The organism is Streptomyces sp. VNUA24 (assembly GCF_029167005.1).
Taxonomy (GTDB): domain Bacteria; phylum Actinomycetota; class Actinomycetes; order Streptomycetales; family Streptomycetaceae; genus Streptomyces; species Streptomyces scabiei.
The window spans coordinates 1-115343 of sequence record NZ_CP119143.1 but is presented as its reverse complement, the minus strand read 5'-3'; the positions used below and the strand labels follow the sequence as shown (position 1 = coordinate 115343).

The 115343-nt window shown below is 68.4% G+C and carries 90 protein-coding genes and 7 pseudogenes (1 of these 97 running past the window's edge); 46 read left to right on the top strand and 51 right to left on the bottom strand.

From position 1 onward, the window contains the following. The 3 genes and pseudogenes from PYR72_RS00485 to PYR72_RS00475 all read right to left on the bottom strand — a co-directional run. A protein-coding gene (locus PYR72_RS00485) for a hypothetical protein (RefSeq protein WP_275453274.1) crosses the window boundary here: on the bottom strand, nt 1–404 show its beginning. 775 nt of this gene lie to the left of the window's left edge; 404 of the gene's 1179 nt are visible here — the first part of the coding sequence; it begins with the start codon at nt 402–404; its stop codon lies beyond the left edge, outside the window. Between the two features lie 70 nt (nt 405–474). Continuing rightward, nucleotides 475–672 (bottom strand): annotated as a pseudogene (locus PYR72_RS00480) (hypothetical protein); the annotation flags it as partial. Between the two features lie 387 nt (nt 673–1059). Next, nucleotides 1060–1393: pseudogene (locus PYR72_RS00475) on the bottom strand (transposase); the annotation flags it as partial. A gap of 119 nt (nt 1394–1512) precedes the next feature. On the opposite strand from PYR72_RS00475, the gene PYR72_RS00470 reads away from it, so the two are divergent. The 4 genes from PYR72_RS00470 (at nt 1513) to PYR72_RS00455 (ending at nt 4116) form a co-directional block, all read left to right on the top strand. Continuing rightward, entirely contained in the window at nt 1513–1758 is a 246-nt protein-coding gene (locus PYR72_RS00470; RefSeq protein ID WP_275453273.1) for a hypothetical protein, read from the top strand. Between the two features lie 38 nt (nt 1759–1796). After that, on the top strand, nt 1797–2324 hold the full coding sequence (locus tag PYR72_RS00465; protein ID WP_275453272.1) for a sigma-70 family RNA polymerase sigma factor: 528 nt from the start codon (nt 1797–1799) through the stop codon (nt 2322–2324). Nucleotides 2325–2553: 229 nt separating this feature from the next. Next, the gene (locus PYR72_RS00460; RefSeq protein ID WP_275460307.1) at nt 2554–3174 is read left to right on the top strand and encodes a TetR/AcrR family transcriptional regulator; all 621 of its coding nucleotides are present in this window, start codon (nt 2554–2556) and stop codon (nt 3172–3174) included. 192 nt (nt 3175–3366) lie between these two features. Further along, nucleotides 3367–4116: a transposase gene (locus PYR72_RS00455; RefSeq protein ID WP_275453271.1), complete on the top strand. Its 750-nt coding sequence runs from the start codon at nt 3367–3369 to the stop codon at nt 4114–4116. Nucleotides 4117–4547: 431 nt separating this feature from the next. Here PYR72_RS00455 and PYR72_RS00450 read toward each other — a convergent pair whose 3' ends face one another. The 3 genes and pseudogenes from PYR72_RS00450 to istA form a co-directional block, all read right to left on the bottom strand. Further along, on the bottom strand, nt 4548–4742 hold the full coding sequence (locus PYR72_RS00450; protein WP_275453270.1) for a hypothetical protein: 195 nt from the start codon (nt 4740–4742) through the stop codon (nt 4548–4550). 507 nt (nt 4743–5249) lie between these two features. After that, nucleotides 5250–6041 carry an IS21-like element helper ATPase IstB gene (istB, locus tag PYR72_RS00445; RefSeq protein WP_137311230.1) on the bottom strand — a complete coding sequence of 264 codons (792 nt, stop codon included), beginning with the start codon at nt 6039–6041 and terminating at the stop codon, nt 5250–5252. Continuing rightward, a pseudogene (gene istA / locus PYR72_RS00440) lies at nt 6041–7580 on the bottom strand (IS21 family transposase). Before istA ends, istB begins: the two are co-directional and overlap by 1 nt. A 1043-nt stretch (nt 7581–8623) precedes the next feature. Between istA and PYR72_RS00435 the strand changes: the two are divergent. The 4 genes from PYR72_RS00435 to PYR72_RS00420 all read left to right on the top strand — a co-directional run bounded on the left by PYR72_RS00435 (nt 8624) and on the right by PYR72_RS00420 (nt 10826). Next, nucleotides 8624–9199, top strand: a complete 576-nt coding sequence (locus PYR72_RS00435) for a hypothetical protein (protein ID WP_275453269.1) — start codon at nt 8624–8626, stop codon at nt 9197–9199. Nucleotides 9200–9225: 26 nt separating this feature from the next. Further along, on the top strand, nt 9226–9645 hold the full coding sequence (locus tag PYR72_RS00430) for a hypothetical protein (RefSeq protein WP_275453268.1): 420 nt from the start codon (nt 9226–9228) through the stop codon (nt 9643–9645). A gap of 33 nt (nt 9646–9678) precedes the next feature. Beyond that, nucleotides 9679–9942: a hypothetical protein gene (locus PYR72_RS00425; protein ID WP_275453267.1), complete on the top strand. Its 264-nt coding sequence runs from the start codon at nt 9679–9681 to the stop codon at nt 9940–9942. A gap of 113 nt (nt 9943–10055) precedes the next feature. Further along, the gene (locus PYR72_RS00420; RefSeq protein WP_275453266.1) at nt 10056–10826 is read left to right on the top strand and encodes a transposase; all 771 of its coding nucleotides are present in this window, start codon (nt 10056–10058) and stop codon (nt 10824–10826) included. Nucleotides 10827–11054: 228 nt separating this feature from the next. Here the strand turns inward: PYR72_RS00420 and PYR72_RS00415 are convergent, their stop codons facing one another. Next, a complete protein-coding gene (locus tag PYR72_RS00415; protein ID WP_275453265.1) occupies nt 11055–11870 on the bottom strand; it encodes a transposase in 816 nt (271 codons plus the stop codon). 373 nt (nt 11871–12243) lie between these two features. On the opposite strand from PYR72_RS00415, the gene PYR72_RS00410 reads away from it, so the two are divergent. Further along, the gene (locus tag PYR72_RS00410; protein ID WP_275453264.1) at nt 12244–12699 is read left to right on the top strand and encodes a transposase; all 456 of its coding nucleotides are present in this window, start codon (nt 12244–12246) and stop codon (nt 12697–12699) included. 237 nt (nt 12700–12936) lie between these two features. Here the strand turns inward: PYR72_RS00410 and PYR72_RS00405 are convergent, their stop codons facing one another. Genes PYR72_RS00405 through PYR72_RS00365 form a run of 9 tightly spaced genes read right to left on the bottom strand, consistent with a single transcriptional unit; the run spans nt 12937 to nt 21207 of the window. Continuing rightward, nucleotides 12937–14136, bottom strand: coding sequence for a hypothetical protein (locus PYR72_RS00405; protein WP_275453263.1), 1200 nt, complete (start codon nt 14134–14136; stop codon nt 12937–12939). A gap of 31 nt (nt 14137–14167) precedes the next feature. Next, nucleotides 14168–15394, bottom strand: a complete 1227-nt coding sequence (locus tag PYR72_RS00400; RefSeq protein ID WP_275453262.1) for a glycosyltransferase — start codon at nt 15392–15394, stop codon at nt 14168–14170. Further along, nucleotides 15391–16146, bottom strand: a complete 756-nt coding sequence (locus PYR72_RS00395) for an alpha/beta fold hydrolase (protein WP_275453261.1) — start codon at nt 16144–16146, stop codon at nt 15391–15393. The genes PYR72_RS00400 and PYR72_RS00395 overlap by 4 nt, the downstream gene beginning before the upstream one ends. Then, nucleotides 16146–16745 carry a hypothetical protein gene (locus tag PYR72_RS00390; protein WP_275453260.1) on the bottom strand — a complete coding sequence of 200 codons (600 nt, stop codon included), beginning with the start codon at nt 16743–16745 and terminating at the stop codon, nt 16146–16148. Before PYR72_RS00390 ends, PYR72_RS00395 begins: the two co-directional genes overlap by 1 nt. After that, nucleotides 16742–17410, bottom strand: a complete 669-nt coding sequence (locus PYR72_RS00385; protein WP_275453259.1) for a hypothetical protein — start codon at nt 17408–17410, stop codon at nt 16742–16744. Before PYR72_RS00385 ends, PYR72_RS00390 begins: the two co-directional genes overlap by 4 nt. A gap of 38 nt (nt 17411–17448) precedes the next feature. Continuing rightward, complete coding sequence (locus tag PYR72_RS00380; protein WP_275453258.1) at nt 17449–18585, bottom strand: hypothetical protein; 1137 nt, start codon at nt 18583–18585, stop codon at nt 17449–17451. 43 nt (nt 18586–18628) lie between these two features. Next, complete coding sequence (locus PYR72_RS00375) at nt 18629–19270, bottom strand: hypothetical protein (protein WP_275453257.1); 642 nt, start codon at nt 19268–19270, stop codon at nt 18629–18631. After that, entirely contained in the window at nt 19267–20019 is a 753-nt protein-coding gene (locus PYR72_RS00370; RefSeq protein WP_275453256.1) for a hypothetical protein, read from the bottom strand. Before PYR72_RS00370 ends, PYR72_RS00375 begins: the two co-directional genes overlap by 4 nt. A 48-nt stretch (nt 20020–20067) precedes the next feature. Next, nucleotides 20068–21207 carry a nucleotidyltransferase family protein gene (locus PYR72_RS00365; protein WP_275453255.1) on the bottom strand — a complete coding sequence of 380 codons (1140 nt, stop codon included), beginning with the start codon at nt 21205–21207 and terminating at the stop codon, nt 20068–20070. Nucleotides 21208–21734: 527 nt separating this feature from the next. Here PYR72_RS00365 and PYR72_RS00360 point away from each other — a divergent pair. The 3 genes from PYR72_RS00360 to PYR72_RS00350 all read left to right on the top strand — a co-directional run bounded on the left by PYR72_RS00360 (nt 21735) and on the right by PYR72_RS00350 (nt 24711). Then, nucleotides 21735–22997: an MFS transporter gene (locus PYR72_RS00360; RefSeq protein ID WP_275453254.1), complete on the top strand. Its 1263-nt coding sequence runs from the start codon at nt 21735–21737 to the stop codon at nt 22995–22997. A 67-nt stretch (nt 22998–23064) separates the two neighbouring features. Continuing rightward, nucleotides 23065–23343: a phosphopantetheine-binding protein gene (locus tag PYR72_RS00355; protein WP_275453253.1), complete on the top strand. Its 279-nt coding sequence runs from the start codon at nt 23065–23067 to the stop codon at nt 23341–23343. Further along, on the top strand, nt 23344–24711 hold the full coding sequence (locus PYR72_RS00350) for a condensation domain-containing protein (RefSeq protein WP_275453252.1): 1368 nt from the start codon (nt 23344–23346) through the stop codon (nt 24709–24711). Here the strand turns inward: PYR72_RS00350 and PYR72_RS00345 are convergent, their stop codons facing one another. Next, nucleotides 24712–25077, bottom strand: coding sequence for a hypothetical protein (locus PYR72_RS00345; RefSeq protein ID WP_275453251.1), 366 nt, complete (start codon nt 25075–25077; stop codon nt 24712–24714). Nucleotides 25078–25881: 804 nt separating this feature from the next. Here PYR72_RS00345 and PYR72_RS00340 point away from each other — a divergent pair. After that, nucleotides 25882–27249: a hypothetical protein gene (locus PYR72_RS00340; protein WP_275453250.1), complete on the top strand. Its 1368-nt coding sequence runs from the start codon at nt 25882–25884 to the stop codon at nt 27247–27249. A 108-nt stretch (nt 27250–27357) separates the two neighbouring features. Here the strand turns inward: PYR72_RS00340 and PYR72_RS00335 are convergent, their stop codons facing one another. The 5 genes from PYR72_RS00335 to PYR72_RS00315 form a co-directional block, all read right to left on the bottom strand. Beyond that, on the bottom strand, nt 27358–28245 hold the full coding sequence (locus PYR72_RS00335) for a hypothetical protein (RefSeq protein ID WP_275453249.1): 888 nt from the start codon (nt 28243–28245) through the stop codon (nt 27358–27360). Between the two features lie 222 nt (nt 28246–28467). Beyond that, nucleotides 28468–29142, bottom strand: coding sequence for a hypothetical protein (locus tag PYR72_RS00330; RefSeq protein ID WP_275453248.1), 675 nt, complete (start codon nt 29140–29142; stop codon nt 28468–28470). A 151-nt stretch (nt 29143–29293) separates the two neighbouring features. Then, complete coding sequence (locus PYR72_RS00325) at nt 29294–30325, bottom strand: AAA family ATPase (RefSeq protein WP_275453247.1); 1032 nt, start codon at nt 30323–30325, stop codon at nt 29294–29296. An 83-nt stretch (nt 30326–30408) separates the two neighbouring features. Next, entirely contained in the window at nt 30409–32568 is a 2160-nt protein-coding gene (locus tag PYR72_RS00320; RefSeq protein ID WP_275453246.1) for a Mu transposase C-terminal domain-containing protein, read from the bottom strand. A 44-nt stretch (nt 32569–32612) separates the two neighbouring features. Then, nucleotides 32613–33416, bottom strand: a complete 804-nt coding sequence (locus PYR72_RS00315) for a TnsA-like heteromeric transposase endonuclease subunit (RefSeq protein ID WP_275453245.1) — start codon at nt 33414–33416, stop codon at nt 32613–32615. Nucleotides 33417–33799: 383 nt separating this feature from the next. Here PYR72_RS00315 and PYR72_RS00310 point away from each other — a divergent pair, with 383 nt between their 5' ends. Further along, on the top strand, nt 33800–35944 hold the full coding sequence (locus PYR72_RS00310) for a helix-turn-helix transcriptional regulator (RefSeq protein WP_275453244.1): 2145 nt from the start codon (nt 33800–33802) through the stop codon (nt 35942–35944). Nucleotides 35945–36003: 59 nt separating this feature from the next. On the opposite strand, the gene PYR72_RS00305 is transcribed toward PYR72_RS00310, so the two are convergent. Beyond that, complete coding sequence (locus PYR72_RS00305; RefSeq protein ID WP_275453243.1) at nt 36004–37038, bottom strand: TniQ family protein; 1035 nt, start codon at nt 37036–37038, stop codon at nt 36004–36006. A gap of 125 nt (nt 37039–37163) precedes the next feature. On the opposite strand from PYR72_RS00305, the gene PYR72_RS00300 reads away from it, so the two are divergent. The 5 genes from PYR72_RS00300 to PYR72_RS00280 all read left to right on the top strand — a co-directional run bounded on the left by PYR72_RS00300 (nt 37164) and on the right by PYR72_RS00280 (nt 42352). Then, the gene (locus PYR72_RS00300; RefSeq protein ID WP_275453242.1) at nt 37164–37733 is read left to right on the top strand and encodes a hypothetical protein; all 570 of its coding nucleotides are present in this window, start codon (nt 37164–37166) and stop codon (nt 37731–37733) included. 99 nt (nt 37734–37832) lie between these two features. Further along, nucleotides 37833–38834 carry a hypothetical protein gene (locus PYR72_RS00295; protein ID WP_275453241.1) on the top strand — a complete coding sequence of 334 codons (1002 nt, stop codon included), beginning with the start codon at nt 37833–37835 and terminating at the stop codon, nt 38832–38834. Between the two features lie 130 nt (nt 38835–38964). Continuing rightward, nucleotides 38965–39588, top strand: coding sequence for a DNA-binding protein (locus PYR72_RS00290; RefSeq protein WP_275453240.1), 624 nt, complete (start codon nt 38965–38967; stop codon nt 39586–39588). Next, nucleotides 39588–41630 (top strand): hypothetical protein, encoded by a 2043-nt coding sequence (locus PYR72_RS00285; protein ID WP_275453239.1) that lies wholly within the window; start codon nt 39588–39590, stop codon nt 41628–41630. The genes PYR72_RS00290 and PYR72_RS00285 overlap by 1 nt, the downstream gene beginning before the upstream one ends. Then, the gene (locus tag PYR72_RS00280) at nt 41630–42352 is read left to right on the top strand and encodes a helix-turn-helix domain containing protein (RefSeq protein WP_275453238.1); all 723 of its coding nucleotides are present in this window, start codon (nt 41630–41632) and stop codon (nt 42350–42352) included. Before PYR72_RS00285 ends, PYR72_RS00280 begins: the two co-directional genes overlap by 1 nt. Nucleotides 42353–42361: 9 nt before the next feature. On the opposite strand, the gene PYR72_RS00275 is transcribed toward PYR72_RS00280, so the two are convergent. After that, nucleotides 42362–42757: a hypothetical protein gene (locus tag PYR72_RS00275; RefSeq protein WP_275453237.1), complete on the bottom strand. Its 396-nt coding sequence runs from the start codon at nt 42755–42757 to the stop codon at nt 42362–42364. 103 nt (nt 42758–42860) lie between these two features. Between PYR72_RS00275 and PYR72_RS00270 the strand changes: the two genes are divergently transcribed. Continuing rightward, nucleotides 42861–43157, top strand: coding sequence for a hypothetical protein (locus tag PYR72_RS00270; RefSeq protein WP_275453236.1), 297 nt, complete (start codon nt 42861–42863; stop codon nt 43155–43157). A gap of 293 nt (nt 43158–43450) precedes the next feature. Beyond that, nucleotides 43451–45868 carry a tetratricopeptide repeat protein gene (locus PYR72_RS00265; RefSeq protein ID WP_275453235.1) on the top strand — a complete coding sequence of 806 codons (2418 nt, stop codon included), beginning with the start codon at nt 43451–43453 and terminating at the stop codon, nt 45866–45868. A 42-nt stretch (nt 45869–45910) separates the two neighbouring features. On the opposite strand, the gene PYR72_RS00260 is transcribed toward PYR72_RS00265, so the two are convergent. Further along, complete coding sequence (locus PYR72_RS00260) at nt 45911–47002, bottom strand: hypothetical protein (protein WP_275453234.1); 1092 nt, start codon at nt 47000–47002, stop codon at nt 45911–45913. Nucleotides 47003–47500: 498 nt separating this feature from the next. Beyond that, nucleotides 47501–48484, bottom strand: a pseudogene (locus tag PYR72_RS00255) (IS1380 family transposase); the annotation flags it as partial. Between the two features lie 614 nt (nt 48485–49098). Here PYR72_RS00255 and PYR72_RS00250 point away from each other — a divergent pair. The 6 genes from PYR72_RS00250 (at nt 49099) to PYR72_RS00225 (ending at nt 54257) form a co-directional block, all read left to right on the top strand. Then, on the top strand, nt 49099–49782 hold the full coding sequence (locus tag PYR72_RS00250) for a restriction endonuclease (RefSeq protein WP_275460306.1): 684 nt from the start codon (nt 49099–49101) through the stop codon (nt 49780–49782). Between the two features lie 26 nt (nt 49783–49808). Further along, a complete protein-coding gene (locus PYR72_RS00245; RefSeq protein WP_275453233.1) occupies nt 49809–50501 on the top strand; it encodes a restriction endonuclease in 693 nt (230 codons plus the stop codon). Between the two features lie 730 nt (nt 50502–51231). Beyond that, entirely contained in the window at nt 51232–51522 is a 291-nt protein-coding gene (locus PYR72_RS00240; RefSeq protein WP_275453232.1) for a hypothetical protein, read from the top strand. A gap of 285 nt (nt 51523–51807) precedes the next feature. Next, nucleotides 51808–52728: a helix-turn-helix transcriptional regulator gene (locus PYR72_RS00235; protein WP_275453231.1), complete on the top strand. Its 921-nt coding sequence runs from the start codon at nt 51808–51810 to the stop codon at nt 52726–52728. An 85-nt stretch (nt 52729–52813) separates the two neighbouring features. After that, nucleotides 52814–53236 (top strand): hypothetical protein, encoded by a 423-nt coding sequence (locus tag PYR72_RS00230; RefSeq protein WP_275453230.1) that lies wholly within the window; start codon nt 52814–52816, stop codon nt 53234–53236. A gap of 238 nt (nt 53237–53474) precedes the next feature. Beyond that, nucleotides 53475–54257 carry an SAM-dependent methyltransferase gene (locus PYR72_RS00225; RefSeq protein ID WP_275453229.1) on the top strand — a complete coding sequence of 261 codons (783 nt, stop codon included), beginning with the start codon at nt 53475–53477 and terminating at the stop codon, nt 54255–54257. Nucleotides 54258–54265: 8 nt separating this feature from the next. Here PYR72_RS00225 and PYR72_RS00220 read toward each other — a convergent pair whose 3' ends face one another. Continuing rightward, a complete protein-coding gene (locus tag PYR72_RS00220) occupies nt 54266–55198 on the bottom strand; it encodes a helix-turn-helix transcriptional regulator (protein WP_275453228.1) in 933 nt (310 codons plus the stop codon). An 87-nt stretch (nt 55199–55285) separates the two neighbouring features. Further along, nucleotides 55286–55504 carry a DUF397 domain-containing protein gene (locus PYR72_RS00215; protein ID WP_275453227.1) on the bottom strand — a complete coding sequence of 73 codons (219 nt, stop codon included), beginning with the start codon at nt 55502–55504 and terminating at the stop codon, nt 55286–55288. Nucleotides 55505–55838: 334 nt separating this feature from the next. On the opposite strand from PYR72_RS00215, the gene PYR72_RS00210 reads away from it, so the two are divergent. Both PYR72_RS00210 and PYR72_RS00205 read left to right on the top strand, forming a co-directional pair. After that, nucleotides 55839–56231 (top strand): ATP-binding protein, encoded by a 393-nt coding sequence (locus PYR72_RS00210; protein ID WP_275453226.1) that lies wholly within the window; start codon nt 55839–55841, stop codon nt 56229–56231. A gap of 196 nt (nt 56232–56427) precedes the next feature. After that, the gene (locus PYR72_RS00205) at nt 56428–58689 is read left to right on the top strand and encodes a PQQ-binding-like beta-propeller repeat protein (RefSeq protein WP_275453225.1); all 2262 of its coding nucleotides are present in this window, start codon (nt 56428–56430) and stop codon (nt 58687–58689) included. A gap of 76 nt (nt 58690–58765) precedes the next feature. On the opposite strand, the gene PYR72_RS00200 is transcribed toward PYR72_RS00205, so the two are convergent. The 6 genes from PYR72_RS00200 to PYR72_RS00175 form a co-directional block, all read right to left on the bottom strand. Beyond that, nucleotides 58766–59395 carry an HNH endonuclease family protein gene (locus PYR72_RS00200; protein ID WP_343245504.1) on the bottom strand — a complete coding sequence of 210 codons (630 nt, stop codon included), beginning with the start codon at nt 59393–59395 and terminating at the stop codon, nt 58766–58768. Between the two features lie 261 nt (nt 59396–59656). Then, a complete protein-coding gene (locus PYR72_RS00195) occupies nt 59657–60298 on the bottom strand; it encodes a hypothetical protein (protein WP_275453223.1) in 642 nt (213 codons plus the stop codon). A 191-nt stretch (nt 60299–60489) separates the two neighbouring features. Continuing rightward, the gene (locus tag PYR72_RS00190) at nt 60490–61959 is read right to left on the bottom strand and encodes a UvrD-helicase domain-containing protein (protein ID WP_275453222.1); all 1470 of its coding nucleotides are present in this window, start codon (nt 61957–61959) and stop codon (nt 60490–60492) included. Between the two features lie 76 nt (nt 61960–62035). After that, nucleotides 62036–62512 carry a hypothetical protein gene (locus PYR72_RS00185; RefSeq protein WP_343245503.1) on the bottom strand — a complete coding sequence of 159 codons (477 nt, stop codon included), beginning with the start codon at nt 62510–62512 and terminating at the stop codon, nt 62036–62038. Further along, the gene (locus PYR72_RS00180; RefSeq protein WP_343245502.1) at nt 62512–63318 is read right to left on the bottom strand and encodes a DUF6083 domain-containing protein; all 807 of its coding nucleotides are present in this window, start codon (nt 63316–63318) and stop codon (nt 62512–62514) included. Before PYR72_RS00180 ends, PYR72_RS00185 begins: the two co-directional genes overlap by 1 nt. A 238-nt stretch (nt 63319–63556) precedes the next feature. Continuing rightward, entirely contained in the window at nt 63557–63820 is a 264-nt protein-coding gene (locus tag PYR72_RS00175) for a helix-turn-helix transcriptional regulator (protein WP_275453220.1), read from the bottom strand. Between the two features lie 617 nt (nt 63821–64437). On the opposite strand from PYR72_RS00175, the gene PYR72_RS00170 reads away from it, so the two are divergent. Then, nucleotides 64438–64902 carry a hypothetical protein gene (locus PYR72_RS00170; RefSeq protein ID WP_275453219.1) on the top strand — a complete coding sequence of 155 codons (465 nt, stop codon included), beginning with the start codon at nt 64438–64440 and terminating at the stop codon, nt 64900–64902. Nucleotides 64903–64918: 16 nt separating this feature from the next. On the opposite strand, the gene PYR72_RS00165 is transcribed toward PYR72_RS00170, so the two are convergent. The 3 genes from PYR72_RS00165 to PYR72_RS00155 form a co-directional block, all read right to left on the bottom strand. Further along, on the bottom strand, nt 64919–66124 hold the full coding sequence (locus tag PYR72_RS00165) for an IS256 family transposase (RefSeq protein WP_275460304.1): 1206 nt from the start codon (nt 66122–66124) through the stop codon (nt 64919–64921). Between the two features lie 885 nt (nt 66125–67009). Then, nucleotides 67010–67798, bottom strand: coding sequence for a hypothetical protein (locus tag PYR72_RS00160; protein WP_275453218.1), 789 nt, complete (start codon nt 67796–67798; stop codon nt 67010–67012). A gap of 92 nt (nt 67799–67890) precedes the next feature. Further along, nucleotides 67891–68091: a hypothetical protein gene (locus PYR72_RS00155; protein ID WP_275453217.1), complete on the bottom strand. Its 201-nt coding sequence runs from the start codon at nt 68089–68091 to the stop codon at nt 67891–67893. Between the two features lie 667 nt (nt 68092–68758). Here PYR72_RS00155 and PYR72_RS00150 point away from each other — a divergent pair. The 5 genes from PYR72_RS00150 to PYR72_RS00130 all read left to right on the top strand — a co-directional run bounded on the left by PYR72_RS00150 (nt 68759) and on the right by PYR72_RS00130 (nt 75576). Continuing rightward, nucleotides 68759–72001, top strand: coding sequence for an NB-ARC domain-containing protein (locus PYR72_RS00150; RefSeq protein ID WP_275453216.1), 3243 nt, complete (start codon nt 68759–68761; stop codon nt 71999–72001). A gap of 391 nt (nt 72002–72392) precedes the next feature. Then, complete coding sequence (locus PYR72_RS00145) at nt 72393–72890, top strand: hypothetical protein (RefSeq protein ID WP_275453215.1); 498 nt, start codon at nt 72393–72395, stop codon at nt 72888–72890. 74 nt (nt 72891–72964) lie between these two features. After that, nucleotides 72965–74638: an ISL3 family transposase gene (locus PYR72_RS00140; RefSeq protein ID WP_275453214.1), complete on the top strand. Its 1674-nt coding sequence runs from the start codon at nt 72965–72967 to the stop codon at nt 74636–74638. 103 nt (nt 74639–74741) lie between these two features. Further along, complete coding sequence (locus tag PYR72_RS00135) at nt 74742–75290, top strand: hypothetical protein (protein ID WP_275453213.1); 549 nt, start codon at nt 74742–74744, stop codon at nt 75288–75290. After that, on the top strand, nt 75247–75576 hold the full coding sequence (locus PYR72_RS00130) for a transposase family protein (RefSeq protein WP_343245557.1): 330 nt from the start codon (nt 75247–75249) through the stop codon (nt 75574–75576). Before PYR72_RS00135 ends, PYR72_RS00130 begins: the two co-directional genes overlap by 44 nt. A 100-nt stretch (nt 75577–75676) precedes the next feature. On the opposite strand, the gene PYR72_RS00125 is transcribed toward PYR72_RS00130, so the two are convergent. Next, nucleotides 75677–75943, bottom strand: a complete 267-nt coding sequence (locus PYR72_RS00125; protein ID WP_275460302.1) for a tyrosine-type recombinase/integrase — start codon at nt 75941–75943, stop codon at nt 75677–75679. A gap of 827 nt (nt 75944–76770) precedes the next feature. Here PYR72_RS00125 and PYR72_RS00120 point away from each other — a divergent pair. Continuing rightward, a pseudogene (locus PYR72_RS00120) lies at nt 76771–76917 on the top strand (ATP-binding protein); the annotation flags it as partial. Between the two features lie 22 nt (nt 76918–76939). Here PYR72_RS00120 and PYR72_RS00115 read toward each other — a convergent pair. Both PYR72_RS00115 and PYR72_RS00110 read right to left on the bottom strand, forming a co-directional pair. Next, nucleotides 76940–77563 (bottom strand): class I SAM-dependent methyltransferase, encoded by a 624-nt coding sequence (locus PYR72_RS00115; RefSeq protein ID WP_275453212.1) that lies wholly within the window; start codon nt 77561–77563, stop codon nt 76940–76942. Between the two features lie 450 nt (nt 77564–78013). Continuing rightward, a complete protein-coding gene (locus PYR72_RS00110; protein ID WP_275453211.1) occupies nt 78014–79411 on the bottom strand; it encodes a sporulation protein in 1398 nt (465 codons plus the stop codon). A 323-nt stretch (nt 79412–79734) separates the two neighbouring features. Here PYR72_RS00110 and PYR72_RS00105 point away from each other — a divergent pair, with 323 nt between their 5' ends. From PYR72_RS00105 to PYR72_RS00070, 8 genes are all read left to right on the top strand, one after another. Next, on the top strand, nt 79735–81501 hold the full coding sequence (locus PYR72_RS00105) for an asparagine synthetase B (RefSeq protein ID WP_275453210.1): 1767 nt from the start codon (nt 79735–79737) through the stop codon (nt 81499–81501). Nucleotides 81502–81529: 28 nt separating this feature from the next. After that, a complete protein-coding gene (locus tag PYR72_RS00100) occupies nt 81530–81964 on the top strand; it encodes an NUDIX domain-containing protein (RefSeq protein WP_275453209.1) in 435 nt (144 codons plus the stop codon). 74 nt (nt 81965–82038) lie between these two features. Continuing rightward, on the top strand, nt 82039–83358 hold the full coding sequence (locus tag PYR72_RS00095; protein ID WP_275453208.1) for a UDP-glucose/GDP-mannose dehydrogenase family protein: 1320 nt from the start codon (nt 82039–82041) through the stop codon (nt 83356–83358). A gap of 618 nt (nt 83359–83976) precedes the next feature. Beyond that, nucleotides 83977–84231 carry a DUF6207 family protein gene (locus PYR72_RS00090; protein WP_275453207.1) on the top strand — a complete coding sequence of 85 codons (255 nt, stop codon included), beginning with the start codon at nt 83977–83979 and terminating at the stop codon, nt 84229–84231. Between the two features lie 545 nt (nt 84232–84776). Further along, entirely contained in the window at nt 84777–85223 is a 447-nt protein-coding gene (locus PYR72_RS00085) for a CU044_2847 family protein (RefSeq protein WP_275453206.1), read from the top strand. Between the two features lie 56 nt (nt 85224–85279). Beyond that, nucleotides 85280–87418, top strand: a complete 2139-nt coding sequence (locus PYR72_RS00080; RefSeq protein ID WP_275453205.1) for a hypothetical protein — start codon at nt 85280–85282, stop codon at nt 87416–87418. A gap of 62 nt (nt 87419–87480) precedes the next feature. Continuing rightward, nucleotides 87481–88503, top strand: a complete 1023-nt coding sequence (locus tag PYR72_RS00075; protein WP_275453204.1) for an AAA family ATPase — start codon at nt 87481–87483, stop codon at nt 88501–88503. A 6-nt stretch (nt 88504–88509) separates the two neighbouring features. Then, a complete protein-coding gene (locus PYR72_RS00070; protein ID WP_275453203.1) occupies nt 88510–91737 on the top strand; it encodes an SAV_2336 N-terminal domain-related protein in 3228 nt (1075 codons plus the stop codon). Between the two features lie 229 nt (nt 91738–91966). Here PYR72_RS00070 and PYR72_RS00065 read toward each other — a convergent pair whose 3' ends face one another. From PYR72_RS00065 to PYR72_RS00050, 4 genes are read right to left on the bottom strand one after another with little or no spacing between them, the layout of a single operon-like run. Next, a complete protein-coding gene (locus PYR72_RS00065) occupies nt 91967–92638 on the bottom strand; it encodes a hypothetical protein (protein ID WP_275453202.1) in 672 nt (223 codons plus the stop codon). Next, the gene (locus PYR72_RS00060; RefSeq protein ID WP_275453201.1) at nt 92635–95469 is read right to left on the bottom strand and encodes an RNaseH domain-containing protein; all 2835 of its coding nucleotides are present in this window, start codon (nt 95467–95469) and stop codon (nt 92635–92637) included. Before PYR72_RS00060 ends, PYR72_RS00065 begins: the two co-directional genes overlap by 4 nt. After that, on the bottom strand, nt 95459–98779 hold the full coding sequence (locus tag PYR72_RS00055; RefSeq protein ID WP_275453200.1) for a hypothetical protein: 3321 nt from the start codon (nt 98777–98779) through the stop codon (nt 95459–95461). Before PYR72_RS00055 ends, PYR72_RS00060 begins: the two co-directional genes overlap by 11 nt. Then, entirely contained in the window at nt 98769–99857 is a 1089-nt protein-coding gene (locus tag PYR72_RS00050; protein ID WP_275460301.1) for a hypothetical protein, read from the bottom strand. Before PYR72_RS00050 ends, PYR72_RS00055 begins: the two co-directional genes overlap by 11 nt. A 980-nt stretch (nt 99858–100837) precedes the next feature. Between PYR72_RS00050 and PYR72_RS00045 the strand changes: the two are divergent. After that, a pseudogene (locus PYR72_RS00045) lies at nt 100838–101389 on the top strand (sigma-70 family RNA polymerase sigma factor); the annotation flags it as partial. A 2312-nt stretch (nt 101390–103701) separates the two neighbouring features. Here the strand turns inward: PYR72_RS00045 and PYR72_RS00040 are convergent. The 7 genes and pseudogenes from PYR72_RS00040 to PYR72_RS00010 form a co-directional block, all read right to left on the bottom strand. Continuing rightward, nucleotides 103702–103854, bottom strand: a complete 153-nt coding sequence (locus PYR72_RS00040) for a hypothetical protein (RefSeq protein ID WP_275453199.1) — start codon at nt 103852–103854, stop codon at nt 103702–103704. 438 nt (nt 103855–104292) lie between these two features. Next, nucleotides 104293–106740, bottom strand: coding sequence for a hypothetical protein (locus tag PYR72_RS00035; RefSeq protein WP_275453198.1), 2448 nt, complete (start codon nt 106738–106740; stop codon nt 104293–104295). A 231-nt stretch (nt 106741–106971) separates the two neighbouring features. Further along, nucleotides 106972–108690 (bottom strand): ATP-dependent helicase, encoded by a 1719-nt coding sequence (locus PYR72_RS00030; protein ID WP_275453197.1) that lies wholly within the window; start codon nt 108688–108690, stop codon nt 106972–106974. Continuing rightward, entirely contained in the window at nt 108680–110539 is a 1860-nt protein-coding gene (locus tag PYR72_RS00025) for an AAA family ATPase (RefSeq protein WP_275453196.1), read from the bottom strand. Before PYR72_RS00025 ends, PYR72_RS00030 begins: the two co-directional genes overlap by 11 nt. A 1222-nt stretch (nt 110540–111761) precedes the next feature. Continuing rightward, nucleotides 111762–112307 (bottom strand): hypothetical protein, encoded by a 546-nt coding sequence (locus PYR72_RS00020; RefSeq protein ID WP_230224198.1) that lies wholly within the window; start codon nt 112305–112307, stop codon nt 111762–111764. Nucleotides 112308–112518: 211 nt separating this feature from the next. Continuing rightward, nucleotides 112519–112831, bottom strand: a pseudogene (locus tag PYR72_RS00015) (polyphosphate kinase 2); the annotation flags it as partial. Between the two features lie 78 nt (nt 112832–112909). Further along, nucleotides 112910–113458 (bottom strand): hypothetical protein, encoded by a 549-nt coding sequence (locus PYR72_RS00010; RefSeq protein ID WP_275453195.1) that lies wholly within the window; start codon nt 113456–113458, stop codon nt 112910–112912. A gap of 223 nt (nt 113459–113681) precedes the next feature. On the opposite strand from PYR72_RS00010, the gene PYR72_RS00005 reads away from it, so the two are divergent. Then, the gene (locus PYR72_RS00005) at nt 113682–115295 is read left to right on the top strand and encodes a helix-turn-helix domain-containing protein (protein ID WP_275453194.1); all 1614 of its coding nucleotides are present in this window, start codon (nt 113682–113684) and stop codon (nt 115293–115295) included. The last annotated feature ends 48 nt before the right edge of the window (nt 115296–115343 follow it).

Genomic DNA, 115343 nt, shown 5'->3' with positions numbered 1-115343 from the left:
CCCCAATCCCCTTTCCAGGGGTCGAGTAGCCGGTCGAGCTCTGCAGCATGGGAGGGGTGGTCGCGTGCGATGTGGCGTGCAGCGCAGTACTCCTGAAGGGTCTGGTGGAGGAAAGCGAAACTGTCCCCGGAGCGGGTGAGCAGCCCGCTGCGCCGAAGGGCCGAGGCCAGGAAACCGTTCCAGTCGTCCTCCGGCACGGCGCGGGGGCGCTCGGCGCTGTCCAGGGCTGCCAGCGCACTGACCCAGGACGCTTCGCTGCCGTTGTGCTGGTCGGCCGCCAGGTTGTCGATCGTGTCCGGCAGTTGGTCGAGCAGGGCGTGGGCCTGAGACACGGCTGCGGGGCCGAAGCGCGTAAGGGCGGCTTCTGCCTGGCTCCGGACGCCTGACAGGTCCCTGCCGCTCATGCGGCGGTGCAGCAGGCTGGTGAACTTCGCGTACAGAGCCCCACGCGTGTCGGGCAGCGACTGCCCGGGCGGCGAGCACGGTCCGGTACAGGCTCATACGCTGGCGGGACAGGTCCAGATCGAGGGTCCGCAGTCCCGACCACGCGATGTGCAGCGGCAGCTCCACCCTCCCGCGCTCCGGTCCGGTCAGCTCGGCGAGACGGGAGGGCAGCTGTCCCTTTCCTCTTTCTCTGCGCGTCGGACTGGCTGTACAAGCTGCTGCGCCTATCCGGCGCGCTGGCCACGCGGCTGGGGTGCGGCAGCGGGCGAGGGCCTGTTTGCCGGGGAAGGCTACTTCAGGGCGGCGACGAGGGGTGCCCACAGAGGTGGGAGCTGCCCGGGATGACGAGGCGTGCCTGGTGGCGGCACGGGTCATGATGACGTAGGGCGGTCGTGAGCCGTTGTGGAAGCCGCGGCCGATTGCCCTGGCTGCTTCAGCCGCCATGCACGGCGTGGCCCTGCTAGTTGTGCTGTTGGGCCCCGCCTACGGCCGCGGGCGGGGCGGGCCGTTGTCACCGGCGGGGCGCATCGCTGCCATGGCTGAAGGTGAAGCGGTGCCCGACGGGTTGCCTGCCCATAGGCCAGAGGCGGACCACGCGTTGTTGGGGCCCCTCACCAGGCCCGCGCCATGGCGAGTGCCGCGACGGGCGATTGCGAGCACGATGCCTAGATCAGGGGCTTGGTGGCGGTAGCTGTGTGATCGTAGCCACGGTCGGCGAAGAGCGAATCGGACTTGCAGCGGGGACAGCCAACCCGACCGCGGACCGGCGGGATCGCGTCGAGCAGAGGCAGCAGCTGGGTGACGTCGTTGTGGTTGCCGCCGGTCAGCAGGAACCGAGAGTGGGGTGCTGTGCCTGTCGGTGATGAAGTGAGGCTTCGAGTCAGCCCGGCTCCGGTTGACGTTCTGCGGGAGCAGTCCTCAGTCCACCGGCGGTTCCTCGCCGCGGACTTCGGCGCCGTCTTCAAAAGAAATCGCTCGTACGGCCCCAACCGGATCCGCGTGTGGTGACAGTTACCCCGTGACGACGTCGTGGACGTAGCTCGTGCCCCTTCGGAAGGACCACCGCACATGGGCCTCACTGCCTGCACCCTGATCTGCACTGGACTCGTGCTGATTCTGGCCCCCACCGTCGTGCACATTCTGTCGAGAGTGCTGTACGAACGGGCGCGCCGTGCCACTCTGGTTGCGGTCGTCGGCCTCGCCCGTGAGAGTGCAGTCCAACTGCTCATGCACCACGATCTCAACAATTGCGATATCCGTGTCGTCTACGTACCTCCGACCACCGCCCTGCCCGAGCACGCGACGGGATCATGATCGAACCATTCCCTGAACCAGCTCCTCCCTCACGATCCGTGAGTTTTGACGAGCTGTTCACCGAGGGGTTCACCAGGACCGTGCGCACACTGGTGCTAATGGGGTCGGACCGGGCCACCGCCGAAGACCTCGCGCAGGAAGCCTTCGGCGTCGCCCTTAAGAAGTGGGACGAGGTCGGCGGCCTCGACAGCCCGTTGGCCTGGGTAGGCAAAACCGCCCTCACCCTGTGGATCTCGCACTGTCGCACCTCGGGTCGGCGCCAGAGCCTCCTGGCGAACGCGGAACCCTTGTCCACGAGCGCAGCCCCTCACGCGCTCACGACATCGGACCAACGCATGGACCTCGTACGTGCCTTGGAGCAACTTCCAGAACGGCAGCGTGAGACGGTTGTCCTGCACTACATCCTCGACCAACCTGTCAGTGCCATCGCCCGTACGCTGGAAGTAGCCGAGGGAACGGTCAAGTCCCAGCTTCACGATGGCCGCCGCTCTCTTCGCCTCCTGATGGCCGACACTGATACGCACCCCATTCGGGAAGGGGGATCGAGTGGACCACACCGAGAGTGACGAGGTTGCTCGTCTCCTCGCGGACGCCGTGCAGGACATCACGCACTCCCCAGAGGAACTTTCGGCGCGACTCGCGCAGTTGAAGGAGCCAGCGGCTCCTGACTCCGCGCCCCTGCCGCCGTTGTCATTGGTACGCCGGATGTCGCCGCGTGCATCCAGTGCCTCCGCATCCCAAGAAGCTGCAGGCAGTGGGCCTGCCGTCCACGGCACCCTTGCCGTGGCCGCATCTATGGACCCCGCAGATTCGCGGAGCGGTGTGACCCGCGACCGCTCAACACCGCTCAAGGTAGACGCCCAGCGGAATCTGGAGCATGTGCTGCGTGCGGCCCGGGAGGTCTTCGGCGAGCTCGGGTACGGGGCCCCCATAGAGGACGTGGCGCGCCGTGCCCGCGTCGGCGTCGGAACGGTGTACCGGCGCTTCCCCAGCAAGGACATTCTGGTGCGGCGGATCGCTGAGGAGGAAGTGTCCCGGCTGATCGAACAGGCACGTGCCGCGCTTGGCCAAGAGGACGAGCCCTGGTCGGCGCTCGCGCGCTTCGTGCGGACTTCCGCATCGGGTGGGGGGCGCCTCGTTCCGGCCGTGCCTCTTCATCGTGACCAGACGGACCAGCCCATGGAACAGCAAGATCAACTACCTGCTGCTGGCATGGCCTCCCTGATGGAGGTTGTGGGCCAACTCGTTCATCGTGCACACGTCTCTGGAGAACTGCGTCCGGATGTCACGGTAGAGGATGTGCTCCTCCTGATCAGCTCATCCCCATCTCCTGTTGATGATCCGGCACTTGAAGTGGCCAGGCAGGCGCGTCTGCTCGACATCTGTCTAGAGGGCCTGCGCTGCCGCAGCGAGTGAACCCTCAGATGTGAGTCGGGTGCCAGCTCCTGGCCCATCCAAGAACGGTGCGGTTCGTTTGTAGTGAGCATTTTCAGCGTGGCCACTGATCGGGTGACGCCGGTGAGGTCGAGGTGAGGGCCGCAACGCACAAAGCCCCCGTGCCGTTGGGGGAGGTGTTCGAAGTCTCAACCCATCGGCACAGGAGCCCTGTTGGTTTCCTATCCTGCCGCACTCGACCTCCCGCATGCCCTCGTCGAGTGGGTCACGATGCTCATCGTCACCCGTGAGGGTGACCGACGGTGCAAACTCCCGCCGCACCAGCGGGCGCTCGTCGCTCTGGTGTACCTACGCCGCCACGACACCCTTACCCGGCTCGCGTCCGGCTTCGGGATATCCGTCGGCACGGCCCACGCATATGTCACCGGCGTGACCGGCCTGCTCGCCGAACGGGCCCCGGGCCTGCTCAAGACTCTGCGCGAGCACGATCCGGAGTTCGTCCTGCTGGACGGGACCCTCGCCGAGTGCGACCGCGTCGGCGACAGCCGAGCCGACTATTCGGCCAAGCACCGCCGGCACGGCGTGAACGTCCAGGTCGTCACCGACCCCGCCGGTGAGGTCATGTGGATCTCGCCCGCGCTGCCGGGCCGCACCCACGACCTGACCGCAGCACGCACCCACCGCATCATCCGGATCTGCGAACGCCAGGGCGTCCCGATCCTCGCCGACCGCGCCTACCAAGGCGCCGGCCCCTGGGTCACCACCGGACTCAAACGGCCACCGGGTGGTGAGCTCTCCCTCACCCAGCGCACCGTCAACCGGGCTCTGGCCGCGGCCAGAGCACCAGTCGAACGCGGCATGGCACGGCTGAAGTCCTGGCAGATCTTCCGCAGGTCCCGGATCAGCCCCAACCGCATGACCGTCATGGCCAAAGCTGTCCTCACCCTGGAGAGTCAACGCTGAAAACGCTCAGTGAATCTCGCGCGCAGGCGGGTGAGGCTCTATTCCTGCTGCTGACACCCCGGCGGTTCGGAACGCCCCGGCCGACGCGTTCCGAACCGCCTCGAACGTGAGCGCGCCGGCTGGTGACAGCAAGGCCGAGGAGACACATCCCACCGGCACGCCGAGCGCAGACGATGCGGGCTGGCTCCATACAGCGGGCTCACGATGCCGCGTCCTGCGCGTCGTTGTCCGGGTGGCGTGACTGGACCTGCGTCTGCCGGTGAGTGGCCGTGGCAGGACCGGCATCCCAGCAGCGTCTGCACTTGTCGTCAAAGTCGCACCAGCAACTGCTCGCCGCCGCGGCCCCGAACACCGTCTACGACCCGGACGCCGACGACGTCGTCCAGGAGGAGCTCGCCGCCGAAGCCGCGGCCGCCGCCCGGGAAGCCGAGCTACGCGAAGCCGCCCGGATCGCCGCCCGCGCCGATGAGCTCCAGGCGCTGCGCGAACTCGGCACGCTGGAACAGACCGAGCCCCGCGAAGGCGACGAAGCAGCCCGAGACGAACTCACCCGGCGAGCCGGCTCGTACGTACAGAAGGACGTCGACGCGTGGCTCGCCCACGCCCTGGTCGCGCACATCGGGCACTACGGATCCCGCCGCCCGCGCGACCGCCGCCGATCTGCTGCCGACGCATCTGCTCGCCCACGCCGCGCTACTCACCGAACTCGCGCACCTCGCCCCGAACGCCGGCGGCGGCCAGCTGGCGTTCGCGGCACGACTCGCCACCGCCGCCCCCGAAGCAGCCGGCGGCCTCGCCCGCGTTCCTCGCCGGTGCCCGCTCCGGGCAGAGCTGAAATCACCTGCCTGAGGACACCGAGTGATCACCGAGGGTGACTGTCAACGCTGTCACGCTCACGGGTGTCACGCACCCCGATCCGGCTGTCACACTGCCTGTTCGGACCGGAACACGGGCCCGACCCCCGGATTGAGCCACCTCCCCGATCAGCGTGACACCCCTCCCGGCCGACTACGGTCCGCATTGTCAACGGCCATTTCGTTCTCCCCGTAGGCGGCCAGAAGTTCGCCCCGCTGGCGGCCATCGAGATGTCCCCGGTGGCGGCCAGATAATTCCCCGCCCTCGGGTCGGTCGGGTCAGCTGAAGGGCTTCACCCCCTGTCCGCTGGTGGCCTGGGTGAGCCGGTAACTGTCACCCTGAGTGACGACGATGTGAGCGTGGTGCATGAGCCGGTCGACCGTCGCGGTGGCCAGGGTCTTGGGCATGATCTCGTCGAATCCGGAGGGGTGAAGGTTGCTGCTGACGGCGACCGACCGGCGTTCGTAGGCGGCATCGACCAGGCGGTAGAAGCCTTCGGCAGCGTCCGGCGAGACCGGCAGGAGGCCGATGTCGTCGACGATGATCAGGTCCGAGCGGATGATCTTCGCGAGGGCTCGGGCGATCGAGTCGTCCGCGCGGTGCCGACGGACCAGGGCTCCGAGGTCCTCGATGGTGAACCAGGAGACGGTCAGCCCGGCCTCGATGGCGGTCTGGCCGAGGGCCTCGGTGAAGTGGCTCTTGCCGGTGCCGGAGGGCCCGCAGATGCAGAAGTTCTCCCGCCGGCCGATCCATTCCAGGGACTTGAGGGCGTCCTGGGTGGGGCGGGGGATGGCGGACTTGGTCTCGTCCCAGTCGCCGAAGGTCTTGCCGGTGGGGAAGCCGGCCCGCTTGCGGCGGGTGTGGAGGTTGGCCCGGTCGCGGCCGGCGGCCTCCTCGGCCAGCAGGACGCGGACGACCTCGGCCGGGTCCCAGCGTTGGGCCTTGGCGGTGGGGATCAGGTCGGCCAATACCCGACGCAGGTGCGGGAGTTTGAGCCGCCGGGTCAGCTCGATGGCCTCGGCGAGCGGGTCGCCGTTGGTGCCGGGAACGGTGCGAAGTGGGGTGGCCATCAGGCGGGATCGCTTTCGTCGTGCTCGGAGACGTCGGAGGCGGGCTGGGCGGGCAGGCCGAAAGAGGACCAGGCGGAGGTGCCAGGCTGCAGGGAGTGTTCCTCGCTGCGGCGGACGGGTTCGGTGTGCTCGCGGGTGGCCTGGTAGTCGACGATGGACAGCAGGTCCTTGTCCGCGAACCGGCCGGTGACCGCGGCGGTGCCCAGGGCTCGGTCGACCTCGGCCACCGAGTAGAGCTTGGACAGGGCGACGGCCTCGGCCATCTTCGCCTTGATGCGGCGGACCCCGCTGGCCCCGGCTTCAACCAGCCAGGACGCGGCCCCGGGACCGAGCTGGAGGAAGGCAGCCTCCTCAGCCGAAGTGGCCTTCGGGGTGCGGTCGTTGTCCTTGTTCTCCCGCGGCGGGTAGTGGGCGTCGTCCAGGACCGGGGTGCCCGGCTGCCCGCGGCGGTGGCGGGCGGCCTCGAGGGCCGAGCCGTCCTCGCCGACCGCGGTGACGATCAGCTCGTCGCCGTGGAACCGGGCCCAGACCCGGTTGTCGATCAGTTCGTGCGGAACCGAGTAGCGGACCCCTTCGACCGAGATAGTGGACTCCCAGTTCACCCGCCGGGTGGTGCCGAACGCGGCGGTGAACGGCCTCCTCGGCAGTGGGTGCAGCCGCTGTCGTTCCTCGGCGAGCCGCTCGATGGGCTTGCGCCGAGTCGCCCGGTGGGTGCGGGAGTTGACCTCGTCGCAGAACGCGCGGCAGGCCGCCTCCAGCTCGCCGAAGGTCTTGTAGTGGTCGCGCAGGTTGACGTCCTTCGGCACCAGGTCGGCCTTCGCGATCCGGACCGTCGCCTCGGAACCGCCCTTCGTCTCTGGGTCCGCGGGCAGGCAGGTGCGTATGGTCGTGCCGTAGTGCCGGGCGACCTCGACGATCTCCGGGTTGCGGACGGCGATCCCGGCAACGTGGTCGGTGGTGACCGTCTTCTCGTTGTCCGTCAGGACGTAGGGCCGGCACCCCGCCGATCCGGCGGAACGTCGCGTCCAGACACGAGGTGACCGTCGGCAGCGTCTTGTCCCAGATCGGGATCACGATGCGGAAGCGGGACCAGGCCAGCCAGGCGCACCACAAAATGGTCTTGCGGCCGGCGATGGTCGGTCCGTCGCCGAAGTCGTACTGAATCCACAGCCCCGGCTCGGTCACCCACGGTCGATAGACCCGCCGCCGACCAGCCCTGAACTGGGCTTTCGCCTCGGCAACGGTGCGGCGGGTGGTGCGTTCCCCGCCGGTGAAGCCCATCGCGACGATCCTCTTGTGCACCACGTCCGCGCGGATCTTGCCGTGCGAGCGGACCACCAGTTCCTCGATCTTCGGCAGATAGTCGTCGATCGCGCGGGCCCGGTGACGGCGCTGGTCCGGGTGCTGGCCGGCGGCCCGCATCTTCACATAGCGGGCCACCGTGTGGTGGTCGACGCCGGTCAGTTCGGCCGCAGCGCGGTAACTGCCCGTGAGGTCGTACGCCTCAAGGATCTCCATGATCTCCCTGCTGTTCTTCACCCGCCCGAGCCTCGCTGAGCGGGATGCGTCCAATGCGAGCGGGGAGATATCTGGCCGTACGTGGGGAATCCCGTGGCCATCAGTGGGGCGGTAAATGACCGCCTATGGGGAGCTTGTCATGGCCGCCGTCACCGCATCCAGCCCGGACCCGCCACGGGGAGGCGATGAACCATGATCAGCACATTGGCCTACATCGCCTGGCGCTCCGAGTGCGGGCAGCGAAGAACGTGGTCCGGTGACCGCCGAACAGCTCGGGCGGGCCCTGATGCTCGACGTCAAGATCCGTCTGTCGACTGGATTCGGTCAACCTGATCAACACCTGCCACGGGCGTTGCTCCCTCCGCTTTCCCGGCGCAAGACTGCAAGCGCTTACTGTGATGTGTGGAGCGCAGATTCCGCTTGACCGCGGCGCGCGGCGCCCCATCCGGCCTGGCGCATTTTCAGAGGTGCATGACCCATAGCGGCTGCAACTACAGTGGCCTGAGTTGCGCGACAGAACGACCTTGCTCGCTACACGCATAGAGCTTGCGGACAGCAGGCCGTGTCACGCGCGGCGCTCAAATTTGGGGGAATCGTGTTTTGGGGGATCACTGCACGGCTGCTGAACAGCCCTGCCTGCAGCCAGGCGCCTGCGCAGCATTTCCTTCCGGACAGCACTGTGTGCGGAATCCGGCTCCGACGAGGGTGATCGTGCTTCCCGCCCGATGCACCTCACGACACCTGATCTTCACGCATTATCTGCGAACCAGGGCCAGTTGGAGTCGCCTCGGTGGGTCCACCGAAGGGACCCGACCACAGCCCCGCTATCACCACCCGCAACGGCGAAGCCATATTCCGCGCCTCCTTCTCGTAACTCATCCGCGACGTCCCCCTCACACCCCGTGAAGCTAGCACTGTGCGCCGACTGCGTAGCACGCTCTGCCTCTCCCTGCTCACCTCCAAAATCAAAGAAAAATTGGCGCGGGCATGTCATGAGGTTAGGTGTGCGGGTCGGCACCAACGGCCCGCATCAGTCGTGCACGAACAAGATGAGAGGATCCCTGGTGAAACTCACCCGACACCCCGCGCCACGGGCAAGAGGCCGCTTACCCCGGCCGCTCGGCGCACTGATCGCCTTCGGCGCATCCCTGCTGCTGGTGTTCGCCACCGCCACCGCCGCCCAGGCGCACGTCGTATACAGGTCCGACGAGGTCTGGGCCAACACCGATTCCACCAAGTGCCTGTACACCTACTCGGAGGTCTCCCACGGCAGCGGAGGCGGCTACGCCAAGTCCTACGCGCTGGCCTCCTCCGGCATCCCCCTCTCCGAGTCGTGCATCCTGGTCTGGAACCGTAACCCGGGCGACCTCAAGACCGGATTTCAGTACCTCAAGTGGGACGGCGCCCAGTGGGGCGTGTGTCGGCAGCTCATGGGCACCCAGAACCCCGACGGCACCTGGAGCGGCTACGCCAACACCACCGAGACCTCCAGGATGGAACTCACCTACGACTTCGGGATCTACCCGCCCTGCGGCGGCGGCTACTACCAGACCAAGGCCGGGGGCAACGTCTACTACGGTGGCACCTGGTACGGGGGCAACGTTCCCATCTTGTCTGGACAGCACTTCATCGAGCCGTAAACCTGCAAGGACTGGAGACACTACGCATGAAGAAGACCCGTGTATCCCTTGCTGTGGGAGCGGTGGCCGGGGTGCTGCTGCTGGGCGCCCTGGCGGTGAACGCCTCCGCCGATGATGCGCCCCGCCCCGCCGACAGCGGGCAGGCCGAGAAGGCTGCGGTGCCGCCGGCGCCGCCCACCCCGGAGTGGGTGAACCCCGACGGCACGGTGGACGTGTCCAAGATGCCCGAAGAGATGCCGCTGATCGGGGCGGACGGCAAGGTGGTCAAGGACGCAAACGGCAAGACCCTCATGGTCAAGACGCGCGTTAAATTCGCGGAGTCCGGTGCGCCCCAGGCGCCCGTGGCCGGTCCCCGGGCCGGGGAGAAGCGGTCCACCAGCACGGACGCAGAAGGCCGCAAGACGGAGACCGTCCAGGTCGAGCCGTCCGTTCCGCCGGCGCAGTGACCTGAGAGAGACGCCGGAGAAGAAGGGCACTGTATGAGCAGGCTGCTGGAAGCGGTGTGTGCGCTGACCGTGGGCGTCCTCGTTGCGCTCCTTGTATGGGGTGCTGACCCCGGCGCTGTGCAGGTGGCGTGGCGGGAGGGCGACCTGAGCGGTGTGACGGTCGTGTTCGTGGCGGCGTGTGCGCTGTGGCTGGTGCTGTGGCGCAGGCGTACCGGGCGCGGCCGGCCGGCATGGCCGCTTGTGGTGCTGCTGTGCGGTGCGGCTGTTGCGCTGGTCGTGGCGGCCATGGCCGGTTGACCGGCGCAGGCAGGCAAGTGGGGCTTCCCGTTCCTGTGAGCGGGGAGCCCCATTGGCTTTCTCGGTCTAAGGGTTGTCCCGTAACTGCTGGCCACGGGTGAGATGATCTTGCTGTGTCTGGTGTGATCACGGCGTCGGAGCCCTCCTGGATAGCCCCGTTTACCGGGCTGAGCCCGCGCCAGTTCGGCAAGTTGGTCACCGCGCTGCGGCGCGAGGGTGCGGATCCGGTCCGCAAGGGCAGGCCCTGGAGCCTGCCGCTGGAGGACCGGGTCCTGCTGGTCGCCGCGTACTGGCGCACGAATCTCACCCTGCGCCAACTGGCGCCGCTGTTCGGAGTGTCGAAGTCGGCCGCGGACCGCATCATCGACCACCTCGGCCCGGCACTCGCGCTCCAGCAACGCAAGAGGTTCCGCAGGGACACCGTGCTGATCGTGGACGGCACCCTGGTCCCCACCCGCGACCACCAGGTGGCCGAGCAGTCCAAGAACTACCGGTACTCCACCAACCACCAGGTCGTCATCGACGCCGACACCAGGCTCGTCGTCGCCGTCGGCCGGCCGCTGCCCGGCAACCGCAACGACTGCAAAGCATGGGAGCTGTCCGGCGCCAAGGCCGCCGTCGGCCACACCACCGTCATCGCCGACGGCGGCTACCGCGGCACCGGCCTGGTCATCCCGCACCGCCGCGAGAGAGGCCAGGCCGACCTCCCGGAGTGGAAAGAGGAACACAACTCCTCCCACCGCAAGGTCCGCGCCCGCGTCGAGCACGCCTTCGCCCGTATGAAGACCTGGAAGGTGCTCCGCGACTGCCGTCTCAAAGGCGACGGCGTCCACCACGCCATGCTCGGCATCGCCCGCCTCCACAACCTCACCCTGGTCGGGTGACGAGGAAACAAGCAGGTCAATGAGCATGTTGTAGATCATTTACGGGACAGCGCTTACGAGCTCGTGCATGGTTGGCGGTGAGACGTCGAGGACTTCGGTGGGGCCCGGGGTTCACATCTGCTGAGCCGATGTCAGGTCCGCGGTCTGCTGGTGGGACAGCAGGCCGGCGATGGCTTGCACCGTGTCGCTCATGTGTTCGCGGCGGCCGAGGTGGCGGGCCAGTGCCCGTCAGTTCTTGAGATGTGCGATGCCGTGCTCGACCCGGATGCGACGTGAGGAATGTGCCTTGCGCTGGCGCTCGTACATCTCCTCGTACCAGTCCGGGGCGTTCTTCTTGAACTTGCGGTGCGGTGGTGTCACTACGCGTCCGCCGGTCTGTGCGCCGAGCCCCTGGTAGCCGGCATCGGCGAGGATCTCGACCGCGGGCCCACCGGCCAGGAGCCCGACCAGCCCCAACTGGCGTGCGTGGGTGATGTCCGCGCAGCTCCCGGGCCTGGTCGGGCTGCACCACAGCACGCGTCCTTCGCCGTCCGTGACCACCATGGACTTGACGGCGTTCTGCTTGTTCTTCCCGGAGATGAACTTGTCCCGGTCCTTGCGCCCTTGGGCCGGCCGCCGGACCCGGATCTCGGTGCCGTCGATGATGCCGGTCTTTCCGGTCCCGCCGAGATGGTCGATGACTTCGGCCAGGGTCCGCAGCCGTATGTGGGGGCTGATGGTGCACCCTCGCTCGGCGAGCAGGGGCCGCACCTCGTTGATGGCCCGGGTGATGGTCGAGCGGTTCACGCCGAACCAGCAGGCCAGCACGTCGTGGGTGGTTCCGTGGCGGAGATGGACGAGAGTGGCCAGCAGTCGGTCGACGAACACCAGCTGGTGCTTCGCACCGGCGCCCATGGCCCGCTTCCGCTGCCGGGAGGCCAGCCTGGTCTGGTGGCGTTGATGCCACAACGGGCCGACTTCGGCAACGAGTTCAGCGATCACATCGGCCGTCAGGCCCGTGATCCGCCGGTTGCCGATGACCAGTGCACGAGTCGAGTTCCCCACCACGCAACCATGATCAACGATCAAGAGCTCGACGTCTCACCGCCAACCATGCACGAGCTCGTTAGGGCTGCTGTTACGGATCTTGGCAGGAGGGGCAAGGTATCCCCTGCATCACAGCTGCCGTGTCGCCGACCTGGTCCGACTCCGGGATGTCACGCCTGCGCACAAGGTCCGCCCGGAACGGCCCCCTGACGCGAGACCAGGCGCTGTCCAACACGGCACTGGCGGCCGTCTAGGCACTCGTCGAGCGCGGCTTTGCCACCTCAAGAACTGGCGCGTCTTCGGCTAGTTGCGCACCGACCCCGCCTGTGAACCGCCCTGGGGTCGGTGGAGTGGTATGCCCCGGTTCTGATGGAGTCGGGTTGCTGGACAATTGACGATCCAGCAGCCTTCGGAGGCCGTGATGCCCCGCGGCAATCCGCCAGAGTTCCGCTGCGAGGTCCTCGATCTCGTCGCATCCGGAAGGAAGGTCGCCGAGGTCGCCCAACTCCTCGGCATCAGCGACCAGACGATCTTTGTTTGGCGTCGCCAACACCTCATCGATACAGGTCAGTTGCCCGACACGACCAGCAGCGGTCGGTCCGAACTCGCCGCAGCCCGCGAGCGGATCGCTGAGCTGGAGGCCGACTTGGCCATCCACCGGCGAGCCACCGAACTGCTGGGTGAGGTGACGCCCCCAAAAGACGCGGTTCGAAGCCATCCGCATGATGGCCCGCGAGCACCTGCCGGTGCAGCTGGTCCGCCGGGTTCTGCGTGTCGCCGAGTCCGGTACTACGCCTGGCGGGATCGTCCGCCGTCGAACCGCCTGATCAAGCACGCCTCTGGCTGACCGAGGCCATCGCGGGCATCCACACCGCCTCCCGCGGCACCTACGGCTCCCACCGGGTACACGCCGAGCTCCGCCTTGGCCTGAGCATCCACCTCAGCCACGGCACCGTGGCACAACTGATGTAGCGCGCCGACCTGCACGGCAACAGGCGTCCCCGCGCCAAGCACGTCACCTTCATGCGTGACGGAATGTGTTACGAACCAAAGTGTCCATCGCGCTCGCTGCTTGACAACTTCATTAGGAATCGGGTCCTGTGCCGAGCGTCTCGTGCACGTCGGACGGCCAGCGGTCCCTGTCCGTTCCGTGCTGACAGTAGAACGCGTAGGTCAGTCGTTCGAGGCCGAAGCCGACACATGCGCTGTGTGCCGGCCGGCCGTCGGGCAGGGCGATACCGAAGGCGGCACCGAACTTCGTACCGTGCAGGTTGAAGGAGCCGGCCGCTACGGTCCGCCCGCCTTCGACCGGTAGCCGGAGTTCGTATTTGAGCCCCATGATCCGTTGCGCCAACGCGAGCTCTGCGGTGTGGTCGCTGCCGATGAATGGGTCGTTGGCGACCTCGGTGTGGCCGGCAAGGCGTAACTCGGTCATCAGCCTGAACGCGGCGTCCATGAAGCGTCGTCGCTGTGCCACGACCGCTTCCTCCTCACCAAGGAAGACGATCTCCCGGATGGTGAAGTCCCATAGACGTTCCAGAGAATGCCAGTAGCGGGATTCGAACCGGAAGGACTTGCCGCGTGCGGTCACCACGGCACCGTCAGCGGGCAATCTCCCGTCGCGCAGGTGCTGATATGTGTGGAAGCACATGGTGGGTGGCAGACAGTAGCCGAAGTGCTCGCTGAACCGGTCCAGGTGGGCGTCGACGTCGTCGGCCGACGCCAATGTGGCGGTGAATTCCGCATAGGTGTCGACATCGGCGTGGATACGGCTGGCGCTCATCAGGAACTGCGGGAACGTGTCCAGGTAACCGGCCCGCCGGACGACCTCGGTACGTAGGAGCGTCGGGTAGCGGTAGACCACGGCACGGAAGGCGTCGGTGGCCAGGTCTTGCAGCTTGCGGTCTAGGGCGTTCATCGTGGTGAGGAACGACTGTCCCACGGCGTACATCCCCTCACCCATCTCCACTATGGCGCCGCACGCTTCTAATTCGGCGAATACCTGCTCCTCCATGTGGCGGGCGTGCGGCGAGGTCCAGACGGCAGGCATGCTGTGGACGCGCTGCGGCAGGACGTCCCGGCTGACGACGATGTCCAGCTTGCGACGGAGCTCGGCGGGGTCGGCATCGCCGTCGGCTGTCACGATGAGGCCGGTCACCCGGTCGGCTTCCTGCACGAGGGAGAAATCTACGATCTCGGGCGAAGCGAAGTAGATCCGTTTAGCCAGTTCGGGGATCTTCGGTTCCGGAACCGGTCTGCTGAGTTCGATCACGTATTGGGGCACAGAGCCTCCTCTGGCAATAGGTGGGGGAGGCTCAGAAGGACGGCGTCTTGTCCCTGACGTTTTCCGTATCGCGCCGCGCCCCGACTCCACGGTCGTACGCCTGGGTGGTGGGCAGCGGGTTCGCTGCCTGACGTTCGCAATAGGCCAAGTGGTAGGCGAGGCCGGAGAAGCGGAACACCGTCTCGTTGTAGAGAGCGCGGAAACAGTCAACTTCGGTCCGGCCCGCCCACTCGTCCACGAGGAAGGCGGGGTTGCGGGCCGCCACCTCGGCGAACTCATGGGCGGCCCGCGCCCAGTCACACCCCGCTTGATAAGACAGTCCGGTGTTGATTGCGGCCGGGAGCATGAGTGGTTCGAGCTCAAGCGACCGCGCGAAGGCGGCCCTGGCTGAGGCGAAGTCGCTCTGCTCCAGGCGCATGACCCCGATCATGTTGGCCATGGTGGCGCTGGGCTGAAGCTCGTACGCCTTGCTGTAGGCCGCCAGCGCCCCATCAGAGTCTCCTGTCGAACGCAGGACGTGGCCGCGGAACCCGAGCACCGTGGCGTTGTCGCCACCTGAGCGCATGGACCGTTCGGACCAGGTGAGTGCCTCCTCAAACCGCCCCAGCACCCTGAGGTTCAGAGCCACGTAGCCCTCCAGCACGGCGTCGTCCGGCTGGTCCTGTAGCTGGAGGTGCATGAGGCCCAGGTACCGTTCCGCTTTGGCCTTGCGCGTCGCAGCGGACCGGCAGTGACCGAAGTGGTTGATGAAGAAGGGGGCATCAACGACCCTTCCTCCTGTACGCAGCACCGATGCCCGCACCGACTCGTTGATTCGCCGTTCGAACCGCACACCGGGCCGACGCCGTATCAGTCGGATCCGACGGCCTGTGTAGAACTCGCCGGTGGCGAAGAGGTTGTAGGCCATGGGGCTCGCCGCCAGGACGTCCGCAGGGCAGTTACGCAACCACTGCCGCAGCAGAGCACACTGGCTCGGCTCCAGGCGCTCGTCGGCGTCCAGGAAAAGCACCCACTCGGTCCGGGTCAGTTCCAGAGCCTTGTTGCGCGCAGAGGAGAAATCGCCGTCGAAGTCGATACTGTCCATCCGGTCCGCGAGCTCGCTCGCCAGTTCCTGTGTGCCATCCGTCGATCCGGTGTCCACGATGACGACCTCGTCCACGACATCGCGCACTGAGTCCACGCAGGAGCGGAGGAACGGGGTTTCGTTGCGCACGATGAGGCACAGGCTCAGCGACGGCTCGGACGGGGCGGGATTCATGAGGCAGACTCCGTGGGCGAGACGAGAAGGCGGTGGAAGAGGCCCGTGGCGGTGGAGGCCAGCTCCGTGCGGTGCGCGGAGAACAGGTGATCAGCGTCGGCGATCCGGGCCACAGCGTGCCCCGCGTCCGACAGCCGCCGCATGGTGTTGAGAATCCCAGGCCGCTCCAGGGTGCCGCCGATGTAGGCGACGGGGCAGGTGAAACGCGCTGTGAGGAGATCGGTCCTGGCCCGTTCGGCGGCGAACGCGTGGGGGAAGTACATGCTGTCCTGCGCGAAGAACACTGGGCTGCCGGCTGAGTAGTCGTAGCGGCCGATGTCGCAGGCCATCAGCAGCGCGGCGTGCACCTCCGCAGGTGAACGGGTTGCCAATGCCGCGGCGACGAGGCCCCCGATGCTGTGCCCCGCAATTAGCACGCGTGAGCACCCGAGAGTGCTTCGTGCCCAGGCGACCACCTGCGAGGCGTCATCCACCATGCTGGCCAAGGTGGCCGATTCCGCGGCGCCGGAAGACTCGCCGGCACCACGGAAGTCGAAGCGCACCGCGGCACAGCCCGCTTCGACGGCGGCTTGTCCCAGTTGCGGAAAAAGCCCCCCGGGCCCTACCCGGTCGCCGCCCATCCCGTGGCACAGAACCACGGCCGCACGGGGCGCCTGATCTGGTTCGTCCAGCGACAGCGCCAGCCATTCGTCGCCGCTGCGTAGGACGATGTCTCGGGAAGCAGACGTGTTCGGGGCCGGTGAGCGGCTCATCAGGCACGCTCCAGCAAAGAGAGGATTCGAGAGACCGTTGCATCGGTAAGGCGGTCCGAGGCGGAATCCGCGGGCAGACGCAGCAGCCGCTGGGGAGCCAGGCGGCCGAGGTTGGCCTCGAAGGTCCTGGACACCTCTTGGAGGAAGCCTGCTGTCTGCCACCCCGGGTTACCGGAATCGCGCTCCACGATCCGCTGCCAAGCGGTCTCGGGATCGATGGCGAGGAAGACGTGCAGACCGGGCTCAGGGAGGAGTCCGCGCACCCACGCCAGCTCCTCATACGTATGCCCGAATGTCGCCTGGTTCGCCCAGTGGTCGAGCAGATACCGGTCCGCCAGCAGCACATCCGCACCGGATGCCCAGGCGGCCTCGGTGTTGACCGCCAGACTCCAGCTCAGATACGTGGCCATGAACCTGTCGGCTCCGCTGTCGCGAAGGGCCAGCTTGCGGACGCCCGACAGGAAAGCGGAATCGTGATCGAGCCCTCGAAAGGCCGTCGCCTTCAGTCCCTGGGCCTCCAGGCGACGTCTGACCATGTCGACGAGGGTTGACTTGCCGGATCCGTCGATGCCCGACACCGCGATGAGCAAAGGGTTCATGGGGCGTCCTCCCGGACGATGCAGCACAGGGTGGAGATGAGCCACTCGCGTTCCCAGACAGGGCGGAAGAACGGATCGTGCACCCCGGGCGGCGCCTGGATCACCCGACATCCCGCAGGTGAGTCGGCCGCCCGCCCGGACTGCGCGACGACTGTCCAGGCCGGGTCGATGCCGGACAGGCCGTCGTCCTGCACGAGGGCGAGTAGTCGTTCCAAAAGCGGAGAGGGGGGATGCTCCGCTACGCCGACTCGCAGGTCCGGGGCGGAGTCTGGAGCCGACAAGGGTCCGGGAGGCAAGACCAGAATGGGACGGATGCCCTCGGGCAGTGCGACACGCCCCACGCCCCGTACAGCGACCAGGGCGACGCCCATGCGCCGCGATCGCAGCAACGCGAGCCCGCCCGCGATCGTCTCCCGCCAGCCTTCGACGATCGATGTGCCGTGGTGCGACGGTAAGTCGGCCAACGGCATTCCGAGTCCGACCACCAACAGGGCCATGCCCTGGTCGCCGAGACGCTTGGCGAGCTCGCTGTACAGCCGGCCATATCCGCTGCGCGGCTCTCCCGGCGCTGTGACGACGACCACCGCGGCCGGCTCCTTGGGGCGCGCGAAGAAAGCGGGCGTGTGGAGCGAGGCCCACTGAATCACCCCCGCGACGGTTGCCACGTTGATGAACTCCGGCTCCGTGTCAACCGCGCTCCGCGTCACGACAGGGGCTCGTACCGCAGAGTGTGGCACGGCTTCGTCGTCCGCATGTCGGCATAGCGGTGCAGTGTCGACCGGTCGACCTTGCGGCTGATCTTGGTGCCGCGCAGACGCTTGTGCGTGTACTCCCCGTTCTGCCGGTCCACGACTTCGAGCAGCCGCGAGGGGTGCACTCCCACGCTCACCCGCTTACGACGCAGGTATTCGATCTGAACGATGATGCAGTAGTCGCAGTCGAGGCACGTTTCGATGTTTTCCGACCAGGCGAACCAACTTGAGGTCGCCTCCAGAAGGATTCCAGGGGCCAGGGGGAGGGTGAGGACGTTGTAATTGCTCACCACCTCTTCGACGAAGACATCCGCCCGGCAGAGCATGCGCAGGAAATTGATGTCTCCGGTGGTTCCCTTGCGCAGGACCAGAACCCCGTCGTCCGCGCGGAAGTCGTAGCCGAGTTGTTCGGCCACGTCGAGGTTGCGGAGTTTCCCGACGTCGTGCACCCAGCAGTCGAGTCCGGTGACCCACGCTCCCGCACAGCTGGTCTTGTAGAAGGACGGCACACCCTCGCGGTCGCACAGGTCCAAGAGTTGCTGCTCTACATCGCCGGCGAGAACCTTCTTCTTGTTCGGGTCATGGAGGCCGCCCAGCACGAACGGCAGGCCCTGGCCCTTGGCCACACCAACAACTCTGCGGAGGTTCTCCTCGTGATCATTGCGTCCCTGGATGATCGGGCGAGCGAAAACCATGACATGGGGGAAGATCTCCGTGAGCCGCCCGATCATCTCCTCGCGCTGGGCGTAGGTGATTCCGCCTTCGTCGAGGCCGGTCAGGGAGTAGAAGACAATGATGCTCTCAGGCTTCACCACGTCCCGTAACCGCTCCAGAACGTACTCGTCCGGTCCGGCCTTGGTGAAGATCGCGATGGGAGTTTTCTGCGTCTGTAAAAGGTTGATCTTCGCTACGGTGTTGTCCACCTGCTCGGGTATGAACGGGTCCCCATAGGTATCGTTCACCGAGACCGGCACGTCTCGGCTCCACATGACGGCAGGCTGGGGATGGTCCACCGGGCGGAGCCTGTCCTCCTGCGCACGTGCGGCGCTCGCAGAAGTGATCTGGATCAGCGGGAGCTGATCAGCCATCGATTCTCTCCTTCGCTCGTTCGACGTGTTATGTCTTTCGCGGTCAGCCCTCGCCATCCCAATGGCGGAGCTTCTCGACGATGCGCAGGGCCGCGTCCCGCGGGCTGCGCACGTTCTCGACCCGCAGATGGCACCGGGCGGCGCCGACCGTGAGCCGTTCGTCCTGGTCATGCACCGCACGCGACACCTGCTCGCCGTCCCTGTGCCGCTGCCGCTGAGCGCACACGGATTCCGGAGCCCAGAGCTCCACCAGGAGAAAGCCGGCGATGCGCAGCAACTCTCCTTCGGCGTTGGTCCGCACGTCCGGAACACACACCAGGTCCGCTGTGCTGGCGCGTACGCGCTGATCGAGAGCGGTGAGCCAGTAGTCCGGACGTTCAGCCCGCCGTACGGCACCCCACCACTGGAGAACACTTCGCCGTCTCCCGGGATCCAGCTGGCGCACCGAGCCCTCGGCGTCATAAGCGGACAAGCCGATCTGGCCCCGGAGGGCGCGCAGTCTTGTCAGCGCGGTGCGATCCAGCTCAGGATCCTGGGCCAAGGCCGTTTCGAGGTCCGCGATGACCAGGTGACCGATACGCACACTGTCTGCGGTGCCGTGGCCCGCGATGAGTGCGGCGACCTCGCGGTACACCGTGTCCTTGCCGACGCCGATGGGGCCGGTGAGTCCCAGCCGCCGGCTCACGCACCACCGGACCGGACACCCGTACGTGGCCCAGCAACGGTGTGCGGCAGCACCTTGCTGTGCGGGAGCCGACCGTTCTCCACGTAGTACCGGCACGTGGCGGTGGCCCGGGGGCGTGGAGCACCTGAGGCGATCGGGGTTGTCCAGTGGACCAATCCCGCATGCTGCATGACCAGAACGCTTCCCTGCTGCAGGTCGACCTCGGTGCCGTTCTCAAGCACCAGGGTCCCCCCGAACTCGGATGGCGGTGCCGAGAGGCAGATCATGACCTGGAAATCGCCTGTCGTGTCGTCGTGCGGCGCGATCGCATCGCCTTCCGCGTATCGGTTCACCCACCGCCGGGTGGTCACGACCTTCTCCGTGAAGCCGGTCGCGTCAGCCAGGAACGTCGTGAAGGCCGGTGACAGGCAGAGCACGGAGAACGGGTCGTCGGCGTCCGATTCGCCGATCGGTTGGTAGGAGTTGTCGATCAAGTCGATACTCCATCGCCCGTTCGGAGTGTCCACGCGTTCCGTGACGATGCGCGGGTCGTCCCTCAGGCCGGTGTCGACGATGTCGCAGAGCCACCTGGGGAAGGCGTTCTCCACGTGCGCGACCGACGTCGTGTCCACGTCGCGCCGAATGGTCTCCGCTTGATCGGCCAGCAGGCCGGCTGTGCGTTCCAGCGATGTGATCACCCTGCGCCAGTCCTGAGAGTCACGTCCTGTCAGAAAGGACGCGCAGTTCTCCATTTCGCGTGACGTCCACATGAGTCTGCTCCCTGTTCCTGATGTGCTGATGCAATGACGGCTCTCGCATCATCGGTGCGGAACAGTGGACTTCTCCGCTACCAGGCGTTCACGGTTCGAGTCGAAGAGCCGTTCCAGGAAGCCGGACGCCCAGCGAGCTGTCTTGCCGTCGAGGCTTCCGTACTCGTCCAAGTGATCCATGCTGTCGGGTGCCAGAGCCTCGATTAGAAAGTCAGGGACCGCGTCGGGGTAGAGCGTTCGGGTGTGGTGCAGTACGAAATGTACGTCCCTGGCTCCGCCGTTCTGAGCGGCGTCGCAAAAATTACTGAGGGTCTCCCTGCTGGAACGTTTCAATGATGTAGCAACGTCGAGGAACTTCTGCAGCGTCAGGTCCTTTCCCCACTCGATGGTCAGGAGACTGACCGCCTCTTTGTAGAGATGGAGGCACAAATCGAGCAGGTGGTCCTCGGGGGCCAGCACATAAGCAGGCTCACCGCCGATATCCATCGTGACGGCGCGATCCAGTATGGCATCCATGTCGGCTGCCCCAGAAGAATTCTTCTGATAGAGGTCGACGCAGAGGTCCACCTCGAAGTACACGACGTCCGGGTCGGTTGTGACCTTCTTGTAAGGGAGCTTGTTGTTCACGTGCAGAGCCCAGAACGCTTTGGTGCTCCTGGCGTAAGGCGTCACGGAGCAGCCGTTCTCGGCCACGATGCCCTGGGCGTAGCCCAGATCCGCGAGTACCTTCTCAGCCCCGGTGTCCCTCTCGACCAGCAGGTCGAGGTCGTTCATGCGCCTGATGCCCACGTCCCGATAGATGGACTCGCACAGTACGGGGCCCTTGCGAACGGCGTACCGGACTCCTGCCTTGTTGAGCTCCCGGAAGATCGTCGCGAACTCGCGGAACAACGAGCGGTTCCTCCGTAGGTTCGCCTCGTAGGCCGCTGAGAAGATCCACGGGTACGGGATCAAATAGTTGCCATCGCCCGAGTGCCACAATCGATGTCGGCTGACATTGCGACCGACCAGGGGCATGACGTGCTGCCTGAGGCATTGGTCCACCAGATACGCCCAGTCGATGGGCTCCGGGCCGGCCAGAATACTGCGGACGGCGGAATCCAGTTCGTCGTTCCAGTCCAGCCTGGCCATGGCGTGGACCAGGTGAGCCTCGCGCCTGACGTTTTCAGGCAGGCCAGTGATTCCCATTGCACTCCTATCACCAGGGGCGAGGTGCTGCGGTGCGTGAAAGTAGAAAAATTTGACACGTGGCGCAATAGTGCAGCGAGTACGTAAAGCCGTGCGCAAGAGTCGAACTCGATTGTGCTGGAACGGCCGGCAGGAAACTCGGATTCGCCGAGTCGAAGAGCCGAGCGCGAGCAATCACAACGCAGCGGGAAGAGCTGATCGGAAGCAACTCCGACCGCTTCACCCAGGCAGGTTGGTGGCGCCTGGGCCAGCACTCATAGATAGCGCTTACCGAAGATCGAATGTTGCATGCCCAACTTATGACCGTCAAGGGGGCTTAGGGTCGTGTGATGCACATCACAATACCGTTGTCGGGGTGGACGCTTGGCGAGTACATGTGTTGAGTAAAAGCGAATCCGCGCATCAGGGGGCGGAGTGTTCGGATACAGAAAGACGGCCGACTGTGGCCGATGATTGTTGGGCATGGCGTGAATCCGTCGCGAATGGCCGAAACAAGCTGTTTCGCCAGCAACTCCGGAGGGAAGTTAGTGGCGAGCAAGCAGTCCAAGCTGCCGTTACGGTCAGTGTTTTCCGGATTGCCCAGGGAGTATTGGCTGATCTGGCTCTCGACACTCGTGAATCAGCTCGGCGCGTTTCTGGTCATTCTTCTTTCGCTCTATCTGGCTGCTGAGCGTCAACTCTCGGCGTCGACGGTAGGACTCATCGTCGGCTGCGCCAGCGGGGCGAACTCCATCGGCATTCTGGCAGGCGGCCTCTGCGCAGACCGCTGGGGTCGAAAGAGCACCCTGGTGACGGCATACTTGGTGACTGCCCTCTCGGTCCTCGGGGTCGCCTTCGTCTCCTACTGGCCGGTCATCGCGGTCCTGGTCGTTCTTGCCTCGTACTGGAACGGCACGGCACGCGCGCCACTGTTCACGATCGTAGGTGAGCTGGTGGAGCCTAATGACAGAGTGCGTGCCTACTCGCTGCTCTCCTGGGCGACCAACATTGGTCTAGCCGGCGCGTCAGTGGCCGGCGGGATGTTGGCCACCGTTGACTTCAGGCTTACTTTCTCGGTCGATGCGCTCACGACTGCTCTGGCGGGACTTCTCATCCTTGTGTTTGTCAAGGACCGACAGCCGCTCTCCACCGGAGAACGGAAGCGAGGCGGCAGCACAGTACGCATCCTGGGGGACCGAGTCCTACTCGTGTTCGCCCTCTGCGGGTTCCTCATCGCTCTGATCCTTTCGCAGAAGACATTCTCCCTTCCTTTGGCAATCCGCGCGGACGACATTTCGCTCCACGTCTACGGCACATTGATGGCAGCGAACTTCATGGTCATCGTTCTTTTCCAGCCGCTCCTGATCAAGGCGATGGGAGGACTCCGCAAGCATGTTGCCATGGCCCTCGGGGCGGTTCTGGTTGGCATCGGTTTCGGCTGCGTCGCGCTGGCCGATGCCCCCTATGTCTACGTCATCGCTGCTGGCATCTGGTCCGTAGGGGAGATCATCGGGACGTCGTGTGCGCCGGCCGCTCTCTTGGAACTGAGCCCGCCGGATCAGCGTGCCCGATACCAGGGGGTGGCGATGTTTGCCTTCTCCAGCGCCGTCTTCGCCGGCCCGGTCATGGGCGGTCTGCTGCTGGGGGACGCCTCCTCGTCAGCACTGTGGATTGCGTGCCTGGTGATCGGCCTGGTGGCCGCCGCCACCCACTTGGCGAGCGGTCCTGCCCGCCAGTCGAGAGCTCTCGCGCTCAGCGGTGGTGATCGCCAGGACGAACTGTCGCCTGACGTGAGAAAGGTCGGCGGTTGAAAAGGGTCTTCCAGGTCAGCTGCCGCTTTGCATAAACTTATGATCAGTCGATGGGAAGGAGATTCGCATGCCGCTGCCCCTACAGGCTCCGTGGGACGATCGATTTGAAAAGATTCTCCGGGAGAACCTTGCTGAACTGGATCCGGGCCGGCCGCTGGAACCGGACGCCTCTTTGCCGGACCTGGGCATGGATTCCCTCAAATCGGTGGCACTCCTAGTCGCGCTGGAAGATGCGTATGGGATCACTTTCCCGGACGAGGGCCTCACTGCTCGCACCTTCGCATCCCCGCGCAACCTGTGGATGCAGGTCGCCGCCTGTATGTCTGCACCAGGACAGGAGGGTTGAATGGAAGAGATTGACTTCATTTTCCATGGCGACCGATCTGGAACTGGGCCGATGACCTGGGGCCAGCGCGAGCAGTGGATCAGCATATGCAAGATCGCTCCTGAGGATGCGCGATTCAACATCCCGTTCCTGTGGAACGTTGCGGATGGTGTGACGGTACAGAAAATTACAGACGGGCTGAAGCGACTCGTCGAGCGGCATGAGGCGCTGCGCACACGTATAACCGGCACGGTGGAAAGTCCCCTGCAGGTCGTTCATCGCACTGGAGAGTACGAGATCTCCTTACGGGAGCTCCCGGAGACCCCGCACGAGCAGGGAGAAATATACGATCAGTGCAACCCGTCACTTTCGTGGGGTCACGTCAGAGAACTCTCCGGCCGCAGATTTGACCTCACCCATGAATGGCCTGCCCGATTTCGCATACTGTTGGGTCCGGAGAAGCGTCCCCGCTGGGTGTGCGGTGCAATATCGCATGTAGCGGCGGATGCGACTGCTGTGGGAATTCTGGAGCGCGACTTCAATGTGCTGCTGGGGACAGGTAGGAAACTATTCCTATCGAACTCTCCATATCAGCCGCTGGACCGGGCGAAATATGAGAATTCCACTTCCGGAAAGGAGTTCCTGACTCAGGCGTTAGCTCACTGGAAGGATTCCTTGCGCAGGTTTCCACCGCTCTCCCGCGGGGAGTCCCGATCGCACGTCGACGGGGACAGGTTTCCAAGAGTCTCGCTGTATTCGAAGTCGCTCGGCGAGATCGCCCAGCAGACCGCAGAGCAGTGGGGTGTATGGGAGTCGGCCATCTTCATGGCGGCCTTCGGTCAGGCGCTTCTGGAAATGACCAAAGGTGACGGATTTCCTATGATCGTCACGTCTGCCAACCGGTCCGGGCGCCTAGGTGATGAATATGTCGGAACCATAGCGCAGCAAGGAGTGGCACTGGTATCGGCGACCACCGACTTCCCCGGGGCGGTTAGGGAACTTTGGAGATTCCTTATACGGATGCCGCGGCACAGTTCTTATGATCCTGTTGCGGTCGGCGAACTGATCGCCGATTCCAGTGATGGTCTTTTCGAATCCTTCGACCATTTCGTGAACTATCGCAAGGCGGCTTCGGAGGTGGATTCCAGGGAGCTGGCTGGAGGCTTCACAGGGAATCGAGTATTCCTCCCTGATGATCGGGTTGCTTCTACACTTCTTCGCTTTGGTCTAATGATTCGCTCCTACGGCCAGGACGCCCAATCCAGACTCTTTTATGACAGTTGCTACATCAATAGGGATTCCATCAAGTCGATGCTTCTCAGAATGGATGATCTAATTCGTGAGGCAGGTTCTGCTGATGCTAACCGTTGGAATCATGCGGACCGTTGACTATGAAGGGCGTCGGATCACCAGGCCCGCTTGTGGCTGCGGGGCATAGAACTCCTCGACCTGCCGGATCTCTTCGGGAGTGCAGGACCATAGGAGTTTGAGTTCGGCGTTCTTCTTGAACGGGTCGATCGTGCAGGCGATGGCGGTTACCCTTTCATCGGGGGCGGCACCGATCCAGACGTCGATGCCTTCTCCGTCCCCGCCCTGCGTCCCTACGATGAAGCCGTAGTCCAACGGGTAGACGAACTCGGGGAACTTCGGGTGAGGCGTACCGCCAGGGCGATCGATTACCAGCCTCCCCTGCTGTACAAGCAGGTCCCCGTGACTCCATACATCCATGAAGGGCCAAGTATTCAGGTCAGTCATCTGAGGATTCTAACCTCGATCTTTCTGAGGGGCAGACATGGGACGGACACAGAAGAACAAGCCGCGCCGTAGACCGCCTCGCCCGTGCTTGAGCCGACACACAGCCACAGCCACAGCCGTAGCCATGGCTGCGGCGCAGGTCGCCTGGACGCCGCTGGAGCAGGCGTGCGGCTGGGCGGTCGACTGGGGGCGGTCGCGAGGCACCGCCCATCCCTTGGCTTTCCGCACCTGGTACGTCAGTCGGCTCAGCACGACGTGTCCCTGGCACACCAGCCCCGGGGAGGGCGCCGACGGCGGTGACCTGACCGGCAGGCTGACGATACGTCCGAGCCTGACGCCTGCTGCACGCCCGCAAGGCCACAGGGGACCGCCCGGCGCCCGGCGCCGAACTCGCTGACCGCCTCGCAGCTGTCCTGAAGAAGGCGCAGCAGGGGGACACCGTCCTGTTCGAGACACCCCGCGGGACTCCGCAGCTGGCCGATCGCCAAGACCCCCAACTCGGGCATGGCTCGAACACGAACTGACCGACATCATCCTCAACCAGGGCCGCTCCGGCCTGACCCGGGAACGCTCGAACGCCTCCCCGAAGGGCTGCCCGCCCTGTAGGGCGGCACCGGCCGGACAGTGCGGCCTGCACAGTGTGCCCCTTTCCGCTGCCCACGGCGGGCTGCTCTGCGCGTGCGGACACGACTGGTCGTGCCACCCCGGAAAGGTCGCTGACGGCGAGCCGTGCTCGCACTGCGCCTGCCCGCCCATGCAGCATCTCTGATCCTTCCCGCCCCCACACCGCAACGGAGCCACACCATGAACAGCACTACACCAGCCCGACCGCTCGCATCACCGCCCGACGACCCCCTCCCCGCTCCCTTCTCGGCCTGGGACCTCATCGAAGAGTCCTCCCACACTCCGGCGCACCGCAGCGGCGGATCTGTGGTCTATCACTCGGCCATCCTTGGAACTGAGGTCGCCCGCGCGAGCGTTCTGGCCGTCATCAACCTTCTGGCAGAGGGTTGGCTGGAGGCCGAGAAGCGCAGCCTCTCCGTCGAGGCCGTCGGCCCGGACGGCGTCGTCATTAGCGACGCCTGGCGGCGCTTCCATCTCCCAGAGGAGCCATGGGGCGATGCTCACCGGCTCTGTGACCAGCCACGGTGCCCTCAAAGGCCCACCCGCTACCGGACCTTGTGCGATGCGCACACAATTGCGGGCGGCGCCGAGACCGTCCGCGCCCAGACCAGCCTGTTCGCCGAGTGCCACCGCCAGGAGCGGGACTGGATGCATCATGTTGAAGGCGACCTCATGACAAATCTCATGCAGGCCGCGGTCGGCCTGCCCGCAGTCGCGCACGCCCAATACTTCGCCGAGCAGCTCCACCTCGCCGACCCCGACGATGTCGACGACTGGTACTACGAAGAGAAAACGCCAGAGATCAACGCTGACCGGGAACGTCTCCAGCGCGCCGTGGCCCCCAGGCCTCGCACGCAGCCGATCGGTGCGCGACGCGGCGTTCCACGGCGGATCGGCCCTCTCGATCCGCTGCAACTGCCCGGAAACCCGGGAGATTTGAAGCTGGAGTTCTCCTGCGAGCCGGAACGCCTGTCGCCTTGGTGGGTACATGAGGACGCTCAGTGGTGGAGCGTGAGCGTGCACCACCGGCCGGCGGATGACGACCTGGACCCCGTGCTGGGGCAGATCGGCCGGCTGGCGCTGGCACGACTGGACTGGGGGCAGGAGGACTCCATCCTGGGGAGCGTGCACGGCGAGCAGTACCATCTCGGCCGCCTGGCCGCAGACGTCTTCGCTGCTTGGGAGAACCCGGACAGCGAGATGCGTCAACTCGGCCTGCACGGACACGGTGATCTGCTGGTTCTCCTCCATGTCCAACTGGAGAAGGTCTGGAGGGGATTCGGGCTCGGCGCGTACCTGGCCGCCCAGGCAGTGGAGTTCCTCGGTGCGGGGTGCCGCCTTGCCGCCGCGGATGTCGACACCGAGGACTCAGTGGGGGGCCGCCTGGTGCAGGCTGCAGGATTCCACCCGCTCGACCGCGGCCTGGCCGTCCGTAAATGTGTGGCCCCGACCAACGACGTGCATCGCCGCCAACTGGCCCTGCAACTCGCCCAAGTGTCCCAGCTTGCCCACCCGCAGCGCGCCGTCTCGGCAGAGAACCCCTTCTGAGCAGGGCAATTGCCTTAAACGAGGGGGAGCGGCGGGGAGCCGACCTGGGCGGGGCAGTGCGTACCTCCTGCCCCGCCCAGGGCCCCCTCCGCCGCGCCGGGCGATGCGTCAGGGCGAGGGCGTGGACGGCGCCCACGCCGCCCCCGGTTTGGGAGCGATGCTTACCCGTCCCCACTGGTGGGGATCCAGCGGGGCCAGGTCGGACGCCGCCGCCGGGCGGTCGCCGCAGGTGACCGTGTAGTGCTCGGTCAGCAACTGCAGCAGTGCTTCGGCGTCACGTACGCCCTCTTTGTAACCCCAGAAGTCGCCGTCCTCGCAGTCTTCGTACCCTTCGCCGTCGCTGCGGCACATATCCTCGTAGTTGTTCTCCTGCCGGAACGAGGTCCGCAACAGGACAACGACCGAGTTGTCCCTCTCGACGCTCACGACCGTCCTCTCTTCCGGGTCTTCCCAGTCGGCGACGACGGCGCGGGCGGCCTCAGCCAGCCGGTCTGCCTCGAACAGGCCGCGGATTTCGGTGGCTTCGATCCGCCCAGCGGCCTCGCCGATGAGCTTGTCCCCATCGACACCCGCTCGGTGCGCCTGCAGCAGCCGCCCGCGCAGGTCGTCCCGTACGTCGTCGTAGCCGCGCAGGGCAGCCTCCAGATACGCCCGGGCTTCCTCCTCCGGGGACGGCGTGCACACGGCAACGACGTCGTCCGTGGTGTCGCCGGAGCCGCCTTCCACAAGCCGCACCCGCACATCCATCGGACCATCACGCACCACGCGCACGAGGTACTGCTCGTCGATGACGATGCCGAGAGCCTCCCTGAGATCGTCCTGGGCGAGTTCCTGGACACTGCCCGGAAGCCAGTCGCTGTCATCTACGTACTCATGCTCGCTGCGGGGGGCGTACGAGTAGTAGGGATCCATCACCTCGTCGTAGCGCTGCCAGGGGGCTTCCTGGCCGTCGTCATCGCGGAAACGCACTTCCAGCAATGTGCGGTACTGCTCCATCAGGCATTCCCTGTTCTGGGGTGGGGGCGGGGCGCGCCGCCGGTGCGGCGTGCCGCACGGGCGGGCAAAGAGGAAAGAGAGATGAGAGGGACGGGTCCGCCGTTTGGCCCGGGGCTGAGGGGCCGCAGTCCCTCGACGGATCGACGCCGATGGGGGGCTGCGCCGTTCGTCTGCGTGCTGCCGCAACGTGCGAGCGCAGAGCGGGCGGCTGTCCGGGAGCGCTCAGTACTCCTTCAGGAGCGGGGCCCGGCGTAGGAATTCGGTGCGCAGCCCCGTGATGACCTTGTCCGCCTGCTGCTGGGTGGGCAGGGTGACCGGGGTGCGCGGCCAGGGAACCGAAGCCCACTCGTGCTGCGCCGCTGTGAGCCGTTGGGTCGGGTCGGCCACGGCGGCCGGCAGGCTGTGCCATGCCTGGGCGGCGGCTCGCCGGACCGCAGGAGCCAGCCGGTGAAGTTGCAACGGATCGAAGATCAGCAGATGAGGAGCGGCTACGTAGGGTGCAGCTGCGACGACGCCGACGTGTCCCGCGTAGTCCATGAAGAACAGGCGGCTGTGGTGGTTGCCCAGTGCCTGCTGCATTTCCTGCCGCCAGGGCTGGGAAAGGATCCACTTGTCCTTGGCTCGCGTCAGTTCGGCGGTGTCGTCAGTGGCGGCCCCGGCACGGAAGGCGGGCAGAAGGCCCCAGTAGTCCTCTTCCGCCGCACAGGCAGCCTTCTGCATTTTCGACACGAACGTATCGATCATCTCGGCGGGCACGGTGATGACCTTGGGCGTCTTGGTGAGGGGACCGGTCCTGATCACGAGGACGCCGGGCGAGGTGCCGATCTCGGTCACGTCCGCTACCACGATGGCGGGTACCAGGCGGGGACGGGCGGCTTTGGCTTTGCGTTTGGCCACGGGGAAGAAGCTCTTTCAGGGGGTGGTGGCAGGAGGGCTCTCGGCGGAGCAGGCGCTTGGCGGCGCGTGTCTGTCGGTGCATGTCGCGATGTCGGCAGCGGCCCGTCGGTGACATGGGGTGCAACGAGCGGATGATCTGAGGAGTTGCGTGTCAGATCTGCAGAATCGGATCGTCTGCCAAGCGTCCGATCAGCTGGTTGTCGAGGAGTTCCTTGGTGACGGCTTCGGTGCCGGTCTCGATGGCTTCCTGGGCTGCCTGGCAGATCAGGTAGGACAGCGGCTTCATGTAGCCGCCGGTGCGTTCGTGCAGATGCGCGGCGAGGGCCAGGAGGTCGCCGGGGCTGTGCCGGTGCAGGCGCAGGTCCTGGTCGAAGAACTTGATGACCTCGTGCCAGATGTCGTAGGCGTCGGGGCTGTAGGGGATCGGGTTGACCGCGAGGGCGGGGATGCCGCCTGCTCCGCCGGCTGGTGCCTCGGCCCGTTTGCCGCGGCGGGCGGTGTTGGCGACGTCCCGGGCGCCGGGACCGCAGTAGACGAAGGAGACACCGAACTCGTCGGCGAGGTAGCTGAAGTAGTCGAAGGCCGTCTTCAGCTCGGAGTTCTCCAGCCGGTCGATGCCGTCGACGAGGACCAGGCGGGTGCCGCGGGTCTTCATGACATGGCAGACGGGACCGGTCATGTCGGTGCTGCGCTGGCCGCTTTCGGGATCTTTGGTGTGCTGGTGGCCGACGAAGTCGGCGAAGGGGATGGACCAGTCCAGCTTGCTGGCCGGGGACAGGGGCACGTTGATGTGGATGACCGGGATCCGGGTGCGGTCGGCGGGCAACTGGTCGCTGACGATGCCTTCGAAGACGCGGCCGACCTGCCGCAGCACGGTCGTCATCCCGGTCTCGCCGGGGCCGTCGACAGCCAGATGCAGGGGGCCCTCGCTGCGCGAGCCGCTGGCCAGCCACAGCCGCCTGGCAAGGACGACGGCCTTCTTCAACGCGGGTGTTTGCACCGTGCGCATCGTGGCGTGATAGCGCAGCCGCGCATCCCCAGTGTCGGCAGGAGTGTCCGCGGGCGGGAGGTCGCCCAGCTCGGGCGGTACGACGATGCGGTGGACGTAGGACTGCCAGCCGGCGCGGACGGTGGGCCGTTCAGGCCGCTCGCCGTCGCCGGCAGCAGGGGGAGAAAGGGTCATGTCGAAGCCTTCTTCGATCGTCAGAGAAGCTGCCGGGGCGGGCGGGTTCGCACCCGCCCCGGCGAGGAAGGGGTGGACGGGTTCTAAGCGCTCTCGCCGTACAGGCTGCTGCCGGGCACGTCCTGGCCGGCCGGGTCGTGGGCGGCGGGCAGGGACAGACGCCTCGGGTCGACGTCCATGCTGGGCAGGGCCGGAATACTCCCGAAGACGGGGGTGGGGATGCCCGCGTAGGGGTTGGGGCGCGGCGTGGGACCCACCTGCGGGCCGCGGTCCAGGGGCACTGGCGCGGGCTCGGCGGTGCGGGCGGGGCCGCGGCCGGCGCGTTCCAGCAGGGAGCGTACGACGCGGGCGATGGCACGCTGGTCCTTGGCGCTGCCGCCCTCGGCGAGGTGGACGGCGGTGGCCTGGTCCCAGACGTGCTCACTCCACTCGTCGCCGATCACCCGCTGGTGGATGAAGTCGGCCTCCGCCCAGGTGCCGGTGCGGTGATCCTGCAGCCATACCTTTTCGGGCTGGTGCGGGTGGTAGCGCACCGGCCAGCGCTCTTTCTTGCCCGGCCAGCCGGAGGCGGCGCCCCGGTAGCCGTTCAGCGCCCGGCTGTCGTAGGTGCGCTGGTGCAGCCGGATGCCCGCGTCGGTGACGCGCACCCATGCGGTCGGCAGCAGCCGCAGCCGGTCCTCTGCGGTCAGCCGCAGGGGTGCGTAGCCGCTGCTGGCCACGTGCGCGGCGAACATCTGGTTGGGCGTGCGCGGCGCCATGGACGGCAGGAACGGGTTGCGCAGTTCCTGGTGCGGGCGCTGCTGCCAGCCGGTGGCGATCCACTCCTGCAGCAGGTCGTTGAGCTGGTCCAGGCGCCACAGCCGTTCGGATGCGACCTTCTTGCCGCGGTGGGTGAAGTCCCGGCCGGTGTAGCCGGTGAGGAACTGGCTGAAGAGGCTTTTCACCGATCCGAAGGTCCGCTCGATGATCGCCTTGTGGGTGGGGGAGTGGTAGCAGGCCGGACGTACCGAGATCCCGAGATAGGCGCACGCGTCCATGAAGGCCCGCCCGGCGAACACCTTCCCGTTGTCCATGACGATCATGTCCGGCACGATCACCGGCCGGGCCGCCGCGTCCCGCATGCGCTCATCGGCCTGAACCAGCTGCGCATACGGCAGCCCCGAGCCCTCGGCGCGGGCCCTGCGCGACCAGCCCGGCCGCACCGGCTGCGGCGTGCACATCTGGGCCAGCAGCAGCAGCGCGTCGACGGCCTTGGTCGCGCGGCCGCCGTGACGGCGGCTGTCGGGACCGGTCTTGGTGCCGCTGGACTTGGGCCGGATGACCGCCGCCAGGATCGACCGGGTGGCGACGTCGATGGCTGCGGTCAGCTCGACGGAGACGGCCCGGCCCGTTTCGTCGAGGGCCAGCACATCGAGCTGGGTGGTGTCGATCTGCACCTGCTCACCCGGCGCGATCGCCATGGCCCGCGTGAACGGCGGCTGCGGGCGGCCGGCGTCGCTTTCCCGTTGCCGGACGGTGTCCTTGCCGCTGCCGCACGCGATCCCCAGACGCTTCAGCAGCCGGTAGAACGTGGCCCGTGACGGCAGCAGCCGCCCGGCCTCCCTCTTCTTGAACTTCTTCACGCAGGCCCTCCTGAGCAGCTCGAACAGCCGTGACTTGGTTCCGGTGGACTTCTTCTTCAGCCGGCCGTACACCTGCCGCAGCAGCCGCACGACCCGCTCGTCGACGCGGCCGCGGCTGCCGGGCGCCCGCAGTCTGCGTTTGTCGACCAGCCCCCACACCCCCTCGGCCAGCCAGGCCAGCCGCTTGCGCTCCACCGTCGCCGCCGACACCTGGTGGTGCGCGGCCTGCAGTTCGGCAGCCTTGAGCGCGTACCGTTCACGCAGCGTCGTACGCGCCGGGTCGTACCCGGGACGGGGCTCGCAGCCGGGCGCAGCGAAACCGGGCAGACCGGTGTGCACCTCCAGTACGTGGTCCAGCCAGAACTCGGCCTCCTCCCGCGCCTTCGGCGACAGTCCCTCCAGCAGGGCCGCACTCGCCAGGCCCTCCCGTGCCGGCACTGCCGGGCCGTCCGTGCTGTCGTCGGGGGAGGCGAGCCGGGCGAAGTCCGGCGCGCCGAGCAGCGCATCGAGCAGGACGACGGCGTCCTCGCCGTCGGCGCCGTGGCTGAGCAGATGCACGCTGCTGCCCTGCAGGGCAGCGACCAGGTAGCTGCTGCCGCGCCAGCGCACCGCGTTCCCCACCGTCACAGAGCCCTGCCGTGCAGCCGGCACACGCGGCGCGGCCATCACGCCATTGCCCGGGATGCCGTGGACGTCCACACCAGCGACCGGGCCGGCACGAACGGCAGGTTCCAGTCGATGCGCAGATCCTGCTTCCAGATCAAGTGATGAGCCTGCGCCAGGGCGGAAAGTTCCGGCAGGCCGGTGGCCGCCACCCCCTCGGTGAGGGGTCTCGGTGTGGCGAACGCGGCGTGCAGCAGCCGGGCCGCCTCGGCATCCGCCAGACGCGCATGCCGGTAGCGGGACAGACGCCGCCGGTTCTCCGCCTCCGCCACCGACGTGTCCGCCGGGGTGTGCACCCGTACCTGCCAGCCGGCTTGGCGCCCGGCGGCATCCAGCAGCGGGAGCACCTCTGGCCAGTCGCCGCTCGCCGTGCCGCCCGGAGCGCGCACCACGAGGCGGGCACGCCCGTCGGCCAGCCGCGCGAAGAAGTCCGGCACATGGGTGCCGCCGCCGTCCGCCCAGCTCAACCGCACCGGCCACGCGGTGAAGGTGGCCACCTCGGGATCGAACTCCAGCGCGCGGGCCGCAGCCAGCGCCTCCAACGTCGCGCAGCCGGCATGACGGGCAGCCCCGGCCGGCCGCCACCAGGTCGCGATCGCCTGCTTGCCCCGGTACTGCACCGGCTTCCACACCGGCTCCCGCTCCTCCAACGCCTCCCGCAGCAGCTGGCTCACCGGCCGCCGCACCAGCCGCCCGGCCGGGGAATGGAACTCGGCCCACACCACATCCCGCACAGCACACCCCTTTTCACGCATCGCGAAAACATGGACGTCGCCCGTGTGATCGATCCGGGCGGTGTCGAACACGGTGACGGCCCGAGCCTCCGCCAGGGAAGCGAACCGGCTCGAACACGCTCGAACGAGCGAGGCGCGGGAATCCGGCGCGCGCCTCGCTCGATCGTGTGAACGAACCACCTGCCGCGCCGGCCGGGCCGGTGCGCGGCACGGCGTCGGCCGCGTGGGGCGGGACCGGCAGGGGGCGTGAGGCGACCGCCGACGCGCGCCTCACCCGAACGAGTTCGAATCACGGCACATCGGCACAGGTCAGATCGTCACACTCGGCGGCAGAACGTTCATGCGGGCCCACGCGCCGTGTTCGGGCCCTGGCATGCTCCGCTGCCAAGCGCTCCCGCCGGCAACAGCCCCCGCGCCGCCATCTGCCCCCACCACCCGAGGAGTTGGGACAAGCCGTGTACGAACCCATTCCCACAAACGCGCTGTTGCCCGCCGCCGCACCGCGCGACCTGCCCGCCCCCGACGAACGGCGCAGGCTGCGGCGGCAATCCGACCTGTCCCTGCACCAGGCGGCCGACGCCTGCTCGGTCACCGAGACCACCGTCCGGGACTGGGAGAACGGCACCACCACCCCGCGCGGCCACAACGCCGACGTCTACCGAAACCTGCTGGCGGGGCTGCACGCACGGCTCACGCAGACTCCCGCGCCCGCCTATGCGGACACCACCGCACCGGACTGGCCCGCCCTGGGAGCCATCCACCGCGAGATCCCGTCCCAGGCCGGCACCGACCAGCCGTGCCGGCGCTGCCGGCAGCCCACCGGCCAGCGCGTCGGCGGCAAACCCCAGCATCTGGGCACCCGGTGCCCCGCCCCCGCCCCACACCCCGCCTCACCGCCGACGGCCTCCGTACCAGCCCAGCCGGCTCCCACGCAGCCCGCAGCGGTCTTCCCGCCGGCTATTCCTGCCGCGCGCCTGGACTATCCCACCGCAGGACGCCGCACCAGCGCGGGCCCCCTCGCCGTGATCGACACCGACGGCGGGCAGACACTCGCCGCCCATTATCCCGACGGCCACCGCCGCCCTCTCGCCGCCGACAACTGCACCGAGCTGCTGTCCTGGGCCGTCACCGCGGGCCTGGGCACGCCCGCCGTCAAACCCGGGGCCGGGCTGGACACCGGCCCGCTGCTCGTCCTGACCGAGGCGGCCACCGCCCGCCTGGCCCTGCCGCTCACCCCGCCCGCCTGGGCACAGCGGCATCCGCGCAGCGACCACCCCCTGCTGCGGCAGCTGCGGGCGATCGGCTGGCAGACCGACACCCACGGACTCGGCCCCTGGTCCACCCTCCACCCCAGCAACCAAGACCCCCACCGCGACGGCATCCACCTGGCCGTCACCGCCTGGGGCGCCCTGTACCGCGACGCGTGGAAGCTGCCCGAGACCCTCGACGCGGCCCAACTGGCCAGCCTGCTGGGCCAGTACACGAGCCTGCTGCGCACCCCGCTGGGCACGCCCGGAGACTGCGGCCACCGGCTGATGAGCGACCTGCGTCCGCCGGCGCGCCGGCACCCCGCCTCCGGGGCCCTGCCGTGCCCGGGCGCACCGGGCGCACTGACCGAGTGCGTCGAGCCCGCACCGTGCGAGGCACCGGCCGGCCACCATCTCGCTGCGGGCCGGGCGGCCGCCGACAGCCTCGCCGTCGAAGACCTCAACTGGTGGCGCACCCCCGCCCCTGCCGAAGCCGAGTGCGCATACGTGGTCTGCCTGGCCGTCAACCTGCCCTACGTCGCCGACTGCAACAACATCCGTGTCGCCGACGGTCCGGCCTGCGAGGTCGATGAACCTCCTTTCGACCGCAAAACCCCCGGCAGCTGGCTGGTCGCCCTGCCCCCCGTCCGTCCGCAACACCCCCAACTGCCATCCCCCTTCCCCACCGAAGGCCTGGCCTGGCACCCCACCCCGGCGGTCGCCTACGCCCTGGAACGCGGCGTCACCATCCGGCCCGTCAAGGGCTGGCTGCGGCGCGCCAGCCCGCCCGGGCCCTACCTCAACCCCTGGTACGACCGCTTCCGCAAAGCCCACCTCACCGCGCTGGAACGACTGGGCATCACCGCCCAGATGACCCCGCAGGCGTTCGAGACCGCCCTGCACGATCTGCCCCACGGTGATCCGGCAGGCGTGTCCCTGCTGCGCGCCGTGCACGCCTCCGCCGACGGCGGCCTCGCCCGGCTGGCCGCCCAGCCCGTCGGCCCCGACCACCACCCCGCCCTGCCCTGGACGAGCCCGCCCGACCCCAGCTGGCGCCCCGACCTGCTGGCCGCAGTGACCGCCAACACCCGCGCCAACGTGCACCGCAAGCTGTGCCAGACCGCCCGCACGGGACATTTCCCGCTGGCCGTCCACGCGGGCCACATCCTCTACGCCACCCGGACCCCCAGCATCTTGGAGATCACCGGCGAGGCCGACTGCGGATTCCGGGTCGGCATCTCGCCCGGCCACGTCCGGCCGGTCGCCGTCCGCACCATGGACTGGTTCCTCGAGCACTGCCGCCAGGACCACAACCCCGCACAGGCGCTGACCGACACCGCCGTCCCATGGTGACGGCGCCCGCGCCCGCCCGGACCGGCCGCCCCGCACCGCCCCAACGGCCGCCGCGCTCCTCACGGCAGACTGGTCACCGGCCCGTCCAGCCTCCAGGGCAGGCAGGAGGAGTCCTCCAGCGTCTCGGACAGCGGCCGGTGCGGCTCCAGCGGCTGCATCTGACCCGAGCGGTAACCCGGCGGCGGAGCCGTCTGCGCGAGGCGGGCCGCCACCGGGGCGGCGACGCGGTGATTCATCGTCCAGCTCCGCAGCGCCCGGTAGCCGCCGTGCTCCATCTGCTCGGTCATGCCCAGCCGCTCACCGACCCACGTGATCCAGCGCCGCGACACCCAGCCGGGCGCACCGTTGTCGAAGTCCCGGCCCCAGCACCGCTGCCGCTCGTGCACGGCCATCGCCTCCGCCACCGTGACCGCCTCCGGGTAGACCACCAGCGGCAGGGCCTGCGGCCGGCGCGCCAGGCCCAGTGCCCGCTCCCGTCGGGCCCACACCGTGTCCGAGCCCATCTGCCGGCACCGCCACCAAAACCCGGCCACCTGCAGGGCGTCGGCCAGCAGGGCCCGCGCGTACGGGCCCACCCGCTGCTCCAGCCGCATCCGGCGCCGATGCGCCTCCACCACCTCCTCCAGCCCCGCAAGACTGATGTGCTGCGCCCGGTCGGCGCCCTGCAGCCACTGCCCGTGGCGCACACACACCTGCCAGGACGCGCGCACGGCCAGCCACACCGGCGGCAGTCCATCGCTGCGGCGGGCCGTGCATCCCGAGCACTCCGCCAGCACCGTCCAGCCCGCAGGCCACGGGCCGACGCGCGCCGGCCGCGCCCGCGAGGAAACCGGCCCCGCAGCGGCGGTGGGCAGGGTCCGGCGCAGGTGCGCCTCGTCCCGGCCGGCCAGCACCGCCAGCAGCCCGATCCCCTGACTGCTCAGCAGTACCTCGCTCGTGCGCGGATCCAGTGCGTGATGTCCCCGGACCCTCAGATCGTCAAGGACACCAGCCGGCTGGATGCCGTTGGCGGCAGCCAGCCGGACGACGAACGAACTCGCCGCCTCTCCCCGCACCGCCGACAAATCCACCGGTTTCGCCACCAGCACACCCACCGCGCCCCGCCCCTCACTTCACCCTCGGCGCCCCCGCGTGGCTCGGTCCCGCCCCGCTGTCCGGACAACGACCACCACCCGGCCGGGGCAACGCGCCCCCAACCCGGCAGGAGGACCCCCGCACCGTGCCCCACCACAGCACGTCGGTCGCCGAGGCCCTGGACCTCGCCGACGCCCGCCACTGGACCAGCCGCCCCCCGGTCCGGCCCGCCGCGCGCGTGCGTCATCTGCTGCGCCGCCAGGGCGCCGCAGAGCTGGCACCCCGGCTGTTCGCCTTCCCGGATGCGGTCACCCGGTGGGCCGCAGGAGACACCAGCGGCCTCACCCCCGCCCAGCAGGCCCTCATCGAGCGGGAGATCTACCGCGCCTGGCAGCCAGATGTCAGGCGCCGCGCCCACCAGCAGATCCTGCACCACGGCGGCTCCGTCACCGTCCAACTGCACGCCCGCTTCACCTACACCACCAGCTGTGGCGAGTTCTGCGACCCCCGCCTGCGCTCGCTGATCGAAGACCTGCCCACCGTCCACGCCCGGACGCTCTTCGAGGCCCGCCACCGCAACGCGGACGAGGACGAACTGCGCGGCATCCTGGCCGACGGCATGGGCGAGGCCTACTTCTTCCGCGCCCTGCCCACCGACCAGCAGCAGGCCGCTGTCGCCATCAGCGACCTCCACCTCGTCCAGTTCCACTACTGAGCACCCCTCCCAACAGCGGGGCGTCCGCGCCAGGCCGCCAGCCGCACACCCCGGCGCCCGTGACCCGGGCCGCCCGCCGATGCGAAAGACACCACGCCCATGGCCCTCATCTACGCCTTCCAGGACACCGCCGGCCACTGGCACGGCGACCTCGACACCCCCCTCGTCGCAGACCCCGGGTACGGCACCCTCACCTATCTCCCGGTGCCCGGTACTCCCGAGGCAGCCAGCCCCTTCGCGGGGCAGACCCTCAACGTCCTGCTCGCCGTCACCGACCTGGACCCCGGCCCTGTCGCCTACCAGCTAGACAGCGGCGGCACCTTTACGGCCTCCTGGCACGTGCACGCCCTCCTGGCCACGCCCGTCGGCAGCAGCCGCACCGTGCCGAACCCGCCCGACCGCGACAACACTCCCGAGCCGTACCTGGAGCTGGCCGCGACCGACCACGGCCGCCGTTACCTCCTGACCGCCACCCGCCACGACGACGGCCGTCTCGCCGCCACCCTCACCGTCAGCACCCTCGCCGGCGACATCGAAGGAGAACTGTGCGGGGACATCGACACCGCCCACCTCGACGGCCTGGCCCGGCTGCTCGGTGCCGCGGCCCACGCCACCCCGGCACAAGCCGCCGCCTCCGTCCCCGCCACAGGCTCGGAGCCCCCCGCCCCTGCGGCCCCGCGGCGCGGCGAGCCGTGGACCGACGAAGACAGCGCCCACCTGGCCGAGAGATACCGTCATGAACGCGACTTCGCCGCACTGGGCCGGGAGTTCGGGCGTAGTCCGCTGGCCATCCATCACCAGCTCGCTCGCCTCGGTCTCACCCCCCGCCCGGCCCCGCCGTTGCCCGCCGCCCGGCCCGCGCCCGTGCCGAAGCAGACCCATGGCCCCACCCTCGAGGAACGCCGCAAGACCCACAGCCGCTCCCACGAGGGATGGACGGAGGCCGAGGAGAAGCAGCTCGCCCAGCGCTGCGCCCAGGGCGCCACAGCCGAGGAGATGAGCCGGGAGTTCGGCCGCAGTGAGAGAGCCATCAACAAGCGTCTGAGCGTCATCGGCGCACAGGGCCCTGCCGCCGACAAGGCCCGCACACCGGAGTTCTGACGCTGGCCGGCATCCCCGGACACACCGCCCCAGCGACAAGCCTGATCAGATATCTGATCAGGCTTGCATCCTGGTGAGGGAGCCGATACCGTTCAGGCACGGCAGGCACCCGCATCCCGAGGAGGCAGCAGTGCTGCTGACCACGGGACAGGCAGCCGAGGAACTAGGCTGCGCCGTCACCACCTACCGCCGCCTCATCAACGCGGGCGTCCTGCCCGGCCTGTCCCGCCGAGGCGTCCGCGTCATGACGCCCCTGCCCGTCGTCCAGGCCCTGCAAGAACGTTCCCACGCCCCCCTCCACCACCTGCACGCCACCGAACTCGCCGTGCTGCGCGTCGACGCGGCACGCCCGGTCGACGACGGCCGGCAGTGGATCGGCTACGCACCTCACCTGGGCCCAGACCGCCTCCTCAACAGCCTGAAAGGCTGGTGGCGGTGCGACGCAACCAGCATCGCCGCCGCCGGAGTGCTGCCAGTGACCCTGTCCGGGTACGTGGTCGCCGTCCTGACCGGCCTGGACCCCTTCGAACGCAACACGCAAGGCCGCTTCGCCTTCCCCGACGCACGGCTGGCCGGATACGTCACCGACCTGGCCGCCCCCGCAACTGAACTGACCTCCCGGGTGAAGAGCGACCGCACCCTCGCCGAACTGCTGCTCGCCACCCGCCTGGAATCACACTCCGGCGGAGCCGTCGCCTACGTCACCACCCACACCACAAGGCCTGCGACCCGCCGGCTGCCCGAGGAACCGTGATGGACGCACAGAGCTACAACACCGGCCTGGCCGAACTGCGCACCCTGCGCGAGAACATCAAGAAGACCGCGGCAGCCCTGGCCAGACTCGAGACGGAACGCTCCAACACCATCACCGCACTCGCCAGCTACAACAAGGCCAAGGCCGACCGGATCGCGCCCGCCGCCGGAATCAGCGTGGCCGAGGTCGTGACCATCGCCCCCCAGCTCGCCCCCGACAGTCTTACCACCGCCCCCTCCTCCGGGCCGCACACCCATGCCGTGGCACAGGACCCCGCGCCCGCGGCGCAGCCTCATGTCGCACCGGCGGACGCCAGGCAGGCCCAGGCATCCCTCACCGCAGACGGCAACCCCCGCGCCCTGCCATCCCTGCCCGGCGACAGCACAGATGACCGCTGGTTCACCCACGCCCCCGGACTGGTCTCCCAACGCCCGCCCTTCGTGCAACGGCCTCGCGCCACCGTCTTCCTGGACGCCACCACCGGCGTGCTGGTCCACCGCGACCACACCACCCGCCTCGATCTCGGCGACCGGTCCGCCGCAGCCCTCCTGACGGCCGTCTTCCACACCGTCCCCGACAGCGTGGAGCGGATCTACATCACCGCCGGTGACCCCTGGCACCGCGACGCCGACCGCTACCCCTACCTGCGTGACGCGGTCGCCGCCTGGCTGAACGCCCCCATGCCCGGCTGGCGCACCGACACCGGCCACGGCAAGGACCGCCTGGCAGGGCACTTCGTCCACGCCCGCAACCCGGTCGGCCGCTACCAGCGCGAGGGCGGCGACCACCGCGTCGAAATCCGCTCCGTGGGGGAGTGGTTCGACCTGGCGGACGGCGACGACCCCGCCACGGTCCGCGACGCCTTCCTGCTCCTGTGGCAGGAACTGCGCCGCCGCTGGCCCGACGCCGTGATCATGGGCTCGCCCTCACAGACCGGCCGTGACCTGTGGACCCGCACCATCCCCCAGCGCGGAAAGTACGCCGACGGCTATCCCGTGCTGTCGGAAGAACTGCGCGGCCTGCTGCACGCCACCGCGGGCCAGGGCCGCAACGAACTCATCACTCCGCCGCACGTGCCCGGGCAACTGCCTCAACTCGTCGAATACGACCGCACCTTCGCCTACGCCAAACACACCTGGAAGTCGCCCGTCGGCACACCCCGCCGCATCACCAGCCGCACCTTCGCCTCCTGGACGACGCAGGAACAGACCAACGCCCTTTACGGCTGCGGCCACTGGCACGTACGGGTCACCGTCCCCGACGGCTGGAACCACGTCGGAATCCTGCCCGCCCCCGCCCCCGGAGAGCGCGCCTGGCACTACCCGAGCGCACCGGGCAGCACCTTCACCACCTGGGCCGGCGGACCCGAGATCCACACGGCACTCAACAACCCGATCCAGCCCTGGAAGATCGAAATCATCGACGGGATCCTCTGGGAAGCGGACAAACCCCTTGCCGACTGGGCCAAGAAACTCAAAGACACCTGGACCAACCTCTCCGCCCAGGCCCACTACCAGGGCGATGAACGCCAGGCCCGCGCCGCTCACCTGGCCTCGCGCGCCGTGCGCGCCATCCTGCTGTACGGCATCGGCTCGTTCGCCCAGCGCCCCCGCATGGTCACCGGCACCACCCCCCGCACCCTGGAGCGGGATGTACCGCCGGACGCGGAAATCATCGGCTTCGACGACGAGCTGATCACCTGGCAGCGGGCCACCGGGTTCGCCCGTGATCCCAACGCCCACCCCGAATGGGCCGCGACCATCTGGTCCGGCGCCCGTGCCGCCCTGCTGAGCCAGTACCACCGAGACGACGACACCTACGCCGGAGCCCTGCACACCCCCCCCGGCACCGTCGTCGCCTTCCGCACCGACGCCCTCTACCTCACCGAACCCCAGAACTGGCCCCACCACCATCAGCCCGGCGACTACCTCCTGCGCGGCCACCTCACCGGCCCCCTGGCTGCCCCCACCACCGAGGAAGAACTCCTCACCCTGCGGGACACCGGACGAGCCGCCCTCACCTCCGCCGGGCAGGAGACCTGATGCCGCCCCGCGCCCGCCGTGACCGCCCCACCAGCCAGGCCGAGCTGAACGAAGCCGCGCAACTCGCCGACCGGCTCCAACAAGCCGGCTACACCAAACGCGACATCGCCCGCATCATCGACCGAGACCCCTCCCTGGTCTCGCAGTTCTACACCAGGAACAAAGGCGCAGCCTTCGCCACCGCCCTGCGTGAAGTCCTCACCGCCGTTGAGACCGGCGGTATCACCGACCTGCCCGAACTCGCCGCGATCGCCGCCCGCCACACCCAGCGGCGCACCACCGCCTCAGGCGCCCGCGCCCGGGTCCGAGGCAAAGCCGTCCTCATCACCCCGACCGGCTCCGGCACCGGCCGCGTCGCCGCCCAGGCGATCGCCTCCGGCTCCGCCCGCCTGCGCCCCCTGATCGCCGAAGCCGCCCGCCGAGGCCTGCGCCTGGCCTTCACCGTCCGCCTGGCCAAGACCGCCTACCTCCACCCCTCCGGCAGCCGCACCGACTCACCCGGCATCCGCCGCGACGTCATCCAGCGCGCCGACCACACCGAGGAACGCTCCTACGGCTCCGCCCAGACCGGCGGCTTCAACGCCGCCGACTTCGCCCGCCGCGTCGACGCCGCCGGAGGCGACGTCACTGCCGCTGTCCACCAATGGCTCGTGGATACCGGCCGTATCCAACCGGACGCCCACATCCTCCACCTCGAAATCCGCACCTGGCGGCCCCGCTGACGGAACCCGTCACGACACACCAGGCACGGCCCGAACACAACGCCGCACGGACACCCCGGTGACTTGCAACAGTGGGGTGAACACCATGGTGCTGTCGTCGGGCGAACGAGTGAGGGCCGCAGCTAGTGCACTCATGCAGCTGACGGGGGAGACACAGGCCGATCTCGCTGCGGCGTGGGAATGCGCCAAGCACAGGTCAGCCGCCACCTGGCCACTGGACGACTGCAAGCCGAGGCGGTCACCGCGAACAATCTCGGCCTGGCCCTGATCGAGACCGGTGACCTCGACGGTGCCGCCGCGCACTACGAACGCGCCCACCGCATCTTCCACGGCATCGGCGACGAACACGGTGCGGCCAACGCCGTCGGCAACCGAGCCTGGGTGCACTTCTACCGGGGCGAACACCTTCGAGGCCTGCGGGAGTTCGGCACGGCACTGGCCTACTACACACGCAGCGGCGCCCGCCGTAACGTCGCCATCACACTGCGCGGCATCGGGCCTGACCGAGGTGGAGCTGCGCCAGTTCGACGCCGCCATCGGGCATTTGAAGACCGCGCTTGCCACACTGGACGACCTGGGCCTGCACCTGGACACGGCCATGGCACTGAACTGCCTCGGCGAGGCTACCTGCGCAGAGGCCAGCCGCGGGAGGGCGCCGAGTCGCTGGAGCGTGCCGTTGTCGTCAGCCGCACGTGCGGCAGCCGCCACGAGGGAGGCGAGGGCACTGCACCATCTCGCCCTGGCAGCGGCCGAATTGTCCGGCGCGGTGCCGCGCACCGACCGGAAGAACCGACAGGACGGGTGAGGGGGAGGCCATGAGTTAGGCACGTCCAGTCGGACAACCAAGGGTTCTTCCGGGGCCGGAGTTGTCGTCGCCACCAGGACAAAAGGATGAGCTGATCTGTGCGTGTCTCACGCTGATTGCCCGATCGGTGGCAATTGCCGTGGCGGCGATGCCGGTGCCGGATTGCCCATGCAACCAAGATCTCTCTACGGTGGGTGTTTGTCCCCGGTGGGGATGGACGGTGTGAAGGGGGCTGTGTGGAAGCCGAGTTGGCGGCGCTTGCGGCGTCGGGGGCGACGACGCTGGTGGCTCTGATGGTTTCGGAGTCGTGGGAGCGGGCGAAGGGTGCACTGAGCCGGTTCTTCGGACGGCGGGCCGCGGGGGAGAACGCCGAGGAGGAACTGCAGGCGTCGAGCGCGGAGTTGGGTAGCGCGCAGGTATCGGGTGACGTGAGCGCCCGGGCGGACCTCCAGGCTCGGTGGCAGCAGCGGCTGGAGGAGATCTTCCGGGAGGATCCTGGAGCGGCACAGGAACTGGCCGGCCTGCTGTCCGAGCTGGCGCCCGACGCCTCACGCACGTTCGTCAGCCTCGTGAGCGGTGGGGTCAACTACGGTCCGGCCTTCCAGGGTTCGCACATCCACGGCGGCATTACGTTCAACGTCCAGCCCGCCCCGTCCGGACCGGGGCCTCACGCTCTGCCTGACCAAGTGCCTCTCACCATGGTCCCGTTCAGCAACCGCACGGCCGAACTCGCGGTGCTAGACCAGACCCTCGGCACGCAAGAAGGCGGCCTCGGGCCCGTCCGTGTCGGCGTACTGGACGGACTGCCTGGAGTCGGCAAGACGACCATGGCCTGGCGGTGGGCGGAACGGGCCCGGGCGCGGTTCCCGGACGGGCAGCTGTATGTCGACTTCGCCGCCCTGCGCACCCAGTCCTCACCGCCGGCCGGCGCCGGTGCGGACGTCTCCGAGGCACTGGCCATGTGCCTGAGATCGCTGCCGGGAAGCGACAGCGACATTCCGAGTTCGCTCGCGGAGCGGACCAACCTGTTCCGCTCCCGCTCGGCTGGCCTGCGCATCCTCCTCGTCCTGGACGACGTTAACCAGCCCGCGCACGTGCGTGCGCTGATTCCCAAGGGGCCGGGCAGCGCCGTCCTGGTCACCGGCCGGGGCCGACTCGGTGAACTGGCCTTGGACGGAGCCCGGTTGATCTCCGTCAAGCCGCTGGACGCGCACGGCGGACTGGCGCTGCTGAAGGACCGCTGCGGCCCGGAGACGGTCACGGCCGAACCGCAGGCGGCACAGCGCCTGGTGGAGCTGTGCGGCGGTCTGCCGGTGGCACTGCAGGTCGTGGCGGCGCGTCTGGTCACCGACGACAGTCTGAGCATGACCGAACTGGCCGCCGAACTTGATGACGAGGCCAGCCGGCTGGCCGGTATGGCACTGGACGGTGAGGAGTCCTCGGTGTCCGCTGTTCTGGGTCCCTCCTACCGACTGCTGCCGACTGACGCCGCCCGGCTCTACCGCCTGCTCGGATGGCTGCCGGTCGGCGTCTTCGACGCCGGCGTGGCCGCGGTCGCAGCCGACCTCGACACACCGCGCGCCAAACGCCTGCTGGGCGTCCTTGCGAAGGCGAGCCTGGTGGAGGCATGGGGCGACGGCCGCTACCGGATGCACGATCTGGTGCGCCTGCACGCCCGGGAGCGCGCGGTGGACGAGGAACAGGAGAGCGAACAGGAGGCGCTCATCGGCCGGGTGGGCACGCACTACCTTGCGCTCACCGCCTTCGCAGACCGGGCACTCAGGCGGGAGAGGCTGCGCATCGCCGACCTGTCGGCCGTCCTGCGGGACGTGGACGACCCCTTCTGCGCCCCCGGCGGTCCGTCTGCTCTGGAGTGGCTGGACACCGAGCGCGGCGCAGTCCTGGCCGTGCTGCGCATGGCTGCCCGGCACGGGCTGCACACCCTGGTCTGGCAACTGGCAGAGGCGTTCACGGTCCTCTTCCTGTACCGCCGCTACCTGGGGACGTGGAAGGAGTCGCTGGAACTGGGGGCCGAGGCCGCTGCGGCGTCGGCGGACACAGCGGCCGAGGCGCGGCTGCGCAGCCTGCTGTCGCGCCCGTTGCTGGACCTCGGCGAGAACGACCGCGCGGAAGCCGAGCTGGAGCAGGCTGTTGTTCTTGCCGAGACGTCCGGCCATCTCGTCCTGCGCGCCTCCGTGCAGGAATTCCTCGGCCGCTACCGGGATCTCTTCGAGCCCTCCGGCGCAGTCGAGGCGTATCAGCGGTCCCTGGAACTCAACGAGAGCGCCGGGGAGGCGCGTGGAGCAGCCATCGCCGCATTCTTCCTCGGATGCGCCCAGAACGCCCAGGGCGATCACACTCAGGCGTTGGCCACCCTGCGCCGGGCGCTGCAGGACCTGGAGTCCCGTGAGGAGCCGGACCGGCGGATGGCAGCCAGGGTACGGGCCGCCATCGGCGGGGCACGTGACCATCTCGGCCAGAGTGAAGAGGCGATCGGCGACCTGCGCGAGGCGGCCCGGACTCTGAAGGAGGTGGGGGCGACGCACTATGAGGCGCAGGCCCTGGTGCAGCTCGCCGACATCGCACAACGGACCGCAGGCCGCGAGGACCTGGTGCACGAGTGCCTGACCCGGGCCGTCGAGATCTACGAGGCGGCCGGGAGCCACACGGCGGAGAGCCTGCGGCAGCGGCTGGACGGTCTCGGCCGCTGAATTCCGGCCCGGACAGAGGGGGAAGGGGTGGCAGGCCCGGGGCTACCGGGCCGGCAGCGCGGGACGAAGACGCAGGACAACGTCCTCGTCCCGCACACCACCGACCCGCAGCGTCACCCGGCTGCCGTCCAGCGGATGCCCCGCGCGCAGACACGCGTAGACGACCGTGGCCGACAGGCCCGGATCCCCGGCCGGGCCCGTGGCGGAAGCCTCGACCACCCGGCCGTCCCGGAGCCCGACCAGACAGACGCCCTGGCGCACGGCCGAGGCCGCGATGAGGCTTCCGGGCAGTTGGGCGAGCGTGCTCCGGATCCAGCGCAGTGCCTCGACCGGGGTCGCCGCACGGCGGCTGCGCACGAGCACCGAGGCGCTCTCGGCCAGCCGCCGGTCGCGCTCCTCGCTCGTACATGCCAGGTGGGTGAAGGATCCCGGCGGGACCGGGCGAGCCTCGTCGAACCCGCAGACGGCAGCCGGGAAACGGGACAGAGAGACGCTGACCTCCTCGCCTTCCTCGGTAACGACCGTGGTCGCCTGCCAGGAGGTGACCGGTGAGAGGGGCGGATCCGTAATCGGCAGCATCAGCGCAGACGGTGGCGGGGAAGCGGGCTCAGCGAGCTTCAGCAGGCGGCAGAGGACAGCACGCAACCGGGCGAGCGCATGTCCCGGCTCGGCGAAAGCCCGATCCGCGACCCTGGCGTAGCGCTGCGGCGGGTGCCCGCGCACGACATCGTCCACCTGCCGCAGCAGGTCCCCGCGTGGATCGAGCCGGGGCGCAACCGCCGCCAGCTCGTGGACGGCCGTCCCGGGCACCGCATCACCGCCGAACGAAGCCAGCAACAGTGGCATACCCGACGATGCCCCGTACAGCGTCACCGAGCCGTGATCGCCCACGAGGACGTCCGCGGCGACGAGCGCGGGCCGCCACGCGTGCACGGCCGGCATCAGGAGCAGCCCCGCGTCCAGGGCGGCGGCGTACAGGGTGCGGATCTGCCACGCCCCGTGGGCCGACCACACATTGGGGTGGATGATCGCGCCGACCCGGTACTCGTCACAGGGCAGCTGCGCGAGCAGACGCGGGAGAAGATCGGGGAGGCGTCCCAGTACCGACGTCGGTCCCCAGGTGGAACTGACCATGACCAGACGCTGGTGTTCCGCCACGCCCAGCGCCTCCCGGTAGGCATCCCTGCGCGGCCGACTTCCGACAAGCTCGTCGAAACACGGTCGAGGTGCCGAAGGGCGATTGCCCGGTTCTGGTGCTGCCGCACGGCGTCGGCTTCCAAAAGTTCGTGCCGGATTCGCGGAGTCCGGGTGAGCGGTTGTCGGGGGCTGTGGCGGATTCTCTGCTGGAGACGGGACGTGCGTGGACGTGCGAGACAGGTTCGTGGATCCGGAACGACGCATAAGCCTCGATCTTTCGTGACGGTCCTGCCGACGTAGTCGGCGGACCGTTTCGCGTTCCGTGGCTATTGGCGGGCAGGCCGGTGGCCCGGCTGACGTGTCGGGCGGGCGCGGAGTTCCACTGCTCCGGAGACGTGGTGCTGCTCGCAGGGACGGGAAAACTACTGGTCAGACTGGGTTGGGCAGATGGTCGATCCGTCCGAGGGCGCTGGTGACGACATGGGCCCAGGGTCAGTGGTGGGCGAGGCGGAGGATCCGGCGGCGGCCGGTGGTGACGAGCTGGCGGGCGGGGCTGAACAGGCGGTGGGGCTCCCAGAGCCGTGCCTGGTCGTTCAGCGCAAGCATCGGCATCCAGGCCAGCAGGTCGAGTGCGATCTGGACGATCTCCAGCCAGACCCTGTTCTGAGCGGTGTCGTGCAGGGGCAGGTCCCTCAGGCCGGTCGCGCGGGCAGCCCGGACGCGGTCCTCGGCCCGTGCCCGCTGGCGGTGGCGGAGTTCGAGGTCGGCGATGGGGCGGCTGGTGGTGTTGCTGGCGAAGCACGTGATCCGCATGCCGTCGGCATCCGTGATCCTCAACCGGGCGCCGAGGGGCGGTCGTTCCTTCCGGACGATCAGCCGCATGCCCTTCGGCCAGCCGTCGAGCATGCTGCTGGTGAGTTCGGCGACCCAGGCCCCGTCGCGGATCTCTCCGTCTGGCTCGACGGCCGGCGTCCATGCCGCGAGCGGCACCGTGAGTACGGCCTGGTGAATTGCGTCGGTGATGGTCATGCCGACCGAATACGACAACCACCGTCCGTGTTTCGTGAGCCAGGCCACGAACTCGTGGGTGCCGCCCGCGGAGTCGGTGCGGATCAGCGTCCGGCGCCCGCGACGATAGGACTTGGGCAGCTGGGCGAGGGACAGTTGGGTGGCCGTGATGTGATCGGCGGCGGTGTTGCTGCCAGCGTTTCCGGGCCTGAGTAGACCGGCCACCGGCTAGCCGGACCCGCCCGTCCCGTGGTCGACGAAGCTCATCAGCGGGTGATGGCCGAAGGTTTTCTTCCAGGTCGCAACCGCGTCTTCCTTGTCGGAGTGCGCGATCACCAAAACGCAGTCCAGGTCCACGGTCACACAACCGGTCGCATCAGGCGCCGACGTGCCAGCCAACTTCTATACATGTTTGCGCACTTGGGAGCAAGCACTGCGGATCGCATCCAGAGCGCGTTGGCCGCCGGCCGCGAACTGATGGAGCCGCAGCCGCAGCCCGAGACAGCAGCCGCGCTGCTGAGCGATCTGGAAGACGCGGAGCGGCGACGGGATGAGCACAGTCCGCATGCCCTGACCGGGGACGACTTCATTGAGTCAATTGTCGATACACTGCTAAATCCTTTTAATCATGCATACCTGCAGTTCGGCAGCGCCTACTCATGGCGCGCAATGCTCTGGCGATGCCGAACTCCGGCTCCGCAGAGCCGTGTCTCCCCAGGTCACGGCACTGCATCAGTCCCGGCGGCATGTCGTGCGTTGCCCTGGCCGGTTCAAAGCGACGGCGGGTGATGATCCATCAGTTTCTGTCAGTGGCGGCTGATAGACCCATCTCAGTGACGGGCTGCGCTGCGGCCCGCATGAGCGTGAGGGGACGCTATGGGGCAGGTGCCGGACGGCTATCACCGGGTACGAGCGCACATCCGCCGTAATCCGGCGGGCAAGGGTTCCAAACGCATGAGCGCCTGGATGATTGCCGGACTGGTTGCCGGAGTCTGGCTGTGGGGGCAGGTGTTCGGGTTCGACGAGGCGGCTTCAGCGCCGCCGGTCGCCCCTCGGCCGTCTGTCTCCGCGACGGCCGGCCGCTGATGGCCCGGCGCCGCTCAGAGATCCGGCGCCCCCGCGGGGCGGCCGAGTGGCTGGCCGCCGCCCTCGTCGCCGTGGCCGCACTGGTCCTGGCGGTCCGGATGACGGTGGCGGCGGGGGAGACGCTGCTCCGCAGCTGGCCGCTCCTGGTGGTTGGGGCCGCGACGGCCGTCGGCGCCGTGGCGTGGCGGGCGCTGCGCACGGCGGCCCAGCGCCGCCGGGCCCAGGAGCGGCTGGCCACGCTGAGGATCACACTGGCGCAGTTCGATGCCATGGACGACGAGCAGTTCGAGTACGCGCTCAGGGATCTGCTGATCCGTGACGGCTGGCAGGCCTGGAAAGTGGGGCAGGGCGGCGACCAGGCCGCGGACGTCATCGGCCAACACCCCCACCACGGACGCATCGTCCTGCAGGCCAAACACACCCGTACCGGCGGCAAGGTGGGATCGTCGGTGATGTACCAGGTCAACGGCACCGCCCGGCCCGTCCACGGCGCCGATCACGCAGTCGTCGTCACCAACGGAGCCCTCACCCGCAACGCCAAGCAATGGGGAGACCGCCACCGCGTCCGCTGGACCGACCGGGACCAGCTGCGCCGCTGGGCCGAGAACGGCATCGCACTGCAGGAACTCCTGCGCCTGCCGGCAGGGCCCCGCCGCACAGCACGCTGGCGCACGGCCGCCTGAAACGCCCATCGGATGAGGGGGATTTGGTGTTCGACGAAGACGGCTCACTCGACCCGTTCTTGAAGTTCCTGCTGTACACGGCTGTGATCCTGGGAGTGGCCAAGACACTGTGGGAGTGGCTGACCGGCGATGTGGCACGGTGGTTCAGCGCCGACCTGTGGAACTGGATCACCCAACACCCGTGGTGGACGGGACTCACCGTCGGCACGGTGCTGCTCTTGACGCTACTGCTCCGCCTGCGCGCCCTGGACGGCGTCACCGTGTATGACGAGCCGTATGAGCAGGTCGAAGATCCCGACCCGGTTGTTTTGACCTACCGGATGAAGGAACTGTCAGCCATGACTCCGGCCGGTTTCGAACAAGCCTGCGCCGAGCTGCTCGCCCGGGACGGATTCAACCGCGCCCTCCGGGTCGGCGGCGCCGGAGACCTCGGCGCCGATGTCGTGGCCTACGACGACGAAGGCCGCAAACTCGTCCTGCAATGCAAGCAGTACGCGCGGCCGGTCGGCTCCAAGGAGATGCAGACGTTCAACGGGACCGCGCGTCCCGAGCACGGCGCGGACCTGGCACTGATGATCGGCCTCAACGGCTTCACCCAGCCGGCCGTCGGCTTCGCCCAGCGCCACGACCTCACCCTCATCGGCCGCCGCGAACTCAAGCGCTGGGCCCACGGCGAACACCTCTACTCCGTCCTCACCCGGCAGAGCACCACCACCTGAAACACTGGGCCAAGAGCAGGCCCCCGCACCACAGGCCTGGGCACCCTGCCGCTGAACTCCAGCTGCAGGGTGCCCAGGAACCCATGGCCACATCCCCCGCACGACGAGGGCGGCCCAACCGATGCGCTCGGTCGCACGACCGTCTCGGCGAGTCGCTGGCGGTCACCAGAACGCATCCAAAGCCCGATCGGTATGGCCGAGGCTCTCGGTGCCCTCTGCGGGGGACGGACGGAGGCCCTTCCAGCAACTCCACAGCCGCCGCATACGCCAGCCCCGCAACTGCCTGACTCACCGCTGAGGACCTGACAGGCCCTACAGCACGCCTTCGACGCCGTGCTGGCCGATCCGGCGGTCAACTTGCTGGCTGGCCAAACCGGATCGGGCGTAACGGCACTCCGGGGACAGCCACAACGCCGTTTTCATCAGAAGCAGCGGGCAGTGCCTGGCATCACTCGATCGAGCGACTTTTGCGAGAGTCGGATGAAAGGTACGCGGGGGACGGACAGGAGCTTCCTCATCTTTGGCGCATAGATAACGGCAAGAGCAATCACCGAATGGTCAGAAGCGGTCGCATCGGCACTCCAAAGGATCCTCAGAGCGTCAACGGGCCGTTGAGCGCTCCGTTTTCACGGATCGGCGATGACGTGGCGGCGATCAGGGCGCGGCTATAGCGTTTTCTTCGCTACATGCGTCGGGACCCCTCTGATCCAGGGGCCCCGACAGATGAACCATGCCCAACGCCTATGCAAGGGAATTGCACATGACTCACTTCCGCCGGTGGCCGATGTGGCCTCGTCCGGCAGCAACAGAAACTAGCATTCCGCTGGTTTTGCTCGCTCAAACCAGCCTGCTGAGTTGTCTGGCTGTGAAAGTGCGCTGGGGAACGGTCGCCATGACGTTCCTGGTGGCCGTCACGGCCGCCTACGGCCCGGTAGTGCCGGAGAACGTCTGGTGGGTCGTGGCGGCCGGCACGGTCGCCGACCGGACGGTTTTCAGCTACCAGCGCTTCCGCCGCCGTTGACGGGCGCGGTGCGGGCGGGGATCCCACCGTCGGGAGACCCGCCCGCACCGCGGTGCTGCCAGGCCCGGGGCGGAAACCCTGCGGGTTTCCGCTCTCCCGGGGTGCCACAGACTCAGCGGATGGGCGGAAAACATGAAGCAGAGCGGAAAGCGCTCGGGGAACAACGAGCGCTACGAGTACGGCACGTGCGGTTTCGCCTTGTGCGGGCGCCGCTTCAGACGACGCAAAGGACCGGGCCGCCCGCGCCGGTACTGCCAGGATGCGTGCCGACGACGGGCCCAGCGGATGCGCAGCCAGCCGCAGGAACCGGAGCCGGAGTCGGCCGTGGTGTATTCCCCGCGCTGGGGGCCGGGCGTCGCCCACCGGCTGCACACCCTGGCCGCAGAACTGGTGGAGGCCGAACACCGCGGCGGTGATTTCGAAGAACTCGCCGGGCGCGCCGCGGCCCTGGGGGCCGAGGTCACCCACTACCTGGGAGCAGCCGTCCACGACGCCAGGGCCCAGGGCGCCAGCTGGAGCGATGTGGCGCAACAGGCCCGGGTCAGCGAGGCGACAGCCCGCGCCAGATGGGGTAGGCAGACGGTGCGACGACAGATGCGCATGCGGGCCGAAAAAGCCGTTGTCACTGCCACGGAGGCCGCTGACGCGGTACCGCCCACCGGAGCGTCGCAGCACCGGCAAAGGCTCGGAGCAGCCCTGTCTTTTCTGCTGCGCGCCCACGACCGTACAGCTCAGGAGGTGGCCCGGGAAGCGGGCGTGTCCCCCTCGGGACTGTCCCGGCTGCTGGCCGGACAGCGCGTTCCCGACTGGCCGACCGTCTTCACCGTGGTGAGCGCGGCCGGCGGCCGACCCGAGGAATTCCGGCTGCTGTGGGAGTGGGCACACGGCCGCCACCCGGCCCCCAAGAGCTCGGCGGCCACCGCCCTGGCCAGGTTCGAAGGCACGCTGCGCGGCCTGCTGTGGGCCGCGGGCCGCACCACCGGCGGTCCGCAGGCAGAGAACCGGAGAACGGAAGGCCGGACACTGGCCGCCGTCCTCGACGGTGATCTTGTCCCCGACTGGGAGACCACCCACCGGATCGTCCGGCACCTGGGCGGAAACCCGGCCCTGGTACGACCGCTGTGGGACGAGGTCCAGTACGCGTTCCTGATCGCGCTCGACTTCTTCCCGACCCAAGGAGTTCCCGGTGCGCGAGAACTCACCTGACCGGACCCTCGCCGGCCGCCGACGGGGCCTGCCCCAGCGCGGGCACAGGGAGGCGGGAAGAACCGGGCCCCCCTCGGAAGTAGCAGTGACACCGGCATCTCACCACGGCAACCCGCAGGTCGAAATCGCCATGCCCGCCGCTTTCACCGCGTTCTGCCAGAGCCACCTGGACATCTACACCCGTTATGCCACCCTGCGGCTGGGCGATGACCGTCAGGCACGGGCCCTGGCGCAGGCCGCGCTGGGCGACCTGGCCATGATGTGGCCCGAGGCGCTGCAGAGCCCGTCCCCCTCCGCCCTGGCCTGGCGGCTGCTTGCCGCCCGGATCGGACGCGCCGCGGCGGACAACCGGGCGCTGTACCGCGTGCTGCCGGCCGTGCAGGCCGACGCGGTGCTGCTGCGCTACCGCCTCGGCCTTCCCGATGACAAGGCAGCCGAGGTCATGGGATGGCAGCCGGGCGAATTCACCTGCCTGCTGAAGACGGCCGTACGGGGCGCAGCCGCCTGAAAACCCGTCGCCAGGGGCCGGCGTCACCGTGCGCCCGCGTACGCCGGCCCTCCGCCGCCCTACCGGCGCAAGCCGAAATGCCTGCAGTTTCACTCCTGCGGGGGCTACACGAAAGCGGCAGTCCGGGTGGATCATGTAACACGTAACTCCTAGCATGGAGTGCCTACTTGACACGTTGTCGCGCAGGGCTTCCTGCGCGGGGCGTGCGGCAGGCGACGGCATGCGGGGGCACGTGCTAATGATCGATGTAAGCCAGGCCAGCGACGCACGCATCTACAACTATCTGCTCGGAGAAACCGACCACTACCGGGCCGACCGTGAAGCCGTCAGACACCTCCTGGAGATCGTCCCCGAAGCCCGGCAACTGGCCCGCACCAACCGTCAGTTCCTGACCAAATCGGTGCGCTACCTCGCCGGGACACGCGGCATCGACCAGTTCCTCGACCACGGCTCAGGCCTGCCCACCGCGCGGGACAACGTCCATCACGTCGCCCGCCGCGCCAACCCCACAGTCCGTGTGGCCTACGTCGACAACGACCCGATAGTGCTGGCACACGCCCGCATGATGCTCGACGGATCCCACACCCTCATCCTCGACGCCGACATGCTCGACACCACAGCCGTCCTCACCGGCAGTGAGCAGGCCGGCGTCCTGAACCGACGTGCGGCGGTGGGTGTGCTGTTCTTCTCCTCCCTGCACTGCACCGCCGACGACCGCGACCCCTGGCAGCGCGTTCACGACCTCATCGACCGGCTGCCCTCGGGCAGCTGTCTCGCGCTGAGCCACCTGGTCAGCGACGATCCCGCCCTGCGTGACGAAGCCTCACAGCTGATGCGCCGTGCCACCGGACATCCGTGGGCCGTTCGGTCGCCCGCCGCGGTCGATCGGTTCTTCGAAGGACTGCGGCCCGTCGGCGGACTGATCGGTGATGTCGGATTCTGGAGGCCCGGTACGGACCTGAGGTTCCCGCGTACCGATCGCACCTGGACCGTCTACGGCGGTGTCGCCCTCAAGCCGTAGGCGGGCACCTATTCGGTCAGATCCCCGATGTAGTGCTGCAGCATGGCGAGCGTCTCCTCACGCGAACTCGCCTTGGCCCACAGGCTGGTCAGCGCCAGCCGGTATCCCTCCACGCCATCGGTGTGCGTCAGATAGCTGCCGCCGTGGCGGACCTCCAGATACACCATGTCCTCCTCCCGGTCGGAGGGAAAGGCGAGGAAGGTGATGGACGGGGCCGGAGCCATGACCTCATCACCTGCACTGAAGGGCAGTACCCGGATGTGGATGTGCTCCGCGTTCTCCTCCAGGCTGTACAGCTCACGCAGCTGCTGACGCATCACCGCCGCCCCGCCGACCGGCCGGGCGAGCACAGCCTCGTCCACCAGCGCGTAGTAGTGCGGAGGGTCAGCGGCGTGCAGCAGCGCCCGGCGCCGCTGGCGCACCAGGACCGTACGCTCCCGCCGCTCCCGCTGCTTCTCACCGTCCTCGGTGTCGATGTCCGGAAAGGCATGCTTCGCCAGGACCCGGGCGTACTCCGGGATCTGCAACAGGCCGGGCACGTACTGCACTTCGTAGGTGCGGATCTCCCGGGCGGCGGTCTCGACGCTGATGAGACGTTCCAGCCAGCCGGGGACCGCGTCGCGGAACTCCTCCCACCACAGCGTCTCCCGTGAGCGGTCGGCGAGCCGGACCAGCGAGTCGAGCTCCGCGACACTGCTGACCCCGTAGAACTGGGCCAGGGCCAGCACCGTGTTCGCCTTGAGCGGGGTGGCGCCGGTCTCGATGCGGCTGAGCGTGGGCACGGAGCCGATCACCCCGGCGCGCACCACATCCACCAGCCGCAAGCCCTTGCCCTTACGTAGCTGGCGCAGGTGGGCCCCCACAACCCGGCCCGCGCCGGCTGGAAGGCTGCCCGGGTCGTCGCCGTCTGGGACAGCCCGAAGGATTTGACCGCCAGACACGCAGACTCCCTAGATCAGCCGCTCGTTCAACTCCAGGGCCAGAGTGGGGATCCTGCCGGTGCGACCGCAAGCCTGGAGCAGCGACTTTCAGTCGGCCAGGTGGTCGAACTCTCCTCCCTTGGCACCGGCGAGCATCGCTAGAATTTCCGAACGCGTGAACACTAAAGCGGGCCCGCCGGGGAATCGCGAGTTGCGTACGGCGGTTCCCCCGTCCGGCAGGGCCGCAAATTCTACACAGTTGCCGCCCTCCGGTGTGCTCGCCGAACTCTTCACCCACTCGATACCGGTGATGGCGTCGGCTGCCACCCCGTTTGCGTACGCTCCCAAGTCTTCGTCCTTTCACCACTGGCGTTGCTGCAGTTCCGCATGGCCGGACCCCGCCCGGGGTCCGAGGGAGCGGGCACAAGGCGGAGTCGCGGACCCGTGAAAATTTCACGGGTGCGTGGAATTCCGTCGATCTTAGAGGGTGATTTTCATGCACGCTGTCCCTCGAAAGGGCGTTCTTTTCCATGTGATCATCCGAAGAAGTGGGAGGTGGACGGCTGTGCGACCGGGTGAGGCTGCACCGGTGGTCAGCTTGGCTGGATTGGCAGGGGTAGCGACTCCTGGCGAAACACGGGCGCTGGACTGGGGCCTGGCCATGGGAGTCTCCGTCGCCAACTTCGCCGCCGCGAAGATCACAGCCAGCGTCGAAGGACTCGCCCACGCACGGGAGTTCACGCGCTACCAGCTCCAGCGCTGGGGCGTGCCCGGAGCCACCGATGACGTGATCAGCGTGATGGCGGAACTTGCCGGCAACGCTCTGCGTCACACGGCCGCCGCCGACGAGGGAACCTGGATGGCTCTGGGCACCAGCCCGCGAACCGTCGTGTGCATCGTGCTCGACCCCAGCCCCGGCAAGCCCGCCCTCCGGCCGGCCGACAACCTGTCCACCGCAGGGCGAGGGCTCAACGTCGTCTCCGCACTTTCCACGGCCTGGGGGTGGAGCCCGCAAGGCCAGGGCAAGGCAGTCTGGGCCCGCGTCCCCCTGTGAGGGTCGAGCGCATGGTGCGGATCGCTACCGCATGCCGAACCCCGGCGACCGGGGCCGAGGGTGCGGCCTTTTCAGCCCGGTCAATGAAACAGCGTTGCTACAGAGTTGATGCGGCGGTGTCTGCGGGGAGGCATCGGCTCCGCTGGTCTTGGATCATGGCGCATCAAAGCAATCAGGGGCACTGCGGAGGTTGTTGATGCCGAGGCTGACAGCGGGGGACCCGGAGTGGGTAGGGCCGTACCGAGTCGTGACACGGCTCGGCACGGGTGGAATGGGCATCGTCTATCTGGGGACCTCGCTCGGCGGACGACAGGTCGCCGTGAAGGTGTTACGTCCAGAACTGTCGCAGGATTCGGCTTTCCGACGCCGATTCGCACGTGAGGTGGCTTCGGCCCGCGCGGTGAGCGGGGTCTTTACCGCCGGCGTGGTCGATGCCGACCCCGAAGGCTCGCCGGCGTGGCTGGCTACGGCCTACGTGTCTGGTTTGTCACTGGGCGAGGCCGTTGCCAAGCACGGGCCTCTGCCGGAAGCGTCGGCGCTCGCGCTAGCGGCAGGCCTTACGGAGGCAATCGGATCAATCCATAGAGCGGGCGTGATCCACCGCGACCTGAAACCGTCGAACGTGTTGCTCGCCGAGGACGGACCGAGAGTGATCGACTTTGGGATCTCCAAAGTCCAGGGAAGCAGCCTGCTGACTCAGGGAAACCAGGTGTTCGGAACCCCTGGTTTCATGTCCCCCGAGCAGTTGCAGGGCCGTCCGGTCGGGTCACCCAGTGATGTCTTCTCCTTGGGCGCCGTTGCAGTCTTCGCGGCGACCGGACACGGTCCGTTCGGGGCGGGAGCGTCTCCAGAACTCGGCTACCGCACTGTGCATGAGCAGCCGGATGTCACAGGTGTACCGACTTGCTTGGTCCACATTGTGGAGCGGTGCCTGGCCAAGGACCCGAGGGAGCGGCCGACGGTAGCGCTCCTGCTGGCCGAACTCGCGGAACTCAATGGGAGCACCCAGGAAGTCACCGAGGTGTTCACCGGCACCGGCTGGCTACCCGAAGCGCTCGCGCACACCCTGCGGCCCCAGGCCTACTCCCTGCAAGTTAACCGCTCCTCCGGCAGTGAGCTGCGATCGCCTGACCCGGAATCCGACGGCTCCGTTCTTGATCGCGGCGATGACAGCCCCCGCCGCAGCCCGGAGACTCCGAGCAGCGCAGCCGTATCGGGCGGAGGCAGCAGAATGTCGCGCCGACGGGCCCTATTCGGTCTCGCGTGCGTCGGCGCTGCAGGCGCCGGTCTCGCCGGGTGGACACTGCTGTCAGACGACTTTCGGCCCGGTCGACAGCGTTGGAGATTCGCGACGGACGGCGCCATCCTGGGGACCCCGACCGAGGCCAATGGATTGGTATACGCGGTCAGCAAGGACAACACGCTGTACGCCGTTGATGCCAACAGCGGCCGTAAGAAGTGGGCGTTCAGCGCCCGCGCAGACAGGTATCCGTCGCCAGCAGTGGCCAACGGAATTCTGTACCTCAGCGACGAGGATCCGCGAGGCAGGGTGTATGCCCTTCGTGCCGCCACCGGAGAACATTTGTGGGATTCTCCCTTGATCTTGTCACGTGCACTTATCGCAGGCGGGTTTGCCTGCCTGGTCACCGGCCAGACGATAACGAAGAATGGAAAGGCCTACAGCATGCTGGAGGTCAAAGACGCGGCAACGGGTGACCAGCACTGGAAATTCCGGGTCGACGACTCCGCTTTCGTAGCAGTTGCCGCTGAGTCCGGCACGGTGTTTGTTGCCGGGGCTAAGAATCTCTACGCACTGGATGCGGCCACTGGCGAGCAGACGTGGAGCGCGCCGGTAGGCGGCCCTGCGGGGCTGACGGTGCGCGCCGTACGCGGCACGGTGTTCGTTCACAGCTCTCGTGGGCTTTACGCTGTCGAGGCGTCCACTGGCCAAGTGCGTTGGGAGTTCACCCATCCAGGGATGATGGACTCGTTCGGTGTCACCACCAGCGGCCATGTGTACGCCTTCACTAAAGAGTCCGACGCTGCCGCCGCTCTGCACGCTCTTGATTTCGCTAGCGGCATTCAGAAATGGCAGTACACGATCAATGATGAAACCGGGGGAGACATCAACCCCCCGATCATCACTCGAGACATGGTCTACGTATCCGGAGCAGAGGAGCACGGAAGAAAGGGCAGCACCTTACGTGCCCTACACCCACGTAAGGGCCAAGAAGAATGGATCTTCACGCACGACGGCAGCATGACCCTGCAGCCGACCGTGACAGCCAACGTGGTGTACCTCGGCAGCGGCGACACCCATTTGTACGCCCTGGATGGCCGCACCGGCCAACAACAGTGGAAATTTAGAACCAGAGGAAATGTCACTCCGCCGTTTGTGAGTGATGGCGTCGCCTATGCCGGCAGCGGAGACGGAAATCTCTACGCCGTGACGGTGTAAGGGCTCCGGGAAACAAGCGGTGCCCTGCCGGCACCGCACGCAACCTCACCCGCCCTCCGACAACGAACCGCAGGACTCAGTACGTTGCCGGTTCGTAGGTGAGGGTGGTGTCCGGGCAGTCGGCGGCGTAGCGCAGCAGGGCCTCGCGCTCGGCCGGATCGACGGCCAGGCCCCACCGCATCTTCGTGGCCACCCACTCGCCGAGGTAGCGGCAGTGCCCGGAGGGGATCGGCATCCATGTGGCGGGGTCCTGGTCGGACTTCTGGCGGTTGGAGCGGGCGCTGACCGCGATCAGGCTGATCTCGGACCCGAGGTCGTTGGCGTAGCGGCGGCGCTTCTCGGTGGTCCAGCCGTAGGCGCCGGAGTCGTGGGCCTCGGCGAGCGGGACCAGGTGGTCGATGTCGATCCGGCCGGGGCCGGAGCCCTCGATGAGGGTGTCGTCGTAGTAGGAGTGCCAGACCCCTCCGGTGAGCGTGCAACTGGCTCCGACCGTCGGTGCCTCGATGGCCTCGGCGATCAGGACGTCCTTGTTGGCGGTGCAGCCGTTCTTGTCGTCGTCCTTCCAGTGCGGGTACAGCTCCCGCTTGTAGCCGGCCCGGACTTCCTCGGCCACCGGCAGCGAGGTGATGCCCGCGGTCAGGGAGATTTCATCGGCCTGGGCCGGAACAGCAGGAGCAAGGACGGCGAAGGCCACGGCCGTAGCCACGGTGGAAAGGCCTCGCCGGAAGTTTTCGATCATGGAGCAGGTTCTACCGGGCGCCGGGCTGCTGCACGAGCCTGGGCCCGGTCGAATCACCCGGTAGGAGGAGGCCGTTCACCGAAGAAACGGCACTCCACCCGCTTCGACCCCTCACTGGTCGAGCCTGCCGGTTGCGGGGATCGGTACGGGCGTCGGCAGGGTGGCAGCGCCCCCGGCGAGGAGGGGTACTCCCGGCCGTGTGAGCGATTGGCCGGACAGCCGGCAGCTTCAGCTGCTGGCCGGCACGGGCTCGGAGTCGGCCTGGGCCGGTGTGGTCGGCTCTTGGGCCTCGGCGGCAGCGGTGTAGTAGACGGAGGAACCCTGCCTGGTGCGCTGGGCCTTGCTCTTGGCCACTAGCCCTTCGAGGGTGGTGCGCACGACGTTGGTCTGGATACGGCGGTCGGGGTGTGTCTGGGTGAGCGCGGTGGCGATCTCGGCTGCGGAGCGTGGTTCGCTCTGTTCGGTGAGGTGCTGACGGATGAGTTCGACGAGGGTGGGCTGCGTCGCCTTGGGGGCCGTGGCCTTGGCAGGGGGCTTTGCCTTTGTCTGCTTGCCGCTCTGGGGGGCTGTGGCCCTCTTGGTACGGGTTCGCTTGCCGGTTGCCGGGGTGGTGGCCTTTTGGCGGGGGAGGGAAGGTGTTGCTGCGGCTTCCTCGGCGGCGGGAGTCGGCTCGGGTGTGAGGATGCCGAGTGCCTGTTGCATGTTCACCAGCACGGTGTGGTCCTGCTGCAGGCTCAGGAGCTGGTCGTTCAAGGCGTCGATCTCCCCGCGGAGACGGTCCTGCTCTTTGGCGTTGTGCTCAAGGTCGGTGGCGACCTGAGTGCCGTACTGCTCCTTAAGGGCGGTCGTTCGGGAGGGTGTCTCGGCCATGGCCGTTCTCCTTTGGGGAAATGACTGTGCTGTTGGCGAGGGATGTTACTCACCCGTTCTGTCTTGACGGCTTTTTGTGTCTGCCGCAGCCCCGAGCGCGGATGCCTGGGTGGCTGTGGAGGCGGGCAGTGGCGCGATGCGGCGACTGAGCTGGTGATTCCTCAACAGGGCCTGAGTGAAAGGAAGTTGGCTCAAGAGCCGGACAGGCGGGCGAAGTGGGTGTTGATCCAGGAGAGGCCGCCGAGGTCGAGGTGGTGGCGGGCGCGGGTGACGGCGACGTAGGCGAGGCGGGCGTCGGTGTCGTTGACGGGTTCGGGGATGGGGCGGCCCTGGGTGTCGTGCTCGCCGGTGTCCTTGGGCGGGGGGAAGTCGTCGGCGATCCGCACGGTGGGCCATTCGCGGCCTTTGGCGGAGTGGGCGGTGGAGACGGTGACGTCGGCGGTCTTCTCGTCGGTGAGCTGGCTGAGCGCGGCGAGGATGGCGTCGGGGCCGTGTGTGTCGACGAGGTTGACGAAGGGCTGCAGGTCGCATCCGGCGGGATCGTGTTCGGCGTACTCCTGCAACTCGCCCCAGGAGGTGAAGAGAACGAGTTCGGGATGGGTGGTGGGGCGTCCGTCCTGGAGGTCGCGGGCGGCGAGCGCCAGCGCGGCCAGAGCCTGAGCGCCGCGGGTCAGGGCGACGCGCCGGCCCTCGGTGAGCAGGCGCATGACCTCGGTCATGGCACCGATGTTCGTGCGGCACAGTACCGCGTCCGGCCGGGCCAGATCACTGACTTCCGCGGCGATGGCCGTGCTGCCGGTCAGCCGGATGGGGGCCTCGGCGAGCTCCAGCCAGCGGTTTGCCTGCTCGGCGATGACGGGCCCGAAGCGGAAGGACTGTGTGAGGGCCAGTTGCGTGGCGTCGAAGCCGGTCATCACGTCGCGGGCGCCGCGCCAGCCGTAGATGGCCTGGGCGGAGTCACCGACCATGACGAGCTGCGCGTGGCCGCGCTGGGCGGAGAAGACCTGTTCCAGGACGGGGTTGGTGTCCTGGGCCTCGTCGAGCAGGAGGAAGTCCGCGTTGATCTTCGGCTCGGTCAGGGCCCACATCTTCAGGTAGTGGTCGTGCTCGAAGCGGACCACTCCCTGGTCGGGGTTGTGCAGGTCGGCCCAGGCGCGGCGGGCGAACGGCAGCACCGCCTCGGCGAGTTGGGCGTGTTCGCCGGGGGTGCCCAGGCGGCGCAGGGCGGGGACGTGGTGGCGGCCCACGGCGCGGTCGGCCGAGTAGCAGAAGCGGGTCACGGTGCGCAGCACGGTGTAGGACAGCGATCTGGTGCTGATCTCGTGCTCGCCGATGCGGACGGGCCGGGTGATGCCGAGTGCCTGGCCGGTCTTCCATGCGGGCTGGCGAGGGCTGTTGAGGCGGCCGGTGTAGCGGTGGCCGAGGGCCGCGTAGGCGGTGGCGTGGGCCGTCTTGCACTGCACGGTACGGGGGAAGCGGGCCGCGGCGTCGAGGGCGATGCTTTTGTTGAAGGCGAGGTAGCGGCCGCGGCGCTGGGTGCTGGTGGCGAGCAGGGCGAGCGTGGTGGTCTTGCCCGTGCCGGCGCCGGCCTGCAGAGCGAGGTGGTGGCCGGCGCGGAAGGCGTCGGCGGCGTGGACCTGTTCGTCGGTGGGCGTAGGCAACAAGGGCTCCGCGAAGGACAGAGGACGGCACGCATGTCCGGGGCTTATGACGGGGGATGACGCAGGGGGCGCTGTGTCAGCGGGGCGTTCGGTGGCGCCGGCTCAGGGCGCGGCCGGCGCAGGCCAGGACTTCCTCGAGCGTGTGGTCGGCGAGCAGGACCTCGAGCCGCCTCTCCAGCGCATGCAGGCGATCACGCTCCCGCGCTGCCACAGCCGCGGTCACCCGCAGGCTGAGGAACTCTGCCGGACGCTGGCCCCGGGCAGCTGCCATCCGGCGAATGGCCGCCATGTCGCTCCGGCTGAAAGCGAGGTTGAGCCATACCTGGCCGTCGCGGTCCGCGTAGTGCGTGCTCAGCACGTCGACGGGTAGCCGGGAGTCCAGGCGGCGCCGCAGCGTGTGAAGAGCGTTCCCCGGGCCGTGGGCCCGCTGCAGGGCCATCAGCCGGGTGCGGTCGGCGTTCACGGCCAGCGGCACGTTGCGGCCGGCGCGCTTGAGCTCTTTGGGGGAGAGGGGCCGGGTCAGCAGGATCTCGACGGCCTGGTGCCGCATCATCACCGCACCGCCTTCGGTCCGCGGCCCGACGGCCCGCGGCGGCCGACGGAGGGAAGGCGGGCGTGGATGTGCTCGTGGTGGATCAGCGGGTCGAAGGGCTCCCAGTCGGCCACCGCCATGTCAGGGACCGTCGGGCTGGCCGCGTGCTGCGGGCAGCGCTGGGCACGCCAGCGCAACTGCTCAATGTAGGGAAGCGGACTGAGGTCGTAGAGGGCCATCACGTCGGCCGGAAGCGCCAGTTGGCCGGCTGTTGTTGCTGTGGCCGGGATCAGGGTCCAGGTGCCCGCAGGGGTCTCAGGAGCAAGCAGCGGGTGCGGACAGCGGTCTCGGTGCCGGGTCCGGGCGACACACTGGATCGCCTCGACCGGGCAGGTGGCCAGGTAACGGACATACAGCAGTTGCACGATCGGCCGGGCCGGCCAGCACGCGGTCGGCTGTGGCGCGGGTTCGTTCGGCGGGCTGGCCGGCGGGACGAAAGCGCCGGTGTCGATCATGCGGCGGGTGTGTACGGCCAGAGCCCTGCGCAGCACCGCCAGGCCGGTGGCTGCCGCCGGGGCATCCCGTGCGGGACACAACAGAACGTGCGGAAGACGGCACCAGCTGCTGTTGTCCCCGGCTGGATGGGCGACACCGGAGCTGACGTGCCAGCGGCAGGCGGCCGGGACCGCGGCCGCCGGCAGCTCGTGCGGATGGAGATGGACCATCCGCTCGTCACTGCGCTGGTACCACTCGATCCGGTTGCCGCACTCGCGGCAGCGGCTGTTCTGGCCCCAACGCAGCAGACGGCTGCCGCCACCGGGGGACACCCGCAGTGGACGATGCACAGGAACGGCAACCGGGCTGCCGTCCCGGTGCCTGACAGAAGACGAAGGCCGGGATCGCATACGAGCGAACCTGCCAGCCAACACGCCGCACCGATGGCGGCGCCGCCGCCGTATCGCCCGCACAGCCCAAGACAGGGCGACTGACGTACGAGAGGCTGCTCAAGTTTTCGATACGGCGTCGCCGCTTCAGGTGATCTGCTCCGGTCGCGTGGACGGGCCGTCAGTCGCCGGCGGAGCCGGGCAGATCGTGACCGTGACACAGCGTGCCGAACAGCTCCTCGAACGGCGTTCCCAGGGCGTGCGCGAGGGCATGCCAGGTCTTGAGCGTGCCGATGGTGCGACCCTGCTCGATCTCGATGACCGTGCGTCTGGCCAGGCCGCTGCGGGCGGCGAGCTCGTCGTACGTCCACCCGCGCACGGCCCGCAGACGCGCGAGCTCCAGCCGCAGCGCGTTGAGGTCCGGATCGGGCGGCAAGATCGTCACCCGTCCATCCGACGGTGCAGACCCCTGCCCTGTCAGTGCAGACCTCTGCCCTATTTCCCCAGGTGGCGCACCCATCGCAAGGGCAGACCTCTGCACTACGCTGGCCGCCGCCCAATTCCGGGAAAACGCCAGCAAGGACATCAAGAGGAGGACCCACGCCCATGAGGCTGCGCGCACCAGGCACGCCAGCGCCGCGCGCCTGGACCGTGGAACTCCGGTCGCACAGCAGCGGACTCGTCCTCACCTGCCAGCAATGCCCCCACGGCAACACCGTCACAACAACCTCCGCCCGATCAGCCGCCCTCACCCACCTCGCCCGACACGCCCACAAAGACACCCTCCCGCCCCACCTGCGGACCTGCCAGTGCCACGAACGAGGCTGCCGCTGGCACCGCCCCCACCGCGGCTGCGCCGGCCCCGTCCGACTCCTCCTCGCCTGCGAGCGTGGCGGCCGGGTATGGCGGCTAGCCGACACCTGCACCGCCTGCGCCGCAGCCACAACCCACGCCGCCGTCGTCCCCGACACTGCCCTGCTCAACCCCCAGCCGTCACCTGCCAGCACCCCCCGGCCCAGACGACAGCCCAACGGACCAGACAAGCGGATCCGGGTGCGGGAAATGCTCTGCTACCTGGCCGCCGCGCTCCCGGACAGCGCCTCCGCCGCCACTCGGCTCATCGCCCTGCAATGCGCTCTGCGCATCAACGCCAGCATGCAGGTCACCCTGCCCCTGGGATTGTTGCGAAGTCTCCGCCTCGGCACCAACGCCGGGCCGTGGCGAGAACTTGAGCACGTGCGATGGCTACGTAGAATTTCCGGCCCTGCCACGGGCGCGGTCGTGGTCCAACTGTTGGATACCGCGCTGCTCACCCAGGCGCCCGCACGCCCTGACCGATGTCATGCGGCGGACTGGGCACTGCGCGTCAGTTGCCCGCCGCTGGCCGGGGCGATCGGCCCGCTCCCGCAACTAGTGAACGTCTACGTTGCAGCATGCAGCGACCCCGAAACCGGCCGAGGCCAGAGCGAGTGTGACCGGATGGCGCGCGACTGCGGCGTTCGCCGGGTGTGTCAATTTAACGGCTGATCTTGGTTGTTGATGGTCAGTTGTTGCTCGGGGTGAGGCGGCCTTCGAAGGCGATCTGGAACGCGTTGAGTGGTGCTTTCCAGCGCATGGTCCACCTCTTGCGGCCCTTCCCGGTCGGGTCGAGGCTCATCAGCGCCATGTAGATGCACTTCAGAGCGGCGGCTTCGTTGGGGAAGTGTCCGCGGGCGCGGACGGCCCTGCGGATGCGGGCGTTGACGCTCTCGATCGCGTTCGTGCTGCAGATGACCTTGCGGATCTCGACGTCGAAGGCGAGGAAGGGCACGAACTCGGCCCAGGCGTCCGACCACAGCTTCACGATCGCCGGATACTTCTTCCCCCACGCCTCCTGGAACTCCAGGAACCGCTCCGTCGCCGCGTCCTCGCTGGGCGCGGTGTAGACGGGCTTGAGTGACTTGGCGACCTTGTCCCAGTCCTGACGGGCGGCGTAACGGAACGAATTCCGCAGCAGGTGAACCACACACGTTTGAACAATCGTGCGAGGCCAGGCGGCCTCCACGGCCTCGGGAAGGCCCTTGAGCCCGTCGCAGACCAGCATCAGCACGTCGTCCAGGCCGCGGTTCTTCAGCTCGGTGAACACGTGCAGCCAGTACTTGGCGCCCTCGCCGCCATCGCCGGCCCAGATGCCGAGGATGTCGCGGGTGCCGTCCACGGTCACCGCCATCACCACGTAGACCGGACGGTTCGCGACCTGCCCGTCCCTGATCTTGACGTTGATGGCGTCCACGAACAGGACGGGATAGACGCGGTCGAGGGGACGGTTCTGCCACTCGGCCATGCCCTCCATCACCTTGTCGGTGATGGTGGAGATGGTCTGCTTGGACACCTCGGCGCCGTAGACCTCGGCCAGGTGAGCGGCGATCTCGCCGTGCGTGAGCCCCTTCGCGGACAGCGACAGCACCATCTCGTCGACCCCGGTCAGCCGCCGCTGCCGCTTCTTGACGATCTGCGGCTCGAACGTGCCCGAGGTGTCACGCGGGACTTTGACCTCGACCGGCCCGACGTCGGTCAGCACGGTCTTGGCCCGGCCTCCGTTACGGGAGTTGCCACTGCCCCGGCCGCCGGCATCGTGCTTCTCATAGCCGAGGTGATCGGTGATCTCGCCTTCCAGGGCAGATTCCAAGACCCGCTTCGTCAGCTGCTGCAGCAGCCCACCCTGCCCGGTCAGCTGCAGCCCCTCCGACCGGGCCCGCTCCACCAGCATCGCGACCAGTTGCTCGTCGGACACGGGCGCAGGCTGCCCGGACTGGGCACTCTCGACAGGCTCCACGGTCTCCAACTCCACGACGGTATCAGTCACTTGACGTCACTCCCATGATCGTCAGATCCGCCGTTAGATTTACACTCCCCGTTCGACTTGCTGAACTGTTCGACACGCTTGAGCACCTCACAGCAGCCGGGTTGCTGGATTCATGGAAGGGAGCTCCGAACACAGAAGACCTCCATTGGAAGCAGACGGCGTGGCACCAATGAAGCGACAGTCGGGCGACTTCTGCAGGCAATCGGCGTCAGCCTGCTGGCCGCTTTTGCCCCAGATCGTTGGGGTCGGTCTCGTTGACACCCAGACGCGGGACAGGCTCCGGCACGGGGAAGAGCAGTGTGCGAAGGAGGCGGAGCAGGGTGTTCTTGCTGGTGGTGAGGGCCAGGCGTCTGCACAGCTTGGCCTCCGCGTCCGTTCAGAAATGAGGCGATGTCGGTGAGTTCAGCGCTGAACATGTTGGTGCGGCGTGCTTTCGACGCGTCAGGACTGCGGGCGTGGTTGCGTTGAGGGCGGGCCGAGGCCAACCACTTCGCCCGCGACCATGGGATCACTCACTACCCCGGCCCTCCATCTCACATCCCGGACCCACCCGGCGCTTTCTTGCCAGCCGACTGTGTGGTCCAGGGATGGGCGGCGAGCGCGGACTCGGCGAGGCGAGCCGGCAGCCCTCCTCGAGGGGCTGACGCCTTGCCACGGTGGCCTCTCTCGAACTGGGGCAACCTTTCGGCTCTGCGCGCAGCGGGCTGACGAAAGCGGCCTAGTGCCCCAGAGGGGCACTAGGCCGCTTTCATGACGGTGGACGACGTCAAGGAAAGGAATCAGCTGCTTCTATACACTTTCGAGGGGGGCGCGATCACCGCGAGGGGTCAACTCGAGCGTGACAACTTCCCTGTCACCGCGTTCCTCCTCGTCGTGGATGTGCAGCAGGTTCTTCTTTGCGAGGCTGCGCAAGACCTCTGGAGCTTCCTCGTTCCTTGCAGGGAACAAGGCCTCCAGCCGGTTTTCCCCCTCGCTGCTGCGGTCTACCCACAGACTAGCCATGCCGACGAGCTTCGTCTCGGGCTCGCGGTCGTGCATGGTGTCGCGCAGTACCGTCAGGAGTGCGGCCTCAGCTCCGGTGACCTCAACGGGCTTGAAAGGCCTTCCCCCGGAGCGGTCCCAGCGCTCTCCGAAAGCCTCGACCTGTTCACGGAGATAGACAGGGCCGGACTTGAGATGGGCGACGGGCGGCGGGAAATGGGACAGCTTCGTGATCTGGTTGGCACGCTGCCGGGAGGTGACGCCCAGGATCTCGGCGATCTCGGAGACGCCAGCGAGTTCCGGGACGACTGGATCTTCGAGCCTGCGGTCCAATTCCTCTTCGGTGACGGCCTCGATGCCAACGATGGTGTGCGGGATGCCGAGGGCCCGTGCGGCCACGGTCACTTCCCTCAGCGCGGCTTCCGTCGCCTGACGGGCGGTACTGGCCTCGATGAACACCCGTGCGGACAGGTTGCCGTTGGGGGCGTACCCGACTGCGGGCTCCAGTGCTGCGAGCTTTTCATGCAGGTCGTCGATCAGAGCGTCGGCGACAGCACGTGCGGCAAGCTCTACGTAGACGCTCCACGACTGGGACATGATGGGCTTACCTCCTTCTCCCTCTGCCGGGATGTTGGCTGGTGGTGCGGTCCCGCCGGGCTTCCCTCCCGGCGGGACCGCTTGCTCCTTGGCTACTTGACGAAGCCGTGGCGCTTGAGTGCGGCGAGTGCATTCTTGTATCCGCGCGACTCTGATGGAGTGCTGGCCAAAGTGGTCACATACACCCCGTCCTTTCGGACGCGATAGTGGCTGCTCTTGGTCTCTTCGACCTCGAATCCCTGGTCATGCAGCTTCCTCAGAAGCTGGCGGATGTCCTTGCTGCTGATGCCCATTCTACCCCCTTCCCTTGACGTCGTCCACCTTTATTGTATCAGATCTCTTGACGTCGTATAGTCATACATTTCTGCGTGGTTGAATGGTCACTTAAAGTGGCATGTCAGGGTGGTGGCTCGAGGTTGAGACCGACTGCCCGTCCCTGCCGCCATTGAGCGGGACTGATCTCCAGGGGGCTGTAGTCGGCTTCGTGCGCGGGTGGGGTCGGGGCGCGGTCTCGGCCTCGGAACGGTCGGTGGGGGAGCCCAGCGCTTGCTCATGGTGCGTGGCCGCTGTCCGGTGGCCCCGAGTGGAGGTACTTCCGGCCGTAGGAGAATCGCGTGCTGGCGACCTATTCGACCGTTCCCCAGGCCTCATTGCGTCGAGGCAAGGTGCTGACAGGGGCGCGGGGAGAGGCGAGGATCTTTCATCATGAGGGACGGGGGCCGCAGGGCGGGGCAGGTAGTGGCTGCGCTGTGCGCGGCTGCCGGGGTATGGCTGTGCGTGGTGGCCGTGCGAGGGGGCTGGGACGCTGCTGACCCAGTCGCCAGCGTTCTCGGTGGCGGCGCTGGGATTGCGGCCCTCCTGCTCTCCTTGGGATTCGTTCCGGGCGCTGGCAGGACGACAGGAGACCCACCTCCTCCAGCTCCGCCGGCCGTGCCCGACTGGGTTGTCGATCGTGACGAAGTGGAGCAGGTCGTCGCTGCGGTCTGCGAGCGGGCCGGGGCACGGCTGCCGTTCGGGTTTCCCGGCAGTCGCAGTGGCAGTGCCATGGTCGGGATCACCACGGGCCTGCACGGAGCCGGAGGGTTCGGCAAGACGACGCTGGCCCACATGGTGTGCGCCCACCGCAGAGTCCGCCGTGTCTTTCGCGGGCGCGTGTACGTGGTCACCATCGGGCGCAATGTGCGGGGCCGCGCGGCGATCGCCGCCAAGGTGGCTGAGGCGACCCGGTTCATCACAGGCGACACTCTCGAATCGGGTGAGGACCCCGGCAGAGCAGGCGATCACCTCGGCCGTCTGCTGGCCAGGCGGCCACGCACGCTCTTGGTGATCGACGACGTCTGGGAACCTGAACAGCTGGAGCCGTTCTTGCGCGGAGCGCAGGAGCAGTGTGTGCGGCTGGTGACGACCCGCAAGCCGGCTGTCCTGCCGCCCGATGCCTGCCGGGTTGTCGTGGACCGCATGTCGTTCGCGCAGGCAGATGCCGTCCTCACTCGCCAGCTCGAACCTGGCCTGCCCGCGCCCTTGGCAGCGGCTTTGGTCAAGGCAACCGGACGGTGGGCCCTGCTACTGCGCCTGGTCAACCAGCTGATCGTGGTTCAAGCCGCTACCGGCGTGCCGCAGGCTGTCGCCGCACAGGCGATCCTGGAACGGTTGCGCGCTCTCGGCCCGGCAAGCGCCGATCCGGACGTGCCGGTGGATCTCGACGACCCCACCCGGCGCAACACCGCGGTACGGGCCAGTATCCAGGCCGCCACCGAACTCCTACCGCGCGCCGGCGGACGCAGATTCTGCGAACTCGGCATCTTTGCCGAGGACGAGGCCATTCCGCTTCCTCTGGTCGCACTGTTGTGGACAGCCACCGGAGGCCTCACCGAGGCTGAGGCCCGCAGCCTGTGCATGCAGATGGCCGAACTGTCTCTGCTGACCCTCGACGGTTCTGTCGAAGGAGGCACCGTGGCACTGCACGACGTTGTCCGTGATTACCTGCGCGTCGAACTCGCGGCCGACCTGGCGGAGTTGAACGGCGTCTTGGCCGACGCGGTCGCCGCCACCCTGGATCCGGCCGATCACGCCGACACACACGTGGCCTGGTGGCAGGTGAGCGACGGGTATCTCCGAGACCACCTGATCGAGCACCTGATGGACGCCGGCCGCGCGGTGGAAGCAGAGACTGTGGCCAGCGACCCGCGATGGGTGCAGAGCAGGCTCCACCAACGCGGCCCCACCGCCCCCTGGCGGGACCTGGACGGCATCGCCAGCCCGACCGCCCGCGCACTGGCCGCCGACATCGCCCGAGCCGCCCACCTGCTGTCTCCCGCCGACCCGCCACACGCCCTCGACGCGATACTGCGAAGCCGGCTCACGATGCTGTCGCAAGGGAACAACCAGCCACAGCCCACAGTTCACCACCTCCTCACCAACCGGTGGCCGCCGCCCGACCTACCGGACCGCTCCCTGCTGCGCACCCTGACCGGCAGCACCGCTGCCGTACAGACACTCGCCTTCAGCCCCGACGGCACCCTGCTCGCCACCGCCGGTGACGATCAGTACGTGCGGCTGTGGAACCCGGCCACCGGCGCCTGCCAACGCACTCTCACCGGCCACAACGGCAAGATCAGAGCGGTGGCGTTCAGCTCTGACGGCACCCTGCTCGCCACCGCCGACGACGACAGACACACGCGAGTGTGGGACTCAGCCACCGGCGCCTGCCTGAGCACCCTCCACGGCCGCATCCCACGCGCTGTGGCATTCAGCCCGGACGGCCTGGCGCTGGCCGACATCGCAGACGACGGATGCATCTGGGGCCGGGACCCCGCCACCGGAACTGCCCTGCGCCGTCTCACCGGCCCCGTTGGAGGGATCAGAGCGGTGGCGTTCAGCCCCGACGGCACTCTGCTCACCACTGCCGGGGACGACGGGTGGGTGCGGGTCTGGAACGCTGCCACCGGCATGCTTCGGCACTCTCTCACCGACCACGTCAGCGGGAGCCGGGCGGTGGCGTTCAGCCCTGACGGCACCCTGCTCGCGACCGGCGGCGAGGACCGGCGCGTGCGTCTGTGGGATCCGGTGACCGGCGCCGCCTTGCAGACCCTCTCCGGACACGAAGGCTATGTGAACACAGCCGCATTCAGCCCCGACGGGACGCTGCTGGCCACTGCGGGCTACGACCGCAGCGTGCGGCTGTGGAACCCTGCCACCGGTGCAGCCCTGCGGACACTGTCCGGCCATGAAGGCTATGTCAACACGCTGGCGTTCAGCCCCGACGGGACGCTGCTCGCCATCGCAGGCCACGACAGGGCAGTACGGCTGCGGAACCCGGCCACCCACACCGCCAGCGACGAAGGCACCGGAGTACGCGAGGTCGCTGTTGCAGCCGGCTCACGGCTTGTCACAGCCGACGACGACGGACGGGTCCGCATCCGCAACGCGACGACCGGCACGATCTCTCACGTCCTCACCGACTACGCCAGAGGAGTCCGCACCGTAGCCTTCAAACCGGACGGCACATCCCTTGCCACCGTCGGCGAAGACGGCCAGATGTGGCTCTGGGACCCGAACACGGCAATTCCGGTGGCATCCTTTGGCACCGACAGCATCCGAGGCATACGGGCCGCCGCCTACAGTCCTGACGGCACCGTACTTGCCACCGCAGACGACTACCGAACGCTGCACCTTCGAGATCCCGAAACCGGTGCTGTCTGGCGCACCTTCACCACCGACTACCGCGGCTCCCGCACCCTGGCGTTCAGCACAGACGGGGCACTGCTTGCAGCAGTCGGTAACGGGGGCACTGTGTCGTTGTGGAACATCGACACCGGCAACGTGCAGCACACCTTCACGCACAACGGCACACAAGCCATACAGGCGGTGGCGTTCAGAGCGGATGGGGAAATGCTCGCCACCGCCGACGAACACGGCACTGTCTGTCTGTGGAACCTCACCACAGGCGTCCTCCGAGGTGTTCTCACCGGACATGAAGGCGCGGTCGGCGCCCTCGCGTTCAGCGGACCGTGGCTCGCCACCGTCGGCGACGACGCGACCCTGCGCATCTGGGACCCCGACACCGGGACCGTACTGACACTCATGCGCACAGACAGTCCTCTGCGCTGCTGCAGCTGGAGCCCCGACGGCCGGGCCCTCTTCGCAGGCGGCCGCCGTGGCCTGTTCGGCTACGACTACCACCGCAGCACAAACAACTCCTGATACCGAGCCCGTTGCCCAGGCCGCCGCTACAGATCCCGGGCAGCAATCCGGGACTCAATCACGCCACCGCCGCGGAAACGTCACCGGCGATCCCGGTCATGGACGTCGGAGATCGGCGGCCCCGAGCACCCAGCGATGGATCTCTTGGTCCACGACGGCCGTTCTACCTGGATCTGCTGCAGTGGTCGATGGAAGACCCGGCGCGCTGGGCCCAATGGGCGACTTCCATCCTGAATTCGCAGGTGGGGCAACTGGTGTGGGTGGAGATTGACGTGCTCGTGCTGATCTCGGATGTGATCGCTAGCAGGTGATCGTCTGCCCGGGCCGGTTCGCGGGTTCTGGGGTGGTCCGCCCGAGGCGTCTCGTAGGTTCCGCAACGGGAGGGAGGCGCATGGTGGACGTGCTGACGTGGACGATCGAGCGGCGGATGCGACTGACTGAGCGGGCCGAACTGCTGCGCAAGGAGCTGGCGGAGATTGACGCCGAGCTGGGCCGATTGGAGGCGGCCGAGGTGGTGTTCGGGCAGTGGGCCGCGGCGACGGACGGAGGACGGCGGCCCTCAGGCATCGTGGAGCCGGAGCCGGAGCCGGAGCCGGAGCCGGAGCCGGAGCCGGAGCCGGTGGTGGTGGTGACGCCCGGGGCGGGTGGGATGCGGCTGATCCCGGACCGCGTGGAAGGCATGGGGGTGGAGGCGCTCACGCCGGAGTACTGGCGGATCATGGAGATCGTCGCGAAGGCGTCGGGGCCGGTGATGGGCAAGGACGTCGCGCTCGCGCTGGGCCGGGAGAACACCCCGGGCAAGGTCGAGCCGGTCCGAGGCCAGTTGCGCAAGCCATCGGACTGGGGCTGGCTGTCGCGCACGGGCTCCGGACGCTATCTGCCGCGCTGACCACCGGCTGCGGTCCGGCGTCGGCGTACAGATCTCTGTGGCTCTGTCAAGATTTTCGTAGGCGGAGATCATCTGTGTGTCGTGGTCGGCCGGTCTGCGTACTGGGCAGCCTTTGGGTGTGCTCTGTTGAACTGCCTTACTTGTTACCGCACTTGGCGGGCGTGTCGGTTCTTTCGGTCGACGGCTCTGGACCGGTGGTGGTTGTCCGTGCGCGTACGCGGTCGCTTGCTCCCGCGCCGTGTACGGGCTGCGGGACGCCGAGCGGGTGGTGTCACAGCCGCTACGTCAGACGGCTCGGTGATGCGTCGCTGGGCGGTCGCCCGGTGCTGATCGAGCTGGGCGTGCGCCGTCTGTACTGCGAGAACATCGCTTGCGTGAAGGTGACGTTCGCCGAGCAGGTACCGGGTCTGACCGTGCGTTACCAGCGGCGCACGCCGCTGCTGCAGCGGGTGGTCGAGGCGGCGGGGGTGCTGCTGGCGGGCCGGGGTGGGGCCCGGATGCTGCGGGTCCTGAACGTCACGCTGTCGCGGTGCACCGTCTTGTCGCAGCTGATGCGGATGCCGCTGCCGCCCCTGATCACTCCGCGGGTGCTGGGCGTGGACGACTTCGCCCTCTACCGCGACACCTACGCAACCCTCCTGGTCGATGCCACGACCCGTCTGCCCCTGACGCTCTGGGAGGGACGGGACGCCGAACAGCTCAGCCGCTGGCTTCGTGAGCATCCCGGCGTCGAGATCGTCTGCCGCGACGGTTCGCTCACCTACCGGCAGGGCATCGCCGCCGGCGCCCCCGATGCCGTGCAGGTCAGCGACCGTTTTCACCTGTGGCAGGGGCTGTCGCGTCGCGTTCAGGACATCGCTTCCGCCCACAGGGGCTGCCTGCCCGCAGCCCTCCCGCCGGCCGAAGAGGCCGATCCAGCACCGGCCGAGGCAACCATCGGGGAAGCCGCGGCGGACACGCGAGCCGGGCAGCACGCCAGGAGACTGTTCGAGGCCGTGCACGCCCTGACCGGGTCCGGCCGGAGCTACAGCGCCATAGCCCGGGAGCTCGGCCTCGACCGCCGCACCGTGCGCAAGTATGCCCGCGCCAGCACCTGGCAGGAGGTCGTGCGCCGCCCACCCCACAAGCCCTCCACCCTGGACCCCTACCGCGACTACCTGCAACAACGCTGGGACGAGGGCGAACACAACGCGATGGTCCTCCATCAGGAACTCCGCACCAAGGGCTACCTCGGGCACTACCAGCGCGTGAAGATGGCCATCGCACCCCTGCGACGCGGGCTGCCGCTGGACCAGCCCCGCGAGCGCCCGCCGTCCCCACGCGAGACCGCACGCTGGATCACCACCAACCCGGACCGCCGCGGCCTCCACGCCACCCACTGCCTGCACCGGCTCCTCGAGCACTGCCCGGAACTCAAGCACGCCCACGACCTGGTCCGCCGGTTCGCCGCCATGCTCGACAACCGCGACGCCGCACCCCTGCCGTCCTGGCTCGACGAACTCTCCCGCAGCGGACTATTACCACTTGCCGGCATCGCCGGAGCCCTACGCGAAGACCAGCACGCCGTCGCCCAGGGGATCTCCACCACCTACAGCTCCGGCGTCAACGAAGGCCGCATCACCGACGTCAAACTCCAAAAACGCCTGATGGCAGGACGTGCCGGCGTCCCGCTCCTGCGCCACCGCGTCGTCCTGATCGCCCACCTCCGCCGCCGTTACGCGGACCGGCCGACCACGACACACAGATGATCTCCGCCTACGAAAATCTTGACAGAGCCGCGTTCGCGCGTACGCCGACATCCGACCGGTTACGGCCGCAACACGAGTGCCCCCGACGGGAGTTGGCGCCTGTGTGAAGAAGCAGCCGCCCGCCGAGGGCTCTCCCGGTGTTGTCTACCAGGTCCGGCTTCCCGTGTCGAAGCGGACCGTCGATCTCGTCGCCGGCCTGATACGCCGCAGGCGCAGGCAACTGGGCACCCGCTGGCGCAAGGCCGCTCCGGGCACGCAGGCGATCGTCGTGCCGGCCGTCCTGCGCCACGACCAGCGCCTGGCCGACATGGCCGGCGGCAACGCCGTCTCGGCCGCCACCGTCCGCCGCTGGGTCCTGGAAGTGATCGACCTGCTCGCCGCCCGGGCCCCGCGTCTGGACCGGGCCCTGAAGAAGATCGCCCGTCGGGGCGGTGCGGTGGTCCTGCTGGACGGCACCCTCGTACGCACCCGCCGCCGCACCGGGGCGGCCAACCGCAAGAACTACAGCGGGAAACACAAGGCCCATGGCCTGCTCTTCCTCGCGCTGACCGACGAGAAGGGGAACCTGATCTGGATCTCCTCCGCCCGCCCTTGGCCGGGCCAGCGAGATCACCGCCGCCCGCCACGACCACATCACCAGGCATCTGCGTGAGGCCGGCCTCGGCGCCCTGGCCGACCTCGGCTTCGTGGGCCTCGACGACGACCCCGACGATGATCCGGTCATCATCACCGGCCGCAAGGCGACCCGCTCCCACCGCCTCACCGACACCGAGAAGGAGGCGAACCGGCTGGTCAGCCGCGAACGCGCCGCCGTCGAGCACGGCTTCGCGCACCTGAAGACCTGGCGCATCCTGACCAAGGTCCGCATGAACGCCCATCACGCCACTACGTTGCTGCGGGCCCTGCTCGTTCTGGCGACCTGCGAAGTCCAGCGGTGACAGACGATCACCCGACAGTGATCACTCCGCCTGCCAGCACGAGGACCGCATCACGGGCCCACACCAGTACCGCGACCTGCGAGTTCAAGATGAAACGATCTCAGTGACCAAGCATCTGCTGGATGGCCACGAGGTCGACGCCGCGTTCATAGTTGTGGGTCGCGCACGCCCGTCGCAGGGCATGCGGGCTGAAGCGGTCGGTCGCCGGGCGGCCTTCGAGTTCCATCAGATAGCGGAGCCGGTTGCGGATGGTCCCACGATGCAGGTTGCCGCCCGACTCGTCGGCGAACAGCACCGGCGAGTTGGGGAACTTGGGCCGTACGTCTTCCAGGAACCATCGCAGGACCAGGTCGAGGCCGTCGAGCATGGGCACCCAGGCGTGGCCGGGGGCCGGAGGTGTGGGCGCCTTTGCCGAAGCGGACGTGGAGTTCTCCGAACGGGCCGCGGGTGAAGTGCAGGTCCGGCCTCTCCAGCAGCGATGCCTCCTCCGAGCGGAGTCCGGCGTGATACAGAGTCCGGAACATCGCATAGTCCCGGGCGGCGGGTCCGTACTTCCTCGCGGTCGCGATCCGCCGCTTCATGAAGTCGAAGAACTCATTCACCCGCTCCGGCGTCGGCGGCGCCAGCAGGGCCGGTGAATCGTCGCCGACGTGACGGGAGGCGTTGAACTCGTCGATCGGGCAGACCAGGCGGACGCCGAATGCGGCCTCGATCTCGGGCGCCTTGCGGGCCTGAAGGAACCGGTGGAAGCCCTTGAAGATCTGCACGTACTCGCGCCGGGTGGACGTCTTGCGGCCCTGAACCGCCAGGTCGCCGATCACGCGGTCGATGTCCTCGGGCGTCACCTCCCACGCGGGCATGCCCAGGGCTTTGAGGGTCCGCTCCAATTGCCCGATGTCGTTGTCGGTGGTCACCGGACTGAACCCGCGGGCCCGCCACGAGGCGACAAACGCGTCGACGCACGCGGTCTGGAACTGCCACGGATCCGTCGTCAGCGGCTCCTGCGGGACGGCCCCGCCCGCGATGACCTGCAGTCTCGCCTCGGCCACCGGCACACCTTCCTCGCGCCTGAACAGTCAAGGTGGCACCTTCAAAATCGTGGCGTCATCGCGAGAATCAACGAGGGCCACAGGAGGGGGATACGGCCAGGTCGCAGCGGCAACTCTTGTGAGGGAACAAGTGCCAGCCCCAGATGGCTGGACCAGGACGTCCACCGATCCGCGGCTCTGCGCGGCCATCGTCGACCGCCTCACCTTCGGCGGGAACATCATCGAAACCGGCACCGAATCCTACCGACTCGCCAGCACCAGGGCAGCCCGAGCGCAGGACCCCGCCAACTGACGGATGCCGCTAGCTTGCTCTGTCACAGAGGACGTCGTGCCCAGAACAGCGCATGCCCGCCGTCCCCTTCGGGGGCGAATTCCTCCTGCTCAACCGTCAGCCCCGCGCGGGTGATCCAGACACGATTGGTGTCGGCATCTGCGTGGCTCCACCACATGGCAACCCCGCTGTCCAGCCAGTTCTCGTCCATGCCGGTCCACTCATGCTGACCGGTGCTGCAGAGAAACCAGCCGCCGGGCCGGAGCCACGTTGCGATCCTCTCCAGGAGCGGAAGCTGCTCGTCCTGCGGAATATGAATCAGCGCATAGAGGGACACGACGGCATCGAAGGATCCGCCCGGGAAATCCACCGAGGTGGCATCGGCCCTGATGAAGTTGGCCTGCGGCACGAGCTTCTGAGCCCGCCGGATCTGCACCTCGCTGATGTCGACGCCGGTGACGTGATGTCCAGCCGCCACAAGGTCACGAACGACCGGCGCTCCGCTGCCGCAGCCCAGGTCCAGCACTGTGCTGCCCTTCTCAAGCCGCGCGTTCAGGCTGGCGATCCAGGATTGGTACTTCGTGTCGGAGTCGTAGGCCTCGTCATAGCACAGTGACAGCGCGTCATACCCGCGCCGAACCAAGTCCTTTGGATCTTCAACAGTCACAGCCAAGTACGCTAACGCCCTTGGCCTGCACTCAGCGAACCCTTTTCCTCTCTCTGCGGGGCACCGGGTCTCGGCACTCACGCGTTGTCGGTTCTCATCGACATTTTCGAGCCAACTGATCGCTAAATGCTGTCCAAAACCGTCGACAAACGTTGCCTGCTCTCACTTACCGAACCAGCCGTGACCTGGCAGTCAGGCTGCTTCAGAAGTTCATCACCGGCCGACCAACAGGGGCAGCGGGAAGGACGTCACCAGGCTGAAGACGACGGTGTCGGACCGGACAGCGGAGATCGAGGATCTCCGTCGACAGGTGACACTTCTCGCTCTGGCCCCCGCTGTTCTCACCCGCCAGCAGGGCACGCCCCGTCGGCCCCGGGAGTCTGCTGGCGTCGACACTCCGGACAACGGCGTTCCCGTCCCGCCGACCGCGCACCTGACACGGCAGGTTTCTCAGGGGGCGACGCCGAGTTCGGTGCGGGTGCGGTGGATGAACTCGCGGACCATGGGCTCGCGCCGCCAGGGGGCGAGGGCGTCGTTGAACTCGCGGACGTAGTCCTTGGCCCGGCTGGACTGGACGCGGGCGAGGATGTCGATGGACCGGTTGCCGAGTGCGAGGCCGTGGTCGAGGTTGCGCGCCTGGAGGTGGGCGGTTCCCACGATGGCGAGCCGCATGCCGACGGAGCGGGTGAAGATGCCTGGTGGCATGGCGGCGGCCTGCTGGTTCCAGGCCAGGGCGGATTTGGGGTTCTTCAGGTCGCGGAAGATCTCGGCGGCGTCCGCTGACAGACGGGTGTGGTGATAGAAGTCGATCCACGCGGGCTCGTCGCCGCTGTCCGCCTTCGCCCGCCCCAGCAGATCCTCGGACATTTTCAGGGCCTTCGAGGCCGCCTGAGGGTCGCTCTCGCGGGCGTGAGCGCGGGCCTCGATCAGTTTGGTGAACGCCAGCACCCGGGGCACGGCATGGCCCCTGGCTCGTTCGAAGGCGCCCTGCGTCATGTCGACGGCCTCGCTGGCGAATCCCCGCATGAGGGACTGCATGGCCATCGTGGTCAGGACGTAGCAGCCCAGTTGCACGTCGCCGCCGGCGCGGGCGAGGCGGAGGGCCTGGATGAAGTGCCGCTGGGCGGCGTCGTGCTGGCCGACGTCGAATGCCGTCCATCCGGCGAGCCGGGACAACTCGGCGGTCACCGAGAACAGTTCGCGGCCGATCCCGTCGGAGAACGAGCCCTGCAGCAGCGGAGCGGCCCGGCGGTCGAGACAGTCGGTGACGGAATTGGCCTTCCAGTTCCCGCCGCCGTATTTCGAGTCCCACCGCCTCGCGTCGTCTGCGGCCTCGCGCAGTTCGGCGAGGTCGGCCCGGCCGACCTGCTTCCCGCCTTCATGGTCGGCGGTCTCGTCGGCCGGGGTGACGAGCCATCGGGTGACGGGGGTGGTGAAGGCGGAGGCGGCGAAGCCGGACCCGGCCCGGGTGAGGAAGTCGCGGCGGTTCACGGAGCTCCAGAACATGGTGGCGACGCGGATGGCGTCGGCGGGGTCCCTGGGGAAATCCAACCCCACCGAGGCGTCGATTGTCTCCGCCTCGCCCATCCCGATTTCATCGAGGCCGACGGGGCGGCCGAGCCTCTCGCCGAGCGCCTGCGCCAGCAGTTTCGGGACCGGCCATTTCGGCGTCATCCCCCGCCTGCACCAGTTCGCGACCGACGTGTGCGAGTAGTCGGTCTCTATCCCGGCGTGGTGGGCAAGCTGGTTGACGCGCAGAGCCAGGGATTTGTGGCTCGCGCCGCAGGCCTCGATGAGCCGGGCCAGGTCCGCGTTGGGCGGACGGGTCCGGCGCTTGGTCGATGCCACGACCTTCTCCCTTGCCGGCAGGCGGGACACACGACTCGAACAGACGGTTGAGCATGTGCGTCTGTACTCGGTGGAGCACGAGGTCCCGTGCCCGGCTGGCAACGAAGAGTCGTACGCGTTCCGCGTGTTGAGTCACCGAGGGTATGTCCTCGCGGGCCGCGGTGAACCGCGTCCGCGAGTTGTGAGCCCCCTTGCGAGCCCTCCCCGGGATCATTCCGGACGGCTGTGATGAGAGCCCAGGCCGCCCCCCGGTGGGGCCCGGACCGGTTCCTGCCGGCGGCGGCCGCCGTCAAGGCATCACCACACTCGGGGGTGAACCAGATATGTGCGGAATCGCAGGACTGGCCGGAGCCGACGGCGCCCGGCACGAGCACACGGTCGCCGCGATGGGCACCTCGCAGGCCCACCGCGGCCCGGACGGCACCATCCACGCCGCCACCGCGGATGGGCGGGCGGTGCTGGCGATGAACACGCTACTGATCGTCGACCCGCACGCCCTGCCAGGCCCTTACCTCGACCGCGAGAGCGGGGTCCTGCTGGCCTACAACGGCGAGATCTACAACTACCGGGCCCAGGCTGCTGCTTGGGGCATCCCCCTCGCGCAACGGGAGACGGACGCGCATCTGCTGCTGCGGGCCTGGGCCAAACTCGGCCCTTCCTGCCTGGGCGGACTGGACGGCATGTTCGCCCTCGCGGTCTACGACCCGCGCGTCGGCAAGCTGTTCCTGGCCCGCGACCGGCTGGGGGAGAAGCCGCTCTACTGGCGCCTGGACGGCGGCCGGCTCGCGTTCGCCTCCGAGGTCACCACCCTGACCGGCTACGGACCGGCACCACTGGTCCTGCGGCCGGAGGTGATCGCGATCGAGACGCCGACCGGCGTCGACACCCCGTTCCAGGGCATCCAACTGCTGGCCCCGGCGACCCTGCTGACCTTCGACGTCGCCACCGGCTCCCTGGACCAGCACGTCTACTGGACCCTGACCGGCCGCCAGCCCTTCACCGGCACCTACAACGAGGCTCTGGCGAAGTTCTCCGTCGTCCTGACCGAGCAGGTCCCGCTGCGGGCTCCGGCCGGCGACTTCGCCCTCCTGCTCTCCGGCGGGCTCGATTCGTCGGTGCTGGCCTACCTGCTGCGGCCGCCGGTCTGCGTCACCGTCCGCTATCCGGGCCAGGACCGGCTCGACGAGTCGCAGATCGCGGCCCGGATCGCCTGCGACATCGGTGCCGAACTCGTGGTTGTCGAGCCGGACCACATCGACTTCACCAAGGCCCTGCCGCACATGATGTCCGCGCTGGACTACCCGATGGGCAACGCCTCCACGTTCTCCGAATGCATGGCCTACCGGAAGACCGCCGAACTCGGCCTGCGGGTCGTGGCCGGCGGCCTCGGCCCGGACGAGTTCCTCATGGGCTACGTCCGTCACTCCCTGGTCCTCTTCGGCGCCGAGGCCGTGCTGGCCGCCGGGATGGACGCCTACCGGCCGCTGGCCGCCAAGCTCCTGCACCCGGCCAGGGAGGAACTGGATCCTGCGGAGGCGGTCACCCGGCTCGTCCTGCGTGGCCCCGACCCCGACAACCGGATCCACGACCTGGTCGCAGACACGATGGACAAGGCCGGCGGGGACCTGGCCCGCGGGCTCACCCTCGCCGACCTGGCGACGGCCTGGCGGCCGCTGGTGATGACCAGCGACAAGCTCGCCTCCGCCTACGCTCTCGAACGGCGGTCCCCCTACCTGGCCCGCGACCTGGTCGAGTTGTCCTACCGGCTTCCCGCCGAGCACAAGATCGCCCACCCGGCCCAGGGCAAGCGGATCCTGCGGGACGCCGCGAAGGCCGTCGGCCTGCCCCGGGAGGTCTGGGGCAGCCGGGACAAGCTCGGCTTCGCCTCTCCGGTTCCCGCCTGGCTGAACGGGCCGCTGGCGGCTTGGGCGGACGCCCAGATCCGCACCGCCCTCGCGGAGGCCCCGGCCGCGATGCGCCCGTTATTGGAGGGCGGACTCAAACCGGGCGGGCGGTTCGATCGCACCCGGACACAGGCCCTCATGGCGGCCGCCTGGTTGGGCGACCAGACAGTGAGGGCGGCCGCATGACGGCCCCTCACCTCACTACGGTGTCCGGATGCACCAGGACACCACTGCCGACAGCCCGTCCACCGCCCGCGGAGCGGTCGCGATCATCACCAACCACCGCGGCCAACTCCTCCTCCACCTCCGCGACGACCTGCCCGGCATCGCCTGGCCGAACCACTGGAGCGTCCTGGGAGGCGGCTGCGACCCCGGCGAGACACCACGCCAGGCGATCGTCCGCGAACTCGACGAGGAAGCCGGCCTGACCGTCGACGGCTTGACCGAGCTCTTCGAGATCCGCGACGAGCACGGCTCCGGCCAGATCATCACCTTCTTCGCCGCCTCCTGGGACGGCGACGAGACCGCACTGCCCCTCGCCGAGGGCGTCAAGCTCCAGTTCCTCGCCCCCGAAGACCTCGAAGTCCGCACGATCCCGCCGTTCATCCGGGACGGGATCAACCACTACCTGGCCACCCGGCCCGCCTGAACACCCCGCCCGCACGGGCGGAGCGAGGGGTGGGGCCCGCCGGCGGCCCCCACCCCTCACGAAGGAACCCGCTCATGAAACTCACCGTCGTCGGCTGCGGCTACCTCGGCGCCACCCACGCGGCCTGCATGGCCGAACTCGGCCACGAGGTCCTCGGCATGGACTGCGACATCGACAAGGTCCACACCCTGGGCTCCGGCAAAGCACCCTTCCACGAACGCGGCCTCGACGAGATGCTGGCCCGCCACACCGCCTCCGGCCGCCTGAAGTTCACCACCTCCTACGCCGAGGCCGCCGCCTTCGCCGACCTGCACTTCATCGGCGTCGGCACACCCCAGCAACCCGGCGAGCACGCCTACGACCTCACCCATCTCTTCACAGCCGTCCGCCAGCTCGCGCCCCGCCTCACACACCCGGCGGTCATCGCGGTGAAGTCGACCGTCCCGGTCGGCACCGCACCCTGCGTCCGCGACCTGCTGCACGAGTTCGCGCCCGCCGGGGACGCTGTCGAGGTCGCCTGGAACCCGGAGTTCCTGCGCGAGTCGTTCGCCGTCGAGGACACCCTGCGCCCAGACCGTCTCGTCCTCGGCTTCGCCACCGAGCACTCCTGGGCCGAGGCGGTGCTGCGGCAGTGCTTCGAGAAGATCATCGAGGCGGGGACGCCGACGATCGTCACCGACTGGGCCACCGCCGAACTCGCCAAAGCCTCCGCGAACGCCTTCCTCGCCACGAAGATCTCCTTCATCAACGCCATCGCCGAAATCTGCGAGGCATCCGGCGCCGACGTCGGCCAGCTCGCCGACATCCTCGGCCACGACGCACGGATCGGCCGACGCGGGATGCGTCCCGGCCTCGGCTTCGGCGGCGGCTGCCTGCCCAAGGACCTCCGCGGGTTCATGGCCCGCGCCGGCGAACTCGGCGCCGGCCAGGCCCTGACGATCCTCCGCGAGGTCGACGCGATCAACAACCGGCGCCGCGAGCGCATGGTCGACCTCGCCCGCGAACAGGCCGGCGACAACCTCAACGGCAAGCGGATCACCGTCTGGGGCGCCGCCTTCAAGCCCGACACCGACGACATCCGTGACTCGCCCGCCCTCGCCGTCGCCCAGAAACTCCACGAACTCGGCGCAAGCGTCACCGTCACCGACCCGAAGGCCCTCGACAACGCCCGCAAAGCCCACCCCGAACTCGACTACGCCGACGACCCCATCGCCGCCGCCCAGGACGCCGATCTGCTCCTGCACCTGACCGAGTGGCCGCAGTTCTCCCACGTCGACCCGCACCGCCTCGCCGCCCGCGTCACCACCCCGAAGGTCATCGACGGCCGCGGCACCCTCAACCCCGCCCGCTGGCGCGAGGCCGGCTGGACCTTCCGCGCCCTGGGCCGCCCCTGAGCCTCCACCACGGCTCCCTGGCCCAGGCCAGACTGAACACCTGGTCACGGGCCCGTCGTCCCGGCACCCGGCGACATGGACTCGCCGGGACAGTTCCTGCGACATTGTTGACCATGACAGCGACAACGCGTCGTGGTCGGCGGTCCACGACGACGAAAAGCAGAGCCGAGCAGAGCCTGTTCCACTCGGTCCGCTGCCTCCCGGTCACCGTCCTGCCGCATCCCGTGCCAGTAGCGCAGATTGGAGGGCACTCGCGGGCAGACACAGGCCGCAGCTGGATCACGGCTCCTGCTCCCGTAGCGGCGCGGGCATGGGAACCGGGCAGCAGTAAGCCCCGGCTGGACGGGGGAGGCCAGCCGGGGCCGTGGGTGGTGGCGTGCGGAGGGCGGTCGCCTCTCGGCGAAGTGCTCCATGGGGCTTCAGCCGAACGATCGTCCCCATGGGCTATAGGTGAGGCCCGGGGACACTGTCCCCTTCGCAGCCACGTACACATGAACAGCGAACTGCCCCTGCCTGTTCCCTCGTTGATGCCTCCCGGGCGTGTGAAGTGCAGCACGCCATGAAGGACCTGGCACAGGATCGGAGCCGGGGCAGCCGCTACTCGGTCGGGTGATGCTGATGCATCAGCGAAACCCCGCCCGCCGCCAGGACGTAGTGCCGTACATGAACCCGATCAACGAAGTGCACGTGCAAGAGCCCGGGTTGGCCGTCGTCGACATCACGGCCGCCGACGCCACGACCGCGCTCGCCCTCCAGGAGGCTCTCGCCGCACAGTGGGCGACGGCGACCGCAGACCGTGTCACGCGCGACCCGGGCCAGCCCGGTGTACGGCTGCGCTGCTACCTGGACCTGCGCCAGCCGCTCGGCTCATAGACCCCGGAGCGGCCCGTGACATCCCGCCGCGGGACGGGATGCATCGCACGGCCGCCGGAGGCGCCATGGATGACATCCCGTCCGTCGGCATGTGCGCCGGACCTTCTGCCGGGACGTCGGCGAGACGGCCGGGAGCCCGCTTCGGGTCGGCGAGTGGGAAGGGTCCGCTCGCCGGCCACCCTGGGCGAGGCCGTGATCGAGCCGGGCATGGTGTGCACGGCCGCAGGCCGGGCCCGGACACGGATTCGCACGCCGGATGTGCCGGCTGCGGGAGGCTGGGCAGCGGCGGGTCAGTAGATGATCTTGTGGAAGAAGTAGACCGCGGGTGAGAATTCTCCACCCCCGGGGAGGGGCCGATGGCTTGGGCGCTGCCGGTCTGGTTGCTGATGCTGTAGCTGGTGCACCCCTGCGGCACCTTCACGTGATCTGTGTCACAAGATGAATTCCCCGGACAGGCGAGAAGAGAAGTGCAGCGCGGCCCTATGAGGTGAGGGTGAGGCAAACTCAGACGATCGACGAGCCGGCCTCAGCGCATAGGAGTGCACATGTCTGGCGAGGCAGCGGAAGCCTCGGTCGGGCAGAATACGGTCATGCCCGAATACCTTGAACTCGATCTGGCTGGCGCCGCGTTGCGTGTGGAGCTGTCCGACGCCGGAGAGCCGGCAGCAGATCTCCTTCGTGCCGAGACGTCACCGGCACCGGACCTACCCGAGGGATTCGGTATCACCACTCCAGTGGCGCGTGGCGGACGGACGGCTGCGCTCGCAACGGATGCCCTGCGAGCAACACTGCGCCCGCTGGGGCAACTCCTGGAGGAGGTCCACGGCGCGGTTGCAGGCACCGAGAACGCGCCGCATGAGCTCAAGGTTGAATTCGGCATTCAGATCGGCCAGGACCTCAAGCTGGGCATCGTCGGCATCAATGGCAAGGCAACCATGACTGTGAGTGCGACCTGGCAGCAGCAGACCACCGCCGATCCCGTCCAGGGTTGAGAATGGGCTGGTTCCGTCGCCGGACATCGCCTGGTTCGCATACTGCGCTGCTGCGTGTGGGTGATGACAAGGCTGCGGGCGCCGCCGCACTCCTGTCATCAAACCGGGTACTGACCTGCGCCCATGTCGTCAACGATGCGCTCGGACGCGACTTATGGAGCACCGAGCAGCCGGAGCGGGATCATGCCCTGAACGTTGCGTTCCACGGTTCTGGAACGACTGGTCTCGGGATCGCCCGGCTGTCGGTCTGGCTGCCCCCGCAACAGCGCACCTCCGGGGTTGTATGGGACGGCGACCTCGCCGTGCTGGAACTCGACGAGCCCGCCCCCGACTGGACCAGGCCCGTGGTGTGGCGGGAGATGCGGGAAGGACTGGGGCTGCGAGCCTGGCACGGCGGCGGAGCGTCCATCACCTACGCTGACACCGTAGCTGGACCCGAGGACGACGGCTGTCGTTACCTGGATGGACAGCTGACCGGGGCCGCTATCGGACCTGGATACAGCGGCGGCCCTCTGTGGGTACGGGCCGACTCGACGGTCGCAGGGCTCGTCGTGGCCCATGTGATGCCCGGCCCGGGACCGCTGCAGCCGCAGATGACCGTCCGCCGCAGCTGGGCGGTGCCGTGGCAGACCGTAAGGGAGGAACTGGCCCGCGCGGGAGCGAGCGACGTTCTCGACGAGTGCGCGGTAGTCACCCTGGGCGACGCAGAGCAGGAAGGGCCGCAGGAGACGTCGAGAACAGCACAGTTACTGGTCGCCGCGCTGCGCGCCCTGCTGGACGATCCAGTCAGGCGCGCCGATCACTGCCGTGCCCTGGCGGTCGGTATCGGCTGTGTGCCCCCGCCCGCTGACGACTCCTCGACTCCCACGCTGGACGAGCTGGCCGCCCTGCTGCTGGCCGAAGACCGGGCGCTGGCCACGCTGACTGAGTCACTTGCGCCCACGATTCAAAATCACGATGCCGCCCGACAGGCGCTGAGCGGCCTCCTGGCGCTTGGCCGCCTAGAGAAGAACATCAGGCTGTTGTCCGTTAACGAGCACCAGCGGCTGCTCGCGGTGCTTCGTACGGTCACCGCAGCCGATCCCGCCCTGATCCCGCGCGCTGCCCGCGAGGCGCTGCGGTTCATGGAACTCCCGAGTCCCCTGGCGAGAACCGCCCGGCTGACGCAGACGGAACTCGACGGAGTGGTGTGGAGCCTGGAGGACTACCCCGACGGCCCCGCCGGGAATGCAGGTTCGACTCCCGTGCCGGCCCTGCTCAGACTTGCCGCATTCGTGGCCGCCGCAACCGACACCGACAGCCGCGTCATCCTGCACGAATGGTGCGACCAGGTCGCCAGTCGGCTGGGAATCAGCCGCGGGGCTCTGGCAGAGCGACGTGCCGACGCGGAGGCATGGGCCTCGCACCGCCCCTCACCAGTCGCCCGGGTCGTCACCCGCCTGACCGAGGCTGGACCGGACGCCCCGGGACACTACCTCTGCGAACTCTGGCTGTTTCGCGGGGATGGGACGAGAACGACGGTGACCATGACGAAAGGCCCGCTGGCACCCGACGAAATCGGCCGGTTCATACGCGAGACGGTGGAGGGATGCCCAGGCGAGGGCGACGACCCAGCAACGCAGGTGGACGTCGTCGTCGGACCCCGCAGCCTCCAGATCCCCGTTGACACCTGGGAAACAGGCAGTGAGCTCGGTGATGCCTTCCCCGAACTTAGCCTGCCTCTTGGTATCAGGTACCAGGTCGCCCTGCGGTGCCCCGAGATCACCAGCCGTTCCTCCGCCAGGGAGAGCGAGATGCGTAGACGGTGGGCGGCCGGAGAGCCGGGTGCCCTCGTCGTCGACGAGCCTTCCGTCGACCCTCAGAAGCTCTACGAACTGCTGAAGACTCCCTACCGGAACACCGCGCGGGTCGTGCTGCACGGATCATCCATGCAGCGGGATCCCCTTCTGTCCGTCTGTCTGGCCATGGGGGTCCCAGTCGTGCTGTGGGACCGGGCAGCCTCATCCCATGAGGACGCGGGCCGGCTGGATGACCTCGACCCCACGGGGGCGCTGCACAAACTGCCGCAGCGACTCCAGGAGTTCCGCGCGGCCGCCTTCGGTTCCGCGCAGTCGTCGGCCGCAAGGCCCGCGCTGGTATGGGACGACGACGAGCTGCCGCTGCCCGGCCCGCTCGCCCTGGCAGACCCCTCATGACAGGGCTGGCCCAGCGGCGTACAGCTAACGAACCAAGCCACAACCAAGGAGCGGACACCTCGATGACGGTCCACGAACCTTCGGGGCAACACGACGCAAGCGGCGACGGGACCGGCAACGACTGGCGGCTGTTCAAGGGAGACGGCCTGACCCGCAGCATCACCTTCCCGGCAGCCCCGCCCTGGCGCCGGTTCGGCAGCACAGGGGCGGAAGGCTCCCGCCGCGAGCGGCCGTATCTCATCGGCGAGGCAGAGGTGGACGTCGTCAACGCCGCACTGCTGCTGCGCAGGCCCCTGCTGGTGACGGGCCACCCGGGAACCGGCAAGTCATCCCTGGCGCATGCCGTCGCCCATGAGCTGTCCCTGGGGCGCGTCCTGCACTGGCCGGTCAACAGCCGCACCACCCTCCAGGAAGCGCTCTACCGCTACGACGCCATCGGCCGGCTGCGGGAGACGAACATGCGCCGCGGGCCGCATGAGGGGCACAAGGCGCCGGCCGAGGAACCCGGCATCGGCTCGTACGTGCGCCTCGGCCCTCTTGGCACAGCGCTCGTGCCGTCCGCGCCGCCGCGGGTGCTGCTCGTGGACGAGCTGGACAAGGGCGACGTCGACCTGCCGAACGACCTGCTCAACGTCTTCGAGGAGGGTGAATTCGAGATCCCGGAACTGGCACGTCTCCCCGAAGAACAAAGCCTGGTACGGGTGATGACGGCCGACCCCGATGCCTCGACAGATGTCGTTCGCGGTCGGGTCCGCTGCTCCGAGTTCCCCATCGTCGTGATCACCAGCAACGGTGAACGCGATTTCCCGCCAGCGTTCCTGCGCCGGTGCGTACGGCTGGACCTGCCGGAACCGGACGAGGACCGGCTGCGCGCCATCATCTCGGCGCATCTGAACCCCGACGGCACCGACGCCGACATGGAGGGCGTGGACGACCTCATGCGGGCGTTCCTCGCCCGCAGGGCCAGGGGCGAACTCGCAACCGACCAACTGCTCAACGCCGTCTTCCTGCGTCGGGGCGGGGTCGAACTGGACGCCGAGGGGTTGCTCGACGCGGTGCTGCACCGTCTCGGCAGGACGGTGTAGCCGCCGGTGCTGGAGCAAGTTCGAAACATCCTGTCCGGCAGCGGCGAGGAACTGGACGCCGAGGAACTGCTCGACGTCTTGTGGCTGGCGGCGCGCCTGCCCCCGGCAGCGGCCGCCGCGCTGGCACACGCGGCTGTTGCTGGGGCCACCGCCCAGACGCTCGGCGGGCCAGCCACTGGTGCTGCTCCCCACCAGCCCTCCGGTTCGCTGGACGACTCGCATCACAACGCAGCGCCCGTTGGCCCAGAACACCGCCCCGCACCGCAAAGCACCCTGCACGCTGCTCCTGCAGCCGCACATCAGCAGCCAGCCAGCGCAGACCGGCCCGGGATAGCCGTACGCACCCCAGGAATGAAGGCGCTCGGCAGCGCCGAACTGCGCCTCGGCCGATCGCTCCGTCCGCTCAAGCACTGGCGCCCTGACGTGCTGCGCACAGAACTCGACGTCGAGGCTACGGTCACGGCGATGGCCGAGACCGGCATGCCGCAGGCGGTGCTACACCCTGCCAGGACCCGGTGGCTGGATCTGGCAGTCCTTGTCGACGACGGCGTCTCTATGCTGCTGTGGCAGCGGCTCGCGGGCGAGATCAGAACGCTGATGGAACGCTGCGGAGCCTTTCGCCACGTACGTGTGCACGGCCTGGACAGTCGCAGCCCGGATGGTCCTCTGCTGAGCCAGCGCCCGTTCTGTGCACGCACCGCCACGCTACCGATGTCCACGGTGCTCGACCCCTCGGGCAACACTCTGCTGCTCGTTGTCAGCGATGGCGTGGGCAGGGCGTGGCGGGACGGCAAGATGCACGCCGCCCTGTTTCGTTCGGCCGCAATCGGCCCGACGGTCCTGCTGCACGTACTGCCGCCGCGGCTACGGCCAGGCTCCGGAATCGGCGCTCAGCCGTGGCGGGTTACAACGCGACGCAGAGGTGCGACCAACGGATCCTGGCACATCGAGGACCCTGTGTTGCCGCCTGCACTGGCGCCCTTTGACGGTGTGCCCGTGCCCGTGCTCGGCGCCGATTCGACATCGCTGGGCGCCTGGGCTCATCTGATCGGCTCCGCAGGCGGTACCGCGGTGTTGCCCTTGCTGACCCCGCCGGACACAGGGCCCGCAACCGCCGCCCAGCAGGGGGCTGTCCATAGCGGCACCGCCCGCGCGGAAGCGGCCGTCCTGAGATTCCGTGAGTCGGCTTCCCCGGACGCGTATCGTCTCGCAGCGCACCTGGCCGCGGTGGCGCCGCTCCCCGTGCCGGTGATGCGGCTGGTGCAGCATGCTCTGAGCCCGGCTGCTGACACCTCCCACCTGGCCGAGGTATTTCTCGGCGGCCTGATGCACGGCGTCGATGGCTCGGAGGACCTGCCGCACCAGCGAAAGTTCGACTTCACGGAGGAGACGCGGAAGGTCCTGCTGGGTACCGTGCCACCCTCCGACCTGGTCCGCACGACACGTGCAGTGACGAAACGGCTCACACAACTGGCAGGATCATCCGCTGAATTCCCGGCCTGGCTGCCGCATCCTCAAGGACCAGAGCGGGTGACGGCCAGCAGTCGCCAACCGTTCGCATGGGTGGATGAGACGGTGATGCGCCGACTGGGGGTCTCGCTTCCGGACACATCAGAACCGGCCCCGCCAGCGCCTGGCCCCCTGCGGGAGATGCCGCCAGGGTTCGAACTGCATCCGGACACCACGGGATGGCAGCGCCTGCCCGTATCCGACCCCCGCTTCGACGGTTCCGGCTCTCTGCCCTATGAGGTGTTCGCCGAGCATGTGTCCGGCTGGTCGAGGATCGGGCTGTTCCTGGCACACGACGGCGAGGGTCGTATCCTCGTCATCCGCCAGCCTGAAGTACCGCACGCCCGGGACCTGGTGGCCGCAGAGGTAGCGGCGCTGAAACGGATGGGTAGGCATGCCCCCCGGCTTCTGGCATGGGACATCGGCCGCAAGCGGCCATGGCTGGCAGTCGAATGCGCGCTGGACGGCTCCCAGCCAGCGCCGGACCTACGTGCCTTTGCCGAGCGGCACGGCCTGCTGCACGAGGCGGGATTACTCACGGTGGCCCGTCAATGCGCAAACGGACTGGCCAGTGCGCACCGCAAGAAGCTCGTCCACGGGTCACTGACACCACACAGCGTGCTGATTGCAGGGCGTGAGGTGCAGATCGCGGGCTGGATGACGGCCACGGTGGACGGGTTGGCCAGCCGACACCGCTCCCGGTACAGACAAGGCACAAGCTACCGGGCCCCAGAGCTTCTGGACGGTGCCGATCCGACGCAGGCCGGAGATATCTACGCGCTCGGCTGCATCCTCGTCGAGGCGGCGACCGGCCTCCCCCCGAACGAAGGACTCCTCGAAGCCCTGAACTCGCCGGAACTCCCTCATGGCCTTGCCAATAGTCTGCGAGCCTGCCTGACGAGCGATCCAGACCGGAGGCCGACCGCACAGGAGTTGCTGCGCGTCCTCAATGCCCTCGTTCAGGAGCAGCCTGGGCAAAGCCAGCTGACGGTGACCCTCGGATTTGATGCCGACGGGGCACCGGTGCAACTCGACCTGGCGAGCAGGGAAGGCAAGAGACAAGGGCCGCACCTGCTGTGCCAGGGCCGCCCGGCCAGCGCGCGCCGGGGACTCCTGCACCATGTACTAGAGCAACTGACCCAGCTTGATCGAGACCGCATGGAGTTCATCCTCGCCGATTACAGCGGCCGCAGCAGGCTCCACCGATACACGAATCGCTCGACCACCACGGCCTTCCTCGGGCTACGGGGAGCCCCCACGAGAGCCCTGTCCCTGGCTGAAAAGATCAACACCGAGATTACGGATCGCCAGAGGCTGCTGGATGTGGCGACTAACTTCCGCGACATCAGGTTGCTCGAGAGGGCATGCCTCACGAATTCAGAATTACCTCGGCTATCACGCCTGATCGTTGCCATAGACGAAGTCCCGCAAATCCTGCAGCTAGTTCCGGAACAGCGCACCGCACTGCAACGAGTCGCGGAGGCGGGCGGACGGCTGGGAATACATCTTCTGCTGTTTGCGGACACCACCTATCAGGCTTGGCTTGATCCGCGTCTCTCGCAACAACTACAGACACGCGTCAGGTTGCTTACGCAACACGACTCTAAGGAGTTTGCCCGTGAACTCCCAAACGGTGCAGTTCTGTTTAACGCGTCTGAGTCTGGAGCGGTCCACTTCAGCACAGCACACGGACCGGACAATGAGCGACCGCCGTCAGCTCGCTGAACAGAGCGTCTGGTGTGAGCGATGGAGAGCGGACAGCCGGAGACTGCGATGGATCCGACCACGCTCAGCGACGGTCACCGCCTTCGCCGCCTGCCGGTGACGGTCCATCTGCATTTCGATTGTGAGCGACAGGAGCAAGCAACCTGATCCAGACGGGTGTGAAGGTAGATCGCCCTGCGACGCTTCCGCTGTGGAAGAGGGTCAGCACGCCCGCGCCGACGGTGTCGTGTCAGTCGCTCTTGTCCTGTGCGCCACCGGAGGACGCGCCGAGGTACGCCCGGCCGCTTTCGGTGAGGCGGTACTGCCAGGCGCTGGCGTCCTCGATGTAGCCGTGCCCGCTAGGGCCGAGCCGGCGGGCCGCCACCCGACCGATCTCAACCTTGGCGAGGGTCTGCCGAGGGGCGGCGGCGACAGCATTGAGTGCTGCCTGCAGCCACTCGGGGAGCAGCGGCGGGTCGGGTACCTGCTCGGCAGAGGCCGGTTGGAGGGCCCGTCCGGCGGTCCGCCCGGCGCGGGTGAGGCGGACCTGGATATGCCACACCGGGCCGGCCACACTGTCCTGCGCCACCCGCCGCAGCTCAATCAGCCCCCGCCGCTGCAGGGCGGCCAGTGTGGCACCGGCGCCCGCATCGAGCACATGCCGCAGGCCCAGCTGCTGTTGGACCGCGGTGGCCTCGGCAGCCGGATGGTCGACACCGTAGGTGATCCACCGCCACTGCTCGGCCGGCTGCCGCTCCCGTGTGGCGTGCCAGCGGCGGGCCTGCGCGCGTTCGTTGTCCTGGTCGATCGTGAACAGCACGTCCAGATAGGCCTGCTGACGCGCGTTCAACCCCTCCGCCTGTCCGCCCGCGCCGCCGGGCTGCTCGCCGTGCGGCGTGGGCGGTGCGGGCGGCGGTGTCATGAGGATTCCGGCTGCTCGATCGTTTCGAGCTGGTGGGAGGGCAGCAGCGCGCTGCCGAGTTTGTAGGCCAGGTGCAGTTCGATGGGCAGGGTCACCGGGTCGGCGAAGTGCGCGGCCGCGGAGCGGCGCTGATGAGCCAGAGCCGCCCAGGCCGCAGCCGAGTCGTCATTCTGTTTGACCGCCACGAGCAGTTCCAGCAGCTGAGGATTCCACACGTCCTTGCACACGTCGACCTTCCACACGGTCTCCTTGGCACGGTTCTTGCCCTGATGTGGCTCCAGCCGGGAACCGCCCGGGCTGCCGGGCCCTGCGGTCTTGGGCTTGTCGGCGGTGGCGAAGAACAGCCGGTCGTTGTCGGTGCTGGCCCACAGTCCGCCGCCCACTCCCACCCGGCCTTGCGGACCGGCCTTGCCGTAGGCGAAATGCTGCGCGCTCTCGTCATGGACGTTGGTGCGCAGCCGGATGTGCCGCAGCCCCTTGTACCGGTCGGCGTCGAGAGGCCGGTCGGCGTGGAACGCGAGCCGGTCGGCGACCAGTTTCGGGTTGGTCAGCGCCGGGCATTCCGCGCGGAGGTTCTGGGCCAGGGTGAACAGGGCGAGATCCCCGCCGTCACAGGAATCGGCCACGCAGTCGGCGAAGAAGTCCTGGATCTCCGGCTTGTCGAACGTGCGCGGACGGTTCCACCCGGCCAGCTGGACGGAGGCCTGATGGTAGGTGAGCCAGCCGGAATGGGGCAGACGCACCAGGACGTTCGGACGGTCGGGCACGCTCGCCACGGCCAGGGGCATGACGGTCCTGAAGTCACCGGTGCGGCGTACCACCCACAGACCCAGGCACGCCACGTCGGTCAGCGGATGCTCCGTGGTGCCCTGTCGGGCTGGAGGCCTGATCAGGCCGCTCTGCCGGATCAGCAGGTCACCGACCGCCCTGCGGGTGCGCTCGCGCTGGCTCTTCGCGCTCTCTTCCTCAGCGCCGTCTTCGTCTTCGGCGTCGCCGTCCGGCGCGGTCGCGGCAGGCGGCAGCAGGTTCTGGGTGACCGCCCCGCAGGTGGCCGCTCCGGCCCGCACGGTCATCTTCGGGTCATGGTCGAGGGAGGTGAATCCGTCGGCGCCACGCATCTCCACCAGCACGAAGCGGGACGTCACCCCCGGTTCGGGCTGCCCGAGATGCTTGCGCACCTGTACCTGGCGGCTGATGCCGGCGTCCTTGAGCCGGTCGCTGCGCCGTTTGATCTTCTCGTCCAGGTCGAGATCGTCGGCGATCGCGCCCACCGGCTCCACGCGCAGCAGCACCTCGAGTTCGGGCAGGGTGAAGGTCTGCCGCCACGCCTGCACCTGCTCGGGCTGGTCCGCCGCGTCCAGCGGCAGGTCCAGCGCGAGCGCGACGGCGTTCAGCGCCTCGTCGCGCATGGTGGTGGTGTCGCACCACAGGACGATCTCGATCCGGGGCCCGGCGGCCGTGGCGAGTGCGCTGCGGTCGATCCGCAGCAGCTCTTCCGCGGTCGGGCGTACGCGGGTGGGGACCGGCACGCGTACGTGGGGCTCGTCCAGCGCCGCGAAGCCCTTCAGAGCGGGCACCAGCTGGCTGAAGATGCGCCACTTGTCCTTGGCGGAGACGCCGTCACCGACGGCGTGTCCGGTGTTCTTGCCCAGCCCGGGCCGGTAGGGGACACCCGCGATGGGTTCCCGGGGGTGTCCTTCACCGTCCGTCCCGGGCTCCAGGAAGGCCAGCGGGTCGCCCGCCAGCTCGGCGGGATCGGGCAGGAAGCCGAACGAGCCCAGACGCTCCAGCGTGGGCACCAGATCATCAGCCCAGCCCATGAAGCCCTGCTTCTTGCCGGCCGGCCCGCGATGCCAGGCCATGGAAGCGAGCCCGAACGGGCTGCTGGCATCTGCCCAGGGGGAGGGGGAGAACAGGTGCACGCCGATGTTCCGTTTCGCATCGAACACGTTGTACCGGGCCCAGCGGCGCATCCCGACCCGCACGTGCAGCCGCGGCTGTGCCGTCGCTTCCAGGCCCCTGGTCTGCACCGACAGCCGCAGCGTGTAGGACCAGGGATAACGCACCCCTCCCTTGCTCTCGTACACATACGGCGGCCAGGACACCAGCTCGGCCCCGTCCCGGGCCGCCGTACGCCGCCACCGGGTCGTGTGCACTGCCTGGGCCGTCACTCCCTCCTCCTCGCTTTTCCCGGCAGCCATCCCGTCCTCGTCCTCGGGGCCCTCCTCGTTCTCCTCTGCCGCAGGGCCCGATGCCGGCTCGCCGTGGACGACGTGCCAGTCCGTCAGGCACAGGTGCGTGGCCAGCGCGTGCGGGACCAGGGTGTAGTCGGAGCTCTCCGGATCGGCGCCCGGTCCCAGGTTGAGGGTCTTGCGCGTGAACGTCAGGTCTTCGCCGCGGAAGGTCTCCAGGACGGCGGCCAAGGCGGTGAGGTCGATGACCGGGGGGCGCCCACGGCGCTGCGCCAACTGGTTGCGGTGCGTCGCGGCCGCCATCAGCCCGCCCTTGACGAACTCCACCAGCAGGGCGCGGTCCGGTGCCTTCTCGTCCGCGTTCGCCGCCCAGGCCAGCCACATCTCGCCCCGCCGCGCGCGGGCGTCGTGGGTCAGGACCTGCGGCATCAGCGCGGCGATCGCGCCGTTGACCGCCCACAGGGGAATGCCCCGCTTCTCCTCCTCGCTCTCGTCCTCCGCGGTGGCGGGCCGAAAGACCTTTTCCCGCAGGGGCTGCGCCCACGTTGCGGGAAACTCGCACGTCCAGTACCGCGCCAGGCGGTGGTCGGCGAAAGACTCAAGGACGAGAGAGAGGGGCTGCAGAAAGTCATAGCGCACGGTGCTGCTCCACGAGGGTGTGCAGGGACTGCCGAAGGGGCCGGTACAGCGGTGAGGCGATCGCCTCGTCCGGGCCGTCGAGGGCTTCGTCGAGGGCGTCGAGCATGCCGACCAGCATGCTGTCGTCGTGTTTGGGGTCGAAGGCGGCGTCGCAGAAGTACACGTGGGCTGTTGCCCCGCCGCGCAGCATCCGGCCGATGATCTGGTCCAGCGGGACGATGTTCGTCCAGTCCATGGCACGCCGCTGCGCCGAGTGGGCGCCGGTCGCCCGGTACTGCAGGGTGCCCTCCAGCAGGTCGAGCCAGGTGCGGCGGGCCAGTTCGCGGAACATCCTCGCCCGTTCGCCCAGCGCCGTGTCGGGGCCGGCCGAGGGAACGGTGCGGCGGATCTCCTCCACCGCCCACCGGTTCATCGTCTGCACGTGGTAACTGAGGTCTTCGGGGTGCAGGTGCGGACGGACCAGGTAGAACGCGGCCCCCAGCGCGGCGACGTGGTCGTCGTTGAGGATGTTGTGGCCGCGCTCGATGGCCAGCTGGGGCGCGATCAGGATCCACGCGTCCTGCTGCTTGGCCATCGCGTGCACGTTGCCGCGGGCGATGGTCCGCCCGCTCCAGTGATGGCTGCCGGAGTCGTCGTCGGGCACCATCTGCAGAATCTGATCCGCCCATTCGGGCCGCATCCTGATCAGGTGCCGCAGCACTTCCTCGGCCTCCCGGTAGCTGCCCACCAGCAGCAGGACCCGCCGGCGCCCCTCGGGCAGCTCGTCGCGGATCTCCTCCAGGCGGCTCTTGCGCGGCCCGCGCAGGCCCGGCTGCTGCCGGCACAGCCCCGCCAGAAGTTCCCGCAGCGCCTCCAGACGGTCCTGGCCCTGCTTGCCCGACACGGTCACCGCGTACGCGGCCCCGCTGGAGGACTGCATCCTGACCGGCAGGTACGTGAGCATGATCCGCTGGTGCAGGGGCACCCGGTCGCCGGTGCGGGAGGCCAGGATGCCTGCGACGGGGACCTGCACGTCGTAACGCGGAGAGTTCCCCGCCCAGCTGGTGGCCGACAGCAGCAGGCACGCCGGCCCCGCATCCTCCTCGCCGGCCGACTCCTCATACAGGTGCGGGAGGTTGAGCAGCAGCCAGCGGCCGATGCCCGAGCAGCGGAAGAACGACAGGGTACCGATCTGTTCCAGCTCCCCCTCGTGCTCCCGGTACTGGAAACCCAGCAGATTGCCCATGGGGGACTCCGGCACCAGCGGCAGGTACTCCGCGGGCGGACGGTGCACGAGGCTGGATCCCATGGCCTCCAGGCCGGTCTCCATCTCCACTTCCCAGCAGGCGCGGGTCAGCAGGGCGAGCTTCCCCGCCAGCAGCGCGACGACCATGGTGACCTGGAACCGCACGGCCAGCCGTTCCAGCGCCTGCTCCCCGGTGAGCACGACGTCGTCCTGCCCGCGCAGCCACTCCACGAGGTCCTGGGTGACCAGGCCGGGCGGCTGGTAGCCGCGTGCGCTCAGATCACGCAGGAACGCGACGGACGCATCCGCCCCCGCGTAGCGGCCGGCCGGGTCGTCGAGCCACTGGGCGAACACAGCCAGCCACCGCGCACGGCACTCCTCGTCCGAGTCCCACAGCGCCGGCTGCCCCCGCCGCAGGGCGCCGCTCTCCCGCGCCGGCCGCGGGCGGCGGGAGATCTCACCGGCCAGTCCCACCGCCAGCCGCCACTCGTTGAAGTATCCCTGGCCAAGCCATTCCCGCACGTGGCTGTGCTCGGCGAGCAGATTGCGCAGGTGGGTCACCAGCAGTCCGGCCGTGCTGATGTCGAGAGACCAGTCCCGCACCGGTTCGCTGAACAGGTGCTGGCCGCGGGTATGGCGCATGTGCCGCTCGAACAGTGGCCGCACCTCGTCCAGCCAGGCGTCCTCGCCCGGCCCGGCCAGCGACTGCGAGGGGCTGAACGCCTGGTCCCACTGGATCTGCACCCGGTCGGCCTCGTCCACGACGAACGCGTCGCTGCGCTGCCAGGCCAGCTCCAGGTACCGCAGATCGTGCTGCGACAGCTGCTCGGGCACCCGGCAGTGCAGCAGGCTGGCCGGCGTGGCCACCCACACGGCGGCGTCCACCAGCTCCCGCGCGGCCTCGTGCCGCCCGCACACCGGCAGCAGCGAACAGCCCACGGCCGCCTCCCGCTGCTGCTGGTCCGGCCCCTCTCCGCTCCACGGCCGCAGCCGGTGCGAACAGGGGGCGTCCTTCAGTGCCAGCGGCTCGGTCAGCTCAGCCAGGCCCTGCAGGACACATTCGGTGGAGATCCACCGCAGCCGGGGGTCCTCCAGCAGTGCCAGGCCCCGGGCGTGCGCGTCCACCGGGCGGTGGACCTGCTGCAGGTGCCGGCCGCGGTTGGCCGCTCCCAGGATCGGCGCCGCCCTCACCCCGTACCGGCACAGCGCGGTGACCATGTCGAGAACGGACACGACGTCCCCGAGGACCACCGTCAGCGTGTGCCGGCGGTGCGGCTCGGCACACGCCCACACCGCAGCGACCGTGATCAGCGTGGTCTTGCCGACGGCCGGCATGCCCACCACGTGCATCACATCCGCCAGCACCAGCTTCTTCGACTTCCGCAGCCGGCCGTCGCTCTGACGCACCAGCAGATACAAGTCGTCGATCCGCCCGCGCCAGTTGTTGCGCAGGCCCAGCTGCGCGTCCACCGCATCCATCAGGTCGGCGGTCGCCGTCAGCGCCGGCCAGCGCAAGGTCACCTGCTTGCACCGCCGTCCCGCACGATGCCGCCGCGCGGGGGAGGGGCTCATCCCCTCCGGGACCACCACACCGGCGTCCCCGCGCCCCATGCGGTAGCGCACCCCCTCCTCGGCCAGCCGCACCCGCTGCTCACGGTGGGCCGGCAGCGCCGCCAACGCCTGCGCATACACCTGCTCCCGGTCGGACGCCACCGACAACGACTGACGCCGCTCGGGAGGCCGCGACGGGTCTTTCACGTCGAACATCCGCAGCAGCTCCGGCAGCGCCTGATACGCCTGGAGGGCCTTGCCCCACTCGCTCGGACTCTTCAGCTCGCCCACCAGCCACCGCAGCGACGACGACGCCGGCACCGCCCGCTGCCGACGCGTACGGAAGTCGTAGCCGCCCATCAGCGCCCAGGCATCCGAGGCCGCCGCCTGATCCGCCCACGACTCCAGCGCGAACAGCCCGAGTTCCACCGACGCCACCAGCCGCACGTCCACGCGGCCCAGGCCGTTGCTCTTGGCCGCCCGCCGCAGCTTGTGCCCCAGCTTCTTGTACCAGCCACTGCGATCACGGGCCACAGACGACCTCCCCAGCCGTACCCAGATCGGGGCAGGACGCCACCAGATCGTCGTCGCAGACCACCTCGATGTGGGGCTGCGCCTTCAGCGCCTCGCTGCGCTGCGCGAGGATCCTCATGTAGCTGCGGTTGGCTCGCAGCCGGTCGTGCGGAACGACCAGATACCCCTTGCGGTACGCGTGAGGGTCACCGGCGCCCCAGTTCGGGAACGTCTTGATCCGACGGGCCAGCAGATAGGGACTGTGCCAGTCCTTCACGTCCACCCCGATGCTGTAGCCGCCGAGCCATACGGCCACCAGGTCCAGCGCGTCCAGCTTCGGATACAGCACCACCCGAGCCCCCCGTGCCGCCAGCCGCCGCGCGAGATCCAGCTCCGGCCGGCCCGGCAGCGCCACGAACCTCACCAGCTCCGGCTCCAGCCGCCTAGCGCCGCGCGCCTGCACCCGGTCCGGCTCCGGGAGGTCGTGCCGCTGAGCGCACCGCCACACCCGGCACCGCACCCGGCCGTCCGCCCGCGGGACGATCCACTGCCCGCATCCGCCGCACACCGCCACACGCCCGCCGGCCGACGCCTCCGCCGTCACCGGCCCGTAGGACTCCTCCATCCAGGTCGCCCACTGCGGAACATCCAGCACCGCGTTCTTCGCCACCAGGAACTCCTCGGGCCCCAGCACCGCATGCTCGGTGACGAACAGCCGCCACTGCGCATACAACTCCGGCCGCCCCAGCAGGGCCGCCGTGTCCTTGATGTGCTTGACCAGCGCACTCTCGTGGACCTCGGACACCACGTCCCTGGCCGCGACCGCCCACTCCAGACAGAACTCGCTCGGCTCCCCGCCGATCAGGAGCCGCTCCCCGCCCACCTGCGCATCTGGATCGAATTCCAGGGGCCAGGAGTCCAACGGCCGTTCGGCGCACCACACGCCCACCAGATCGGCCACGCCCACGGGAGGGGAGCTGCCTGCCCGCACGCACAAGGCGGCCAGCCGGTCCAGCCCCAGCTGCAGACTCCTGTCATAGGGGTGCTGAAGCCGGCGCACCCCTGCCCAGCCGCGCATTCCTACCAGTCCTGACGCCACCAGGCTCAGGACAACCTCGCCAGCACGGACCGCACTGGCCCGCCCGGAGTACACCGGGCCGAACTGTGTCAGACTCACCCGCCACACGTTAAAGGCCCCCACTGACAGTCACCGCGCAACTCATCAGTAACCCCCAGCGAGCAGCGACAACACCGAACGCACCCGCCCCGGTGGACCCCGTGCGGAAAGTCCCGTGGGTTGACGAAGAGAAATGCGTGCCCTCTTCCGCGTCCTCCTGCGGCACAAGAGCGGCCTGCCGCTGACCACCTACAACAAGGGCCGACTCCACCTCACGGACAGGCGTGCGACCGCCTCGCCCAGGAAGCCCGCATGCCCAAGCCATGAGAGCTCGTCCGCAAGGCCGGTGACATGCCACAGGCGAAGGCCCGCCGTCTCAGTCGCTCGGCCGGAGCAAGACGGCGGGGCTCTCCCAGACGCGTAGATGTCCCGTACCTACTAAACACCAACGCCACGCCACTCTGCAGGCACCAGCGAACTGTTCAACGACGCTGCCACCAGGGGCGTTTAGTCCGGAACATGTGAACTTATCCACGCTCCCCAGGCCTTGGATGAATCGTGTGACCAGTCCCACACTGCGAAGTGTCATCCTCACGGGGCTTTCCGCCGCAGTCCTTGGCCGGAGCACGGTGAAAGGCCCTCTCAGACACGGGAGTTCACGCCATGCATCATTCGCTGCGTCTGCCCACAGGCCGTTGCCGTCAGCCACTCTGTGGCGCGCTGGTCCCACGTCACGGCCAAGCGATCGTCCTGGTGGTCATCCTCCTGTTGACGGTCACAGTGTGTATCGCCGTGCCGAACCCTGCAGTTGCGGCCAGTACCGCAGCCGTTGTCCAAGCGGGAGCCGCCTTGTGGATGGCCTTGCGTCGCCCCAGTGCCTCGACGGCCGACAGCTGATGCCAACGTCAGCATCGCCGGCTCCCCGCCCTCCGGGCGGTGAGCCGGCGCACGGCATCCAGAACATCGTGCAGTGTGTGGAGCGTGCCCAGGCGGGCGATGGCGTGGCGTTCGCTCAGCTCTACGCCGCCTACTGCGACACGGTGTACCGGTACGTCTACTACCGGGTCGGGGGCAAGCCAACCGCTGAGGACCTGACCAGCGAAGTGTTCGTCCGCGCGTACGCGCGCTTGGATACGTTCACCTGGCGGGGGCGGGATTTCGGGGCCTGGTTGGTCACCATTGCCCGCAATCTTGTGGCCGACCACTTCGCCTCAGCGCGCTTCAGACTGGAGGTGACGACCGGCGAGCTCTTGGACGGCAACGAGGTCGAGCGGAGCTCCGAAGACATGGCCGTCGAAGCCTTGCGCGACCGCGGACTGGCCGAAGCGCTCAGCAGGCTTCCCCTTCGCATGCGGCAGGTCACGTGGCTGTGGACACTCGGCGTGCCGACGGCCCATATCGCGCAGCAGCTGGGCATCAGCCCCAGCACGGTCCGGGCCCACCTCTTCCAAGCGCGTCAGCGCCTTGCCGCTGACCCTCTCGTAGTCCAGATCGCCGGCCCCGCAAGATCCTGACCACGCTGCCCCCTTCAACGTGCCGGCCTACAACTCGGATGCCTGCCTCGCCTCATCAGCGACCCGGAACCCAGGCACATGACACGCTGATGGCACCGAGGACTCAGCTGCCGACGGCCGATCTCCCCCGGGAGCCGGCCGGGCCGCCGAAGTCCCTTCGGAATCGGCGAACTCACGGGACATCGCCATGCGCGTCAGGAGCAGCCGCAGCCGGTCGGCCCGCCCCGGCTCCCACGCCGGAAGCAGTGCCCCCGACGCCGGGTCGAGCTGGCCGCGCCACTGCGCGACGCGGTCTCGCACCGATGTCTGCCACCCGTCCCAATCGGCTCCCGGCCGGCTGCTGACCACCGATAGCCGCAACGGGCACCCCCGCGCCTGCAGCCGGCGCGTCAGAGCCGACACCTGATCCTCCGTCCAGGCCAGCACCCGCCGACCCTCCAGCGCGCGCTCCAGCACCGCCACCCCCTCACGCGGCGCGCACGCACCCACCGGAACCCCGCAGCCGCGTGCCCCGGCGAACCGCACCACGATGTCGACCAGGCAGCTGCCCTTCCCGTCAACCGCCGTCACCCGGGTCGCCGCCCAAGGGCGTGCCCGCCCCGACGCAGTCAGGCCCCCCTCCACCCCCTCCACCCACACCACCGCGAGCCGGGGGTCATCCAGCAACCCTTGTGCCCACCGGGCCAATTGCCCACGCCGCTCACCCAACGACGCCTGGAAAGCGGCCACTTCCCGCATCCGCCGGCACATCGGGCACAACCCCCGCCCGTCGCGGGCGACGAGGGGACGGTCGCAACAGGCATTACACCCCTCGCACACATGCGTCTCCTGCGTACGCCTGCCTGCCGCGACCTCCAGCTGTCGCGCGGACGCGGCAGTCGGTCGGCTGGCCTCCACCCGGTACAGCGCCACCACTGCGCGACGCCCGCCGCGGTAGGTGCGCACATGGGCCCCCGCCCGGCCGACCGGCTCCCGGGGGAGATCAGCCGTCAGCAGCTGAGTCCTCGAGGCCATGAACCACGGCACCTGCTCCCAGTCCTCGTACCGCACCGTCATGCCCAACCCTCCAAATATTCACAATCCGTGATGGCCCGGCTGGGAGTGAAGGTATCCCTCAATGAGAGCTGAAGCAACTGTGTGATGTTGGCGCTGAGCAGCGCTTTTAAAGTTTGAAAACTAAGAATCTGCCTCTTGCTGGCAGATCCCCCACTCCAGCCCCGCCCGCAGAAAATCACCCACCGTCACAACCTGATCCGCCAATCGCTCGTACTCAGCCAACCTCTCCTGCGCACCCCGATCCCGCCCCGCCCGGGAGACCACAACTCCCGGATGCCGATCCCGCCAGTCCCGCAACGCGGCCACCGCCCCGCTCGAGACCGACCAGCACCCCGCCGACACCTGACGTGCCGTCACCACAGGAAGCCGAAACGACACAGCCTCCGGATACCCGCCGTCCCGAGCCCCCGGCCACCGCCCCATCTGCCCCGCTCCGTCCTCGACATCCGGCCACTCCCTCAGCCACTGGCGCACCGCCAACTCGTGACGCACCCCGTACAAGGCCAACGAGTCAACCGTGTCCAGCAGCCAACCCCCCTCACGCAACCGTGCCACCTCCGCGCGGCGCCCCGCCCGCACCGCCTCGGCCTCACGTCGGGGCAGACCCGCAACACTCCACCGGGCATCACGCATCAGCTCCCGCCGCCGCGCGCGATGACGCGCCACCACCGCCTCCAGGCGGGACCTCGTCCCCCGGGGCACCTTCACCGTCATCGACGTCAAACCCTCGTCAGCCACATCCCCACACCTACAGCAACACGGCCCCGACACGCCGACTCCACAGCGAACCCGCGTCACGCGTGCCGGGCCCCTCGACCACAAGCCGCCAGCGCATCGCCCCTGGGGCCGTCACGACCTCGCATAGGGTCACACTGATAAAAAGCCAGTGAAATCCTTCCGAGAATTCATACTTAGAGTAAGTTAAACGACTCGCAAATGCGAGGTCGGACGAATGTGACTCGCTCATAATTGGGCCGGAAGACGCCCCTGAATAATCCGCTGCGTGGCTGAAGCGACCGGCGGAACCGGCGGGGCCCCGCCGCCGGATGTCACGGCCCGCATCGAAGATGACGACCGCACGGTCCGTTGCCGTGATCCGGACCGTGCGACAGGGGGACTCAGCGAGAAAGGCCGTGGCCTGACTGGTGGATGACACCTCATCTGCTACCCGTCATCCCCTACGGCTTGACCGAGCACGAACGGAGCCCGGGCGGCGCCGTCACCCTCCCCGCCGGCTTTGGAGCCGCCGGCCCGGATCAGGACCTGGGCAGCGGCAGGCTTGGCGGGTGCGGGTGCGGGTGCGGGTGCGGGTGCGGGTGCGGGTGCCGCAGATGCTGCTCGCCGTCGTAGATGCGCAGCGTGAACGTCTCCGGCTCGGGCCGGTCCGCCTCGCCATACGCGGACAGCACCCGCTCGACTCGCTCCCACCGCCGCCCCAGCGCACCTCCCACCGGCCTTCGACGAGAGCGAGCGCGGCCGCAGAGCCGGTCGCCACATCGACCAGATACACGGCGCCATCGACGGTCGTCATCTGCGCAACCGGCACAGCGCACTGACGGAACCCTGGTCGACACCTGAGCTGAGTCGGAGACTCGTCGGCAATATGCGGCGGCTTTGCCGAGGATCTCGTCGGCGGTCCTCGTGCAGACGTTGTCGTTCCAGTCGGCGAGCCAGTCGCGGACGGCGCGTTCTAGGGCTTGGACGGAACGGTGGATACCTCGTCTCCGTTATGGGTGCGGGCAGGGAGGCGGTCGAAAGCGAGCCGTACAGGGTCCTGCGCCGGGGTGCCTCGACTTCAGGAAAGAGGTGCGGCAGGGCTTGGTTGAGGCCGGTTCGAGGACTGTAGTTCAGTGCCTTGACCGCACGTCGATCAGCGCGGTGACGGTGGGACGGGGCCCTTTCGTCCAGCTGTCCTCGATGGCCTGAGTGACCGTTGAGATGGTGTCCTTCGCCCAGGCTCTTGCGCTGGTGGCAAGGACGATCTCGTTGGCGCTGAGGAGCTGTGCCGCGTGGACGAGCCGGGCCGCCGCCTCCCGGGTGCCTTTCCTGGCTTTGAGGGTGTTGTTGGACTTTGCCTCGCCGATGACGATTCGTCCGTCGATGATCAGGCAGAGATCGAGTTCGATGGCACCCTCGGCGTCAGTGATCTTCAGTTCGGGTGACCACAACACCGACATCGTGTTCTGCTGGAGTAGCCGGGTGGCCAGCAGGGGGACGTCACCATTCTGTAGAAGGAGGTCCCGCACCACCTGGTCGAGGGAGTAGTACCAGTGGGGTTCTGGATCGTTGCTGTACCAGCGGCCGCGGACCAGTGGGCTGGTGTGACCGCATGCTTCGCAGTCGAAGGCTGCCCCGACCTGTTCGATGCGGTAGAAGGCTTCGAAGCGGCACCGGGCGCAGTTGAGGATCAGGCCGCGGCGCAGGACGTTTGTGGTCAGCAGCCGATCCACGAGGTCGCGGGCGGGGCCGAACGTGCTGTCCCCAAGGGTCTTTTCGATGTCTTCCAGTGCGACGTAGCCGATGCCGCGGATGGCGTAGCCGGCCCCGTAGTCACCGTCCCGTTTCTTCCCGGTAGGGAGGAAGGAGTCGAGCACTTTGCGTGCCGGTCCGCGCAGGTCTGCCGCAAGAGCCTCGGGCGAGCCCCACATCTCCGCTGCGATGGCGGCGCGTAGGGCTGCGTCAGAGCGTTCCAGAGTGGCGTCGTGCGCGCGGGCGAGTTCTTCAAACACGCGGTCTGCGGAAGGGAAATGGAGCAGAGGACGAGTGTGTCTGTCTTCTGGTGTGGCGAATCCCATGTTCGCGGAGATGAACGAGACCGAGTGCCGGGCCGTTCGCGCGATGGTCTCGGGGAACCCATTCGTCTCCTGAACAAGACATGAGCCGGGGAGGGCAGCATGTGCGGGGAGGTTGTGGTCGGGAAGCCATACGTCGACGTACCAGTGCAGGTCTGCCCCGAGATGGGCTGCGGCTTGCGGTTCGGGCAGCTGAAGTGACGTAAGAAGTGAAGTGCTTCCGTTTTCGCGGCTGGTCGGGACTCTCTGGGAAATCCGGCGCGCCTCCGGGTCGGCGAGAAGAGCGATGCCCTGGTATCCAGCGAGAGCCGCAGGGGTGACAGCTTCAGCTTTCCGGACGTTGAAGGGCACCTGTGGCCCGTCGCCGACACGCATGGTCATGCCAGTGAACGGAGCATTCAGCTCAGTTGCCAGGTTCTGCAGATCCTCGGGGGAGAGACTGACGCTGGTCAGAAGGATGGGCGGCCTGCGCTGGTCTCCCACAGAGTAAAAGGACCCCAGGGCGCCTCTGACCGCTCGGACGAGCGGATGGTTGTTCGAGAGCAGGCGGGAGGGCATCCACACCGACTGCTGGTAGAGGCGGTCACACAACTGAGCCAGGGCGTGGTCGTCGGCGGTGTCGCCCACGACCCAGACGATGGGCGAGGACGTGTCGATGCGGGTCAGCCGCTTGGTCCAGGCTTCGGAGCGGGTGAAGGGGACGCATGCCATGAACTCGTCGGCTGTCAGGGTGTCCGACGGGCCGCCACCGGTCGCAGAGCGGTAGCGGCTTGCCAGCCTCCAGCCCGTTGCGGGCCGACCGGTGATGGCCAGATGTACGAGTGCCGGCAGGTCCTCTTCCTCCACCGGCAGCTCCACGATGTCAAGCGCGTCCCGGGCGTGCGGGTGCACGGCGCCGATGCGGGACTCCACCATCAGCGCGAGAGCAGGATCCACGCCAGCCAGGTCGAGCGTGAGCAGAGGCTTGCCCGGCAGTGTGGGAACGGTCGCCAACCTTCCCCGCGACGTTCCGCCGTGTTCCACGTGCAGGACGTCTCCCGCTTCGAACCGCTGCTGCGCATGGCGCACCACGCTTTTGAAGGGAGTGCACCAGTCGTTGACCTGAGCGGCAAGCCCTTCCGCTCCCGGGGCCGGAAGCGGCATCGGGCTCAGGCGCTGCCACACCGTGTCGGTGTCCTCGTCCTGCCCTCCGAACCGGGCGACCATCGTGTCGACCACCGACGGATCCACGACCGCCAAGTCGCTCAGCGCCAGCTGCAGCAGTGCGATGTGGTCGGGATCGTGCAGACGCAGTAACGGCAGCAGGACATCGGCCACCGTTGCCTGGGCGGACGGCATGCCGTGCACCGGCAGCACGACGGCGGCTGCTCCGCCCCAGACCCGGGAGGCGGCGGCCACCGCGCCACGCGCCATCGGGATCCAGCTGTCCAGGGTGTAGTAGGCCAAGGCGAGCCGCGGCGCCCGCAGCCGGACATTGACCGGTCGGTATTGCGTCGTTGCCACTGCCTCTCCGTTCATGAGCCCGTCAGGTAGATCCTTCCGCAGACGCTGAGCAACGGGACGATGTTTGGATTTCTCGGCAGCGAACCGCTTGACGTACCACACTCACGTCGGCTGCGGGGGCCACATCAGGCAATGCCCTGAACCCTGACCCGGCGACGGAAGGGGCCGCGTGGCTCTCGTTGCCTCGCCAACAGGCAGGGTCCGGCACGCATGCGGCTTGCCGGGCAGTGGTCAGTTGTCGTCCCGTGCCGGAGGCGTGAGCGGGATGGCGTCAGCCGGGCGGACCAGAACCACGGTGCGGCGGGCCCGGGTAATTGCCACCCGCAGCAGGCGTCGCGCCTCGTCCGTGCGTTTGGCGTCCCACTCTGCGTCGAGGAGCCGGGAACTGTAGGTTCCCTCGACGATGACGACGCCGTCGAATTCCTTGCCCTTCGAACGGTGGATGCTCATCAGGCTGACGTCTGCGGCTTCCTGCTGGGATCCGGTGAGGTACTCCTGGCCCAGGGCACGTCTGATCGCGGCGGCCGCGTCGGCGTAGGAGGTGGCGTCCCAGGCCCCGGCAAGCGTCCAGGCGAGCAGATCGGTCGCTTTGAGCAGGCGCAGCATCCGGACCTGCTTGAACAACTCGTCCAGTTCCGCGGCCCCGGTCAGCAGGGCGCGGGCTTTTTGCCAGTCGGATACGGGCTGTCCGCTGAGCCGGACGCCGGAGTCGTAGGCGTCGGCGAGTATTTTGGCGGTTTTCGCCCTGACGGTCTTTCCGTCGCGGACGGCGGTGATGGCGTTGTCGAGGGTCCGCACTGTGGCCCGGGCGCCGAGGGTGCCGTTGCTGTACTTGATGCGGTAGTAGTCGCCGACGGCCTGCAGCGTGCGGGTGAGGGCCTCTGCGCGGGTCAGGCCCGGCCATTCGAGGACGGACGCGACGACGTAGCCGGCAGCGGCTGAGAGCTCGGCGTCGAACACGAGGTCGTGCTCGACAGCGGGCAGCGCGTGCTCCCCGAGCCTGCCGGCGGTGGCGATCTTGTCCGAGATCCGGCCCAGGAAGGCGTTCTCCCTGGCGAGCACCGCGATCGTGGGCTGCCGACCCAGCTCCTCGGCAAGGTAGCGGCGCAGCGCGGTGACCGCGTAGTGGGCGTACGTTTCGACGGGCGGGCTGCCGTACGCGGTCGGGTATCGGATGGGTTTGACGGCGTCCGGCATGGCGTGGGGGGTGTCGCGCAGGACGGCGTTGGCGTAGTCGAGCAGGCCGCCCGAGGGACTGCGGTGGTTGTCGCCCGACAGGTCGAAGCGCCGCGGCTGTAGATGCTCGACCGCGTAGTGGATGCGTCGGGCATCCACGCCGGGGACGTAGTCGTAGATCCGCTGGTCCGGATCGGCCAGGCAGATCACCCTCGAGTTCGCGCTGAACATCTTCACCGCCCGCCACTGGTCGGTGCTGGTGTCCTGGAACTCGTCGACGATGACGGTCGGATACATGTCCGCGTATAGGTTGCGGACGGCCCTGCTCTTCTCCATCAGGGTGGCGGCCGCGGGGGCGAGCTCGTCGAAGACATACCGGCCCTGGCCGGCCAGCCGGCGACGCTCCTCGGGCCAGTCGCCGTCGAAGTCGGCACGCAGGCGTTTCTCCCGGTCGGGAGTGATGAACGCGGCCGGCACCCCGGTGAGTAGACGTCCGTGGCTGCGCACGAGGTCCATGAAGAAGGCGTGGAAGGTACGGATTTCCAGCAGGTCCTGGGCGCGCTGCGGCAGGACGGCGTTCATGCGCTCGCTGATCTGCAGGACTGCGGCCCGCGAGAAACTCAGGAAGAGCACCCGTTGGCCCGGCTCGAGAGCGTCCAGGTATTCCTTTGTGGCCAGCAGGGCGATGGTGGTCTTGCCGCTGCCCGGCCCGCCCTCGATGAGGAGATGTCCTGGTGCGCGGAGGATCTCCAGGCGCTTGTCGTCAAGCAGCATCCGTTGCACGGCCACCTCCGTCCTGGCTCGGCTCCTCGGCCTCGGGCTCGTCGGCCGACGAGGACGCGCGCAGGTCGAGATCGATGTCGAGGAGGAAGTCCGCAAGGCTCGCCGGCAGGTCGGCCCGGTGCTGGCACAGGCCGACCAGCAGCGCTGCGTAGTCGGGCTTGCGCTTGGTCAGCACCGCGCGGGTCAGTTTCCGGACCGTCTCGTCGGTGTCCTCGGCGCCGAGCGCACCGGCCTCCCGAGGGTAGTCCGGCCGCCCCGCCGCCTCGCCGAGGAACCGGCGCTGGACCGGCACCGGAACCTCTGCGGCCAGCAGCGCCTCCACCCCGCTGTAGGCGATGGGCCGGTAGAGGGTGAAGTCGCCGGTCTTCGCGGCGAGTTCGTCGGCGAACGGTTTGTCGGGGGTGTCGTGGATGCCGTAGACGCGTTTGCCCATCGCCTTGAACAAAGGTGCGAAGAGCGGCACGGACACATCGTTGCCTGCGTCGAAGACACTGACGCCGGCGAGGTCGATGTGCAGGTAGTCCTTCAGCGACGAGTCCTCGGCCTGGTCCAGGACGTCAGAGATGACGGGCATCAGCGCAGCCTCCGTGGCGCCCTCCACGACGAGGACCGCCCGGGCCAGGACCGCCTCGGCGAACTGCCTCCGGTTCTGCGTGTACCGCTTGGGCTTGAATCCGTCGGGGAGGGTGATGCCCGCGCTGGTCATCGCACCCTCCGCGGTGCGGTCCAGGACGACGATCCGGTCCGGAGAGAACCGCTCGATCACATACGGCGAGTGGGACGTCACGATCACCTGCCCCATGTTGCGGACCACGTGATCGACCAGGCGGCGCTGCGCGTGCGGGGGCAGCGCGATCTCCGGCTCCTCCATCGCGAAGATGACGGACTTCTCGCCCTTCAACTCCGCGATATAGGTGAGCAGGGCAAAGACCAGCAAGTTCAACGACCCGGTGCTCAGGCGGTTGAACGGGACGCCATGGGTTCCCGGCTGGGTGGCGATGAACAGACGCAGCACCTCGCGCAGATGCTCACGCGTCAGCTCCGAGACACGCGTGTCCACCGGATCGTCCGCCGAGGCCAGCGCGAGGAACTTCGCCACGCGGTCCCGCACCTCGCTCTGGATCTTGACGAAGCCCGAGCCGCCCGTGGCCACGGCAACCGACGCCACATCGGCCAGAGCCTTCTCCCACAACGGCCCCTGCGCCGTCTCCGCCTCCAAGCGCACGATCGTGTCCAGCAGCGATCCCCGCTGAAATGTCAACGCCCGGTTCCCCGTGCGGTTGGGCCGCAGATACAGAAAGCCGCACAGCCGCTTGTCGTCCCGCTTGAACGGGACCAGACCGGCTCCCAGCCCGGTCAGCTCCCCGAAAAGATCATCGGCTTCACGCGTCGGGTGAGCAAAGAACGTCCCCCCGACAAAATCATCCTCCTCGGGATCGAAGCGTCCCAGGAACACCACCGGCAGAGCCCACTCGCCGGTTTCGGCGTCCGCCACCGCCGCAGGAACGGTATCCATGAAGTCCTGCACACGCTCGTCCCACCGCCTCAGATGAGGACCGAACCGGCGCTGCGCCTCGGCAGACAGATCAGTCAGCACCGCCTCGATGCGGACCTCGGGGAGTTCTCCCTGGACCTCCTGGTAGCGCGCCGCGTAGAAGTCGAACTCGTCGATGACGGGCCGACGCAGCATGCGCTCAGGCCCTAGGACGAGATCGAGGGCCTCGCAGACGGTGGACTTGCCGACGCTGTTGGCGCCCACCAGCAACGACTGGTCGTCCAGCAGCACCGTGCCGCTGCTGACTCCCCGGAAATTACGCAGCGTCAGCCGCCGTACCTTCATGCGCCCCGTCTCCCCACGGCCCCAAAGAGGAAGCCGTCCACGGCTCTGCCGTACCGCGGCCCCTCCGCTAACGCCGGCCTTCTCCAATTTTGTCCCCGCATGACCGGCGCAGACAGATTCTAGCCACCGGCATTGCACCGCCCCCTCCCGTTATCTGACGGGCCGAACCAGGAGAGGAAACGAACCTGGCTCAGAACGCGAACCGGCCTGGCGAGCCGCGCCCTTCCACGCGGTGACCCGCCACTCGGGCTCCTCGACGCTGGTCACCGAGGCCTGGCACGGTGGCGGCCTGCGCGAAGACCGCCAAGCCCCTGCGCTGCTGCACAGTGCATCGGCCGTTCGGTGCGGTCTGACATCGGGGTAGATGAGCACACGGTGATGCCGGGCCGGTCTCCAGGGGCGACGGGCATGGACCGATCGAACGGCGCATCGTGCACCGGCAACCTGCCGTGCAGCCTTGGGCCCTGCACAGCTTCTTCCGTAGGTATGCCGCCCGGTACTGCCCCTGTTTCGAAGGCGTCAGCCCGCACTGACGCCTTCGAAACGACGACCTCGTCCGGCAGGCCATACGTCAGTTTCCCTAGGCGTCCTCGATGGCTCCGGCGTTGATCAACGCCACGCGTAGTGCCTCCGCTCGAGGCTGCCGTCGGCCGGGCTCGCGGCATACAGGCTGGCCGCGCGCCAGATGACCCGCCTGCGGCGGTGACCGCCGACAGAGGCGTGGTTGAGGATGATCGCGGCGATGCGCAGGGCGGTGGGGGAGCCGGGGGGAGCGGGCCGCGCGTTGGGCGACGGGGCGGGTGTCCGACAGGCCGGGCTGCCGGTCGATGGTGGCCGTGGTGAGTTCCAGCCAGGTGTCCTGGTCGATGACGTCCGCGGTGGCGAACCGTCCCGCACCAGACAGGGCGCAGGCCGGCAGGCCCGAGTCGACTTCTTGCCGGGCAGGGCTCCGGAGGACTTCGGCACGCACTTCGCGGGTCGCCTCTCGCAACCGGCCCAGGAGCTGGGACAGGGCGGCGGAGGCCGTTGACATGGGCCGCTTCCGGACGGCCGGGGGAGCCTGGATCAAAGGGATGCCGTGAGGTGGCGTGTCCTGCGATTCGAGCCAAAGCCCACTGTGAGCGAGAGCGTGCCCGGCCTCGGTGGCCTCTGCGCGGGGCGTGTCCGGAACGCCCCAGGGCCCGCCGGTCGGCGGGCGGGCCCTACACACACGCGGTCGGCGTCAGTCGTCGTATCCGGGCGACCCGCCCAGCTCCCAGGTCTTGTCGCCGTCCCCGTCGTTGTTGATGTTGTAGATGATCTTTCCGTCGGCGGTCCACTTGCCTCCGCCGCTGTTCGTCGAGTCCGTGTTCAGGTCGCATTCGCCCGAGATGATGGTGGGTATGTCGCTGGGCTTGAAGGAATCCGCCTCGATCCAGTTGATGCCGCTCCTGAACTCGCAGCTCTCGTACCTCATGAGGGCGTCGCTGCGCTCCAGCCTGAGGCCCAGCAGGAACTTGTCCATCTCGCCGACGACGTAGTTGCCCCCGCCGCTCCAGCTCCCCATCGCGTACGCGTGGTACTTGCCGGTGCTGCTGTTCAGCGACACGCACAACTTGATCTTGAAAGTGACGTTGGAACCCGGGGTGTCGAACGTCTTGCTCTGGTAGTCGCTGTTGCACTTGTCCGGAACGGCCGCCACCGCCGGAGCCACCCCGAACGTCGTCGCGCAGGCCAGCGCGACCCCGCCGGTCAGCGCCGTGGCGCCTGCCCTCTTCAGCCAAGCCATGAGTTCCTCCTGGTTGTGGTGTTCGCTGTCGTGCCGGTCCGTCCCGTTCACCGGCCGGCCCGCCAAGAGTTGCGGAGCCAGCTTCCGGCGACCTTGCGGGAACTTGGAATCAGGAGGCCCGCGGCCTGAGGGCCCCTCGTGCCCCCGCACAGTGCCTCCCCATGTCCCATGGGGCATGGCCTATGCCATACGAGAACTTCACTGCTGCGTTCTCCACGGCCACCACCCGCGCGCCGCGGGGGTTGAGATGCCCGGTGAACCGTTTGATCGTGCCGCCCTTGCCGGCGGCGTCCCTGTCCTCGAACATGACGACGAGCCGACGCCCGGTCTGCTTGATCCAGCCCCGCAGCTTCAGCAGCTCAATCTGCTGGAGGCGCTTGTGCAGGTCGTACTCCCCGCGCTCCATGCGCTGGTCACGGTTAGTCCTCCCGCCAGGCGTCCACGGGAGTACCGTCCGGCCGGATCAGGACCGGGTCGTCGGCGTCGGCGTAGTCGGCCCGCATCCCCGACAGCGGTTCGGTCATGTCGGCCTCCTCGTTCAGAGACCTTGATCGAAGCAAGCGGGTTCGAACGGCGGGCGAAGGGCGGGTGTTCAGCCGCGGCTAGTCCTTGTCCGACCACCAGCGGGCGCCGGCCTTCGACTTCACGTCGCCGATGTCCGCGCACCAGGTGACGCGCTTGCCAGTGTCCGAGGCGCCCGTGGTGGTGCGTGCGCAGGCGCGGATCACGCGGTTCTTGACGGTACCGCCGGAGTGTTTGTACCACTTGGAGTAGATTTTCTGGCCCTTCTTCGTGGCCTTGACGTTGCCGCAGGCGCCCTTCCAGTTGTTGCCCTCGTCGTGGCTGATGTCGACCCACACCTCGTCGCCCTTGCGCACCTTTCCGCTGAGCATTGCCGCGGAGTTGTCGGTGATCTTCCCTGTCGAGAGGATCAGTTCGCGGCCGTACTTCTTGGTTTTGCCGTCGTTGTACCTGTCGTCGCCCTTGCCCTTGTGGCTGCGGATCGTGGGCTTGTCCAGCTGGTTGTAGTCGCACTTGCCGCCCTGCGCCATCGTGCCGATCTCGGTGGCCGCGGCCGTTCCGCCGGCCAGTGTGGCGGTGAGCATGGTGGCCATGGCCGTGACCGTCAGTGTGCGTCGCACTCGTGACATGTGGTTCGTCCCCGTTCGGTTTCTCGTTCGTTCCGTGCCGGACGTTGGTCTGTGCCGACGAGATCAACTGTGCTGTTCCGTTTGGGCCGTGGGCCAGTGATCGCGCGTCTCAACTCGCCATGGGACGTGGGTTACGCCGTTGACCTGGTGCGTTGCAGACGGTTTGGGACGGGCATGGAATGCTGGGCGGAAGTCGGAGCAAGGTGTCACGGGGGTAGAGGCCTTGGACGGGACGCGGGAAGCCAAGGAGTTGGCCGCCGTTCTGGCGGAGCTGAAGAGGCGCAGCGGCCTCAGCTACCAGGAGTTGGGGCGGCGGGTCTTCACCAGCAGTTCCACCCTTCACCGGTACTGCAGCGGCAAGGGGGTGCCGGGCGACTACGACCTCGTCGTCCGTATCGCCAAGGAGTGCGGAGCCGACGCGGACGAACTGAACACGCTGCTGCGACGCTGGCGGGCCGCGACCGGGCAGGAACCGGAACGAGGGGCGGGGCGGGAATCAGGGCAGAGGCCGGCGCCGGCGCCCGTTCGGCGGCGTCCCCTGGGCACGAGGTTCGTCCTGGCCGCCGTCATGGCACTGGTCGTCCTCTGCACCGCCGTCGCGAGCACCCCGTACGAGGCGACGACGACCGTGCCGACGCCGGCCGGGGCGACAAGCTGGGCGCAGGCGCCGAAGCCCGTCGATCCGGAACTGTTCGGCGTGACGATGAACAGCTCCAGCGGGGCCATGCCGTCCTTCCAGACCGGCGCGCTGCGGCTGTGGGACAGCGAGACCCGCTGGGCCCAGGTGGAACCCGTACGCGGGGAGTACGACTGGTCCACGCTCGACCGGCTCCTCGACGGTGCCGAACAGGAGGGCCTGCCCACGTTGTTCGTCTTCGGCGGTACGCCCGCCTGGGCCGCCCCGGAGGCCCGGAAGGCCGCGTATCCGGACGGTTCGCGAGCGGCTCCACCGGACGACCTGGACGACTGGGACGCCTTCGTGCGTGCTCTCGTAGGGCATGCGGGTGCCCGTATCGACGCGTACGAGCTGTGGGTCATGGCGAACCATGAGCACCACTACAACGGCAGCGTCGCCACACTCGTCGAGATGACCCGGCGGGCGAGCCGCATCATCCGGGAGGCCGACGCGGACGCGACCGTGGTGTGCCCCTCGATCACCGAGCTGTGGACAGCCGAGGCACACGAATACCTGCTGCGGTTCGCCGAGGCGGACGGCTACCAGTACTGCGACGCGGCGGGGATCAAGCTGTACCAGCGTCAGGTCACCGACCCGCCGGAGACCATGCTGGAGGCGGTGCGCGATGTCGACCGGACGTTCCAGCGGGCGGGGTACCACCTGCCGCTGTGGAGCACCGGCACCACGCAGACCGTGACGCTGAACGATCCGCTGCAGGACGACACGGCGGCCGACTACGCGGTCCGCTTCTATCTGACGGGCCTGTACGCCCGGCACCGGGGCCTGGCCCGCATGTACTTCTACGCATGGGGCAACGGCAAGATCCCCCTCGTCCTCCAGGCCGAGGGCCAACCACCCACCAAGGCAGGCCTGTTCGTCGCCCGCCTCCAGCAGTGGCTGGCCCACGCGGATGTCCGCTCCTGCGGCCACGGCCTCCAGATCGCCCTGCCCGAGAACGTCTGGCAGTGCGAGTTCCTCATGCCCGACGAGCACGGCACCCTCCGCAAGGCCCGCATCCGCTGGACCCACACGGGCACGGCCGACACCCCCCTCGGCACCGGCGCCCGCAGCGTCGAGTACCTCGACAGCACCGCCCGCGAAGTCGACGACCGCGAAACGGAACACATCACGGAACGACCGATACTGATCCGGTACGACTGACCGAACCCGAGAGTGCCCCTCCTCCCTCAGGTCGGAACGGCCGCCGCA

Coding starts and splice junctions, on each gene's coding strand:
- PYR72_RS00355 (WP_275453253.1), top strand. CDS start 23,065: ATGCCGCTGCCCCTACAGGCTCCGTGGGACGATCGATTTGAAAAGATT.
- PYR72_RS00250 (WP_275460306.1), top strand. CDS start 49,099: ATGGCCCGGCGCCGCTCAGAGATCCGGCGCCCCCGCGGGGCGGCCGAG.
- PYR72_RS00470 (WP_275453273.1), top strand. CDS start 1,513: ATGGGCCTCACTGCCTGCACCCTGATCTGCACTGGACTCGTGCTGATT.
- PYR72_RS00345 (WP_275453251.1), bottom strand. CDS start 25,077: ATGACTGACCTGAATACTTGGCCCTTCATGGATGTATGGAGTCACGGG.
- PYR72_RS00380 (WP_275453258.1), bottom strand. CDS start 18,585: ATGGCTGATCAGCTCCCGCTGATCCAGATCACTTCTGCGAGCGCCGCA.
- istB (WP_137311230.1), bottom strand. CDS start 6,041: ATGGCCACCCCACTTCGCACCGTTCCCGGCACCAACGGCGACCCGCTC.
- PYR72_RS00090 (WP_275453207.1), top strand. CDS start 83,977: ATGCATCAGCGAAACCCCGCCCGCCGCCAGGACGTAGTGCCGTACATG.
- PYR72_RS00065 (WP_275453202.1), bottom strand. CDS start 92,638: ATGACACCGCCGCCCGCACCGCCCACGCCGCACGGCGAGCAGCCCGGC.
- PYR72_RS00105 (WP_275453210.1), top strand. CDS start 79,735: ATGTGCGGAATCGCAGGACTGGCCGGAGCCGACGGCGCCCGGCACGAG.
- PYR72_RS00335 (WP_275453249.1), bottom strand. CDS start 28,245: ATGGAGCAGTACCGCACATTGCTGGAAGTGCGTTTCCGCGATGACGAC.
- PYR72_RS00185 (WP_343245503.1), bottom strand. CDS start 62,512: ATGATGCGGCACCAGGCCGTCGAGATCCTGCTGACCCGGCCCCTCTCC.
- PYR72_RS00400 (WP_275453262.1), bottom strand. CDS start 15,394: ATGAATCCCGCCCCGTCCGAGCCGTCGCTGAGCCTGTGCCTCATCGTG.
- PYR72_RS00365 (WP_275453255.1), bottom strand. CDS start 21,207: ATGGGAATCACTGGCCTGCCTGAAAACGTCAGGCGCGAGGCTCACCTG.
- PYR72_RS00460 (WP_275460307.1), top strand. CDS start 2,554: ATGGACCCCGCAGATTCGCGGAGCGGTGTGACCCGCGACCGCTCAACA.
- PYR72_RS00205 (WP_275453225.1), top strand. CDS start 56,428: ATGCCGAGGCTGACAGCGGGGGACCCGGAGTGGGTAGGGCCGTACCGA.
- PYR72_RS00170 (WP_275453219.1), top strand. CDS start 64,438: ATGCTCTGCTACCTGGCCGCCGCGCTCCCGGACAGCGCCTCCGCCGCC.
- PYR72_RS00265 (WP_275453235.1), top strand. CDS start 43,451: ATGGTTTCGGAGTCGTGGGAGCGGGCGAAGGGTGCACTGAGCCGGTTC.
- PYR72_RS00210 (WP_275453226.1), top strand. CDS start 55,839: ATGGGAGTCTCCGTCGCCAACTTCGCCGCCGCGAAGATCACAGCCAGC.
- PYR72_RS00165 (WP_275460304.1), bottom strand. CDS start 66,124: ATGCTGGTGGAGCGGGCCCGGTCGGAGGGGCTGCAGCTGACCGGGCAG.
- PYR72_RS00020 (WP_230224198.1), bottom strand. CDS start 112,307: ATGGCTTGGCTGAAGAGGGCAGGCGCCACGGCGCTGACCGGCGGGGTC.
- PYR72_RS00340 (WP_275453250.1), top strand. CDS start 25,882: ATGAACAGCACTACACCAGCCCGACCGCTCGCATCACCGCCCGACGAC.
- PYR72_RS00395 (WP_275453261.1), bottom strand. CDS start 16,146: ATGAGCCGCTCACCGGCCCCGAACACGTCTGCTTCCCGAGACATCGTC.
- PYR72_RS00295 (WP_275453241.1), top strand. CDS start 37,833: ATGGCCCTCATCTACGCCTTCCAGGACACCGCCGGCCACTGGCACGGC.
- PYR72_RS00325 (WP_275453247.1), bottom strand. CDS start 30,325: ATGACCCTTTCTCCCCCTGCTGCCGGCGACGGCGAGCGGCCTGAACGG.
- PYR72_RS00010 (WP_275453195.1), bottom strand. CDS start 113,458: ATGTCACGAGTGCGACGCACACTGACGGTCACGGCCATGGCCACCATG.
- PYR72_RS00425 (WP_275453267.1), top strand. CDS start 9,679: ATGAGCAGGCTGCTGGAAGCGGTGTGTGCGCTGACCGTGGGCGTCCTC.
- PYR72_RS00235 (WP_275453231.1), top strand. CDS start 51,808: ATGCGCAGCCAGCCGCAGGAACCGGAGCCGGAGTCGGCCGTGGTGTAT.
- PYR72_RS00160 (WP_275453218.1), bottom strand. CDS start 67,798: ATGTCCCAGTCGTGGAGCGTCTACGTAGAGCTTGCCGCACGTGCTGTC.
- PYR72_RS00145 (WP_275453215.1), top strand. CDS start 72,393: ATGGTGGACGTGCTGACGTGGACGATCGAGCGGCGGATGCGACTGACT.
- PYR72_RS00240 (WP_275453232.1), top strand. CDS start 51,232: ATGCCCAACGCCTATGCAAGGGAATTGCACATGACTCACTTCCGCCGG.
- PYR72_RS00085 (WP_275453206.1), top strand. CDS start 84,777: ATGTCTGGCGAGGCAGCGGAAGCCTCGGTCGGGCAGAATACGGTCATG.
- PYR72_RS00285 (WP_275453239.1), top strand. CDS start 39,588: ATGGACGCACAGAGCTACAACACCGGCCTGGCCGAACTGCGCACCCTG.
- PYR72_RS00125 (WP_275460302.1), bottom strand. CDS start 75,943: ATGCTCGACGGCCTCGACCTGGTCCTGCGATGGTTCCTGGAAGACGTA.
- PYR72_RS00430 (WP_275453268.1), top strand. CDS start 9,226: ATGAAGAAGACCCGTGTATCCCTTGCTGTGGGAGCGGTGGCCGGGGTG.
- PYR72_RS00100 (WP_275453209.1), top strand. CDS start 81,530: ATGCACCAGGACACCACTGCCGACAGCCCGTCCACCGCCCGCGGAGCG.
- PYR72_RS00390 (WP_275453260.1), bottom strand. CDS start 16,745: ATGAACCCTTTGCTCATCGCGGTGTCGGGCATCGACGGATCCGGCAAG.
- PYR72_RS00155 (WP_275453217.1), bottom strand. CDS start 68,091: ATGGGCATCAGCAGCAAGGACATCCGCCAGCTTCTGAGGAAGCTGCAT.
- PYR72_RS00095 (WP_275453208.1), top strand. CDS start 82,039: ATGAAACTCACCGTCGTCGGCTGCGGCTACCTCGGCGCCACCCACGCG.
- PYR72_RS00280 (WP_275453238.1), top strand. CDS start 41,630: ATGCCGCCCCGCGCCCGCCGTGACCGCCCCACCAGCCAGGCCGAGCTG.
- PYR72_RS00370 (WP_275453256.1), bottom strand. CDS start 20,019: ATGTGGACGTCACGCGAAATGGAGAACTGCGCGTCCTTTCTGACAGGA.
- PYR72_RS00350 (WP_275453252.1), top strand. CDS start 23,344: ATGGAAGAGATTGACTTCATTTTCCATGGCGACCGATCTGGAACTGGG.
- PYR72_RS00030 (WP_275453197.1), bottom strand. CDS start 108,690: ATGCTGCTTGACGACAAGCGCCTGGAGATCCTCCGCGCACCAGGACAT.
- PYR72_RS00225 (WP_275453229.1), top strand. CDS start 53,475: ATGATCGATGTAAGCCAGGCCAGCGACGCACGCATCTACAACTATCTG.
- PYR72_RS00195 (WP_275453223.1), bottom strand. CDS start 60,298: ATGGCCGAGACACCCTCCCGAACGACCGCCCTTAAGGAGCAGTACGGC.
- PYR72_RS00025 (WP_275453196.1), bottom strand. CDS start 110,539: ATGAAGGTACGGCGGCTGACGCTGCGTAATTTCCGGGGAGTCAGCAGC.
- PYR72_RS00260 (WP_275453234.1), bottom strand. CDS start 47,002: ATGGTCAGTTCCACCTGGGGACCGACGTCGGTACTGGGACGCCTCCCC.
- PYR72_RS00075 (WP_275453204.1), top strand. CDS start 87,481: ATGACGGTCCACGAACCTTCGGGGCAACACGACGCAAGCGGCGACGGG.